General features: G+C 68.3%; 114 protein-coding genes and 1 tRNA gene (1 of these 115 cut by a window edge). 58 read left to right on the top strand and 57 right to left on the bottom strand.

Annotated elements, in window-relative coordinates:
• From AC1RSI_RS12735 to AC1RSI_RS12765, 7 genes are all read right to left on the bottom strand, one after another.
• Positions 1-233 (bottom strand): cytochrome ubiquinol oxidase subunit I (locus tag AC1RSI_RS12735; RefSeq protein WP_492322684.1); only part of this gene is annotated, 233 nt, incomplete at its 3' end.
• Between the two features lie 9 nt (positions 234-242).
• The gene (locus AC1RSI_RS12740) at positions 243-1,037 is read right to left on the bottom strand and encodes a sulfite exporter TauE/SafE family protein (RefSeq protein ID WP_035308649.1); all 795 of its coding nucleotides are present in this window, start codon (positions 1,035-1,037) and stop codon (positions 243-245) included.
• Positions 1,038-1,045: 8 nt separating this feature from the next.
• Positions 1,046-2,323: an NAD(P)/FAD-dependent oxidoreductase gene (locus AC1RSI_RS12745; protein ID WP_035308651.1), complete on the bottom strand. Its 1,278-nt coding sequence runs from the start codon at positions 2,321-2,323 to the stop codon at positions 1,046-1,048.
• Positions 2,320-2,742, bottom strand: a complete 423-nt coding sequence (locus tag AC1RSI_RS12750) for a protein tyrosine phosphatase family protein (RefSeq protein ID WP_035308653.1) — start codon at positions 2,740-2,742, stop codon at positions 2,320-2,322. Before AC1RSI_RS12750 ends, AC1RSI_RS12745 begins: the two co-directional genes overlap by 4 nt.
• A 29-nt stretch (positions 2,743-2,771) precedes the next feature.
• Entirely contained in the window at positions 2,772-3,191 is a 420-nt protein-coding gene (locus AC1RSI_RS12755; protein ID WP_035308654.1) for a DUF6691 family protein, read from the bottom strand.
• Positions 3,188-3,622, bottom strand: a complete 435-nt coding sequence (locus tag AC1RSI_RS12760; RefSeq protein ID WP_035308657.1) for a YeeE/YedE family protein — start codon at positions 3,620-3,622, stop codon at positions 3,188-3,190. Before AC1RSI_RS12760 ends, AC1RSI_RS12755 begins: the two co-directional genes overlap by 4 nt.
• A 12-nt stretch (positions 3,623-3,634) precedes the next feature.
• Positions 3,635-4,576: an MBL fold metallo-hydrolase gene (locus tag AC1RSI_RS12765; RefSeq protein WP_291755262.1), complete on the bottom strand. Its 942-nt coding sequence runs from the start codon at positions 4,574-4,576 to the stop codon at positions 3,635-3,637.
• A 104-nt stretch (positions 4,577-4,680) separates the two neighbouring features.
• Between AC1RSI_RS12765 and AC1RSI_RS12770 the strand changes: the two genes are divergently transcribed.
• From AC1RSI_RS12770 to AC1RSI_RS12780, 3 genes are read left to right on the top strand one after another with little or no spacing between them, the layout of a single operon-like run.
• Entirely contained in the window at positions 4,681-5,340 is a 660-nt protein-coding gene (locus tag AC1RSI_RS12770; protein ID WP_035308662.1) for a peroxiredoxin, read from the top strand.
• On the top strand, positions 5,337-5,756 hold the full coding sequence (locus AC1RSI_RS12775; protein ID WP_035308664.1) for an ArsR/SmtB family transcription factor: 420 nt from the start codon (positions 5,337-5,339) through the stop codon (positions 5,754-5,756). The genes AC1RSI_RS12770 and AC1RSI_RS12775 overlap by 4 nt, the downstream gene beginning before the upstream one ends.
• Positions 5,757-5,781: 25 nt before the next feature.
• Positions 5,782-6,177, top strand: a complete 396-nt coding sequence (locus tag AC1RSI_RS12780) for a cupin domain-containing protein (protein ID WP_035308666.1) — start codon at positions 5,782-5,784, stop codon at positions 6,175-6,177.
• A 3-nt stretch (positions 6,178-6,180) separates the two neighbouring features.
• Here the strand turns inward: AC1RSI_RS12780 and AC1RSI_RS12785 are convergent, their stop codons facing one another.
• The 10 genes from AC1RSI_RS12785 to dsbD form a co-directional block, all read right to left on the bottom strand.
• Entirely contained in the window at positions 6,181-7,674 is a 1,494-nt protein-coding gene (locus tag AC1RSI_RS12785) for a L,D-transpeptidase family protein (RefSeq protein ID WP_081836188.1), read from the bottom strand.
• A 35-nt stretch (positions 7,675-7,709) separates the two neighbouring features.
• The gene (locus AC1RSI_RS12790; RefSeq protein WP_035308668.1) at positions 7,710-8,483 is read right to left on the bottom strand and encodes a substrate-binding domain-containing protein; all 774 of its coding nucleotides are present in this window, start codon (positions 8,481-8,483) and stop codon (positions 7,710-7,712) included.
• Entirely contained in the window at positions 8,483-9,382 is a 900-nt protein-coding gene (locus AC1RSI_RS12795; protein ID WP_492322683.1) for an MBL fold metallo-hydrolase, read from the bottom strand. Before AC1RSI_RS12795 ends, AC1RSI_RS12790 begins: the two co-directional genes overlap by 1 nt.
• A 64-nt stretch (positions 9,383-9,446) precedes the next feature.
• Positions 9,447-10,097 carry a peroxiredoxin gene (locus AC1RSI_RS12800; RefSeq protein WP_035308669.1) on the bottom strand — a complete coding sequence of 217 codons (651 nt, stop codon included), beginning with the start codon at positions 10,095-10,097 and terminating at the stop codon, positions 9,447-9,449.
• 99 nt (positions 10,098-10,196) lie between these two features.
• Positions 10,197-10,721: a DsrE family protein gene (locus AC1RSI_RS12805; RefSeq protein WP_052005017.1), complete on the bottom strand. Its 525-nt coding sequence runs from the start codon at positions 10,719-10,721 to the stop codon at positions 10,197-10,199.
• Positions 10,722-10,750: 29 nt separating this feature from the next.
• The gene (locus AC1RSI_RS12810; RefSeq protein ID WP_035308670.1) at positions 10,751-11,368 is read right to left on the bottom strand and encodes an SAM-dependent methyltransferase; all 618 of its coding nucleotides are present in this window, start codon (positions 11,366-11,368) and stop codon (positions 10,751-10,753) included.
• Between the two features lie 11 nt (positions 11,369-11,379).
• Positions 11,380-12,807: a bifunctional metallophosphatase/5'-nucleotidase gene (locus AC1RSI_RS12815; protein ID WP_035308671.1), complete on the bottom strand. Its 1,428-nt coding sequence runs from the start codon at positions 12,805-12,807 to the stop codon at positions 11,380-11,382.
• 8 nt (positions 12,808-12,815) lie between these two features.
• Positions 12,816-13,490: a DsbA family protein gene (locus AC1RSI_RS12820; RefSeq protein WP_447941214.1), complete on the bottom strand. Its 675-nt coding sequence runs from the start codon at positions 13,488-13,490 to the stop codon at positions 12,816-12,818.
• 23 nt (positions 13,491-13,513) lie between these two features.
• The gene (locus tag AC1RSI_RS12825) at positions 13,514-14,308 is read right to left on the bottom strand and encodes a TlpA disulfide reductase family protein (protein WP_035308673.1); all 795 of its coding nucleotides are present in this window, start codon (positions 14,306-14,308) and stop codon (positions 13,514-13,516) included.
• Complete coding sequence (gene dsbD, locus AC1RSI_RS12830; protein WP_224764426.1) at positions 14,305-16,203, bottom strand: protein-disulfide reductase DsbD; 1,899 nt, start codon at positions 16,201-16,203, stop codon at positions 14,305-14,307. The genes AC1RSI_RS12825 and dsbD overlap by 4 nt, the downstream gene beginning before the upstream one ends.
• Positions 16,204-16,265: 62 nt before the next feature.
• Between dsbD and AC1RSI_RS12835 the strand changes: the two genes are divergently transcribed.
• Positions 16,266-16,919, top strand: coding sequence for a response regulator (locus tag AC1RSI_RS12835; RefSeq protein ID WP_291755052.1), 654 nt, complete (start codon positions 16,266-16,268; stop codon positions 16,917-16,919).
• A complete protein-coding gene (locus AC1RSI_RS12840) occupies positions 16,916-18,247 on the top strand; it encodes an ATP-binding protein (protein WP_035308677.1) in 1,332 nt (443 codons plus the stop codon). Before AC1RSI_RS12835 ends, AC1RSI_RS12840 begins: the two co-directional genes overlap by 4 nt.
• Before the next feature lie 398 nt (positions 18,248-18,645).
• Here the strand turns inward: AC1RSI_RS12840 and AC1RSI_RS12845 are convergent, their stop codons facing one another.
• On the bottom strand, positions 18,646-20,556 hold the full coding sequence (locus AC1RSI_RS12845; RefSeq protein WP_154726080.1) for a response regulator: 1,911 nt from the start codon (positions 20,554-20,556) through the stop codon (positions 18,646-18,648).
• Positions 20,557-20,770: 214 nt separating this feature from the next.
• On the opposite strand from AC1RSI_RS12845, the gene AC1RSI_RS12850 reads away from it, so the two are divergent.
• Genes AC1RSI_RS12850 through AC1RSI_RS12885 form a run of 8 tightly spaced genes read left to right on the top strand, consistent with a single transcriptional unit; the run spans position 20,771 to position 28,296 of the window.
• The gene (locus tag AC1RSI_RS12850) at positions 20,771-21,067 is read left to right on the top strand and encodes an STAS domain-containing protein (RefSeq protein WP_197019696.1); all 297 of its coding nucleotides are present in this window, start codon (positions 20,771-20,773) and stop codon (positions 21,065-21,067) included.
• On the top strand, positions 21,064-21,432 hold the full coding sequence (locus AC1RSI_RS12855) for a response regulator (RefSeq protein WP_008263549.1): 369 nt from the start codon (positions 21,064-21,066) through the stop codon (positions 21,430-21,432). Before AC1RSI_RS12850 ends, AC1RSI_RS12855 begins: the two co-directional genes overlap by 4 nt.
• The gene (locus AC1RSI_RS12860) at positions 21,429-23,453 is read left to right on the top strand and encodes a chemotaxis protein CheA (RefSeq protein WP_154726078.1); all 2,025 of its coding nucleotides are present in this window, start codon (positions 21,429-21,431) and stop codon (positions 23,451-23,453) included. The genes AC1RSI_RS12855 and AC1RSI_RS12860 overlap by 4 nt, the downstream gene beginning before the upstream one ends.
• The gene (locus AC1RSI_RS12865; protein WP_008258745.1) at positions 23,450-23,971 is read left to right on the top strand and encodes a chemotaxis protein CheW; all 522 of its coding nucleotides are present in this window, start codon (positions 23,450-23,452) and stop codon (positions 23,969-23,971) included. Before AC1RSI_RS12860 ends, AC1RSI_RS12865 begins: the two co-directional genes overlap by 4 nt.
• A 22-nt stretch (positions 23,972-23,993) precedes the next feature.
• Positions 23,994-25,817: a methyl-accepting chemotaxis protein gene (locus AC1RSI_RS12870; protein WP_008261353.1), complete on the top strand. Its 1,824-nt coding sequence runs from the start codon at positions 23,994-23,996 to the stop codon at positions 25,815-25,817.
• The gene (locus tag AC1RSI_RS12875) at positions 25,817-26,326 is read left to right on the top strand and encodes a chemotaxis protein CheW (RefSeq protein WP_154726077.1); all 510 of its coding nucleotides are present in this window, start codon (positions 25,817-25,819) and stop codon (positions 26,324-26,326) included. Before AC1RSI_RS12870 ends, AC1RSI_RS12875 begins: the two co-directional genes overlap by 1 nt.
• Before the next feature lie 34 nt (positions 26,327-26,360).
• The gene (locus AC1RSI_RS12880; RefSeq protein ID WP_035308071.1) at positions 26,361-27,215 is read left to right on the top strand and encodes a CheR family methyltransferase; all 855 of its coding nucleotides are present in this window, start codon (positions 26,361-26,363) and stop codon (positions 27,213-27,215) included.
• Positions 27,216-27,219: 4 nt separating this feature from the next.
• Complete coding sequence (locus tag AC1RSI_RS12885; RefSeq protein ID WP_008262249.1) at positions 27,220-28,296, top strand: protein-glutamate methylesterase/protein-glutamine glutaminase; 1,077 nt, start codon at positions 27,220-27,222, stop codon at positions 28,294-28,296.
• Positions 28,297-28,369: 73 nt separating this feature from the next.
• On the opposite strand, the gene AC1RSI_RS12890 is transcribed toward AC1RSI_RS12885, so the two are convergent.
• From AC1RSI_RS12890 to AC1RSI_RS12900, 3 genes are all read right to left on the bottom strand, one after another.
• Positions 28,370-30,163 (bottom strand): hypothetical protein, encoded by a 1,794-nt coding sequence (locus tag AC1RSI_RS12890; RefSeq protein ID WP_008259388.1) that lies wholly within the window; start codon positions 30,161-30,163, stop codon positions 28,370-28,372.
• Between the two features lie 96 nt (positions 30,164-30,259).
• Positions 30,260-31,012: a ligase-associated DNA damage response endonuclease PdeM gene (gene pdeM, locus AC1RSI_RS12895; protein ID WP_154726076.1), complete on the bottom strand. Its 753-nt coding sequence runs from the start codon at positions 31,010-31,012 to the stop codon at positions 30,260-30,262.
• Entirely contained in the window at positions 31,009-33,513 is a 2,505-nt protein-coding gene (locus tag AC1RSI_RS12900; protein ID WP_154726075.1) for a ligase-associated DNA damage response DEXH box helicase, read from the bottom strand. Before AC1RSI_RS12900 ends, pdeM begins: the two co-directional genes overlap by 4 nt.
• Before the next feature lie 49 nt (positions 33,514-33,562).
• Between AC1RSI_RS12900 and AC1RSI_RS12905 the strand changes: the two genes are divergently transcribed.
• The 5 genes from AC1RSI_RS12905 to hisC are packed head-to-tail and all read left to right on the top strand — an operon-like array spanning position 33,563 to position 39,833.
• Positions 33,563-36,433: an ATP-dependent DNA helicase gene (locus AC1RSI_RS12905; RefSeq protein WP_492322682.1), complete on the top strand. Its 2,871-nt coding sequence runs from the start codon at positions 33,563-33,565 to the stop codon at positions 36,431-36,433.
• A gap of 1 nt (position 36,434) precedes the next feature.
• Positions 36,435-36,908, top strand: coding sequence for a Cys-tRNA(Pro) deacylase (ybaK, locus tag AC1RSI_RS12910; RefSeq protein WP_154727043.1), 474 nt, complete (start codon positions 36,435-36,437; stop codon positions 36,906-36,908).
• Positions 36,909-36,964: 56 nt separating this feature from the next.
• Positions 36,965-38,017, top strand: a complete 1,053-nt coding sequence (locus AC1RSI_RS12915) for a DUF2125 domain-containing protein (protein WP_291756637.1) — start codon at positions 36,965-36,967, stop codon at positions 38,015-38,017.
• Entirely contained in the window at positions 38,017-38,703 is a 687-nt protein-coding gene (locus AC1RSI_RS12920; protein ID WP_154726829.1) for a hypothetical protein, read from the top strand. Before AC1RSI_RS12915 ends, AC1RSI_RS12920 begins: the two co-directional genes overlap by 1 nt.
• Before the next feature lie 32 nt (positions 38,704-38,735).
• The gene (gene hisC / locus AC1RSI_RS12925) at positions 38,736-39,833 is read left to right on the top strand and encodes a histidinol-phosphate transaminase (RefSeq protein WP_154726828.1); all 1,098 of its coding nucleotides are present in this window, start codon (positions 38,736-38,738) and stop codon (positions 39,831-39,833) included.
• 45 nt (positions 39,834-39,878) lie between these two features.
• On the opposite strand, the gene AC1RSI_RS12930 is transcribed toward hisC, so the two are convergent.
• From AC1RSI_RS12930 to AC1RSI_RS12950, 5 genes are read right to left on the bottom strand one after another with little or no spacing between them, the layout of a single operon-like run.
• Positions 39,879-40,664 (bottom strand): MipA/OmpV family protein, encoded by a 786-nt coding sequence (locus tag AC1RSI_RS12930; RefSeq protein ID WP_154726827.1) that lies wholly within the window; start codon positions 40,662-40,664, stop codon positions 39,879-39,881.
• Positions 40,665-40,689: 25 nt separating this feature from the next.
• Positions 40,690-41,421, bottom strand: a complete 732-nt coding sequence (locus AC1RSI_RS12935; protein ID WP_154726826.1) for a lysophospholipid acyltransferase family protein — start codon at positions 41,419-41,421, stop codon at positions 40,690-40,692.
• Positions 41,422-42,048, bottom strand: a complete 627-nt coding sequence (locus AC1RSI_RS12940; protein ID WP_154726825.1) for a YdcF family protein — start codon at positions 42,046-42,048, stop codon at positions 41,422-41,424.
• 2 nt (positions 42,049-42,050) lie between these two features.
• On the bottom strand, positions 42,051-42,947 hold the full coding sequence (locus tag AC1RSI_RS12945; protein WP_008258898.1) for a cell division protein FtsX: 897 nt from the start codon (positions 42,945-42,947) through the stop codon (positions 42,051-42,053).
• The gene (locus tag AC1RSI_RS12950) at positions 42,944-43,663 is read right to left on the bottom strand and encodes a cell division ATP-binding protein FtsE (protein WP_154726824.1); all 720 of its coding nucleotides are present in this window, start codon (positions 43,661-43,663) and stop codon (positions 42,944-42,946) included. Before AC1RSI_RS12950 ends, AC1RSI_RS12945 begins: the two co-directional genes overlap by 4 nt.
• 72 nt (positions 43,664-43,735) lie before the next feature.
• On the opposite strand from AC1RSI_RS12950, the gene AC1RSI_RS12955 reads away from it, so the two are divergent.
• Positions 43,736-44,758, top strand: coding sequence for an MJ0042-type zinc finger domain-containing protein (locus AC1RSI_RS12955; RefSeq protein WP_154726823.1), 1,023 nt, complete (start codon positions 43,736-43,738; stop codon positions 44,756-44,758).
• Positions 44,751-45,284 carry a phosphoribosyltransferase gene (locus tag AC1RSI_RS12960; RefSeq protein WP_154726822.1) on the top strand — a complete coding sequence of 178 codons (534 nt, stop codon included), beginning with the start codon at positions 44,751-44,753 and terminating at the stop codon, positions 45,282-45,284. The genes AC1RSI_RS12955 and AC1RSI_RS12960 overlap by 8 nt, the downstream gene beginning before the upstream one ends.
• 5 nt (positions 45,285-45,289) lie before the next feature.
• On the opposite strand, the gene AC1RSI_RS12965 is transcribed toward AC1RSI_RS12960, so the two are convergent.
• The gene (locus tag AC1RSI_RS12965) at positions 45,290-46,624 is read right to left on the bottom strand and encodes an SAM-dependent methyltransferase (RefSeq protein WP_291751112.1); all 1,335 of its coding nucleotides are present in this window, start codon (positions 46,622-46,624) and stop codon (positions 45,290-45,292) included.
• 209 nt (positions 46,625-46,833) lie between these two features.
• On the opposite strand from AC1RSI_RS12965, the gene rplU reads away from it, so the two are divergent.
• The 3 genes from rplU (at position 46,834) to AC1RSI_RS12980 (ending at position 48,477) form a co-directional block, all read left to right on the top strand.
• Positions 46,834-47,388 carry a 50S ribosomal protein L21 gene (gene rplU / locus AC1RSI_RS12970; RefSeq protein WP_008260603.1) on the top strand — a complete coding sequence of 185 codons (555 nt, stop codon included), beginning with the start codon at positions 46,834-46,836 and terminating at the stop codon, positions 47,386-47,388.
• A 100-nt stretch (positions 47,389-47,488) separates the two neighbouring features.
• Positions 47,489-47,776: a 50S ribosomal protein L27 gene (gene rpmA, locus AC1RSI_RS12975; RefSeq protein WP_035309791.1), complete on the top strand. Its 288-nt coding sequence runs from the start codon at positions 47,489-47,491 to the stop codon at positions 47,774-47,776.
• 167 nt (positions 47,777-47,943) lie between these two features.
• Positions 47,944-48,477 carry a GNAT family N-acetyltransferase gene (locus AC1RSI_RS12980; protein WP_035309793.1) on the top strand — a complete coding sequence of 178 codons (534 nt, stop codon included), beginning with the start codon at positions 47,944-47,946 and terminating at the stop codon, positions 48,475-48,477.
• Positions 48,478-48,496: 19 nt separating this feature from the next.
• On the opposite strand, the gene AC1RSI_RS12985 is transcribed toward AC1RSI_RS12980, so the two are convergent.
• The 3 genes from AC1RSI_RS12985 to AC1RSI_RS12995 form a co-directional block, all read right to left on the bottom strand.
• The gene (locus AC1RSI_RS12985) at positions 48,497-48,691 is read right to left on the bottom strand and encodes a hypothetical protein (protein WP_035309794.1); all 195 of its coding nucleotides are present in this window, start codon (positions 48,689-48,691) and stop codon (positions 48,497-48,499) included.
• A 129-nt stretch (positions 48,692-48,820) separates the two neighbouring features.
• Entirely contained in the window at positions 48,821-49,345 is a 525-nt protein-coding gene (locus AC1RSI_RS12990; RefSeq protein ID WP_154726820.1) for a BA14K family protein, read from the bottom strand.
• Positions 49,346-49,447: 102 nt separating this feature from the next.
• The gene (locus AC1RSI_RS12995; RefSeq protein WP_008260054.1) at positions 49,448-49,969 is read right to left on the bottom strand and encodes a hypothetical protein; all 522 of its coding nucleotides are present in this window, start codon (positions 49,967-49,969) and stop codon (positions 49,448-49,450) included.
• A 216-nt stretch (positions 49,970-50,185) separates the two neighbouring features.
• Between AC1RSI_RS12995 and AC1RSI_RS13000 the strand changes: the two genes are divergently transcribed.
• Both AC1RSI_RS13000 and bamJ read left to right on the top strand, forming a co-directional pair.
• Positions 50,186-51,388 carry a threonine ammonia-lyase gene (locus tag AC1RSI_RS13000; RefSeq protein ID WP_035310878.1) on the top strand — a complete coding sequence of 401 codons (1,203 nt, stop codon included), beginning with the start codon at positions 50,186-50,188 and terminating at the stop codon, positions 51,386-51,388.
• Positions 51,369-51,884 (top strand): BamJ family beta-barrel-assembly machinery protein, encoded by a 516-nt coding sequence (gene bamJ / locus AC1RSI_RS13005; RefSeq protein ID WP_008262311.1) that lies wholly within the window; start codon positions 51,369-51,371, stop codon positions 51,882-51,884. Before AC1RSI_RS13000 ends, bamJ begins: the two co-directional genes overlap by 20 nt.
• Before the next feature lie 34 nt (positions 51,885-51,918).
• Here bamJ and queG read toward each other — a convergent pair whose 3' ends face one another.
• Positions 51,919-53,034 (bottom strand): tRNA epoxyqueuosine(34) reductase QueG, encoded by a 1,116-nt coding sequence (gene queG, locus AC1RSI_RS13010; RefSeq protein WP_008261519.1) that lies wholly within the window; start codon positions 53,032-53,034, stop codon positions 51,919-51,921.
• 56 nt (positions 53,035-53,090) lie between these two features.
• A complete protein-coding gene (locus AC1RSI_RS13015) occupies positions 53,091-53,624 on the bottom strand; it encodes a DUF2239 family protein (RefSeq protein ID WP_008260572.1) in 534 nt (177 codons plus the stop codon).
• 58 nt (positions 53,625-53,682) lie between these two features.
• Here AC1RSI_RS13015 and AC1RSI_RS13020 point away from each other — a divergent pair, with 58 nt between their 5' ends.
• Positions 53,683-54,018, top strand: coding sequence for a GIY-YIG nuclease family protein (locus AC1RSI_RS13020; RefSeq protein ID WP_035310876.1), 336 nt, complete (start codon positions 53,683-53,685; stop codon positions 54,016-54,018).
• 89 nt (positions 54,019-54,107) lie between these two features.
• On the opposite strand, the gene fzlA is transcribed toward AC1RSI_RS13020, so the two are convergent.
• Together fzlA and AC1RSI_RS13030 are read right to left on the bottom strand one after the other, a co-directional pair.
• A complete protein-coding gene (fzlA, locus tag AC1RSI_RS13025) occupies positions 54,108-54,794 on the bottom strand; it encodes an FtsZ-binding protein FzlA (RefSeq protein WP_008263197.1) in 687 nt (228 codons plus the stop codon).
• A gap of 60 nt (positions 54,795-54,854) precedes the next feature.
• Entirely contained in the window at positions 54,855-55,880 is a 1,026-nt protein-coding gene (locus AC1RSI_RS13030) for a cation diffusion facilitator family transporter (RefSeq protein WP_154726681.1), read from the bottom strand.
• A 155-nt stretch (positions 55,881-56,035) separates the two neighbouring features.
• Here AC1RSI_RS13030 and AC1RSI_RS13035 point away from each other — a divergent pair, with 155 nt between their 5' ends.
• The 12 genes from AC1RSI_RS13035 to AC1RSI_RS13090 all read left to right on the top strand — a co-directional run bounded on the left by AC1RSI_RS13035 (position 56,036) and on the right by AC1RSI_RS13090 (position 65,939).
• On the top strand, positions 56,036-57,208 hold the full coding sequence (locus AC1RSI_RS13035) for a citrate synthase family protein (protein ID WP_230307702.1): 1,173 nt from the start codon (positions 56,036-56,038) through the stop codon (positions 57,206-57,208).
• 38 nt (positions 57,209-57,246) lie between these two features.
• Positions 57,247-58,047, top strand: a complete 801-nt coding sequence (locus AC1RSI_RS13040) for an undecaprenyl-diphosphate phosphatase (protein ID WP_447941213.1) — start codon at positions 57,247-57,249, stop codon at positions 58,045-58,047.
• 47 nt (positions 58,048-58,094) lie between these two features.
• Positions 58,095-59,006, top strand: coding sequence for a class I SAM-dependent methyltransferase (locus AC1RSI_RS13045; protein ID WP_035309838.1), 912 nt, complete (start codon positions 58,095-58,097; stop codon positions 59,004-59,006).
• 34 nt (positions 59,007-59,040) lie between these two features.
• Positions 59,041-59,775 carry a pseudouridine synthase gene (locus AC1RSI_RS13050; protein WP_035309836.1) on the top strand — a complete coding sequence of 245 codons (735 nt, stop codon included), beginning with the start codon at positions 59,041-59,043 and terminating at the stop codon, positions 59,773-59,775.
• Between the two features lie 115 nt (positions 59,776-59,890).
• A complete protein-coding gene (locus tag AC1RSI_RS13055; RefSeq protein ID WP_035309834.1) occupies positions 59,891-60,139 on the top strand; it encodes a type II toxin-antitoxin system Phd/YefM family antitoxin in 249 nt (82 codons plus the stop codon).
• A complete protein-coding gene (locus tag AC1RSI_RS13060) occupies positions 60,136-60,534 on the top strand; it encodes a type II toxin-antitoxin system VapC family toxin (protein ID WP_447941212.1) in 399 nt (132 codons plus the stop codon). The genes AC1RSI_RS13055 and AC1RSI_RS13060 overlap by 4 nt, the downstream gene beginning before the upstream one ends.
• On the top strand, positions 60,531-61,172 hold the full coding sequence (locus tag AC1RSI_RS13065) for a phosphoribosylanthranilate isomerase (RefSeq protein ID WP_035309832.1): 642 nt from the start codon (positions 60,531-60,533) through the stop codon (positions 61,170-61,172). Before AC1RSI_RS13060 ends, AC1RSI_RS13065 begins: the two co-directional genes overlap by 4 nt.
• 77 nt (positions 61,173-61,249) lie before the next feature.
• Positions 61,250-62,452: a tryptophan synthase subunit beta gene (gene trpB, locus AC1RSI_RS13070; RefSeq protein ID WP_196066414.1), complete on the top strand. Its 1,203-nt coding sequence runs from the start codon at positions 61,250-61,252 to the stop codon at positions 62,450-62,452.
• Positions 62,449-62,907: a hypothetical protein gene (locus tag AC1RSI_RS13075; RefSeq protein ID WP_035309830.1), complete on the top strand. Its 459-nt coding sequence runs from the start codon at positions 62,449-62,451 to the stop codon at positions 62,905-62,907. Before trpB ends, AC1RSI_RS13075 begins: the two co-directional genes overlap by 4 nt.
• Entirely contained in the window at positions 62,904-63,746 is an 843-nt protein-coding gene (gene trpA, locus AC1RSI_RS13080; RefSeq protein WP_035309828.1) for a tryptophan synthase subunit alpha, read from the top strand. Before AC1RSI_RS13075 ends, trpA begins: the two co-directional genes overlap by 4 nt.
• A 10-nt stretch (positions 63,747-63,756) precedes the next feature.
• Positions 63,757-64,647 (top strand): acetyl-CoA carboxylase carboxyltransferase subunit beta, encoded by an 891-nt coding sequence (locus tag AC1RSI_RS13085; protein WP_008263130.1) that lies wholly within the window; start codon positions 63,757-63,759, stop codon positions 64,645-64,647.
• A gap of 5 nt (positions 64,648-64,652) precedes the next feature.
• Positions 64,653-65,939 (top strand): bifunctional folylpolyglutamate synthase/dihydrofolate synthase, encoded by a 1,287-nt coding sequence (locus AC1RSI_RS13090; RefSeq protein WP_154726683.1) that lies wholly within the window; start codon positions 64,653-64,655, stop codon positions 65,937-65,939.
• 177 nt (positions 65,940-66,116) lie between these two features.
• Here the strand turns inward: AC1RSI_RS13090 and AC1RSI_RS13095 are convergent, their stop codons facing one another.
• The 10 genes from AC1RSI_RS13095 to AC1RSI_RS13140 form a co-directional block, all read right to left on the bottom strand.
• On the bottom strand, positions 66,117-66,302 hold the full coding sequence (locus AC1RSI_RS13095; RefSeq protein WP_008258864.1) for a hypothetical protein: 186 nt from the start codon (positions 66,300-66,302) through the stop codon (positions 66,117-66,119).
• A 73-nt stretch (positions 66,303-66,375) separates the two neighbouring features.
• Positions 66,376-66,711 carry a thioredoxin gene (gene trxA / locus AC1RSI_RS13100; RefSeq protein ID WP_035311420.1) on the bottom strand — a complete coding sequence of 112 codons (336 nt, stop codon included), beginning with the start codon at positions 66,709-66,711 and terminating at the stop codon, positions 66,376-66,378.
• A 117-nt stretch (positions 66,712-66,828) separates the two neighbouring features.
• Positions 66,829-70,251, bottom strand: a complete 3,423-nt coding sequence (gene addA / locus AC1RSI_RS13105) for a double-strand break repair helicase AddA (protein ID WP_447941211.1) — start codon at positions 70,249-70,251, stop codon at positions 66,829-66,831.
• On the bottom strand, positions 70,248-73,346 hold the full coding sequence (gene addB / locus AC1RSI_RS13110; protein ID WP_447941210.1) for a double-strand break repair protein AddB: 3,099 nt from the start codon (positions 73,344-73,346) through the stop codon (positions 70,248-70,250). Before addB ends, addA begins: the two co-directional genes overlap by 4 nt.
• Complete coding sequence (gene murU / locus AC1RSI_RS13115; protein WP_447941209.1) at positions 73,343-74,059, bottom strand: N-acetylmuramate alpha-1-phosphate uridylyltransferase MurU; 717 nt, start codon at positions 74,057-74,059, stop codon at positions 73,343-73,345. Before murU ends, addB begins: the two co-directional genes overlap by 4 nt.
• On the bottom strand, positions 74,056-75,153 hold the full coding sequence (gene amgK, locus AC1RSI_RS13120) for an N-acetylmuramate/N-acetylglucosamine kinase AmgK (RefSeq protein WP_035309816.1): 1,098 nt from the start codon (positions 75,151-75,153) through the stop codon (positions 74,056-74,058). The genes murU and amgK overlap by 4 nt, the downstream gene beginning before the upstream one ends.
• Positions 75,140-75,598, bottom strand: a complete 459-nt coding sequence (tsaE, locus tag AC1RSI_RS13125) for a tRNA (adenosine(37)-N6)-threonylcarbamoyltransferase complex ATPase subunit type 1 TsaE (protein ID WP_154726862.1) — start codon at positions 75,596-75,598, stop codon at positions 75,140-75,142. The genes amgK and tsaE overlap by 14 nt, the downstream gene beginning before the upstream one ends.
• Positions 75,595-76,449, bottom strand: coding sequence for a GNAT family N-acetyltransferase (locus AC1RSI_RS13130; protein WP_154726863.1), 855 nt, complete (start codon positions 76,447-76,449; stop codon positions 75,595-75,597). The genes tsaE and AC1RSI_RS13130 overlap by 4 nt, the downstream gene beginning before the upstream one ends.
• A gap of 40 nt (positions 76,450-76,489) precedes the next feature.
• Positions 76,490-76,876: a type II toxin-antitoxin system VapC family toxin gene (locus AC1RSI_RS13135; protein ID WP_154726864.1), complete on the bottom strand. Its 387-nt coding sequence runs from the start codon at positions 76,874-76,876 to the stop codon at positions 76,490-76,492.
• On the bottom strand, positions 76,873-77,118 hold the full coding sequence (locus tag AC1RSI_RS13140) for a type II toxin-antitoxin system Phd/YefM family antitoxin (RefSeq protein ID WP_035309809.1): 246 nt from the start codon (positions 77,116-77,118) through the stop codon (positions 76,873-76,875). The genes AC1RSI_RS13135 and AC1RSI_RS13140 overlap by 4 nt, the downstream gene beginning before the upstream one ends.
• A gap of 111 nt (positions 77,119-77,229) precedes the next feature.
• Here AC1RSI_RS13140 and AC1RSI_RS13145 point away from each other — a divergent pair, with 111 nt between their 5' ends.
• Positions 77,230-79,353, top strand: coding sequence for a S9 family peptidase (locus AC1RSI_RS13145; RefSeq protein WP_447941208.1), 2,124 nt, complete (start codon positions 77,230-77,232; stop codon positions 79,351-79,353).
• 58 nt (positions 79,354-79,411) lie between these two features.
• On the opposite strand, the gene AC1RSI_RS13150 is transcribed toward AC1RSI_RS13145, so the two are convergent.
• A complete protein-coding gene (locus AC1RSI_RS13150; RefSeq protein WP_008264222.1) occupies positions 79,412-79,726 on the bottom strand; it encodes a hypothetical protein in 315 nt (104 codons plus the stop codon).
• Positions 79,727-79,924: 198 nt separating this feature from the next.
• On the opposite strand from AC1RSI_RS13150, the gene AC1RSI_RS13155 reads away from it, so the two are divergent.
• Positions 79,925-81,961: an AsmA family protein gene (locus AC1RSI_RS13155; protein ID WP_230307726.1), complete on the top strand. Its 2,037-nt coding sequence runs from the start codon at positions 79,925-79,927 to the stop codon at positions 81,959-81,961.
• A gap of 63 nt (positions 81,962-82,024) precedes the next feature.
• Complete coding sequence (locus AC1RSI_RS13160; protein ID WP_035309820.1) at positions 82,025-82,876, top strand: alpha/beta hydrolase; 852 nt, start codon at positions 82,025-82,027, stop codon at positions 82,874-82,876.
• Between the two features lie 202 nt (positions 82,877-83,078).
• Here AC1RSI_RS13160 and AC1RSI_RS13165 read toward each other — a convergent pair.
• The 8 genes from AC1RSI_RS13165 to hppD all read right to left on the bottom strand — a co-directional run bounded on the left by AC1RSI_RS13165 (position 83,079) and on the right by hppD (position 88,586).
• A tRNA-Leu gene (locus AC1RSI_RS13165) sits at positions 83,079-83,163 on the bottom strand.
• Between the two features lie 148 nt (positions 83,164-83,311).
• Positions 83,312-83,848, bottom strand: coding sequence for a CcdC protein domain-containing protein (locus AC1RSI_RS13170; protein ID WP_154726866.1), 537 nt, complete (start codon positions 83,846-83,848; stop codon positions 83,312-83,314).
• 53 nt (positions 83,849-83,901) lie between these two features.
• Entirely contained in the window at positions 83,902-84,921 is a 1,020-nt protein-coding gene (locus tag AC1RSI_RS13175; protein WP_291754564.1) for a fumarylacetoacetate hydrolase family protein, read from the bottom strand.
• A 46-nt stretch (positions 84,922-84,967) separates the two neighbouring features.
• Positions 84,968-85,687, bottom strand: a complete 720-nt coding sequence (locus AC1RSI_RS13180) for a hypothetical protein (protein ID WP_291754569.1) — start codon at positions 85,685-85,687, stop codon at positions 84,968-84,970.
• 57 nt (positions 85,688-85,744) lie between these two features.
• The gene (locus AC1RSI_RS13185) at positions 85,745-86,011 is read right to left on the bottom strand and encodes a hypothetical protein (protein WP_035310324.1); all 267 of its coding nucleotides are present in this window, start codon (positions 86,009-86,011) and stop codon (positions 85,745-85,747) included.
• Between the two features lie 56 nt (positions 86,012-86,067).
• Positions 86,068-87,129, bottom strand: a complete 1,062-nt coding sequence (locus AC1RSI_RS13190) for an isoaspartyl peptidase/L-asparaginase family protein (protein WP_154726927.1) — start codon at positions 87,127-87,129, stop codon at positions 86,068-86,070.
• A 158-nt stretch (positions 87,130-87,287) separates the two neighbouring features.
• Positions 87,288-87,473: a hypothetical protein gene (locus tag AC1RSI_RS13195; protein ID WP_035310320.1), complete on the bottom strand. Its 186-nt coding sequence runs from the start codon at positions 87,471-87,473 to the stop codon at positions 87,288-87,290.
• Entirely contained in the window at positions 87,474-88,586 is a 1,113-nt protein-coding gene (hppD, locus tag AC1RSI_RS13200; RefSeq protein ID WP_052005136.1) for a 4-hydroxyphenylpyruvate dioxygenase, read from the bottom strand. It abuts the gene before it with no gap.
• 138 nt (positions 88,587-88,724) lie between these two features.
• On the opposite strand from hppD, the gene AC1RSI_RS13205 reads away from it, so the two are divergent.
• Complete coding sequence (locus AC1RSI_RS13205) at positions 88,725-89,063, top strand: hypothetical protein (protein ID WP_154726928.1); 339 nt, start codon at positions 88,725-88,727, stop codon at positions 89,061-89,063.
• A gap of 8 nt (positions 89,064-89,071) precedes the next feature.
• Here the strand turns inward: AC1RSI_RS13205 and AC1RSI_RS13210 are convergent, their stop codons facing one another.
• The gene (locus AC1RSI_RS13210) at positions 89,072-89,707 is read right to left on the bottom strand and encodes an exopolysaccharide biosynthesis protein (RefSeq protein WP_008263790.1); all 636 of its coding nucleotides are present in this window, start codon (positions 89,705-89,707) and stop codon (positions 89,072-89,074) included.
• Positions 89,708-89,815: 108 nt separating this feature from the next.
• On the opposite strand from AC1RSI_RS13210, the gene AC1RSI_RS13215 reads away from it, so the two are divergent.
• Genes AC1RSI_RS13215 through AC1RSI_RS13225 form a run of 3 tightly spaced genes read left to right on the top strand, consistent with a single transcriptional unit; the run spans position 89,816 to position 91,564 of the window.
• Positions 89,816-90,391: a YqaA family protein gene (locus AC1RSI_RS13215; RefSeq protein ID WP_154726929.1), complete on the top strand. Its 576-nt coding sequence runs from the start codon at positions 89,816-89,818 to the stop codon at positions 90,389-90,391.
• A gap of 39 nt (positions 90,392-90,430) precedes the next feature.
• Positions 90,431-90,973: a disulfide bond formation protein B gene (locus AC1RSI_RS13220; RefSeq protein ID WP_008259882.1), complete on the top strand. Its 543-nt coding sequence runs from the start codon at positions 90,431-90,433 to the stop codon at positions 90,971-90,973.
• 3 nt (positions 90,974-90,976) lie between these two features.
• Positions 90,977-91,564 carry a demethoxyubiquinone hydroxylase family protein gene (locus tag AC1RSI_RS13225; RefSeq protein WP_035310313.1) on the top strand — a complete coding sequence of 196 codons (588 nt, stop codon included), beginning with the start codon at positions 90,977-90,979 and terminating at the stop codon, positions 91,562-91,564.
• 44 nt (positions 91,565-91,608) lie between these two features.
• On the opposite strand, the gene AC1RSI_RS13230 is transcribed toward AC1RSI_RS13225, so the two are convergent.
• The gene (locus AC1RSI_RS13230) at positions 91,609-92,811 is read right to left on the bottom strand and encodes an acetyl-CoA C-acyltransferase (protein ID WP_154726930.1); all 1,203 of its coding nucleotides are present in this window, start codon (positions 92,809-92,811) and stop codon (positions 91,609-91,611) included.
• 286 nt (positions 92,812-93,097) lie between these two features.
• On the opposite strand from AC1RSI_RS13230, the gene AC1RSI_RS13235 reads away from it, so the two are divergent.
• From AC1RSI_RS13235 to aguB, 6 genes are all read left to right on the top strand, one after another.
• A complete protein-coding gene (locus AC1RSI_RS13235) occupies positions 93,098-94,252 on the top strand; it encodes an OmpA family protein (protein WP_008258844.1) in 1,155 nt (384 codons plus the stop codon).
• Between the two features lie 431 nt (positions 94,253-94,683).
• A complete protein-coding gene (locus tag AC1RSI_RS13240) occupies positions 94,684-95,910 on the top strand; it encodes a capsular biosynthesis protein (protein ID WP_154726376.1) in 1,227 nt (408 codons plus the stop codon).
• A 180-nt stretch (positions 95,911-96,090) separates the two neighbouring features.
• A complete protein-coding gene (locus AC1RSI_RS13245; protein ID WP_154726377.1) occupies positions 96,091-98,616 on the top strand; it encodes a TonB-dependent receptor in 2,526 nt (841 codons plus the stop codon).
• Between the two features lie 160 nt (positions 98,617-98,776).
• Positions 98,777-99,796, top strand: coding sequence for an agmatine deiminase family protein (locus AC1RSI_RS13250; protein WP_154726378.1), 1,020 nt, complete (start codon positions 98,777-98,779; stop codon positions 99,794-99,796).
• A complete protein-coding gene (locus AC1RSI_RS13255; protein ID WP_154726379.1) occupies positions 99,793-100,188 on the top strand; it encodes a four helix bundle protein in 396 nt (131 codons plus the stop codon). Before AC1RSI_RS13250 ends, AC1RSI_RS13255 begins: the two co-directional genes overlap by 4 nt.
• Positions 100,185-101,090, top strand: coding sequence for an N-carbamoylputrescine amidase (aguB, locus tag AC1RSI_RS13260; RefSeq protein ID WP_154726380.1), 906 nt, complete (start codon positions 100,185-100,187; stop codon positions 101,088-101,090). The genes AC1RSI_RS13255 and aguB overlap by 4 nt, the downstream gene beginning before the upstream one ends.
• Here the strand turns inward: aguB and AC1RSI_RS13265 are convergent.
• Positions 101,087-101,827, bottom strand: coding sequence for an alpha/beta fold hydrolase (locus AC1RSI_RS13265; RefSeq protein WP_154726381.1), 741 nt, complete (start codon positions 101,825-101,827; stop codon positions 101,087-101,089). The two genes, aguB and AC1RSI_RS13265, sit on opposite strands and share 4 nt — an antisense overlap.
• Positions 101,828-101,899: 72 nt before the next feature.
• Between AC1RSI_RS13265 and AC1RSI_RS13270 the strand changes: the two genes are divergently transcribed.
• The 6 genes from AC1RSI_RS13270 to rplT all read left to right on the top strand — a co-directional run bounded on the left by AC1RSI_RS13270 (position 101,900) and on the right by rplT (position 107,754).
• The gene (locus tag AC1RSI_RS13270) at positions 101,900-102,862 is read left to right on the top strand and encodes a glycosyltransferase family 9 protein (RefSeq protein WP_154726382.1); all 963 of its coding nucleotides are present in this window, start codon (positions 101,900-101,902) and stop codon (positions 102,860-102,862) included.
• A gap of 124 nt (positions 102,863-102,986) precedes the next feature.
• Positions 102,987-103,508 (top strand): translation initiation factor IF-3, encoded by a 522-nt coding sequence (gene infC, locus AC1RSI_RS13275; RefSeq protein ID WP_035309352.1) that lies wholly within the window; start codon positions 102,987-102,989, stop codon positions 103,506-103,508.
• 139 nt (positions 103,509-103,647) lie between these two features.
• Positions 103,648-105,654 (top strand): alpha/beta hydrolase family protein, encoded by a 2,007-nt coding sequence (locus AC1RSI_RS13280; RefSeq protein ID WP_447941205.1) that lies wholly within the window; start codon positions 103,648-103,650, stop codon positions 105,652-105,654.
• 28 nt (positions 105,655-105,682) lie between these two features.
• Positions 105,683-106,984 carry an MFS transporter gene (locus tag AC1RSI_RS13285; protein WP_291752797.1) on the top strand — a complete coding sequence of 434 codons (1,302 nt, stop codon included), beginning with the start codon at positions 105,683-105,685 and terminating at the stop codon, positions 106,982-106,984.
• 164 nt (positions 106,985-107,148) lie between these two features.
• The gene (rpmI, locus tag AC1RSI_RS13290; RefSeq protein WP_003166435.1) at positions 107,149-107,346 is read left to right on the top strand and encodes a 50S ribosomal protein L35; all 198 of its coding nucleotides are present in this window, start codon (positions 107,149-107,151) and stop codon (positions 107,344-107,346) included.
• Between the two features lie 54 nt (positions 107,347-107,400).
• A complete protein-coding gene (rplT, locus tag AC1RSI_RS13295) occupies positions 107,401-107,754 on the top strand; it encodes a 50S ribosomal protein L20 (RefSeq protein WP_008258832.1) in 354 nt (117 codons plus the stop codon).
• A 106-nt stretch (positions 107,755-107,860) separates the two neighbouring features.
• On the opposite strand, the gene AC1RSI_RS13300 is transcribed toward rplT, so the two are convergent.
• On the bottom strand, positions 107,861-109,471 hold the full coding sequence (locus tag AC1RSI_RS13300; RefSeq protein ID WP_447941204.1) for a response regulator: 1,611 nt from the start codon (positions 109,469-109,471) through the stop codon (positions 107,861-107,863).
• Between the two features lie 160 nt (positions 109,472-109,631).
• Here AC1RSI_RS13300 and AC1RSI_RS13305 point away from each other — a divergent pair, with 160 nt between their 5' ends.
• Positions 109,632-110,230, top strand: partial view of a polysaccharide deacetylase family protein gene (locus AC1RSI_RS13305; RefSeq protein ID WP_291752835.1) — the 5' portion only. It continues 379 nt past the right edge of the window; 599 of the gene's 978 nt are visible here — the first part of the coding sequence; it begins with the start codon at positions 109,632-109,634; the stop codon falls past the right edge of the window.

A 110,230-nucleotide genomic window follows, 5' to 3' on the forward strand; every position in this document is an offset into this window, starting at 1 on the left:
AACTGATAGGACATCACCAGACCCGAGACGACGCCCATGCCGAAGGCGACGGCGAAGATCTTCAGCCAGTATTTGAAAAGGTTCAGATAGAGCTCGCGCCCTGTCTTCAGCCACAGGGCCTCCAGCACGGCCAGATAGCTGGCCAGGCCGATAGAGAAGGCCGGGAAGACGATGTGGAAGGCGACGGTGAAGGCGAACTGCATCCGAGCCAGGATCAGGGCGTCAAGTTCCATGGAAGCGTTTCAACCGATCAAGCCGAGCGCGCCGGCGCTGCGGTAAAGCATATATAAGGCGACGACGAAGATCAGCCCCGCGAAGACGGTATTCAAGACGCCTTTCTGTCCCGACAGGGCCTTGGCGAGCCGTGCGCCGACCAGACCGCCCAGCACGCCGCCGCCGATGAAGACGGCCGCCAGGGGCCAGTCGACCCAGCCATCAAGGGCGTAGTTGAAGGCCGTGGTCAGGCCGAAGGCGGTGACGCCGACCAAGGAAGAGCCGACGGCATAGTAGATCGGCATGCGGGTCGAGAACATCAGGCTGGGCACGATAAGGAAGCCGCCGCCGATGCCGAAGAAGCCCGACATCACGCCCGTGGCCAGGCCCGTGCCGACGAGCTTGGGTGCATTGCGCCGATCAAGCTGGACGTTCGGGTCTCCGCCGGCGGAGCGGCCCCGCAACATCAGTACGCCGACGACCAGCATCAGGACGGCGAAAAGGGCCAGCAGCTTCTGACCATCCACGGCCTTGCCCAGGCTCGAACCCAGAAAGGCTCCGAGCACCCCGGCGACCGCGAACAGACTGGCAATTTTCCATTTCACCGTGCCGTGGCGGGCATGATTGATCACATTGGCGAAGGCGTTGGCGGCCACGGCGAAGGCGCTGGTGCCGATCGCCAGGTGCGGCTCCTTGACCCCGACCAGATAGACGATCAGCGGCACGGCCAGGATGGACCCGCCGCCGCCGACCAGGCCCAGGGTGAAGCCGACGAGCGAGCCGGCGCCGGCGCCGAGGCCGTACTGCAGCGGAGACAGGTCCATGATCAGGCTCAGGCGACAGCAGGGCGAAGCTGGGGGGCGGGTTCGATGTGGTGGGGGCCGGCCAGCCATTCGCGACCGCGCAACATCCCAAGCCAGTAGATTTCGGGCAGGGCCTGGGCCTTCAGATGCCAGGCCAGACGGGTCGGCTTGGTCCCGTCGAGCATCCATTTCGGGAAGCTGGGCAGGAGCTTGCCGCCATAGCCGAACTCGGCCAGCACGATCTTGCCGCGCTCGACCGTGAGCGGACATGAGCCATAGCCGTCATAGACCGCCCGCATCGGCTGGCCGTCCAGCAGCGACAGGATGTTCTCGGCCACCACGGGCGCCTGTTTGCGGGCGGCCGCAGCAGTCTTGGCGTTGGGTGCCGAACAGGCGTCGCCCAGACCGAAGACGTTTTCGAACCGCTTGTGGCGCAAGGTGGCGTCATCCACCTCGATCCAGCCGCTTTCGGCGGCCAGCGGACTTTCGCGAATGAAGTCCGGCGCCGTCTGCGGCGGGCAGACGTGCAGGAAGTCGAACTCGCGCCGAACCTGGCGAACTTCACCGTCCGCACCGGTCACGGCGAAGGTCGCGATCCGCGCCGGGCCGTCCACCGCCACCAGTTTCGATCCGAAGTTCAGGTCGATGCGGTATTTGCTGACATATTCCATCAGGGCCGGAACGTAGTCCTTGACCCCGAACAGCACCGGGCCGGCGTTGTGGAATTCGATCTCGATGTCGTTTCGACCGTGGTCGCGCCAGTGATCGGCCGACAGATACATGGCCTTCTGCGGGGCGCCGGCGCATTTGATCGGCATGGGCGGCTGGGTGAAGATCGCCCGACCGCTCTGCATCGCCTGGACCAGCTTCCAGGTGTAGGGCGCGGTCTCATAGCCGTAGTTGGAGGTGACGTTGTTGCGCCCGAGCGTTTCCGCCAGGCCCGGAATGGCGCCCCAGTCCAGCTTCAGTCCCGGCGCCGCGACCAGCATGCGATAGCCGATCCAGCGGCCGTCGGTCAGTTCGACGCGATCGTGGATGGGGTCGAAAGCCGCGACCGAGCCGCGCACCCACTGGGCGCCTTGGGGGATCAGGTCCTCGGTGCGGCGCCGGGTCCGCTCGGGCGTGAAGACGCCGGCGCCGACCATGGTCCAGCCGGGCTGATAGTAGTGATGTTCGGATGGCTCGACGATGCGGACATCAAGGTCGGGGCGACGACGCAGGAGGCTGGCGGCTGTGGCGATGCCGGCGGATCCGCCGCCGACGATCAGGACATCGCAGGACTCCAGGGGGGCGTACTGGGCGCTCATGACGCGGCTCCTTCGAGACGGGGACGCAGGGCGCCGAGGTCGTAGCCGGCGCTCTTGGCGCGTGCGATCAGATCGTCAGCGCTTATCGAGGCGACGTTCGCCAGCGCCCACAGGGTGGTCGTGCGCGTGCCGGTGCGGCAGAAGCCGAACACAGGCTGGGGCAGGTTGGCCAGAGCCTCGCGGAAGTCCGCCACGTCCTGGTCGGAGATTGCGCCGCCGACCACGGGAACATGGGCGAAAGCCAGTCCCGCAGCCTCGGCGGCCTGGCGCAGATCTTCGGAGCTGGGCTGGCCGGGCTCTTCGCCGTCGGGTCGGTTGGAGATCACCGACCGGAACCCTTGGGCCGCGATGTCGGGCAGGTCTTCCGGGGCGATCTGGGGCGAGGCGGACAGGGCCTCGTCCAAAGGGCGAATATGCATGGCTTTGTCTCCCTAGGGTCTTTTCTGGTTCAGGCGTTTCGGTCGAGGGTCAGGCGGAACAGCGCCATGCCGGCCGCGAGGGCGCCGACGAAGACGAAGGCCTGCCAGGCGCCGGTCGTCAGCGCCGCAAGCGCCGGGCCGGGGCACAGGCCGACCAAGCCCCAGCCAAGGCCGAACAGGGCGGCCCCGCCGACCAGAGGGGTGTCGATGGTCCGGCCCTCGGGCACATGGAAGGTGTCGGCCGCGACCGGAGCCTCCATGCGCCGGCGGATCAGCCAGGCTATGGCGGAGGGGATCAGCGCCCCGCCCATGACGAAGGCCAGAGAGGGGTCCCAGGCGCCCGTCACATCCAGGAAGGCCAGGACGCGGGCCGGGTTGATCATGTCGGACACCACCATGCCGGCGCCGAACAACAAGCCGCACAGGACGGCGACGATCAGCCGGCTCACGCCAGGCCTCCCAACAGGTGGCGGGTGACGAAGACGGTCAGGGCCGCGACGGCCATGAAGACGCCGGTGGCGACGATGGAGCGGGGCGACAGGCGGGCCAGGCCGCAGACGCCGTGGCCGCTGGTGCAGCCCGAGCCCCAGCGGGTGCCGAAGCCGACGATCAGGCCGCCGAGCACCAGCAGCCAGACCTCCGAAGTGATCTGCACCTCGGGCCTGCGGATCAGGGCCGAGGCCAGGGCCGCGCCGCCCAGCAGGCCGGCGATGAAAAGCAGGCCCAGAATGCGCGGCGCGCCTTTTGACAGGCCGGTCGCTGCGGCGGTCAGGCCGGAAATCCCGGCCACGCGCCCATTCAGCAACAGATAGAGACCGGCCGACAGGCCGACCAGCAGACCGCCGGCCAGCGGCCAGATGAAGGGAAGAGGCTCAAGCATCGGAGCCTCGCCTCACAGCGCGTTCAGCGGGACCTTGAGGTAGCGCACCCCATTGTCCTCGGGCTCGGGCGGGCGGCCGCCGTTCATGTTCACCTGAACCGACGGCAGGATCAGCTTGGGCATGGGCAGGGTGGCGTCGCGCTGGGTGCGCATGGCCACGAACTCGTCCTCGCTGACGTCGTCGCGAATATGGATGTTGCCTGTCCGCTGGGCGCCGATGGTGGTCTCCCAGGCGAACTCGGTCCGGCCCGGCGGCGCCTTGTAGTCGTGACACAGGAAGACCCGCGCCTCGTCCGGCAGGGAGGTCAGGCGATGGATCGAGCGGTACAGGGTCCGGGCGTCGCCGCCGGGGAAGTCGCAGCGCGCCGTACCATAGTCGGGCATGAACATGGTATCGCCGGGGAAGACGGCGTCGCCGATGACATAGGCCAGACAGGCCGGGGTGTGGCCGGGCACGTGCAGGACCGTGGCCTTCAGACCACCGATCTCAAACCGGTCGCCGTCGTTGAACAGATGGTCGAACTGGCTGCCGTCGCGGCGGAAGTCGGTCCCTTCGTTGAAGATCTTGCCGAAGACCGCCTGGACGGTGAGGATTTCATGGCCAATCGCCAGCTGACCGCCGAGCTTTTCCTGGAGATAGGGCGCCGCCGACAGGTGATCGGCATGGGCGTGCGTCTCGAGCAGCCACTGAACCGTGAGACTTTCGGATTTCACGTAATCAATGAGCGCATCGGCCGAAGCGTGCGTGATGCGGCCCGACGCCGGATCGTAGTCCAGCACGCTGTCAATGATGGCGCAGACGTCGGAGCCGGGATCGCGGACGACGTGGCTGACGGTGAAGGTGGCTTCGTCGAAGAACGATTTCACGACAGGGCGTTGGCGAGGATCGCCCAGCGCGGCGCGCACGATGTCGGCGGCGTGGTCGCGGGCGGGGTCGGGTGTGGGCGAGGACATGACGTGTCTCCGTTTCGGTGACTCAACACATATACTCATTCATAGTTCGTGCAAGTATGTATTTTAATGTAGCGGAAACGGTGGGATGCGCTTAGCTTGCGGCTATGGACACGATCGACACCGGGCCAGCCGTCTATCCCCCCGCAATGCGCGCCCTGCGCATCAACGATACGGCGCCGGACTTCACGGCGCGCACGACTCAGGGCGAAAGGCGCCTCAGCGACTACCGTGGACGCTGGCTGGTGCTGTTCTCGCATCCGGCGGACTTCACGCCGGTCTGCACCAGCGAGTTCGTGGCCCTGGCCCGGCAGGCCGACGCCTTCGCGGCGATCGACTGCGATCTGATGGCCCTGTCGGTGGACAGTCTGTATTCGCACCTGGCCTGGCTGAAGGACATCTTCCGCCGCTTCGGCGTGAAGGTGCCGTTCCCGATCATCGAAGATCCCTCCATGGCCATCGGCCACGCCTTTGGCATGGTGGACGCCGGCTCGAGCGACAGCGCCACGGTGCGCGCGACCTTCGTGATCGATCCCGAAGGCGTGGTGCGCGCCATCAGCTGGTACCCGATGAACATCGGCCGCTCGGTTGATGAGTTGCTGCGTCTCGTCACCGCCCTGCAGACCTCGGACCGTGAGGCGGCCTCCACGCCGGCGGGCTGGACGCCCGGCGACGCACTGCTGGAGCCGGCCGCCACCACACTGGACGCCGCCATCGCCGACGGTGACGGCGATGCACCCTGGTACTATCGCGAGCGCAGCGCATGACCGACGATCAAGCGGCCGCGATGGAGCGGTTGAAGGAAAAGGCGCCGGAGGCCGCAGAGCTGTTGCGCCAGCTGGCCAACGCCAACCGGCTGCTGATCCTGTGTCATATCGCCGAAGAGGAGCGCTCGGTGGGCCAGCTCGAGGCGGACCTCGGCATCAAGCAGCCGGCGCTATCCCAGCAACTGGCAGAGCTGCGCCAGTATGGCCTGGTCAAGACCCGCCGTCAGTCCCGCTCGATCTTCTATTCGATCGCCGACGAGCGCGCCCAGGCGGTCATGGGGATGCTCTACGAAATCTTCTGCGGCGATGCGAAGGCGGTCGGCGCGCGAGCCGCCGCCCCGGCGCCCCGCACATCGACGCCGGCGCGCGGCGACACAGCTCAGTTCGCCCGCATCACCGCCGTCGCACGTCGCTGACGGCAAACCCGCACAGGAGACTCTAGTGAAGGGCTTCATCGACAATATCGAACGTCTGACGGAAGAGAACACAGACTTTCGCCGCGTTCTGTACACCGGCCACAATCTGCAGCTCGTCCTCATGGCCATTCCGCACGGCCAGGAGATCGGCGAAGAGGTCCACGACGACCGCGACCAGTTCTTCCGCATCGAGGCGGGCGAGGGCGAAATCTGGATCGACGGCGTTCGTCACGCCGTGAAGGCGGATGACGGGGTCATCGTCCCTCAGGGCGCCCGCCACAATGTGGTCAGCACGGGGTCCGAGCCGCTTCGGCTCTACACCCTTTATGGTCCGCCGGAGCATCGCGACGGTACGGTTCACGCCACGGTGGAAGAGGCCTCCGCCGACCACGAGCATTTCGACGGCCGCACGACCGAATAACCGTCAGGGGCCGACGTCGTCCGCATCGGCGCGCCGGTCGTCGGGCCGCGGCAGGTGCAGGTCGATACCCAACGCCTCCGCCAGACGGGTGTCGCGACGATAGATGTCATCGCGAAAGGCGACGCGGCCCTGGCCGTCCAGAAAGGCCGTCCAATAAAGCAGGCGCACGTCGATCGGCCGACCGGTCGCCACCCGGACGGTCTCGCCGCTGTCCAGCGCGGCGTCGAATCGGGCGAGCCTCGCGGGGTCGGGCGCAAGCAGCAGCCGAGCGAAGCCGACCGCGTCCTGCACCCGCACGCAGCCGTGGCTGAGATGGCGGAAGCTCCGGTCGAACGCACCCCGCGACGGGGTGTCGTGCAGGAAGATGGCGTAGCTGTCCTGAAGTTCGAACTTGACCTGGCCCAGGGCGGCGTTCGGGCCAGCGCGCTGAACCACCATGCCATTCTGAATCGTCATGTTGTTCGCCCGCATATAGGCGGCGCCGCGTGGCAGGATCTCGCGCTGGGCGATGGAAGTCGGCACCGTCCAGGGCGGATTGGCGACCACCGAGGCGAAGGGCCGTTCGAGGCTGGGCGTCGCATTGTCGGCGTCACCCGTCACGACCCGCATCGAATGCACGGGCCGACCGTCCTTCCAGTAGACCATGATGGAGGCGGCGGTGTTCACCTCGATCCGTTCCGGGGCGACGTCTCTCTTCAGCCAACGGCGGCGTTCCAAATTCAGCGCGATCTGGCGAGCGCGGGCCTCGGCCGAAATCGAGAGCGCCCGCTGTGTCGCCGGGCCGATGCGGGCGTCCGCTTCAAGACCGTGGCGCACCTGGAACGCCCGAACGGCCTCTTGCACAATGGAGCCGTATTCACCGCCAGACGGGCCGACCATCGCGGCGGCGGCTTCGCTTAAATCGCCTTCCACCCGAAGGCGCGGCAGGAGGGCGGGAAGGCGCGGGTCGGACGCAAATGGTTCGATCGTCGCGCCCAGGGCAAAGGGCGGCCAACCGCCGCGGTCGGCGATGGCGCGATAGCGGAGGAAGCCGTCGCACAGGCCCTGATAGCCGCGGTCCTGGGGTGCGAGGCCGGCCATCGTCGCCGCAAGTGTTCCGTCGTCGACCGCCTTTGCGAGGAGAGGCGGCGTGTCGACTTGGTTGCGATCCATCTCCCAGAGCGTCTCGACGGATGCTGGATCGACCCGGCCATGGGCGAGCGCCTCAGCCAGGATCAGGACGGCCTGGGTCAGTTCTGCTTCGCTAAGGGCGAGACCGTCGGGCGCCGACAGCCCGTGGCGGTCCGCCAGAGCTAGGGCGTCCATGGCTTGCCGGCGCGCGGACCCCGCCCAGGCGGGGCGTCCGCCGCGGGCGGCGTAGAAGGCTGTAGTCAGAACAGTGATGTCAAAGGCGGCGGGCGCGGGTGCTGCTCGCGCCGCCGTAGAGACCCAGAGCGGCGCCGCTGCGGCCGCCAGCAGGTGTCGGCGGTTCAGGATTGAGGAGCGACGATCAACCATGCCGCCGACACCGCAGGGTTCACCTTAAGGCAGGCTTAAGGTTGGCCGGTCCGCCAGCCCCACCGCGCGAAGATGGCGGCCCCCTCGTCGGACTTCAGAAAGTCGAGGAACGGCTGGGCGTCGGCGTCCTGGCGGCCGGTCTCTGTCACAACGGCGCCGGCGTCGCGGTAGATGCGGTAGGGCTCTTCGACCTCGACCACATCAGCGAGGTCCGGATTGGCGACCTGCCAGATGCCCCAGATGATCCAGGCGTCCAGCGTCGGGTCGTCGATCCAGGCTTGTCGGGCCTCGGCGCTGTTGCGGGCGTAGACGACGATGTTACGACGCAGGGCGCGCACCTTGGCGATGTCGCCGGTGCGACCGGCCATGTCCTCCCACAGGCCGTTCTGGCCCGCGCCGTTGACAACCAAGACCCGGCGATCGGGCTGGAAAAGATCCTCAAGGCCGCCGATGCCGTCCGGATTTCCCGGCCGAACGAGGATGGAGGCGGTGCGCAGATAGAGCGGCTCGACCGCCTCGGCGCGGATGCGGCCCTCCAGGGCGCTGACGAAGTCGGTCATCATCGTCTCGGAGCCTGAGAAGATCAGGTCGCCATCCGCCTTGGCCTGGTCCAGCCATTGGGGCGTGGGTCCGGCGACGACGGCCACGGCGCGACCGGTGCGCGCCTCATAGGCCTTCGCGGCGTCGCGCATGGCGGGGGAGGGGCCGCCGGGACCGTAGACATGAAGTGGATCGGCGGGCGTCTGGGCGTGGGCGGCCAGGGCCGTTGCGCTCAGGAGGGCGGCCAGCGTCAGTGCGGACGGGCGCATCAAGAATTCTCCTGGGGTGGGGCGAAGTGATTGGCGGGAATCTTGAAATAGACGCGCCCGTCCGGCGCGGCCGGCGGCAGCACCCCGCCGCGGATGTTCACCTGAAGCGCGTAGAGCATCAGATTCGGCAAGGGCAGGGTGGCGTCCCGATCGTCGCGGAGCCGCACGAAATCCGCCTCGCCGCGTCCGCCGCCGACATGGATGTTGTCCGCCTTCTGCTCTCTCACGGTGCTGAAGCAGGCGGGCTCGCGGCCATCCGGGCCATAGTCGTGGCCAACGAAGACGGCGGTCTCTTCAGGCAGGGCCAGGATGTCCTGGATGCTTCGGAAGAGAGTCTTCGAGTCGCCGCCCGGAAAGTCGGCGCGCGAGGTGCCGGCATAGGGCATCATCAGGGTGTCGTGGACGAAGGCGTTGCCGCCAATCACATAGGTGATGGAGGCCATGGTGTGCCCCGGTGAGAACATCACCCCCGCCGGCAGGTCGCCAACAGCGAACGTGTCGCCAGCCTTGAAGAGTCGGTCCCACTGGCGACCATCGGCCGGAAAGTCGTCGTCCAGGCCGTAGATGTCCTTCCACAGCTTCTGGACGCCGATGACCTTTTCGCCGATGGCGGTCGGCGCGCCCAGTTTCTCGTTGAGGAAGGGCGCGGCGGAGAAGTGGTCGGCGTGGGGATGGGTGTCCAGCAGCCACTCGACGGTCAGGCCCTCCGCCTTGACGTAGTCCAGGATGGCGTCGGCGTTGCGGGTCGAGGTCGCCGCCGCCTTCTCGTCGAAATCCCAGACCGGATCGATGATCGCGCATTTGCGGCTGACCGGGTCGGAGACGACATACTGCCAACTGCCGGTCTTCTTGTCGTGGAGCGCCGCGATGCGCGCTCCGCCGTGGTCGATGATCTGCATGAAGGCTCCGTTTGGTTTGCGAAGAAAAAGGCCGGACCGCTTGCGAGGCCCGGCCGGAATCCGATCAGGCGGCTTTCGGGGCGTCGGGGAGGTCGCGCGTCGAGAAATACCAGTCGGTGTAGACGTAACCCTCGGAAGCGCGAGCCTCGGCCGCCTCGGCGGTCTTGGGCGGGGGGACGATGGCCGGTTGGCCAGGGCGCCAGTTCTCAGGCGTCGCGACCCCGTTGGCGTCGGACGCCTGGAGCGCGGTGAGCAGCCGAACGAACTCTTCGATGCTGCGGCCATTGCTCATGGGATAGTAGACCATGGCGCGCAGCTTGCCTTCCGGATCGATCAGGAAGGTGGCGCGAACAGCCGAGGTGTCGGCCGCCCCGGGGTGGATCATTCCGTAGGCCTGGGCCACCTCCATCTTCAGATCCTCGATGATGGGGAAGGGGATTTCGACGCCGAACTTCTCCTTGATGTTCCGGGTCCAGGCTAGGTGCGAGAAGATGCTGTCTATCGAGAGGCCCAGGAGCTCGCAGTTCATGGCGGCGAACTCATTCGCATGCTTGGCGAACCCGATGAACTCGGTCGTGCAGACCGGGGTGAAGTCCGACGGGTGCGAGAAGAGGATCAGCCATTTGCCGCGGTAATCGGCCAAGCTGCGATCCCCGTGCGTGGTGCGGGCGTGAAAGTCGGGGGCGGGTTCGTTGAGGCGGGGCAGTCCGGTCATGTCGATATCTCCTTCAGACGCCCCAATGAACAATTACATACATACTTACGCAAACTAATAGTTCTTATGCCCAGGAAAGGTTCCGCCTATGCCGAGCCGTCAGTTCACAACCAGGGCGTATCCGGCCTGTTGAAGGTGGATGACCGTCATCAGGGCGGCGAGATCAACGCTCACGCCCGCTTCGAGATCGGCTTGCGCGATGCCGTTCCCCGCCATGGCCTGGCCGCACAGTCGAACCTGGACGCCGGCGGCGATGAGGGCGCGGATCAGGGCGCTGTTGGGGTTGGCGTCGCCCTTGCCGCGCGCGGTCCAGGCGGCGTCGGAGAGAACTGCAGGGGTGGCGGCGCCGTGCAGGACGACCACGATCTGACGGTGGTCGGCGTCCACGCCGCCCGCCGCCAGCATATTCACCAGCCGCGCGACGCGATCCAATCCCTTCAGCGGCCTGTCGTCCGCACCGCCCTGGGACACGTCGAAGATGACCCGATAGATGCGCGACGGATCCGGCTGTTCGCCGGCCTCGGGCAGGGGCTTGAAGCCGCCGAAGCCTGAGACAGCCTGGGCGAAGCTCGGGGAGGCCGCCAGGGAGGCGGCCAAGGACAGGGCGATCACGAGGGTTTTCATGGCGGGTTCCGGTGTGCGGGCGCTGGGGGTCAGGGACGGCGGGCGATGAGATCGATCAGGGCGGACCGGCCGCTGTGGCCGGCGCCTTCGGAGACGTCGCTGTCGTGGCTTTTCAGATGCAGGATGTCGAAGTCGGCGAAGGCGTCGCGGAGCAGCGCCTCGGTGTAGAGGTTCTCGACCTGCCCCGGACCGCCGGTGCCATAGGCGATCTGTTCCGGCCGATAGCCCTGCAACAGGACCAGGCCGCCAGGCTTCACGGCCGCCTTCATACGCTCGAAAAGTCGGTCGCGCTGGGGAGGCGGGGCGAACTGAATGAAGACGGCGACCACGACGTCGAACGCACCCTGCGGCCAGCCCCAGGTCTCGAAGTCCGCCACCTGGGCGTCCAGTGTGACGCCACGTCGCTCGGCCAGGGCGAGGGCCTTCTCGACCGCGCGCGGGGCGATATCCGTGGTGGTGACGGCCAGGCCCTGTTCGGCGAGCCACACGCCGTTTCGGCCCTCGCCGTCGGCGACCGCCAGAGCGGTCATGCCGGGCTGGAGCCGCGCGATCTGAGCGGCCAGGAAGGCGTTGGGCGTCTCGCCGAACAGATAGTCCTGGCGGTCATAGCGGCTGTTCCAGAAGTCGCGGGCGGCGACGGAGTCCATAAGGTGTTCCTTCAGATGATGAGGACGCTGACGGGCAGATCGGTCTCGCCAGGCGTATGGTCGGCGAACCAGGATTCAAGCGCGCCCACAGTGTCGATGTCGAGCGTCCGGCGGTCTCGCCCGTAATGTTCGGGCACCCCTTGGGCGGTGACGAAGGCCACCAGATAGTCCGCCTCCGGCTCGACAGGGCGGTCTCCGACCAGCAGGCGGTCGAGGCGCTGCCCCTTGGGATTCTCAAGCTTCACGAAGGCCGTGAGACCCCGGCAACGTTTGATGTAGCCGCCCATCTGCTCATACGGGTCGGCGGCGAAGGTGCGCTCCAGATTTTCTTCCAGCATCGCTTGCAACTCGGCCCCGGTCAGCGTCGTGCGTGAGATCGGCGGATTCATCGGCGCCATATTGTAGAGGTCGCCCAGAGTGACCGGACCCGGCGCGACGGGCGCGCCGTAGCGCCAGCCGTTGGAGAAGGCGATGTCCACGCCCGCCGCCTGCGCCGCCGCCGCCAGCAGGACGTCGTCCATCGGCGCGCTGGCCATGGCGTAGCGGTGAAGGGGGATGGCGGTGCGGCCGACGATGCGCGCCAGACGCTCGCGCTCGGGCGCCAGGGCCATCTCCACCAAGCCGGCGACTTGATCGTCTTCGGGGCCAGCGTCCACGGCTATGAGCCGATGGCGCCGCAGGCACACGCGGCCCTCTGCAATCTCCAGATCCAGCCGGCCGATATAGGCGCCGTGGCAGCCGGACTGGATGATCAGGGTGTCGCCGACGCGGGCCGGTTCGTGCAGGCGGTTATGGGTATGACCGCTCAGGATCACGTCGATGCCCGGCGTTTCGGCGGCCAGCTTCAGATCCTGCGGAAAGCCCAGGTGCGACAGCAGGACGACCAGATCGACCTTTTCCTCGCGGAGCTGGTGCAGCTGCTCGCGGGCTTCGGCCACACCCATTTCAAACCGCACGCCTTCAGAGAAGGCGGGGGGCATCGTCTTGTCGATGATGGGGCAGGCCAGGCCGATCACGCCGATCCTCAGACCGCCGCGCTCGAACACCCACCGCCCGTCGAACTCCGGCGCGCCGTCATCCTTGCGGAAGACATTGGCGGCCAGGACGGGATAATCCAGTCCCGCCGCCAACGCCTTGAACCCCGCCGGGCCATAGGCGAACTCCCAGTGCGCCGTCATGGCGTCGATCTTCAGGGCGTTCATGATCGGAACCAGCGCCTCGCCCCGGCTGGCGACGGCGACCCGCGTGCCATGGAAGGTGTCGCCGTTGTCCAGGGTCAGGCATGCACCTTCGGCGCGCGCCTCTTCGAAGAGGCGCGCGATGCGGGCGACCCCGCCCAGCCGTTCGAACCGCCAGCCGCCTTCGGTGCGCACCAGTTCGGGATGCGGCTCGAGATAGCCGTGGAGGTCGTTCAGCTGGAGCAGGGTCAGGGTGGTCATGGTCGGCTTCAGCGCAGCGGTTGTCCGGAGCGGATACGACCGATCACCGCTTCGAGTTGCGCCTGGGGCATGCCGCCGGGGATCAGATTGCCGTTGATGATAAAGGCGGGCGTGCCCTGCAGGGCCAGGGCCGCCGCTTCTCGACCATTTCGGTCCAGCACCGCGTCGATGTCTGCGCGGTGATCGGCCAGGTCCTGATTCAGGCGCGCCATGTCCACGCCGGCCGACTGGACCAGACGGGTGATGTCCGCCTGGTCGCCGATGCGCGACGGCGACAGCATGAAGGCGTTATGGACGGCCTCGTACTTGCCCTGATAGGCGGCGGCGAGGGCGGTCCGGGCGGCGGTCTCCGAGACGTCGCCGAAGATCGGCCAATCCTTGTACAGGACGCGCACCTTGGTGTCCGCCTTCAGCAGGCCGTCGATCTCAGGCTGCATCTTCTTGCAGTAGGGGCAGTTGTAATCGACGAAGCCGATGATGGTCACATCGGCGTTCTCGGCGCCGATGAAGGGCGCTGCGGGATCGCGCAGCAGGTCATTGAAGCCGACCTGGGCGATGGGCGGCATGTCTTGTCCGGAGGCGGCGGAAGGGCTGGCGGGCGCCGCGCCGTTGTCGGCGTCGGCCGGGCCGCAGGCGGCGAGCGCCAGGACGGCGGCGAAGGCAGGGGCGAAGGTGCGGTTCATGGAAGCTCCGTGAGGCGAGGGGGTCAGTGCAGACGCGCGATTTCGGTCGCGATCTGTTCGGGGGCGATTTCCCCCATGTGGGCCTTGGCCAGACGGCCGTCGGCGTGGAGGAACAGGGTCACCGGAATGCCGGCCGTACCGTAGTGGCGGGGCAGCGCCATGGCCTCGTCGAACAGCACATGGTCGAGGGCCAGCCCCTGGCTCTGCAGAAAGGCCCGAACGCCGGCTTCGCCCTCGCCCTGGTTGACGAAGAGGAAGCGCACATTCGGATGGGCTTTTTCGGCCTGGGCCAAAGCCGGCATCTCGCGCCGGCAGGGCGGGCACCAGGTGGCCCAGAGATTGATCACCGTAGGCCGATCGATCGGCGCCGAAAGGTCGATCGCCGGTGCGTCCATCGCGGCCAGCGTCAGGGCGGGCGGCGCCATGGGCTGCGTCGCCGAGGCCAACTGATGGGCGGTGGTCCAAACCAAGGCGCTGGCCAGCACAGGCGCAATGGCCCAGGCGCGTTCGCGCGTCGTGCGCAGCAGCAGAATGGTGGCCAGGATCACGACCGGCGCGACCCAGATCCAACTGAATCCGCCCTGCCAGACCGCGAGCGCCCGCCACGGGTCAGCCCCGAAATACTCCCAGTGCGTCGCCACGTGACCGAGGCGGGCGACCGCCAGACCGCCGAAGACTAGGACCGTGCTCCACAGGTTGAAGCGCGGGCTGACCCGGCTGGCCAACAGCCCGACGCCGATCATGAAGACGAACACGCCGGCGATGATGGCGAACCGCTCGCCCGACAGGACGAGCGGGCCCAGGGTGATGGCGTTCATGCGGCGGCTCCGGCGCTCTGCAGGGCGGAGGCGACGTCTTGGGCCGACATCTCTCCGATCAGTCGGCTGCCCGGCGCTTCGGTCGCCGAGGGCGACAGGAAGATCATCGTCGGCGGTCCGATCACTCCGTGCCGCTCAAGAAGCGCGCGCGCCTCGGGCGTGCTGCGCGTGACGTCGACCTTGATGAGGTCGGTGTTCGAAAGGCCGGCGATGACCGCGGGGTCCTCGAACACCGTCCGCTCGATCACCTTGCAGCTGACGCACCAGTCGGCGGTGAAATAGACCAGGGCGGGACGTTCGCGCGCGGCGGCATCGGCGACGGCGCGGTCGAGCGCCGTCTGATCCAGCACGACCGCTGCGGTTTCGACCGGCGCGGCGGCTGAGATTCCAGCGGGCCGCGCCAGGGGCTCAAGCGGACGCCACGGGTCGTCCGCCCCGAGACTGAGGCCGACCAGCAGCAACAGGCCCCAGGTCGCGGCCGCCAGGCCAGCGACACGTGCGACGCCGTTTCTCAGATTCGGGCTCAGCGGCTGGAACAGGCCGAGAGCCGCCGCCAGACCGAGCGCCAGCGCCGCGCCGAAAGCCAGCGTCGCGCTCGGCGGCAGGATGCGGCCGGCCAGCCACCAGGCCATGCCCAGGAAGATGAAGCCGAACAGCATCTTCACCCGGTCCATCCACGGCCCAGCCTTGGGCAGGAAGCGCGCGCCGACCGTGCCGAACACGATCAAGGGCACCCCCTTGCCCAGGCCCAGGAAGAACAGGGCCGCCGCGCCCAGCCCAACGTCGCCGGTCTGTGCGATATAGAGCAGGGCACCCGCCAAGGGCGCGGTGACGCAAGGGCCCACGATGAGGGCGGAGACGAAGCCCAGACCTGCGGCTGAGGGCAGGGACCGCCGTCCGTCACCGCTGTCGCGGGACAGGCGGCTGGTCCAGGCCGAGGGCAGTTGCAACTCGAAGCCGCCGAACATGGACGCGGCGAGAACGACGAAGACGACAACCAGAGCGCCGATCGCCCAAACCGACTGGAGCGCCATCTGCAGGTTCTGTCCGGACCAGGCGGCCGCGACGCCCAGCAGGGCGAAGGCGACGGAAAGGCCCAGCACATAGGCGACCGAGAGCATCAGGCCTCGGCGCGTACCGCGCCCGTCCACGCCGCGTCCGATGACGCCGGCCAGGATCGGGTACATGGGAAAGACGCAGGGCGTGAAGGCCAGAAGCACGCCGAAACCGAAGAAGGCGAGCAGGACCCAGGTGGCCCCGCCCTGCAGCGCCAAGCGATCGACGAAGCCCGGGCTGGGGTCCGGGATGACCGCCGGCGATGGCGCGACCGGCGGAGGCGCCAACGCGCCCTCATCACTCGCGAGTGCGGGTGTGGGTGCAGCGCCCGGCGCCTGGATCGCCAGCAGAGCGGCGGCCTGAGCGGTCTGCGCATCGGCCTCCCGAGCGGCAACCTCGGACTGCGGCCGGGTCGGCACGTCCACTGTCCGCGTCATCGGCGGGTAGCAGATCGAGTCCTCGAGGCACCCCTGGTAGGTGATGTTGACCGACGTCGGGCCGCCAACCTGCGTCAGGGTCTGCGCCGATAGGGTCGCGCGACCCTCGTCATGCCAGACGTCGACGACGCCAAAGCCCGGATCGTCCTTGGTTTCGCCGGTCGCAAGCTCCAGAGGCAGCGATGCTTTCCCGCCCGGCGTGCTGGCGACGGTGTGGTCACGATAGAGATAATGGCCAGGCGCAATGTCCCAGGCGAAGGCCAGGTCGCCGTCAGCCTCACGCGTCACCGTCAGGGAGAAGGCCTTGTCAGGCGATAGCGGAGCCTGACCCAATGCCGAACCCGGAAGGGTGAAGGACAGGATCGCGAGAGCGGCGGGCAACAGTCGGCGGAAAAACCTCATGGCCATCTCGTCGGCAAACGAGCTTAAGTCAGGCTTAAGCCGCAACTTCCACCTCACGCCGCATGAGACTGCTCGCCATAGAAGATGATCCCGTTCTCGCCGACGGCCTCCAGGTCGGGCTCAGCGCCTGCGGCTGGACGGTCGAAGTCGTCGGGCGGGTCGAGGACGCCCTCGCGGCGCTGGAAAGCTCGGCGTTCGATGCGGTCGTGCTGGATTTGGGTCTTCCTGATGGCGACGGCCTTTCGGTGCTGCGTTTCGTTCGCGAGCGCGACATGGATGTCGGCGTGGTGGTCTTGTCGGCGCGCGATGACAGTCGGGACCGCATTGTGGGTCTGGACGCCGGCGCGGACGACTATGTCGGCAAGCCTTTCGATCTCGACGAACTGGCGGCGCGACTGCGCGCGGTGCGGCGTCGCCTGCTTGGGCGCTCGGCGCCCGCCTTGCGCCACGGCGGGGTGACCCTTGATCCCCAGTCGCGTCTGGCTTGGCGTGAAGAGGGGGACCTGCCCCTTTCGAGACGTGAGTTCGCCATCCTGGAGGCCCTGATGGAACGGCCTGCACAGGTCCTCTCGCGCAGTCAGCTAGAAGAACGCCTGTACGGTTGGCAGGAGGAGATCGGCTCTAACGCGGTGGAAGTGCACATCCACTATCTCCGGGCCAAGTTGGGAGCCGGCTTCATCCGCACCATCCGCGGCGTAGGATACACCCTGCAATGAGCTCGATCCGCCTGCGTCTGTTCGCCACCCTCGCGCTCGTGACCGCCCTCGTCTGGGGCGGCGCGGTCGTCTGGGTCGAGATCCAGACCCGGGCCGAGGTGCAACGGGTGCTGGACCGGCGCCTGATGGAGTCGGCCCGCATGGTCTCGTCCCTGATGCAGGCCGGCAGCGTGCGCCCGGCGATGCAGGCTCCGGAAAGCGGGGCCGCCGATGTCTACGACCGTCAGCTCTCCTGCCAGATCTGGTCGCTGGAAGGCGATCTGATTGGTCGGTCCCAAAGCGCGCCTGCGGAGCGGTTGTCGGAAGGGGGCGACGGTTTTTCAGAACGCACGATCCGGGGCGAGCGCTGGCGCGTCTACACGGTGCATGATCGTGATGCCGGTTTCAGGGTCATGGTCGGGGACAATCTGGCCGTTCGCGAGCACCTGGTCGGCAATGTCGTCACCGCTTTGATCGGTCCGGCGGTCCTTGGTCTGCTGGTGCTTGGCGTATTGATCTGGTGGTCGGTAGGGCGGGGGCTGACCCCTATTCGACAAATGACCCGCAGCCTTGCGGTACGGGATGCGGAAGATCTGACGGCGTTGGACGTATCGCCGGACGCCCGCGAACTCCGTCCCTTCGCCCTGGCGCTGAACGACTTGATGTCACGCCTTGGCGCAGCGCGACGTCGCGAGGCCGAGTTCACGGCCGCTGCCGCGCACGAATTGCGTACGCCTCTGGCAGGCCTGCGCGTCCAGGCGCAGATTGCGGCGTCGTCTTCGGATACGGCCGTTCGAAGACGCGCGCTGGAGCAGATCCAGACCTCTGTCGATCGCACTGCCCGCCTCGTCACAGGTCTTCTCGTCTTGGCGCGCGAGGACGAGATGCCGGTTAGCGACGAAGATCGCCGCTGGGTGACGCTTCGGTCGCTGTTTGCAGGAGCGGAAGGCGATGATCGGGTGTCGATCGTTGAAGGTGACGCGCTGCTTAACGTGGATCCAGATCGCTTCGAGGCAGCGGCTGCCAATCTCCTCGCCAACGCGCAGGCGCATGCGGCATCCTCAGTCGTGATCAGTTACGACCCGACTTCCGGGCGTTTAATCGTCGAGGACGACGGCCCGGGCGTGGCCTTCTCGGATCTGCATCGGCTGGGTAGGCGCTTCTTCCGTGCGGCCAATGCACCTTCCGGAGGGAGCGGTCTGGGCCTCTCTATCGTCCTCGCCACAGTGAAGGCCCATGGGGGACAGGTGCAGTTCTTGCGCTCACCAGGAGGCGGTCTCCGTGTCGAGGTGATAGTTGCTATTGAGGCTTCGGGGTCGATGCATAAGCCTAGCACGCTGACCGACTAACAACGATCTCGGCACGCCGAAAGGGTGAGCTCGGGGCCGATCGCGGATCGGAGGCGGACATTAGATGTTCTCACCTCCAGCGTCTGCTGATGCAAACGGCTGCTGGTCGCACAGCGAGGATAGCCCGCACGCACCCCACTGCTGGCTCACTAAGTTGGGCTAGGGCTTTCGGCGGCTCAGCGGCCGCTGGTCGGGAGATTTCCGACCGGGTTTCTGCTATGGGATTTCAGGAAGTGGGTATTGATCCAGATTGCTGGCTCTTCCCCTCTTCTGGTGACCATATGGTGACCAATCGTCGCTGAGATTTCCTAAGGTCTTAGAAAAATCAGCTTTATCAATAGGATAGAACGAGAGTTCGCGGCATCGAATATCCTGTACTGGGACATCGAGCTCGAACCCTAGGCGTTCGCGTGACGGCCCAGGGGCGTGCGGGCCGGGGCGTCCGCCAGCAGGGCCTGGATCTCGTTGAAAAGCAGGGCGAGGGTGAAGGGTTTGCCGAGGTGGCGGTCGGCGCCCGCCAGCCGCGCCGCTTCGACATGTTCGGGCTGGGTGTTGGCGGTCAGCATGATGACCGGGACGTGGCCCCGGCCCGCCGCGCGTTCCGCGTCGCGAATGCGGGCGACCGCCGTGATTCCGTCCATGCGGGGCATCTGGATGTCCATCAGGATGACGTCGAAGGTTTCGCGTCCGGCGGCTTCCACAGCCTCCACGCCGTCTTCGGCCGTCGTGACGTCCGCAACCGACTCCAGCATCATTTCGACGATCCGGCGATTGGTCGGATGGTCGTCCGCGACCAGGACGCGCAACCGGTCAACCGGGTCGGTCGTGACTTCGTCCGTGGTTTGAACCGGCGCGGTGGACAGGGGCAGATCCAGCCAGAAGACCGACCCCCCGTCTTCACGCGGCGCGGCGTCGAGGATCCCGCCGAGCGCTCGCACGGCTTTCCGCGCCAAGGCGAGACCCAGGCCCATGCCGCCGTATTCGCGGGTCAGGGCGTCGTCCTGTTGCCGGAACGCGGCGAACATGGCCGCCTTCAGGGCGGGATCGAAACCGACGCCCGTGTCCACGCAGGCGAAGCGAACACCCCCGTTCTGGCATGGATCGACGGTCAGGCGGATTTCGCCCCGGTGGGTGAACTTGACCGCATTGTTCAGCAAGGGCGTCAGCACCCGCTCTATGCCCGCCGGATCGCCGACGAAGGCTGCGGGAAGAGCGGGGGCGATCTCGACGACGAACGCCAGGCCCTTGGCCCTTGCGGCCTCGCGCGCGGGGCGGACGACCCGCTCGATCAGGTCGCCAAGGACGAAGGTCTCGACCTCCGGCGGCCCCTCTATCCCGTCCAGGCGAGCGACGGCCAGCAGTTGCTGCAACTGATCCTGCAGCACGGCGGCCGAGGCGCGGATCATCTCGGTGACTTCCTGGATGTCCGGCGCGGTCGAGCGGGCGGCGAGAAGGTCGACCCCGGCGATGACGCCGTTCAGGGGGGTGCGAATCTCGTGGCTGATGTTGGTGACGAAGGCGCTGCGGGCGCGGTTGGCCTGTTCGGCCTGTTCCAGCGCCTGATAGAGGGCGTCGGCGTCACGCTGTTTCTGGGTGATGTCCTCGGTCAGGCCGATCAGATGGCGCACGCCTTCGTCGTCATAGGTCGCGAGCTTGGTGGCGGCCAGATAGCGGAACCCGGCCTCAGCGTGATCCTCGTACACCGTCGACTGGGAGCCCATGCCCGGCACGGCGTCCGCCGCCCATTCAGCGAAGGCGGCGGGCAGGACGTCGGAGGCCCGCAGTCCCGTCAGCCCCTCGAACCGACCGAACAGTTTTTCCGCCGCGCGGTTGGCCAGGATGTAGCGGCCCGTCCGGGCGTCCTTGACGGTCAGGGCCAGGGGCAGGACCTCGATGACGGTGTTCAGGAAGGCGGCGGTCTCGGTCTCCTGGGTGACGTCCTCGGCCTTGACCAGAAGGCGCACGATCCGCCCGGCGTCGTCGCGCACGGCGCTGACCGTCGTATCCAGATAGACCGCCGACGATTGTTCAGTGGTGAATCGCGTGCGGAAGGAGAAGGCCCGACCCGCCTGTGCTTCCTGGACGCCGCGATCAATGGAAAAGCGGCAGTCGACCGGCCAGGCGTCGCGCCAGGCCATGGTATGGGGCGCTGGAGGTTCCGGCTGGAAACGCCGCGCCGCACGGCTGACATGGACGATCCGTCCCCGTGTATTCAGCAGCCATATATAGGCGGACGAAGCATCCGCGATCTGGCCGTGAAAGACGTCGCCCTCATAGTCAGTTGCGTCATCTGCGCCGACGTCGATCAATTCGGATGCCCTTGTTCAGCGGTGCTGCTGAGGGGCCCGTCTTAATTCCCGAAGGTGAAATCGAAGTGAACGACACAGCCTCGCGTTGCTTACGGCCAAGCTAGGTAGATTCACGTACCATAGTTTTGAAGCGGGTTTAACGCCGATCGTCAACCATGAGCCTCAGTTGCATGGCTGTGCGTCATGCTTGTGGGGACGGGGTATGACGAAACGTGTGCTGATCGACGCGGCCCTTGTGGTCAAGAACGTCGTCGTTCTTCGCCAATCGATTCTCGACGCCTTCGAGGAGGGCGACACCATCAGTCTCGACCTTGCCGATGAGCAGCCCGTCGATCTTTGCGGATTGCAGCTGATCGAGTCTGCGCGGCGCCAGGCCCGGGCGGTCGGCAAGACCCTGGTCCTGGAACGTCCGGCGACGGAATTTCGGCCAGCGCTCGATGCGGCCGGCTTCCTGACGGACGCCACGGCTGACGATCTCCAGTTCTGGCTTCACCAAGGACCCGCCCAATGACCGCTTCTATCCTCACGGTCGATGACTCGCCCAGTATCCGCGTCGCGCTGAAGATCGCGCTGACCAACGCCGGCTATTCGGTAGCCGAAGCGGTCAATGGCGCCGAGGGCATTGAAAAGGCCAAGGCCAGCGCCTTCGACCTGATCATCACCGATCTGAACATGCCCGTCATGGACGGCCTGACCATGATCGAGGAGATGCGCCGGATGCCCGATCAGATGGGCGTGCCGATCGTCTTCCTGACCACGGAATCCGACGAAGGATTCAAGGCGCGGGCCAAGGCCGCAGGCGCCACCGGATGGCTGACCAAGCCCTTCGATCCCGATCAACTGGTGCGTGTGGCCAAGAAGGTGCTGGGACGATGAGCGACGAAGCCATCGCCGTTTTCCAGGTTGAGGCGAGAGAGAACCTGGAGTTGATCGAACAGGGCCTGCTCGATCTGCTGGACCGACCCGAGGATCGCGATCTGGTGGACGCCGTGTTCCGGGGGCTTCACACCCTGAAGGGATCGGGGTCCATGTTCGGCTTCGACGCCCTGGCCGGTTTCACCCACCACTGCGAGACCGCCTTCGACCGCGTCCGCAAGGGCGAGGTGGCGGCCACGACCGACCTGGTCTCGGCCGTTCTGGCGGCGCGGGATCATATGCGCCGCCTGATGGAGGATCCGACGGGTGATCACGGCGCGGCGGGCGATGTCCTGCTGGCCGACCTGGAACGGGCTGTGCGCGAAGCGGACGGGAATGCGCCCGTCGCCGCCGCCCCCGTCCAGACGGCCTGGCGCATCCGGTTCGATCTGCCGTCCCACGCCTTCAAGAACGGCACCAATCCACTGGCGCTGCTGGCCGAGCTTCGCGACCTGGGCGAGGCGCGCGTCGTGGCCGACGTCTCGCGCGTGCCGTCGCTGAGCCAGATCGAGCCGACCGACCACTATCTGGCCTGGGACGTGACCTTGACCACCGATCAGGGCCGGGGGGCGATCGAGGATGTCTTCATCTTCGTGATGGACGAGATGAACCTGTCAATCGAGCCCCTGGACGCGTCCAATGCGGACGCGGTCGTTGCGGACCAGACCGGTCCGGCTGAGGTCGTCGCCGAGGGTCCTTCGATCCTGCCCCAGGCCGCCGCACCGGCTCAGGTCGCCGCACCGGTCCAGTCTTCCGCCCCCACCGCTCCGGACGCCGCCGAGGCCGGCGTCGCCAAGACGGCCAAGCCGAGCGAGAGCGTGCGGGTGCCGGCCGATCGCCTGGACGAACTGATGGACCGCGTGGGAGAGCTGGTCATCGCCCAGTCGCGCCTGAGCCAGATCGCCAATTCCGGCGTCGACACAGCCCTGCGCGCCGTCTCGGAAGAGATCGAACGCCTGTCGGGCGAGCTGCGCGACACCATGATGGTGCTGCGCATGGTGCCGGTGGCGACCCTGTTCGGCCGCTTCCGCCGCCTGGTCCACGACCTGGCCCGCGAGACCGGCAAGGTCATCGAACTGTCGACCGACGGCGAGACGACCGAGATCGACAAGACCGTCATCGAACGCCTGGCCGACCCGCTGGTCCACCTGATCCGCAACGCCGCCGACCACGGACTGGAGACCGCCGAGGATCGCGCGGCCGCCGGCAAGCCGGCCACCGGCCGCATCCGCCTGTCGGCCCATCAGTCGGGCGGCGAGGTGGTCATCACCATCCGCGACGACGGTCGAGGCATCGACCGCGACCGCGTCCGCGCCAAGGCGGAGGCGCAGGGCCTGATCGAGCCCGGCGCCGCACTCAGCGACCACGACCTGCTGCAGATGATCTTCCATCCCGGCTTCTCGACGGCGGCGGCGGTGACCAATCTGTCCGGCCGCGGCGTCGGCATGGACGTGGTCAAACGCACCATCGAGGCGCTGCGCGGCTCCATCGACATCGCCAGCCGGCCTGGCGAGGGGTCGGAGGTGTCGCTGCGGATCCCGCTGACCCTGGCCATCATCGACGGCCTGCTGGTCCGCGTCGGTCAGGGCCGCTACGTGATCCCGCTGGGCGCCGTCGAGGAATGCCTGGAACTGTCGCTGGACGAGGATCTGCGCTCGCGCGGCCGCAGCTTCATCTCGCTGCGGAACAGCCTGGTGCCCTATCTGCGCCTGCGCGAGATGTTCGAGACCGGCACCCCGCCCGAACTGCACCAGAAGGTCGTGGTCGTTTCGACCGGGACCGAGCGGATCGGCCTGGTGGTCGATCAGATCATCGGCGACCACCAGACGGTGATCAAGTCGATGTCCAAACTCCATTCCGGCCTGCCGACCTTCTCGGGCGCCACAATCCTGGGCGACGGCGGCGTGGCCCTGATCCTGGACGTCGGCCACCTGGTCGCCAAGGGCCAGCAGCAGGAGGCGCAGATGCGCGAAGCCATATGAGCACCCAGGCCGAAATCACCACCGCGCCCGGTTGGACCGGCGCCGAACAGGTCGAGGTCCTGACCTTCGAACTGAATGGCGAGCTGTTCGCCCTTCACGCCGTCGGCGTGCAGGAAATCATGGACCTGGCGCCCGAGACCGTGGTGCCCGGCGCCGGCGCCTTCGCCGGGGCGGTCATCAACTTCCGCGGCAAGGTCATTCCCTTGTCCGACCTGCGCGTGGCCTTCGGGCTGGAGCGGGGGGCCGCCACCATCGACAGCCGGATCGTGGTCATCGAGATCGAACTGGCCGGCGAACCGACCCTGGTCGGCCTTCGCACCGACAAGGTCCACGAAGTCACCACCCTGGCCCGCGCCGACTCGGAGGCGCCGCCCAGCGTCGGCATGCGCTGGCGGCCCGAGTTCATCCAATGCCTGGTCAAGCGCGGCGGCGAGTTCATCGTCGTTCCCGACCTCCAGGCCATCTTCAATCAACAGCAGGACGCCCGCCAGCCGGTCGCGTCCGCCACCCGTCATTGACCGGCTATCGGGGAGATCAGCCATGCGTTTCACCATCAAGGCCAAACTAGCCGTAGCCTTCGGCTTTCTCATTCTCGCTTTGGCGGGAGTCGCCGGATACGGCATCTTCAGCCTGGGCGTCGCCAAGGACGCCATGGATGAGGTGGTTGAAGGGGCTGTCGTCCGCCTCGACAAGATGCACCAGCTCAACAGCTACGCCTTGATGGTCGTGCGCGCGCAGAAGAATGTGGTTCTGGCGCGGACACCCGAAGAAATGCAGCGTCAGATCGAAGCTGGCGATGAGGCGCGCGCGAAATATCAGGAGATTTTCGACGATATGCACGGGTCGGCCTCTGAGGCGACACGGGCCCTGTGGGCGGACATAAAGGCCAAGACAGAGGCGTTCGATCGGACTGACGACAAGGTTCGCGCCCTCGCCGCTGCGGGTGACACCGCTGCTGCGGCCGCCTATTCGGGTGGCGAAGGCCGCGAGGCTGCGGTGGCGCTGACCGAGAAGCTGTATGAGGGCGTCCAACTCAACCGCGATCGCGCTGATGCGGCCCAGGCGGATGCGGACAAGGACTATCAGAACACCCGCACCCTTCTGATCACCCTGTCAATCTTGGCGATCGCCTTGGCCGTTTCAGCCGCCCTGTGGATCGCCCTGGGCATCAGCGCCGGCCTGAACCGCCTGATGACCGTGGCCGACGCCGTCGCCATCGGCGACCTGGACGAGCGGGTCGAGATCAAGTCGAACGACGAGATCAAGGACCTGGTCAACGCCTTCAACAGACTGACGGACAATCTGAAGACCACCGCCACCATGGCGGATGAGATCGCCAACGGCGACCTGACGGTCCAGCCCAAGCCGCTGTCGGACAAGGACACGCTGGGTCTTTCGCTGCAGTCCATGGTGGAACGCCTGCGCGGCGTGGTCGGCGACGCCCTGTCGGCCGCCGACAACGTCTCGTCGGGCAGCCAGGAGCTGTCTGCCACGTCGGAACAGATGAGCCAGGGTGCGACCGAACAGGCGGCCGCCGCCGAACAGGCCTCGGCCTCGATGGAAGAGATGGCCGCCAACATCAAGCAGAACGCCGACAACGCGGCCCAGACCGAGAAGATCTCGCGTCAGTCGTCCAAGGACGCCGAGGCCAGCGGCGAGGCGGTCAATCGGGCGGTGGACGCCATGCGCACCATCGCCGACAAGATCGGCATCGTGCAGGAGATCGCGCGTCAGACCGATCTGCTGGCCCTGAACGCGGCGGTCGAGGCCGCCCGCGCCGGGGAACACGGCAAGGGCTTCGCCGTCGTCGCCTCGGAAGTGCGCAAACTGGCCGAACGCAGCCAGACGGCCGCCGCCGAAATCGGCGCCGTGTCGGGCGACACCGTCAAGGCGGCCCAGGAAGCCGGCGAAATGCTGCAACGCCTGGTGCCGGATATCCGCAAGACCGCCGAACTGGTGTCCGAGATCAGCGCCGCCTGCCGCGAGCAGGACGTCGGCGCCAGCCAGATCAACGAGGCCATCCAGCAGCTGGACAAGGTGACCCAGCAGAACGCCGGCGCGTCCGAGCAGATGTCGGCCACCTCCGAGGAGCTGGCGGCCCAGGCCGAGGAACTGCAGACCTCGATCGCCTTCTTCCGCACCGACACGACCGGCGGCCGCAGCGGCGGCCGCGCTCCGGCCCGGGCTCCGGCCCGCGTCTCGAGCTTCAAGGCCCCGGCCAAGCCGGCGGCCCGCCCGACGCCCAAGGCTGCGCCGTCCAAGCCCGCCGTCCACGCCCAGCAGGCCCGCGCCAAGGGCTTCGCCCTGGACCTGGCGACCGGCGGCGCGGACGACGAGGACATGGACTTCCGGGAGAGCGCCTGATGTCCGAAACCGCCAAGGGGCAAGGCGCCTCTGAGGGGCAATATGTGACCTTCGGCCTGGGCGACGAACTCTTCGCCGCCCCGGTCGGCCTGGTGCGGGAGATCCTGACCTATCAGGTGCCCTCGCGCATTCCCAACAGTCCGGACTATCTTCTGGGCCTGACGGACGTGCGGGGGCAGGGGGTTCCCACGGCGGATCTTCGGATCCGCCTGGGCATGGCGCCGACCGAGCCGACGCTGAACACCCGCATCCTGGTGCTGGACATTCCGCTGGAGGACCGGGTGCTCAGCCTGGGCCTGGTGGCGGACCGGGTGTTCGAGGTGGCGGTCTTCAGCGCCGACCAGATCGAGCCGTCGCCCGACATCGGGATCAAGTGGCGCTCGGACTATATCTCGGGCGTGGTGCGGCGCGAGGACGGCTTCGTGGTCCTGATCGACCTGCCCCGACTGCTGTCCAGCACCGACACCGTCTCTCTGGCGTCCTTCCCCGACGTCGATCGCGCGGCCTGACGGTCGCCGCCGGTTTCTCAGAAAGAGCATCGCCTTGTCCCACGCCGCGCTGGAACAGTCCTCGCCTCCCGTCGATCAGATCAGCGCCCGCAATTTCGAGCGGATGGCGGCCTATATCTACGACTACAGCGGCATCAAGATGCCGTCGTCCAAGCGGACCATGCTGGAGGGGCGGCTGCGCCGCCGTCTGCGCAGCACGGGCCACGCGACCTTCGACGACTATTGCGACAATCTGTTCAAGGAGGACGGGCTCGAGGCCGAGTCCGTCTTCCTGATCGACGCGGTGACGACCAACAAGACCGACTTCTTCCGCGAACCCCGCCATTTCGACTATATGACGTCCCACGTGCTGCCCGAGTTCAAGGCGGCCGGGATGCGGCGGATCCGGGCCTGGAGCGCCGCCTGTTCGATGGGCGCCGAGCCCTACACCATGGCCATGGTCATGCAGAAATTCGCCGATGAACAGGGCGGCCCCGACTATCAGATCCTGGGCACGGACCTGTCCACCGATGTGCTGGAAACCGCGCTGCGCGGCGTCTATCCGAACGAGATGCTGACCCCGGTCCCCGCCGAAATGCGGCGCTGGGTCATGACCGCACGCGACAGCGGACGGCGCGAGGGCCGCATCCATCCGTCGCTGCGGGCGAAACTGTCGCTGGCGCGAGTCAATCTGATGGATGAGACCTATTCGGTCGGCGATCCGTTCGATATGATCATGTGTCGTAACGTTATGATCTATTTCGATAAACAGACTCAGGCCAAGGTTCTGAAACGGCTGTGCGACCGGCTGAAGCGCGGCGGCTATCTGTTTATCGGCCATTCCGAGAGCATCACCGGCATCGAACTGCCTCTGGTGACTGTCGCCAACACCATTTTCCGAAAGACCTGATCCCATGCCCAAGGTCCGCGTTCTGGTCATCGACGACTCGGCCAGTGTGCGCCAGACTCTGGTCGACGTCCTGTCCGCCGACCCCGGCATCGAGGTCATGGGCGTGGCCTCCGACCCCTTCGTCGCCGCGCGTCGCATCGCCGAGGACGTGCCCGACGTCATCACCCTGGACGTCGAGATGCCGCGCATGGACGGCATCACCTTCCTGCGCAAGCTGATGGCCCAGCGGCCGATCCCGGTCGTCATGTGCTCGTCCCTGACCGAGGCCGGATCCGAGACTCTGATGCAGGCGCTGGAGGCCGGCGCGGTCGACATCATACTGAAGCCGCGCATCGGGGCGGCGGACCATCTGGCCGAGAGCGCGGATCGCATCCGCGATGTGGTCAAGGCTGCGGCGCGCGCCCGGCTGGGCGCAAGGCGAACGACGACGCGAACGCTGGATCCGGGAACCAAGCTGACGGCTGACGCCATGCTGCCGCCCCCGACCGGGGCCGCCATGGCGCGCACGACGGAGATGGTGGCCTGTCTGGGCGCCTCGACAGGCGGGACCGAGGCGCTGCGCGAGGTGTTGCAGGCGCTGCCGGCCAATGCGCCCGGCATCGTCATCGTCCAGCACATGCCGGCGGGCTTCACCGCCGCCTTCGCCAAACGGCTCAACAGCCTGTGCGAGGTCGAGGTCAAGGAGGCCCAGAACGGCGATCCGGTCCTGCGCGGCCACGTCCTGATCGCGCCGGGCGACAAGCACATGCTGCTTGAACGCCACGGCGCCCGCTATCAGGTGGCGATCAAGGACGGGCCGCCCGTGTCGCGCCACCGCCCCTCCGTCGACGTCCTGTTCCGTTCCGCCGCTCGGGCGGCCGGACGCAACGCCATGGGCGTGATCATGACCGGCATGGGCGATGACGGCGCACGCGGCCTGCTGGAGCTCAAGGAGGCCGGGGCCGTCACCGTGGCGCAGGACGAGGCGACCTCGATCGTCTTCGGCATGCCCAAGGAAGCCATTGCACGCGGCGCCGCCCAGAAGGTCACGGCGCTGGAGCATATCGCCCGCGAGATCATGAACGTCGATCGGTCTCGCTGACGGCGGCCCGGCGGCCCCACAGACAGGCGGACGGAGCGAGGCCTGCGCCTATCGCGCCCGACCGCCGCCCGGATCAGAACAGAAGGTCGTCGAATTCGTCCTCGGCGGCGGCCGTTTCACCGGCTGTTTCCGTCGTCGTCGCCTCGTCGGTCTTGTCGGTCTCGGTAAAGACCGCATGGGCCGCGTGGACCGTCCGCTCGCGCGCCATGGTGTAGCAGCGCCCGATCTCGGTCATGGCGGCGTCCACCACTCCGGCGATATCGGTCAGGTCCTCGACCACTGGTCCGGCGGCCTCGGCCAGGGCGATGGCGGCGGTGTGCAGGGCGTCGCCCAGGTCTTCCTTCAGGCCCAGCTGGTCGGCGGCCAGGGCCAGCGACCGGGCCGTGGCCTCGCCATGGGCGCCCAGACCGACCAGATCGTTCTCGACCACGTCGGCGGCGCGGCGCAACTGGCTCTGCACCCCGTTCAGGCGTCCGGCGTCCACGTGCGCGTCGCCGGGTTGGGTGGTCTCCATCCCGTTGGCCAGGCCGGCCAGGGCGGTCAGGGAACCCAGGGTCTGATCGGCGGCGTCTTCCAGATGGCTGGCGTGGCTGCTCAGCTCGATGGCGATGACGCTCAGGGGCTTGCCGATTTCCCCCAGACGATTGCAGCGCAGGCTGCTGTTGATCGCCATCTGCTGGATGTCGCGTTTGACCTTCTGGATGGCGTCCACCCGTCGGGCCAGGGCCTCGACCGCCGAGACGGTCTCGCCGCTGATGCGCTGGGCGTTGGTCATGGCCGCTGTGACGTCATCGATCAACAGACCGGCCCGACCCAGACTGATCTCGAGGTCGCGCAGGTCGCCCCCGCCGTCGGACAGGCCGTGAATGACCATGATCTGTTTGGTGTCCTGGGCCATGCCGGACAGGCTGTGGACGACCTTGGCCGCTTCGGCCTCGAAATCGGTGGCGATGTCCGCCATCTGGTCGGCGACCATGTGCAGCAGGCGGCGTTCGGCCCGGTCGCGCGCCTCGGGCGACAGGTCCGCCTCGCGAACCGTGCGGGCCGCGACCTGGATGCCCAGCTGGACGTGTTCGATCCGCTGGCGGGTGATGTCCCCGATCTGCAGGGCCATCAGGGCCTTGCCGACCTTCATCTGGATGTCGCGCGCGATGGCGGCGACCGAGGCGGCGACCTCGGCGATGCGGGCGTGGTTCACGCGGAGCGTCTCGGCGTCGAGCGCCAGCTTGTCCGGCACCGCCGGAATCAGCTCCTTGTACTTGCCGCCCAGCCCCTCTTCGAAGGTCAGTGCGCCGTCCAGTTGGCGTGCGAGCCGCGTAAGCTCCTCGGCCAGCTGGTCCAGTTGCGACACGCCGAAGTCCAACTGTTCACACATCCGCTCGGCGAAGCCGGCGAACTCGTCTGCGGCCCGGATGGTCGCGCCGGCCGTGATCTTCACGTTCAGGGCGAAGGCGCGCAGATAGCGCAGCGTGGTGCGCATCACGTCTATATCGGCTTCCAGCAGGGCGCCGGCGGTCTTCAACTGATCCAGATCCGCCACCCGCCGTTTCTGCGTAAGGGGCAGGGCGTTCAGGCTTTCCGCCGTCGACAGCAACTCGTTGCTGGTGTGCGAGACCGATTCGACGTTCAGCGTCAGACCCAGCCGGTCGAGGGCCTCGATCAGCCGGCCGACCATTTCGAGTGATCCGGCCAGGCGTTCGCCCGCGTCGGAAAAACGGCTCTCGACCAGGGCGCGCGCCGCCTCGAGCTGATCCGTGACGTCAGAAGCGACGACGGGCGCGAAGAAGGGGGGGGCGGAATCAACGCCTGAATCGACGACGGCGTCGGCGGTCGCTGCGGGATCGAAATGCTGCGCTTGCGCCTGCATGCTGGGTCTCATTCTGAGAGTCATGAACCCAGGTTACGCGGCACAGGAAAACCGACCGTAAACGCCGACTCGAATTTCTGCGCTGGGCGGAAGAGATCAGGGCAGGCGATCCCAGGCGATGGCGTGAACCTTGTCGCGGCCCAGGACGGCCGTCAGGGGCTCTGTGGCAAACAGGCCGGCGATGACGGGGTCGCGCACGTTCAGCCCGCCGGTGAAGGCGCCGAAAGCGGGCAGGATCAGGCGCGATCCGTCGGTGACGAAACAGGGACGACGCACGCCGCGGCCGTAGGCGACGACGCGGGCGGCGGGGTGCAGGTGGCCGGCGACCTCGCCCTGGCGGTCGTCCCCCGGCGTTCGGGGCTCCGGCTCGTGGGTCAGGCGCAGGGCGCCCAGGGCCATGTCGCCCACGACCCGGCCGGGCAGGGACGCCTCGGTCCGGGCGTCGTCGGCCAGGGCCTTGTGGTCGTGATTGCCTTCCAGCCACAGCCAGTTTCGGCCGCCCGCCAACCGGTCCAGCCGCGCCCGGTCCTCATCCGCCATCCGTCCGATGGCCCGGGCGTCATGGAAGCTGTCGCCCAACAACACGACAAGGCCGGGGTCGAGGTCGGCGATCTCGGTCTCCAGCCGGTCCAGGGTGGCGCGGCTGTCGTAAGGCGGCAGCATCTGGCCGCGCGCGGCGAAGGCCGAACCCTTCTCCAGGTGCAGGTCAGCGGCGATCAGGGCGCGATGGGCCGGGAGCCACAGGGCGCCCGAACAGCGCAGCACGCAGGTCTCGCCCGCGATCTGAACGCGCAACGAACCGCAGGGCTTGCGCGCGGGGGACAGGGTCTGGCGCAGGGCGGCGTTCATGGCGCGTCCTCGTCCATGACTTCGGCGATCAGATGTTCGGCGCTCTCATCCAGGATCATTTCGGCCGCGTCGCCGCCCACCCGCTCGCGCCCGATCTGGACCAGAACCGGCACGCAGAAGGGGGAGGGACGGGTCAGGGGCTGATGTCGGATACGGCCCTCGATCCGCGCCAGCATCTGACCCAGCCGCGCCACGTCCAGCAGGCCGGAAGCCGCGTCGGCGCGGGCGGTCTTCAGCAGCAGATGGTCGGGCTGGTGGCGGCGCAGCACGTCGTAGATCAGGTCGGTGGAGAAGGTGACCTGACGCCCGGTCTTTTCGGCGCCGGGCTGGCGGCGCTCGATCAGGCCCGAGATCAGGGCGCAATTGCGGAAGGAGCGTTTCATCATGAAGCTTTCCTCCAGCCAGGCTTCCAGGTCGTCGCCCAGCATGTCGGATTGGAACAGGGCGTCCAGATCGATCTGGTCCATCGGCTTGATGGACCAGATGGCCAGAGAATAGTCGGTGACGACGAAGCCCAGGGGGCCGACGCCCAGCCGGTCCAGCCGTCGCGTCAACAGCATGCAAAGCGTGGTGTGGGCCAGATTGCCCTCGAACGGATAGGCGACCAGGAAATGCCGACTGCCGCGTGGGAAGGTCTCGACCAGCATGGATTCGGCGTCGGGAATGGCCGAGCGTTCGGCTTGAAGCGCCAGCCATTCCTGCACGTCGGGCGGCAGGACACGCCAGTGATCCGGGTCCTGCACCATGGTCCGCACCCGGTCGGCCAGGGAGGTGGACAGGGGGAATTTGGACCCGCCCCAGGAGGGGATCTTCGGTTCCTTGTCATTGGCGTGGGTGACCAGGGCGTCGGTCCCGACGATGCCCTGAAACGCCCAGACCTGGCCGGCGAACAGGAAGGTGTCGCCGGGCGTCAGCTGTTCGAAATACCATTCCTCGGCCTCGCCCACCTTGCGGCCCGGGACCAACTGGCGCGAGGCCCCGCCGCGACGGCCCGCCACGCGCACGTTCAGGGTTCCCGCCGAGACGATGGCGCCGACATTCATCCGGTGGCGCTGGGCGATATCCTTGGTGCGGGCCTTCCAGCGGCCGTCCGGGGTGCGGACGATACGGGCGAACCGATCATAGGTGCGCAGCGCGTATCCGCCGGTGGCGACGAAATCGACCACCTCCTCGAACTGCTCCCACGCCAGGTCGCGATAGGGGCCGCAGCCGGTGATTTCGTCATACAGGGGCTGGATGTCGAAGGCCTCGGAACAGGCGACGCCCATGACGTGCTGGGCCAGCGCATCCAGGGTGCCGATATGGATCGGCTCCCAGTCGAAGGCGTTGTCGGCCACCGCTTCGCGGGCCGCCTGGCATTCCAGCATCTCGAACCGGCTGGCGGGCACCAGAAGGGCGCGCGACGGCTCGTCCAGCCGGTGGTTGGCGCGGCCGATCCGCTGGACCAGACGGCTGGAGCCCTTGGGCGCCGCCATCTGGATGACCAGATCGACGTCGCCCCAGTCAATGCCGAGGTCGAGGGTGGATGTGCAGACCACGGCCCTGAGGTCGCCGCGCGCCATGGCCGCCTCGATCTTGCGCCTCTGTTCGGCCGCGAGCGAGCCGTGGTGCAGGCCGATGGGCAGATTGTCGTCGTTGATCGCCCACAACTGCTGGAAGACGAACTCCGACTGCCAGCGGGTGTTGACGAAGATCAGGGCCAGGCCCGCGCGCTGGATGGCGGCGTAGACTTCCGGGATGGCGTGCTGGCCCGTGTGGCCCGCCCAGGGGACCTTGCCCTCGGAGATCAGCACGTCGATGACGGCGGGTGCGCCGGGGTCGCCACGAACCAGGGCCACATCCTGCACGGCGGGGGAGGGGCTGAGCCACCCCCGGATCAGATCCGGATCTTCGATCGTCGCGCTCAGGCCGACCCGCCGCATGCCCGGCGCAAACTGTTGTAACCGCCCCAGTCCCAGCGACAGCAGATCGCCCCGTTTGCCGCTCCAGATGGCGTGGACCTCGTCCAGAACGACGCATTTCAGGTCGGCGAAATAGGACCGGGCGCCCTCCCAGGCGCAGAACAGGGCCAGCTGCTCGGGCGTGGTCAGCAGGATGTCGGGCGGGAAGTCGCGCTGACGCTGGCGTTTGGACTGTTTGGTGTCGCCGGTGCGGGTCTCGACGTGGATGTTCAGTCCGATCTCGCGGATCGGGGTCGTCAGATTGCGCTCGACGTCGGTGGTCAGGGCCTTCAGCGGCGACAGATAAAGGGTGTGGACGCCGGACCCCGGCCCGTGCTGCGGCCTTGGCCCCCGTTCGGCGAGCTCGATCAGGCTGGGCAGGAAGCCGGCCAAGGTCTTGCCCCCGCCGGTCGGCGCGACCAGCAGGGCGTGCCGGCCGGACTGACCTGCTGCGACCATTTCCAGCTGATGACGCCGGGGCGACCAGCCGCGCCCGGCGAACCAGTCGGCGAACAGCGGCGGAAGCGTTGCGGGAACGGCGGCGGTCGTCACGAACGGCATATAGCATGTTCCCGTTCCGTTTCAGCCCCGACGTCGCTATCTATCGGCTGTGTCCGACGAATCCGTCATCGCTGAATCCCGCCTGACCGGCGCCGAACCCTGGCTCGACCTGCCGCCGGCGCTCGCCACCCCGCCGGGGGCGGGGGCGGTTTGCGACGAGGCGGGGGCGCGCAAGATCGGGCGGGGGGCGGCCGAGGGGTTGTTCACCGGCGGCGCCGTGCTGGTGGCCCATGCGTCGCTGACCGCGCGACGGCTGGGGCTGACGCCGCCGCCGCGGTCGGGCGAACTGATGGATGTGCTGGAGCTGTACGCCTTCGTGCGGCCGGCGCGATTCTGCGCCCCTTCGCCGACGGGCCTGGCCCTGTCGCTGGGTCTGGCGGAGCCGAAGTCGCCCGAGGCGCAGGCGGCGGTGTTGCGCGAGGCGGCGGCCGTGCTGTTGCGTGAACTGGCGGCCCCCGCCTATCCGGAACGCGAGGCCGCCTATGTCCTGGCCCTGACCCTGCAACGCGCCGGCTGGGCCTGGGGCGAGCGCGTGGTTCAGGCGCTGGAGGCGGGCGGGGTGCGCGCGCGCCAGCATCGCGGGTCCGGCCTGGACGTCTGGACCCGTCTGACGGAGTGGGAGGACGAGGCCGCGCGCGGCGAGGCGGGGTCGGCCCCGGTCGATAGCGAGAGCGCGCGGATCCGGCTGGCGAAACTGCTTCAGGCCTCGGGTCTGGACGAGACGCGGCCGACCCAGTCGGACTACGCCGCCGAGGCCGCCTTCGCCTTTTCGCCGCGCAACGAGGAGGGCCGCCCCCGCATGCTGCTGGCCGAGGCGGGCACAGGCACGGGCAAGACCCTGGGCTATCTGGCGCCCGCTTCCCTGTGGGCTGAACGGAACCAGGGAGCGGCGTGGATCTCGACCTACACCCGCGCCCTGCAACGCCAGATCGACCGCGAGAGCCATGCCCTGTGGCCCGACCCGGAAGAGCGCAAGAAGAAGGCGGCGATCCGCAAGGGGCGCGAGAACTATCTGTGCGTCCTGAACCTGCAGGACATGGTCCAGGCGGCCCAGCTGGGGAACGGCGACCTGGTCGGCCTGGCGCTGGCGGGACGCTGGGCCGTGCATACGCGCGACGGGGACATGACGGGCGGCGACTTTCCCGGCTGGCTGCCGGGCCTGTTCGCCATGCCCGCCGCCCATGCGGCGGGGGCGGCCAATCTGGTGGACCGGCGCGGCGAATGCGTCCACGCCGCCTGCCCCCACTATCGCAGCTGTTTCGTCGAAAAGACCATCCGCGCCAGCCGCCGCGCGGACCTGGTCATCGCCAACCACGCCCTGGTCCTGACCCAGGCGGCGTTCGACGGCGCGCGCTCGGCCCGGGGCCAGAAGCAGGACGGCGAGACGGCCGCCCTGAAACGCATCGTCTTCGACGAGGGCCACCATCTGTTCGACGCCGCCGACAGCGCCTTTTCCGCCTGTCTGTCGGGACAGGAGGCGGCCGAGCTGCGCCGCTGGATCTGCGGTCCTGAGGGGCGAGGTCGGCGCGGGCGCGGGCTGGAGCAGCGGCTGGGCGACATGGTCGGCGACAACGAGGCGGCGCTGAAGGCCTTGCAGGACGCCATCCGCGCCTCGGCCGCCTTGCCGGGCGAGGGCGTGTCGGGCCGCGTCGCCCCGGCCTCGGGCGAGGTCAATCCGATCGGGCCGATCGAGGCCTTCCTGGCGGCTGCTCTGGATCAGTTGCGCGCCCGCACAGCCGAGACCAACACCTATGGCGGCCCAGAGTTCGGCATGGAGTGCGCGCTGAAGCCGGTGACCGATCCCGTGGCCGAGACCGCCCGCGCGGCGGCCCAGGCCCTGGCCGCGCTCGAGGCGCCCCTGCTGGCCCTGTCGCGGCATCTGGAGGACATCCTCGACGACGAGGCGGCGGAGCTGGACGGGTCGCAGCGGTCGCGGATCGAAGGGGCGTTGCGCGGCCTGGACCGGCGCGCGCGCATGACCCTGCCCGGCTGGCGCTCGATGCTGGCGGCGCTGGAGGACGGCGGGGATCAGCCTGATCCGGACTTCGTCGACTGGCTGTCGGCCGAGACCGCCTTCGGGCGCATCCATGACGTGGCCCTGCGCCGTCACTGGATCGACCCGACCGTGCCGCTGGAAGCCGCCGTGATCGTGCCGGCGCACGGGGTGCTGGTGACCTCGGCCACCCTGTCCGATCCCTTGCAGGAAGACCCGTTCGACCTCGCGCGTCTGCGCACCGGCTCGGCCCGGCTGATCGAGCCGCCGCGCACCCTGAAGGTCGAGAGCCCCTTCGACTATGCGTCCAACAGCCGGGTCATCGTCGTCAACGACCTGATCAAGGACGATCCGCGCCAGACGGCGGCGGCGATGCGCGAACTGTTCCTGGCCGCCGGGGGCGGAGGGCTGGGCCTGTTCACCGCCATCCGCCGGTTGAAGGCGGTCTATGAACGGCTCGGCCCGGATCTGGCGAAGGCCGGCGTGCCCCTGTACGCCCAGCACGTCGATCCGCTGGAGGTCGGGGCCCTGGTCGACATGTTCCGGGTCGAGGAGGACTCGTGCCTCCTGGGCACGGACGCCGTGCGCGACGGGGTGGATGTGCCGGGGCGGTCGCTGCGGGTTCTGGCCTTCGACCGCGTGCCCTGGCCCCGCCCGGACCTGCTGCACAAGGCGCGGCGCGAACGGCTGGGCGGCCAGTTCTCGCAAGGGAGAGGCTATGACGACGCCCTGGCCCGCGCCCGGATCGCCCAGGCCTTCGGGCGGCTGATCCGGCGCGGCGACGACAAGGGGGTCTTCTTGATGCTGGACGCGGCCACCCCCACCCGCCTGTTCGCCAGCCTGCCGCCGGGCACGGAGGTCCAGCGCATGGGTCTGGCTGACGCTGTGGCGCTGACCCGCGGTTTCCTGAACTCCGAGATGACCTGAAATGTCGAAGACCACGCCCGCGACCGTCGCCCTGACCAAGGCCGGGGTCGCCTTCGAACTGTTTGCCTATGACTATGATCCCGATGCGCCGCGCGTGGGGCTTCAGGCGGCTCAGGCTGTGGGAAAAGCCCCGGAACAGGTGTTCAAGACCCTGATGACCCTGGTCGACGGCGCGCCTGCCTGCGTCATCGCGCCGTCCGACTGCGAGATCAGCATGAAGAAGCTGGCGGCGGCCATCGGCGGCAAGTCGGCGCAGATGATGAAGCCCGCCGATGCGGAACGGTTGACCGGCTACAAGGTCGGCGGCGTCAGTCCCTTTGGGCAGCGCAAGACCGTACCGACGGTGATGGACGAGACGGCCGTTCTGTTTGATCAGATCCTGATCAACGGCGGCCAGCGCGGGCTGTTGCTGGGGGTGGCGCCCGAAGCGGCGGCCCGGGCGGCGGGGGCCAGGCTGGTCGACATCAAGGCCTGAACGCCTTGGGCGGTCGTCCTTCCTTGGGCTATAGCCGTCTCGACCCCGGAGTTTGAATGACCGACGCACCGACCCAGCGACCCAGCCGTGCGGGCCTCTACGCCCCCTTCATCATCGTGCTGATCGCCCTGGCCGCCTGGACCGGCTGGTGGTTCTATCTGACGCGCCAGATCGACGCCGGGCTGGAGGCCCAGTCGGCCGCCCTGCGCCAACAGGGCTGGGACGTGCGCTACGCCGACAAGCGGATCGTCGGCTGGCCCTTCCGCGCCAATGTGAAACTGACCCATGTGACGATCGCCGCCCCGTCCGGTCACGCCATATCCGCGCCGGAGCTGAACGCCGAGGCCAACGCCTATCAGCCGACCAAATGGGTCGTGGTCGCGCCCGAAGGCCTGGTCCTGACCCGGGCCGGCAAGGGCAAGGTCGCCATCAACGGCGACGCCATCCGCATGAGCGCCAGCGGCATCGACCAGCGCTGGCCCAATCTGGCGCTGGAACTGGTCAATCCGATCTTCACTGTCCATCCTGACGGCGAGCCCTTCCCCATCGCCCGGGCCGCACGGATCGAATTCTATTCGCGGCCCCATCTGGAAGGCGCGACCGCCCCGAGCGACGCCATCGACGTGATGTTCCGGCTGGTGGACGGCCAGGGACGCCGCGACGGACCGGTCGAGGGCTTCGCCCAGGACGGCCAACTGACCACCCAGCTGGAGGCCACCGTCGGCCGGGCCGACCTGCTGAAGGTCGGGGATGCGGCGGGGGTGTTTTCCCAATGGACCCAGGGCGGCGGGACCTTCCGCAATCTGCGCGGCGATCTGCAAGCCGGCGACAGTCGCGCCACTCTGAGCAGCGACGTGCTGCGGGCCGATGCGGACGGGCGCCTGGTCGGCCAGGTGGCCCTGCAATCGCAAAAACCCTTGCCGGCCCTGTCGGGCCTGTTGGAGTCGCGCCAGGGGGCGGTGAACCGGGGCGGGGCGGCTGGAGCCGCCGCTGCTGCGGGGGCGGCGGATGCGGCGGGGCGTGAGGATGTGGCCCTGACCCTGGTGTTCCGCGACGGTCGGACCTGGCTGGGACCCTTCCCCCTGGCCCCGGCGCCCAAGCTGTTCTGATGGGGCTGCTGGAAGCGGCTTCGCCGGACGAGGACCTGCTGGGGTTGGACCAGGCGGTGGCGGCGGCGGTGCGCGCCCGTGTCGCCGCCGGGATGGCGGACCGGTTCGACGCCTCGGTCATCGTCCTGCGCGGCCTGCTGGCGGACGCCGGTCCGGCCGAAGCCGCCGCGCTCAAGGCGGTCTGGGGACGGATCGAGGTGGCGGCCGGGCCGGCGCTGACGGCGAGCGGCGGCATGGCCCAGATCCTGGCGGCTGACCGCTACGGCCTGGGCGTCCGGCCCCTGTCGGCCGACGCGGCGCTGAAGGCGGTCGAGGGCGGCGGGCGCGCCCTGATCGATCTGTCGTCCGATCGGCCCTGGTGGGGGCGCCTGCTGGCCCGGCCGGACCTGAGGATCGTCGCCGCCCTGCCGGACGACCGTGGCGCCCGGCCCCAGGCGGTCCTTGTGTCGAAGGCCGTCTCGGGCCCGACGGGCGACGACCGCAGCTTCTGGGTCACTGACAGCGGCTTGTCCGACGCCAGGATCGTCGAGGTCCTGGGCGAGGCCGGACTGGCCGCCGAACCCCTGGCGGCGGCGGGCGGCTTGAAGCTGTTCCTATTGGCAGGCTATGTGCAGGCCGAGGACGGACGGCTGAGCGCGGCCCCCGGCCGCCTGACCGGCGTCATCGGCGCCGCGCCCGTCTTCTGACTTCCCCTCATCTTCCGAGTTCAAGGCTTCCCATGACCGACGCGCCCCAAGGACCCCAGGCAAAGCCCGGCATCCTCGACATCGCCCCCTATGTCGGCGGCAAGTCGTCCATCGCCGGTGTCGCCGAGCCGATGAAGCTGTCTTCCAACGAGAACATGCTGGGGGCCGGGGGAAAGGCGCGCGCGGCCTATGAAGCCGCCATCAAGAACATCCACATCTATCCGGACGGCCGGGCGACCAAGCTGCGCGATGCGGTGGCGGAGAAGCATGGGCTGGAGCCCGAGCGGCTGATCTTCGGCAATGGCTCGGACGAGGTCTTCGCCTTGCTGAACCAGACCTATCTGACGGCGGGCGACAATATCGTCTGCGGCCAGTACGGCTTCCTGGCCTATCGGATCAGCGCCCTGGGCTGCGAGGCCCAGGTCAAGCTGGCGCCGGAGCCCAACTTCAAGGCCGAGGTCGACGCCTTGCTGGCCCAGGTCGATGAGCGGACGAAGATCGTCTATGTCTCCAATCCCTCGAACCCGACCGGCAGCTACAACACCGGCGAGGAGATCCGCCGCCTGCACGCGGCCCTTCCGGCTCATGTGATCCTGGTGGTCGATGAAGCCTATGCCGAATATGTGACCGAGGCCGACTGGGAGACCGCCTTCCCGCTGGCCAAGGACGCGGCCAACATCGTCGTGACGCGCACCTTCTCCAAGATCCACGGCCTCGGCGGTTTGCGCATCGGCTTCGGCTATGCGCCGCTGAAGGTGGCCGAAGCCATCGACCGCATCCGCCTTCCGTTCAACGTCTCCGTGCCGGGGCTGGAGGCGGCGACCGCCGCTCTGTTCGACGAGGCGCACCAGACGGCGTCGCGTGAGCTGGTGTCGAACTGGAAGCCGCGCCTGACCCAGGCTCTGCGCGGGTTTGGCCTTGAGGTCCTGCCCAGCGCCGGAAACTTCGTGCTGGTCGTGTTCGACGGGGCTGAACGGGCCGCCGCCGCCAATGAGTATCTGAACACACGTGGCATCATCGTGCGGCCGGTCGGCGGCTATGGTCTGCCCCAGGCCCTGCGCATCACCATCGGCACGGAAGACCAGAACCGGGCCGTGATCGACGCCTTGAGCGAGTTCGCGGCCACCTGATCCGCGAGAGCGCGGCGACCGCCGGGGGCGGTCGCCGGCTTTTCCTCAGCCGCCGAAACGACGGGCGAAGAAGACGCCCGTGCGGAGGGTGTCGTCTTCCTGCGACAGGGGGCTGTCGGCCACGTCGCCCAGGCGGCGTTCATAGTTGACCAGGGCGCCGGCGCCCCATTTGTCGTTGATCGGGACCAGCAGGAACAGGCTGGCGCCCGCGCCTTGCAGACCGCTGCCCGGCGAATAGGCGTCGATGCCGTTGCGGGCGGCCTCGGCGGCGCTGACGCCGTAATAGGCGTCGGCCAGCTTGGCGTCGCCGCCACGCGCATAGACCGAGACATTCATCAGGCCGATCGGCGTCACGCGCTGGTGGCCGACCGAGGCGTAGTATTCCGTGCCCTCGCTGACGTCCGTCACGTCGCGGCTGACCCGGCCGCCGACCACGATATTGCCGGGCAGGCGTTTGAAGGCGTAGGCGGCCACGTCGGCGCCGAAGTCGGGACGATCCAGGTCCAGACCCTCGATGTCTTCGGGCGAGAAGCGCGGACGCAGTTGCAGGCCGGCGCGGAAGTCGTCGGTCTTGATCGCGTTCCAGCCCAGACCGTCGATGGCGCTCAGATAGACGACGTCGCGGTAATTGGCGGAGACCCAGGGCACGACCCGGGTCTCGGAGCCCGTGTCGCCGCCGCTGTCCTTGCTGTAGAGGGCGCCGACGCCGAGATCGACGGTCCAGCCGTCGGGCGCGGGGCGCATCTGCTCATAGGGCTGGGACTGGGCAAGGGCTGAGCCGGCGAAGGCGGTTGCGGCGGCGGCTGTCAGGGCCAGGGTGCGCAAGGACATTTGGAGCTTTCTCGTACGGAATAGGTCAGTCCATACGTTCGAGCTGGGCCTTTGGCTCCAGCAGGGCCGCAGATGCCGTCTCTATGCGACTTTCCAGCAACGCCATCATCGCCCCGCGCTTCAGGCCGGCGGGGATCGGCTCCAGGAATTCGAACACCACCTTGCCCGGATAGCGGCGGAATCCATGGGCCGGCCAGTGGACGCCGGAGTTGGTGGCGACCGGCCAGCAGGGGCCTTCCAGATCCCGGTAGATGGCGGCGACGCCGGGCTTGTAGTCGCCGGGCACGCCGGGATCATTGCGCGTGCCCTCGGGGAAGATGACGATCTGGCGGCCTTCGGACAGGCGTTCGCGCGCCTGGCGGGTCATGTCCTTCAGCGCCTTGGCGTGGCCGGCGCGGTCCACGGCGATCATCTTGGCCTTCCAGGCGAACCAGCCGAAGAAGGGCAGGGGCATCAGCTCCTTCTTCATCACGAAACAGGCGTCGGGCAGGACGGCCAGCAGGGCGACGATGTCCAGCATCCCCTGGTGTTTCGACGCGATCAGGGCGGCGCCCGACGGGGCGTGCTCCAGCCCCCGCACCTCGACCTTGACCCCTGCGATCCAGCGCAGGCCGAACAGGACGATCTTCGCCCACAGTTTGCAGACGCCCTGCACATAACGGTGCGGCGCAAGCAGGATGGGCGACAGGCCGACGGCGACGATCGGCATCGACAGATAGAGCCAGGCGGTGAAGAGCAGGGAACGCAGGGTGTTCACTTAGGCAGGGGCCTTTTCGGCGGAGGGTTCGGACGCGGGGGCGACGCGGCTGAGGCGGCGAATCCCCTCGCGGCCCAGGGCGGCGAGATATTTCATATACTCCAGCGTCATGCGCCGCGCCGTCACCGTCGCGCGCCACCAGTGCCGATTGTCCAGCGACGGGGTCGAGACAGCGTAGGGGGTCAGCTTCACGCCCGGCAGCTGGCCCCGGATCTCCACCAGCGAGCGCGGCATATGATAGTCGGAGGTGACGACGATCAGGTCGTCATAGCCCTTGGACCGGGCCCAAGCCGCGATTTCCTGGGCGTTGCCGACGGTGTCCTCGGCCTCGAAGCCCAGATCGACGCAGCAGTTGAACAGACGGCTGGAGCCCGGCGTCAGCTCACGCAGCTCGCGACGGCGGACCTCGCGGTTGACGCCCGAGATCAGCACGCGCTGACCCTTGCCCTGCTCCAGCAGGCGGATGGCGGCGTTGACCCGTTCGGCCGAGGGGCCGGTCAAGGCCACGATGGCGTCGGCCGGGGCGGGATCCTCGGCGGGCGTCAGTTCGCGCACCCGATGGGCGAAGGCGAACAGGCCGACCAGCCAGATCAGGGCGACAATGCCGACGACGACGAGCAGTCTCATCCCTACCCCCGACCTGAACCCAGAACCTGCATGGCGGCGAATCTGGCCGCGACAAGCGCCACCGTAGCCGCCAGCAGCGGACATGGCGAGAGCAGCAGCAGGTCGCCCCAGGTCACGGGCAGGGCCTGGGTCAGACCGTCCGATCCGCCCAGGAACCGCAGGAAGGCCAGGAGCAGCCCCGCCAGTCCCGCCCCAATGGCCCCGGCCCCGGCTGCGATCAGGGCGAAGCGGCGCTGAAACAGCCAGGCGATGCGGCCGTCGGTCGCGCCGTTCAGGCTCAGGGTCTCGATCACCCCGCGCCCGGCGGCCAGGCCGGCGCGGGTGGCGTAGGCGATGGCGGCGGCGGCGGCGAAGGCCGTGGCCAGGAAGGCGGCGCCGGCCAGGGCGGTGATCAGGGCGGCCGAACGTTCGACCTCGCCGCGCCAAAGGCTGTGGTCGTCGACCGTGGCGTCCAGCCCGGCCTCGGCCAGGGCGCGGCTGAGGCTGACCGCGCTGGCGGGGGCGTTCGGGTTCAGCCGCACCGTGACCAGATGGGGCAGGGGCAGGTCGGGCAGGACGGCGTCGCCCAGCCAGGGCCGCAGCAGATCCTCGGCCGCCTTGCGATCCAGGGCCGCCGCCTCCTCGACCCCGGCGACGCCGGACAGGGTCTCGGCGGCGCGGGCGGCGGCGGTGTCGCCGGTCTCGCCGACGCGGGGGCGGACCTGCACCGTCGCCTCGGACCCGAGCTGACGCGCCCAGCCGTGGGCGGCGCGGTCGGCGGCCGAGGCGGCGACGGCGGCCAGACAGGCCAGGAAGCACAGGACGGCGATGACGGTCATCAGCCAGGGCTCGCCGGCGGCCGCCGGGGGCAGCAGGCCGGGACGTCCCCGTGAAAGCCGGAAGTCGGACAGGCGGATCATGCGGCGGCTCGGGCGGCTTCGGTCAGCCGGCCCTGGTCGAGCCGCAGGACCTGGGCGCCCGAGCGCTCGGCCAGGGCCTGATCATGGCTGGCGATCAGGACGGTGGCGCCCAGCCGGTTCAGCGACTGGAACAGGCGCAGCAGCTTCTCGGCCATGACGGCGTCCACGCTGCCGGTCGGCTCGTCGGCGACGATCAGGCCGGGGCGGGTGATGACGGCGCGGGCGATGGCCAGCCGCTGTTTCTCGCCGCCGGACAGGGCGGGGGGACGGGCGTCCATCCGACGGCCCAGGCCGACCCATTTCAGCATTTCCTCCACATCGGCGGCGTAGTCGGCTTCGTGCCCGCCCGCCAGCCGCAGGGGCAGGGCGGCGTTGTCGAAGGCGGACAGGTGGTCCAGCAGGCGGAAATCCTGGAACACCACCCCCATGCGGCGGCGAAAGGCCGGGATGTCGCGTCGGTCGATGTCCGAGACGTCGGCTCCGAACAGGCGAATGGTCCCCGTGGTCGGCCGATCCACCAGGGTCAGAAGCCGCAGAAGCGAAGACTTTCCGGCGCCGGACGGTCCGGTAAGGAAGTGGAAAGAGCCTCGCGTCAGAATGAGGTTAATGTCTCGCAGCACGTCGGGCGCGTCCGCATAGCCGAAACCCACGCCCGACAGGCGGACGGTCTCGGTCACAGGGGCGGAATCGACGGCGCTGGGTGGCGAGGACGGCATTGAGATTTGTTTCAGGGACAGGGCGCGAAATCGCGCCTTACAGGAGGGGGCGACAGCCTCGCAGTCAGCCACATGATACTGACCTGCCCCGCCTGCGCCACCAGCTATTTCATTCCCGACGACGCCGTGGGCTCGAACGGGCGCAAGGTGCGCTGCAAATCGTGCGGCGAAGTCTGGCGCGCGACCAGCGACGAACCGCTGGAACTGAGCCTCGCGCCCGAACCCCGCGTCATCTCCACGCCCGAGCCGGACGCGGCCTCTGAGCCCGCCAGCCTGGCCGAGACCCCGGCGCCGGAACTGCCCAAGGCCTTCCGCGCCCGCGCCGAACAGCAGCGCCGCCTGCGCCGCGCCGCCACCCACGGCGTGGTGTGGGCGGGCCTGGCCAGCGCCTTTGTCGGCCTGATCGTCTCGGCCTTCCTGTTCCGGATCGAGGTGGTCGAGGCCTTCCCGCGCGCCGCCGCCGCCTATGCCGCAGTCGGGACGCCGGTGAACCCGGTCGGCCTGGACTTCGAGGCGATGACGGCCAAGGAGGTTCCCAATCATCCCGGCATGGTTCTGGTGTCCGGCGCGTTGCGCAATGTGCGTGACGCCGAGATCGTGGCCCCGCCCGTCCGGGTCGCCCTGCTGGACGAGCATGGCGCAGAGGTCGGGTTCAGGATCGTCGCCATCGACGCCGCCCCCGTCCTGCCCGGCAAGGTCCAGGGCTTCGCCGTCCTGATCCCCGATCCCGGCGGTCATGCGGCCGACATCGGGGTCAATTTCGTGACGCCCGACGCGCCTCACGCCAAGCCGGCCGCTGCTCACGCCGCGCCCGCCGAAGCGGCGCCGGCGGCGGATCACGGCGAAGATCATGCTGCGCCTCAGGCGGCTCCTCATGCTGCCCCTGCTCACGAGCCCGATCACGCGCCCGCCGAAACGGGCGGCGGTCATGCGCCGGCGAACGCTCATGCTGAGCTTGCGCCCGCCTCCAACGGCCTGAGATCGGCGGTCGCGCCGGGCGTCGCCGCGCGCAACGCCCAGGCGCCGATCGAGGCCCGCCCGATTCGCGTGGTGGACAACGGGCACGGCGAGGCGGTATCCGCCTCGCATGGCTGATCTCTCCCCCAAGCCGACCGTCCTGCTGGCCGAGGGCGACATCGCCCGCGTCGTGGCGGACCTGGCCGCGCGCATCGCCCCCGTCATCGACGACGACACGGTCGCCGCCGTTCTGCTGACCGGCGGTCTGTGGTTCGCCGCCGACCTGACCCGCGCCCTGTCGCGGCTGGGGCGCAATGTCCGGTTCGACGCCCTGTGGCTGGCCTCCTACGGCGACGACAAGACCAGCCGGGGCAAGATCGACGTCTACGCCCCGTTCCAGCGGCCCATCGCCGGGCGGCGCGTGCTGATCCTGGACGATGTGTTCGACACCGGCCTGTCCCTGGCCGAGGCGGGACGGATCGCGCGCGAGGCCGGGGCCTCGGAGGTCCTGACCTGCGTCTTCGCCCGCAAGCCCTGGCCCGCGCCGCGCGCCCCCGAGCCGGACTTCGTCGGCTGGGAGGCCCCGGACCGTTTCCTGGTGGGCTACGGACTGGACAACGCCGGCGGATTGCGTGGCCTTCCGGACATCTGCGCGCTGGATTAGAGATCTCAGCGATAGAGAGAGGCGCGATCCAGCGGCAAGCCCGACTTACCGGCGCGTCGCTTCTGGGCCACGGTCTGGTAGACGAGAATGGAGCCGCGTTCGAAGCCCTTGGCGCACATGGCGAAGAATATCAGCCACAGGCGGGTGCGTTCCTCTCCAACCATGGCTATGGCCTCGTCCCGGCGGGCCATCAGGCGGCGGGACCATTCGGCGGTGGTGGCCTGGAAATGTTCGCGCAGGTTCTCGACGTCCAGCACCTCGAAACCCAGGCGGCCGAGGTTGGTTACGGTCATGCCGATGGTGTCCATCTCTCCGCCCGGGAAGATGAAGCGGCCGATCGTGCGCGTTGCGGTCGTCTGGGGGGTGATGTTGCCGATATCGCGGCCGCCGCGGCGGACGGAGGCCTGGTGGAAATACAGGCCTCCCGGCTTCAGCAGGCGATGCATCTCCAGGAAGTGACGGTCGTGGTTGGCGAAGCCGACGTGTTCGAACATCTCCACCTGGCTGATGGCGTCGAACCGTCCGGTCATCTCCAGGTCGCGATAATCCTTGAGCTCCAGGGTGATCCGGTCCTGCAGGCCGAGGCGGGCGATCTTGGCGTTGGCGAAGGCGAGCTGTTCCTCGGACAGGGTCACGCCGTGGACCTTGACGCCATAGTGCCGGGCCGCCCAGCACGACAGACCGCCCCAGCCGCAGCCGATGTCGAGCAGGGTTTGGCCGGGCTTGAGACGGAGCTTCCTGCAGATGAGGTCCAGCTTGCGGGTCTGAGCGTCCTCCAGCGACTGGTCCGCGTCGGCGTAACAGGCGCTGGAGTAGACCATCTCCGGGTCCAGGAAGAGGCCGTAGAAGTCGTTGCCGACATCATAGTGGAAGGCGATGAAGTCCTTGTCCGTGCGGGCGGACTTGTCCTGACGCTGGCCGGCCTCGCCGGTGGGGTCATAGGCGGCGTCGCCAACGGAGCGCGCGCGGCCCGCCAACAGGAAGGGGATCAACGCGCGCGCGATCAGCCCCTTGTTGACCCGGCGCGGCAGGTGGACGGCGCGGCCATGGTCCCAGCGATCGGCGGCTTCCAGGGGCGATCCGCCCTCAATGCGCACGTCGCCGGTGGCGTAGAGCTCAAACAGGGTCATCAGGCCGGGCTTCAGCACCAGCCGGCGTACGGCGGAGGGATCGGACAGCACGATGCGGATGTCGTCGCGGGCGCCAGGGCCCAGAGGAAGGACCTCGCCCGTCCAGAGCTGCAACGACAGATCGGTCTGTAGATGTCCCGCGATGTGCGCAACGATCCGACGCGCGGCGGCCGTGCGCGAATCCTGGCCGCCTGTAGCGACGGTGGTCATGTGATCTTGTCCCCGAATTTCATGCAGGCCGCGACCTTACCGAATTGATCGAACGGCGCTAGATGACGGGGTGAAATGCTGCGCCGCTTGAATTTCCGCCGTGTGCAGCGTTGACTCCGAGACGCCCTTCCGTATATGTCGCCGCTCTTCGCCCCCGGGGGTCTCTCCGGAGGGCGTCTTCATTTTTGCGTTTGCGCTGAGGCTTCAACATGTACGCGGTGATCAAGACCGGCGGCAAGCAGTACCGGGTCCAACCGGGCGATACGATTGTCGTCGAAAAGCTCGATGGCGACGCCGGCTCGGAGCTGAAGTTCGACAGCGTCCTGATGCTGGGCGGCGACAAGGGCGTGACCCTGGGCGCTCCCCTGATCGACGGCGCCTTCGTCGGCGCCACCCTGGTCGAAACCCGCAAGGGTGAGAAGATCAAGATCTTCAAGAAGACCCGTCGTCAGGGCTATCGCCGCACCAACGGCCACCGCCAGATGGAATCGGTCCTGCGCATCACCGGCATCGAAGGCGCCGGCGAGATCGCCAAGTGGGACGGCAAGGTCGATCTGACGACCAAGGCCGAGATCAACCTGCGGGCCCGCAACCTGGCTACCCGCGGCGCGACCTCCGCGCTGGGTTCGATCGAGACGGTCGTGACCGACGTGGACGGCGCCGAGGTCAAGGGCGTCGTGGTCGAGAGCTCGGCTCCCGCCAAGAAGGCACCGGCCAAGAAGAAGGCCGCGCCCAAGGCTGAAGCCGCCGGCGACGAAGCCTAAGACATTCACCGGCGCCTCACAGCGCCAGACCAGTTAAAGAGAGACGTCCTCAAGTAGGCCGAAAGGCCGGTAGGACACTCAGGAAAGACGGAGCGGCAAGATGGCTCACAAGAAATCCGGTGGTTCGTCGCGTAACGGTCGCGACTCCGAGTCGAAGCGCCTCGGCGTGAAGAAGTTCGGCGGCGAGCGCGTGCTGGCCGGCAACATCATCGTGCGTCAGCGCGGCACCACCTTCCACCCGGGTGAGAACATCGGCATGGGCCGTGACCACACCCTGTTCGCCCTGACCCACGGCGCGGTGAAATTCACCAAGAAAGCCGGCGGCCGATGCTATGTGTCGGTCCTCGCGGCCAATGACGACGCCGCCCAGGCTATGGCGGCCGAGTAACGCAGTCTGGAACACTCCGGATCGCGTTGCTCCTGAAAGCAGCCGATCCGGACCAGGGAAGATATTCCGCGGGGAGTCTGGATCACCAGGCTCCCCGTTTGCGTTTCCCCGCCTCGTAGCCCGCCCGAGCCCTCCAAGGTGGCGGTCCTTACGAAGAGGCGACTGTCATGTGCGTCATCGAAACCTCCCCCATCGTCGAGACGCGGCGTCTGGTGCTGCGCGCGCCCGCGCCCCAGGACGCGCCGCGCATCGCCGCCCTGGCCAATGATCTGGACATCGCGCGCATGACCAAGCGGATGCCGCATCCGTTCCGGGTCGAGGACGCCGACGACTTCGTGCTTCAGGTCGCCTCGCAGGATCCGGCGCGGGCCAACACCTTCGTCATTGAACATGAGGCGGCCGGCCCCGTCGGGGTCATCGGCCTGTTCGAGAGCGAGGATCGGGTTCCGGAGGCGGGATACTGGATTGGGCGCGACTACTGGGGGCGGGGCTTCGCCACCGAGGCCCTGGACGCCGCCCTGGTCTGGGCCAGCCGCAAGTGGCGGCGACGCGCCCTGGTGGCCGGGCATTTCGCCGACAATCCCGCCTCGGGCCGGGTGCTGGAGAAGTCCGGCTTTCTCTACACGGGCGAGACCCGCCGGGCCTGGAGCCGGGCGCGGCGGGCCGAGATCGAGACGCGGATGATGGTGTGGCTGGCCTGAGCGGCCAGCCCTAGCCCAATCAGCCCGCCAGGCTGGGGCCGAAGACGGCGGCGGCTCCGACCAGGCCGGCGACCAGCATGGCCACGGCCCCGGCGACGAAGGCCGTGGCCGTGCGCGCACGACGGCGCCGTGCGCCGCCGGCGCGGTATTTGCGGATCAGGATCATGGGGCCTCGGGTAAAGGCCTCGGACCCGATGATGTTGTGCTGGGACAAGAAGGCGCTCCCCGACTGTCTCTTGAGCAGGGATCTGTCCGGGGTCGGAGTGGTCAGAAGATGGCGATCCGCGTTACCGGGGTCGCATCTTCGTGAGGCGCGGACGCTTTAGAGGCGTCGCGACCTCTGTCAGCCGCAGAAGACGAGCCGGCCGTCATAGGTGCGATAATAGCCGCTGGCCGGGTCGTAGGAGCGATAGACGCTGCGGCACCAATCCACCCGGCGGGCGTCACGGCCATAGGCCGGGCGATCATAGGCTGAGCCCCCGCCGGGATAGACCAGGTCCGGCCGGCCATAGGCGCCGGGATAGACGCCGGGGCCGCTGGAATAGCTGTAGCCATAGCCGGCGGGGCGATAGCGCCGCGTATGGGCCGGCCGCTGGTCGCGCCAGGCGGCGCCGCAGTCGGTGCGGGCGGCGTCCCAATAGGCGTCGCAGCGATAGTCGCCGGGCCGGTCCGCCTGGCCGTTGAAGTCGTATCGAGCTCCGGAACCATAGGTCTGGTTGCGTCCATAGGGCCGATAGGCGTCCCGACCCGGATAGGCCCCGCCGTCCCGGGGGGGCTCATGGCGGGGCGGGGCGTCGTACCAGGTCTGAGCCACAGCCGGGGCGGTGGACAGGGCCGCGGCGACGGCGGCGATCAGAGCGAGTTTCATGGTCAATCCCCAGTACGGCCGTCCGGGCCGGGCGGATGGGAACGCTTGGATGACGCCTACTGTATCGAACGACGACTTACAGGCCTGTGCTACAGACCGATGTTACATGGCGACATTGACGACGCGGCCGCCCCGGGTGTCAACGCGGCGCATCAGCACCAGGGGGGCTTCGTCGCCTGTCCGGACCGGGACGATCAGGAACCAGCCGCCGTCGGGCAGGCCGCTGAACCGGAAACGGCCGTTTTCGCAGCGCGTGTCCCGGACGAAGCCGCTGTAGTTGGCGTTGGCGTCCGGCACGGTGCGGGCGCGGACCACGGCGGCCGGCACGGCGGCCCGCTCGGTCGAGCCGTACAGGGTGCGGAAGCGGGCGCGGGTATAGGGGGTGTCGGGCGTCAGGCCGGCCGAGGCGACGCAGGCGTAGGCCTTGCCGTCCTGAGTATAGGTGACGCGGCCCTCGATGGCGGCCTGGCCCGGACGTTCCGACCAGGCGAAGTCAGCGGTGTTGAAGGCGGCGGGGCCGCCGACGGGGGCGCCGGTCGGGAAGGTGGTGGGGGCGCAGGCCGACAGGGCGCCGACGGCGAGACCCAGGACCAGGGCGGCGGGGGCGAGGGGGCGGATCGACATGGGGCTTCCTCCGGAAATCCGGACCGCCCTGGGGGGAGGCGGGGCCGGAAATGATCGTGGACCGGTCGCGGGGGTGCGACGATCCACTTATCGCACGAGCGACAACGCGACTTCCACGGTCAAGGTTGCGCCCTCTGGACCGGGAACCGACAAAGCGCGAAAGAAGCGCGAGAAAATTCGTCGGGCGATCACCCGGCGGCAGAGTGGAATCCGATCATGACCGTCACCTTCGCCGATATCCAGGCTGCTCAGGGCCGAATCGCCGGTCAGGTGGACCGCACCCCCACCCGCCATTCCCGCAAGCTGTCGCAGCTGACCGGGGCCGAGGTCTGGGTGAAGTTCGACAATCTGCACTTCACCGGCAGCTTCAAGGAGCGCGGGGCGTTGAACCGGCTGCTGATGCTGACGCCGGAAGAGCGCAAGCGCGGGGTGGTGGCGGCCAGCGCCGGGAACCACGCCCAGGCCCTGGCCTATCATGGCGGACGGCTGGGGGTGCCGGTGACCATCGTGATGCCGGAGGGGACCCCCTTCGCCAAGATCAACGGCACCCGGTCCCACGGGGCCACGGTGGTGATCGAGGGGCTGGACTTCACCGGCTCGACCGAGGCCGCCAAACGGCTGGAGGCGGAGAAGGGCTATGTCTTCGTCTCGGCCTTCGACGACGAGGGGATCGTGGCGGGCCAGGGGGTCTGCGCCATCGAGTTCCTGGAGGACGCGCCGGATCTGGAGGCCCTGCTGATCCCCATCGGCGGGGGCGGGCTGATCGCCGGCTGCGCCATCGCGGCCAAGGCGATGAAACCGGACATCAAGGTGTTCGGGGTCGAGGCGGCGCGCTATCCGTCCTTCACGGCCCGGCGAGCCGGCAAGCCCCCGGTCTGCACCGGCCAGACCATCGCCGAGGGCATCGCCATCAAGGCGGTGGGCGACATCCCCTTCGCCCTGGCGAACCCCTTGGTGGACGAGGTCTTCGTCTGTGAGGAGGCGGACTTCGAACGGGCGGTGGCCTCTTACGTCACCTATGAGAAGACGGTGGCGGAGGGAGCAGGCGCCGGCGGTCTGGCGGCCCTGCTGGCCTATCCCGAGCGGTTCAAGGGGATGAAGGTCGGGCTGGAGCTGTGCGGCGGCAATATCGATGCGCGGATGCTGGCCGTGGTGCTGAATCGCGAGATGGTCCGTGAACGGAGGTTGCTGGTCTACCGCATCCTGGGCGACGACCGGCCGGGCATGTTGTCGGCCATGGCGGCGGTGATCGGGGGCCTGGGCGGCAATATCATCGACGTGGTCCACAATCGTCTGGCGCTGGACGTGCCGGCCAAGGGCGCGGAGTTCGACATCATGGTCGAAACGCGCGATAGCGCCCACGCCGACGAGATCGGCGAGGCCTTGAAGGAACGCGGCTATGAACTTCGGATGGGGTAGGGCGGCCGTCGTCGCCGTTCTGATGCTGGTCGGCTGTGGCCGGTCGGAACCGGTCGATCCGAACGCCGGCAAGGCGGAAGCCGCCGCTTTCATGGAGAAGAACGCCAAGGAAGAAGGGGTCCAGACCCTGGCCAGCGGGCTGCAGTACCGGGTGGTCCAGGCGGGTCCGGCGGGCGGCGTCAGCCCGGACCGTAATGACCTGGTCAAGGTCGATTACGAGGGCAAGCGGGTCGACGACACCGTGTTCGACAGCTCGTTCGCGCGCGGGGCGCCGGCGGTGTTCACGCCCGAGACCGTGGTGCCCGGCTGGACCGAGGCCCTGCAGAAGATGCACGTCGGCGACGAGTGGATCCTGTTCGTGCCGCCGGCGCTGGGCTACGGCGAACAGAGCAGCCCCAAGATCCCGGCGAACTCGGTGCTGATCTTCCGGCTGAAGCTGCTGGACGTGGCCAAGGTTCCGGGCGGCGGATCCGGCGCAGGGACGGCGATGGGGTGATCCCCGTCTTCTGCGCGAGGCCGCTTGCGCAGAATTAGGCGCTCAGGCCATGCCATTCGCGCAGAACCTGGGGGTCGGTCTCTTTCGTCGCCTGACGCAGGACGGCGAAGTCGGCGGGGGCCATCAGACGCGACAGGGCCCAGACGGCGGCGCCGCGCACCAGGGGGGCGGGGTCGCTGAGCAGGGCTTGCGTCGGGGCGATCAGGGTCGGGTCGTTGGAATTGCCGACCGCATAGAGGACGTTCCTCAGGAATCGGTCGCGGCCGATCCGCTTGACCGGGCTCTTGGTGAACAGGGCGCGGAAGGCGGCGTCGTCCAGCGCCAGCAGGTCGGCCAGGCGCGGGCTGTTGAAGGCGGGGCGGGGCGCCAGCCGGATTTCGCGGGCTTCCTGGGCGAACTTGTTCCACGGACAGACGGCCAGACAGTCGTCGCAGCCATAGATGCGCGAGCCGGTCAGGGTGCGGAACTCGACCGGCCAGGGATCGGCGAACTCGATGGTCAGGTAGGACAGGCAGCGCCGGGCGTCGAGCTGGAACGGGGCGGGGAAGGCCTTGGTCGGACAGGCGTCCAGACAGGCGGTGCAACGGCCGCAGTGTTCGGTCTCGGCCGCGTCCGGTTCGATCTCGGCGGCGGTCAGGATCGTGCCCAGGAACAGCCAGTTGCCGTGGGTGCGGCTGAGCAGATTGGTGTGTTTGCCCTGCCAGCCCAGTCCGGCGCGCTGGGCCAGGGGCTTTTCCATCAGGGGGGCGGTGTCGACGAAGACCTTGATGTCGGCGCCGTTGCGGGCCGCGATCTGGCCCGCCAGCTGTTTCAGCCGACCCTTGATAACCTCGTGATAGTCGTCGCCCCGCGCATAGACCGAGATATAGGCGGCGGAACGGTCGGCCAACTGGTCCAGCGGATTGTCGTCGGGGCCGTAGTTCATGCCCAGGACGATGGCGGTTTTCGCCTCGTCCCACATGGCGGTGGGGTGCTGGCGGCGGTCCAGCGTCGTTTCCATCCATTCCATGTCGCCGTGCCGGCCTTCGTCCACGAAATGACGCAGCCGCTCGCCCGCCGGCCAGGCGTCGGCCGCCGAGGCGAAGCGGCAGACATCGAAGCCGAGCTCGGCCGCGCGCTGGCGGATGAAGGTTTTCAGGCGATCGGACACGGGGCGGGGGATAGCATAGTTTTCTCCCTCCCCCGCAGGGGGAGGGAGAGTCGAGTCTATGCGGCCTCGCCGTCTAGCAACTCCAGAATCTGGCCCTGGATGTCCGTGGGCCACGGCGCGATCAGGGCGGCGAGCCGGTCGCGGTCGCCGGCGAACAGGGCGCGGCTGGCCTCTTCGAAATCGGGGGCGTCGCCGGCCATCTCGACCATGAACCCATAGGCGGCCTCGGTGCGGCGACGTCGCGCGTCGCCGTCCGCGCCGGTCTTGCGGGCCTGGTCCACCAGACGACGCAGGACGGCCGAGGCGCCGCCGGGCTGGGCCGCCAGCCAGTCCCAATGGCGAGGTAGAAGCGTGACTTCGCGTGCGGCGACGCCCAGGCGCGGACGGCCGCGCCTGGGAGCCGGAGCTGGTTCTGCCTCGCGGAGGTCCAGGTCGACCGGGCGGCCGGTCGCCAGATCGAACACGCGCAGCGCGGCTTGAGGCGAGGCCGCCAGGGCCTTGCGGAAAGCGGCCACGACAGCGGCGTCCGAGCCTCTGGCGATGCGGTTGGGGCCGTCGAACAGCACCAGATCGCGATCTTCGTCGCTCATGTATTTACCCGGATAAAATTAGCTGTCATGTTTATACCCGGATAAATAAGAGAGCGCCATGACCCAGACAAATCGCAAGACTCTGATCGCCGCATACAAGGAGCGGCCGACCATCGCCGGGGTCTATGCCGTGATCTGCAGCGCGACGGGCCAGGTCTGGGTCGGCAAGAGCCGCCACATCGACACCGAACAGAACGGGCTGTGGTTCGCGCTGCGCCATGGCGGCAGCCCGTACCGGTCATTGCAGGCGGCGTGGAAGGCGCACGCGCCCGAGGATTTCCGCTTCGAGCAGCTGGATCGCTTGCCGGAGGATATCTCGGACCTTCGTCGCAAGGACGAACTGGTCAGCCGGGCGAAGCTGTGGATCGCGCGGTTGGGTGCGGAGGCGTTGTAAGGGCGGCGGTGCGCTTGTGCTCTGCCGGCCCCACCCGGTCGCTGCGCGACCGCCCTCCCCCGTGGGGGAGGGAGAGGCGGTGGTAGGCTTCAGAAATCCAGGTCCGCATACCAGGCTGAGGGCGGCACGCCGACGAACCTGTCCGCCAGCAGGGGGCGGAAGCAGGGGCGGGATTTGAGTTTGGAGTACCAGGTCTTCAGCGACGGCCAGTTGGCCCACTGGATCTCGCCGAAATAGTCGAGCACCGACAGGTGTGCGGCGGCGATCAGGTCGGCCTGGCTGAGGCGGCGGCCGGCCAGCCAGTCGCGGGCGGCGACCAGGTCTTCCAGCATGGCGAGGTGGGATTTCAGGGCGTCGCGGCCGTGGCGCAGGGCGCGGGCCTCGGGCGGGCCCAGCTTGAGCAGGGGTTTCTCCATCCGCTCATGCAGCAGGACGGCGTCGACTTCATCGGTGAACCGGCGCTCGAACCAGCCGGTCAGGCGGCGCGCCTCGGCCCGTTCGGCGGGGTCGGCGGACAGAAGCAGGGGGGCCTTCTGCTGATCCTCGATCCAGCCCAGGACGGCGGGCAGTTCGCACAGGGTCAGGGGGCGGCCGCGATCCGTGGTCTGGACGACAGGCGGCAGGCCCGAGGGGTTGAAGTCGTTGACCGGACAGTCGTCCTCCCACGGACGGACCGGGGTGTCGGTCCATTCGATACGCGCCTCGCCCAGAGCCAGGCGCGCGGCGCGCGAGGCGGGCTGGAAGGCGAAATGGAACAGGACGGTGGACTCGGACATCGCCGCTTGATGCGCCGACACCCGTTAATGTCCATTTACCGGATCGCGATCAGGACAGGATCAGGACCAGGGGCCTTTGGGCGGGGTGGTCGTGGGGGCGGCGGTGCGTGGTTCGGCGTCAGCTGTCGATTCCGACGCACCGGGTGCGGCGAGCGGCGGCGTGTCGGCAGAGGGCGGGCAGACCCGGCCGCGCGGATCGGCGTGAATCAGGATGTCGGCGGCGGGAAAGTGGCTGAGCACCCGGGTCTCGGCTTCCACCACGATGGCGTGGGCGGCGTCCAGCGTCAGGTCGGGGTCCAGATCGACGTGCATCTGAACCATCATCACCTGGCCCGCCATGCGGGTGCGCAACTGGTGGACGCCTGAGATGCGCGGGTCGGCGAGGACGGCGTGGATGACGGCGGCGCGGTCCGTCTCGGGCACGGCGCGGTCCAGCAGATGGTCGGCGGCGGCCTTCAACATGCCGGTCGCCCCCCAGAACAGCCAGACGGCGACCACCAGGCCGGCGGCGGCGTCCAGGCCGGGCGCCCCCAGGAAGGCGCCCGAGATCACCCCGATCAGCACCACCAGATTGGCGGCCAGGTCGGCGGCGTAATGGGCGCGATCGCCGGCGACGGCCATGGAGCCGGTCTTCTTAAGGGCCCGGGTCTGCATCCAGACCAGCCAGGCGGTGATGGCGATGGAGACGATCACCACCCCGGTCGCCCAGCCGCCGGAGGTGACGGGACGCGGATCGAAGATGCGCTGAATCCCTTCCCACCCGATGAAGATGGCGGAGGCGAAGACCAGACCGGCCTGGACCATGGCGGCCAGGGCCTCGCCCTTGCCGTGGCCGTAGCGATGATCCTCGTCCGCCGGTGTGGCGGCCCAGCGCACGGCGAAGAAGGTCGCCAGCGAGGCGACCAGATCCAGCACCGAATCCGTCAGCGTCGCCAGGATGGAGACCGAACCGGAGGCGCCCAACGCAAAGGCCTTCAGCACGATCAGCACCAGAGCGACCCCCACCGACAGTCGCGTGATGCGGCGGGTGGCCAGATGAGCGTCTTCAAGGGGCGCGGGTGCGGGAGGAGGAGCGGGCGACGTCATTCCCGCCTCTTGTCGCGCAATCGTGGCGGAATGCCAACCGCAGGCCCTAATTCGAGCGCCTCCTTTGGATTGCGGCGTGCGTTAGCGTTAAGGACACACAACGGCGCTATGTCGAACGCCGTACATAGTTGATGGGCATCAGTCGTGGGGACGACATGAGCGCTGACGAACGCTGGATCGCGCGGAGCGAGGCCCTGACCCGGCTTGGGGTCAAGGCCCAGACCCTGTACGCCTATGTCAGTCGCGGCCGGATCGCCGCCCGACCCGATCCCACCGATCCCCGACGCAGTCTGTACGCCGTCTCCGACGTGGCGCGGCTGTGCGGCGAGGGCGGCGCCGAGGCGGATGGCCCCGAAGTGCGGGCGCCGGTCATGGGGGCGGCGGCGCGGGGCGAGGCGGACATCCAGTCCTCGGTGTCGCTGATCGCCGACGGTCGGCTGTTCTATCGCGGTCTGGACGCGGTGCAACTGGCGGCGACCGCGACCATAGAGACGGCGGCGCGCGCCCTGTGGGACGCCCGCGAAACCAATCCCTTCGCCGATCTGAAGCCTCGCATCGACCCCATCGTCGGCGGATCGACCCAGAGGCGGGTCCTGGCCGTGCTGGGCCGCCGCGCCATCGAGGACCGGGCGCTTCGCACTCATGACCCCGTCAGCCTCAAGCGCGAGGCCGCCTCTCTGCTGAGCGAGGTGGTGGACAGCGTCTCCGGGCCGGGACCCCGCCTGTATCTTCACCAGCGGCTGGCGCGCGGCTTCAAGGCGGCCGAACGCGACAGTCATCTGATCCGTCGCGCCCTGGTGCTGGGCGCCGACGCCGGCCTGGACGACGCGGTCTTGGCGACGCGGGCGGCGGCGGGCGGGGGCGCACCCCTGGCCGGCGCCGTTCTGGCGGGCGCGACCACCCTGGGGGGGACGCCGCTGACGGAAATCGACGATGTCGTGGCCTATGTCGGCGAGGCGCGGCGCGATCCGACCGGCGCGGCGCGGCGCTGGATCGGGCTGAAGGGGTGCGCGCCGGGCTTCGCGGCGGATACGGAATTCGGCCGGGTCGATCCGCGCGCCCCCGCCCTGTTGGATGCGGCGGACCTGACGGCGGACCTGAAGGCGGTCTGGACCGAGGGCGAGGCGGCGGGCGGACTGCCGCCGGGCTTCGGTCTGGCCCTGGCCCTGACGGCGCGCCGACTGGACCTGGGTCCGACGGGGGCGGGGGACCTGTTGATGCTGGGGCGTCTGATCGGCCTTCTGGCCCATGCTGTGGATCAGGCGGCGGACGGCTCGCCTATCCGGGCGAGATTGCGCTATGTGGGGCCCGAGCCGGGCTCCCACTGACGTTTTTCGGTCAGGCGGGCCGGCCCCACGGGGATATCATGTCTGACTGGCTTGCAGCGATCATTCTCGGTCTGGTCGAAGGACTGACCGAGTTCATACCGGTGTCCTCCACCGGCCACATGCTTCTGCTCGGCCATTTCATGGGCTTCCAGAGCTCGGGCAAGACGTTCGAGATCGTCATCCAGCTGGGCGCGCTGCTGGCCATCGTCAGCGTCTATTTCAGGCGGCTGTGGACCCTGGCGACGCGCTGGCCCTTCGACGCGGAGGCGCGGCGCTTCCTGATCGGGCTGCTGGTCGCGTTCGCGCCGGCGGTGGTGATCGGCTTCCTAGCCTATGACTTCATCAAGACCGTGCTGTTCGAGACGCCGCAGGTGGTGTGCGTCGCCCTGATCGTCGGCGGGATCCTCCTGCTGCTGCTGGACCGGATGGACAAGCGGCCGCAGTGGCTGGACGCGAACGCCTATCCGATGCGGGTCTATTTTCTGATCGGCCTTTTCCAGTGCCTGGCCATGATCCCCGGCGTGTCGCGATCCGGCGCCACCATCGCCAGCGGCCTGCTGCTGAAGACCGACAAGCGGTCGGCGGCGGAGTTCAGCTTCTTCCTGGCCCTGCCCACCATGGGGGCGGCGGTGGCCTATGACCTGCTGAAGAACCACAAGACGCTGGATTTCAGCGACGTCGGCCTGATCGCGGTGGGCTTCGTGACCGCCTTCCTGACGGCGCTGGTGGTGGTGCGGTTCCTGCTGGACTTCGTGTCCAAACACGGCTTCGGCCCCTTCGCCTGGTGGCGAATCGTGGTTGGAGTGGTCGGGCTGGCGCTGTTGCAGGCGGGGTTCTGAGTCCCGCGACGCTGGCGAATTGCAGCGTCTGCCTCTAAGGGGCGGGCATGAGCACGCTTCTTTACGGCCGACCGCCGGTCGTCTTCGATCCGCCCAGCACTGGAGCGGGCGCCGCGATCCAGACCTCGCCCCTGATCCCCGGCTCCACCGCGCTTGAGACCGTGCCCGAGGGTTCGGTCGATGACGTCATGATCTACGCCCCGCCCGGTGTGTTGGAGCGGCGCTATGCGCTGGCCCTGGCGCTGAGGGCGCTGAAGGTCGGAGGGCGGCTGGATGTGATGGCGCTCAAGGACAAGGGCGGGTCGCGGCTGAAGAAGGAGCTGACTGGCTTCGGCGTCGAGGTGGGCGAGACGGCCAAGGCGCACCACCGCCGCTGTATTGTGATCAAGCCCGAGACCCTGACCGGGATCGATGAAGCCATAGCCGAGGGGGCGGCGCGGATCGTGCCGGGGTTGGAGGCCTGGTCCCAGCCGGGCGTCTTCGCCTGGGACCGTATCGACGCGGGTTCGGCCCTGCTGGCCCAGCATATGCCGGCGCTGAAGGGGGCGGGCGTCGATCTGGGCTGCGGCTATGGCGCGCTGGCGACGGTGGCCCTGCGGTCGGCGGGGGTGACGTCGCTGCGGCTGATCGATCTGGACCGCAGGGCGGTCGATGCGGCGCGGAAGAATGTCGAAGACCCCCGCGCGAGCGTCGAATGGGCCGACGTGCGCACCATGGCGGCGGACGGCGAGCTGAACTTCGTCGTCAGCAATCCGCCCTTCCACGATGGCGGGGCCGAGGATCGCCGGCTGGGCCAGGCCTTCATCAGGAAGGCGGCCGAATTGCTGAAGAAGGGCGGGGTCGCTTGGATCGTGGCGAACCGGCACCTGCCCTATGAGGCCGAGCTGAATACGGCGTTCAACCGGGTGAGGCTGGTCGCGGATGCGGGCGGGTACAAGCTGTTCGAGGCGGTGAAGTGAGCCCGCGCTCAAGCAGCCCGAAGGGCGATAGCGCATGAAAAAAGTCCCCACCTCTCGCGTCGACCGTCTGCTGGGGTCGATGGGCTATGGGTCGCGGGCCGAGATGGCGCGGATGGCCAAGGCCGGAGGGATCGTGCTGGACGGGGCGGATCTGACGGATGTGTCCAGGCGGATCCCGGTGACGCGCGACCTGCCGACGCGGATGGAGATCGACGGCGAGCCGCTGGATCCGGTGCAGGGTCTGGTGATCCTGCTGAACAAGCCGCTGGGCATGACCTGTTCGCACAAGGAAGAGGGGGCGCTGGTCTATGACATCCTGCCGGGGCGCTGGCGGTCGCGCGATCCGGCCATCTCGACCATCGGACGGCTGGACAAGCAGACCACGGGCCTGTTGTTGCTGACCGACGATGGGGATCTGCTGCACCGGGTGATCAGTCCCAAACGCCATGTGGCCAAGGTCTATCGCGCCGGACTGGCGCGGCCGTTGACGGGGACGGAAGGGGCGCTGTTCGCCTCGGGCGAACTGGTGCTGGAGGGCGAGGACAAGCCGCTGGCGCCGGCCGTGCTGGAGGTCGTGTCCCCGACCGAGGCCCTGCTGACGGTGACGGAGGGCCGCTATCACCAGGTGCGCCGCATGTTCGCCGCCGCCGGCAACCACGTCGAGACCCTGCACCGCGAACGGCTGGGCGGGTTGGCCTTGCCGGCCGATCTGGCGCCGGGGCAGTGGCGGTTGCTGACGCCGGAGGAGATTGCGTCGATCTTCGTCTGAACCGACCGGCGTTTGACGATCCATGCCGCGATGACATGTGGCGAATTCTGGTGGCGTTATTTACCTCGGGTGGCAGGCCTTTGTGGTCCGGTCCCGAAGACGATATGATGGGGGCATGAGCCACTATTCGGTGACAGAAGCACAGGCGGACCTGGCCCGTCTGATCGAGGCCGCCGAGCGGGGCGAGCCCGTCATCATCGACCGCCCCGATCCGGACGTCGAGGTGAAGATCGTGGCGCGCCGCATCCGTCCCGATGGGCCGAACGATATCGAATGGCTGAGAGGCGTGCGCGTACAGCCGCGTCGCGGGCCGGTGAATACGGCGGCGGCATTGGCGGAAATGAAGGAAGAACGCGGTCGGTGAGCGTCTATCTGGACGCCAGCGTCATCGTTCCCTTGTTCGTGCAAGAGAAGACGAGCGAGGCCGTGCTTGCCTGGATGGCGTCTGTCGATAGGGCGATCGCCGAGGTGTCGTCGGCCATGTCGCATCACGTGCGCCGCCGAAGCCTGGATCCCGACGAGCGGAATCTGGCGGAGACGAAGTTCAACATCTGGCTGGATCGTGCGGCGGTGGTGAGAGAGGTCGAGCCTGAGGACGTGACGGCGTGCCGCTTCCTGCTGCACCGACATCCGCGATTGCGGACGCCGGACGCCCTGCACCTGGCCATCGTGCAGCGGCTGGAATGCGATCTCGCCACCTATGATCATGATCTGGCCGATGCCGCGCGTCGGGACGGGGTGAAGGTGATCGCGCCATGACGACCAAGATCAAGATCTGCGGCCTGACCACGGCCGACACCCTGGACGCCGCCCTCAACGGCGGGGCGGATTTCGTGGGGGCGGTGGTGTTTCCCAAAAGCCCGCGCCATCTGGCGCCGGAAGCCGCGGCGCGTCTGTTCGAACGGGCGCGGGGGCGGGCGAAGATCGTGGCGGTGACGGTCGATCCGGACGACGCCTTGCTGGAAGAGATCGCGCGGACGCTGAGGCCGGATTTCATCCAGCTGCACGGGGCGGAAACCCCGGCGCGGGCGGAAACTGTTCGGGCTCTGACCGGGGCGGGGGTGATCAAGGCCCTGCCGATCCGGCATGGCGACGACTTCTTCGCCGCCGACGAATGGGATTATCACGCCGATCACCTGATGTTCGACGCCAAGCCGCCGGAGGGTTCGGTTCTGCCGGGCGGGGTCGGGCATAGTTTCGACTGGACCCTGTTGGCGGACCGGGCGTTTCGCCATCCCTGGTTCCTGGCGGGCGGGCTGAATCCCGACAATGTGGCCGAGGCGCTGCGGATCACCGGGGCGCCGATGCTGGATGTGTCCTCTGGCGTCGAAAGCGCGCCGGGTGTTAAGGACGCCGACCGGATCGCGGCCTTCATCCAAAACGCGCGCCGGACGTAATTACGACGCCTCCCTGCGTGAAAGTTGGACTCGTGAACGCTCAAACCCCCATCCAGACCCCTGATCCCGCCCAGTCGCTGTCCAACGCCTACGCCTGGCCGGACGCGCAGGGACGGTTTGGGCCTTATGGCGGGCAGTTCGTGGCCGAGACCCTGATGCCGCTGATCCACGAGCTGGACGCGGCCTATAAGGCGGCCAAGGCGGACCCCAGTTTCCAGGCCGAGCTGGACGGTTTCCTGACCCATTATGTCGGGCGCGAGAGCCCGCTGTATTTCGCCGAACGCCTGACCGAACATTTCGGCGGGGCGAATATCTGGCTGAAGCGCGAGGACCTGAACCATACGGGCGCGCACAAGATAAATAATTGCATGGGCCAGATCCTGCTCGCCCGTCGCATGGGCAAGACCCGGATCATCGCCGAGACGGGCGCCGGTCAGCACGGCGTCGCCAGCGCGACGGTGTCGGCGCGGTTCGGCCTGCCCTGCACCGTCTATATGGGCGCGGTGGACGTCGAGCGGCAGCAGCCGAACGTGTTCCGTATGCGCCTGCTCGGCTCGGAAGTCTTCTCGGTCACGGCCGGCGCCGCGACCCTGAAGGACGCGATGAACGAGGCGATGCGCGACTGGGTCACCAATGTCTCGGACACCTATTACATCATCGGCACGGCGGCGGGTCCGCACCCCTATCCGGCCATGGTGCGCGATTTCCAATCGGTGATCGGCAAGGAGATCAAGACCCAGTCGATGGCCCGGATGGGCAAGCTGCCGGAGGCCGTCGTGGCCTGTATCGGCGGCGGGTCGAACGCCATCGGCGCCTTCCACCCCTTCATCGACGACGCGACCGTGCGGCTGATCGGGGTCGAGGCGGCGGGTCACGGGCTGGATACGCCGGACCATGCGGCGTCGCTGAAGGGCGGGCGGTCGGGCGTGCTGCACGGCAACCGGACCTATCTGCTGCAAGACGACGACGGAAACATCGTCGAGGGCCACTCGATCTCGGCCGGTCTGGACTATCCGGGCATCGGGCCGGAACACGCCTGGCTGCACGACATCGGCCGGGCCGAGTATCGCTCGGCGACGGACAATGAGGCGCTGGAGGCGTTCCAGCTGTGCTCGAAGCTGGAAGGCATTATTCCGGCGCTGGAACCGGCCCACGCCCTGGCGCGGACGGGCGAAGTGGCGCGCGAAGTCGGCAAGGGCGGCGATATCGTCCTGCTGATGTCGGGCCGGGGCGACAAGGACATCTTCCAGGTCGCCAAACATCTGGGAGTGGAACTGTGATCCGCAGCTTTCTGGCGGCGACCGCCGTCCTGAGCCTTTCGACCGCCGTTCAGGCCCAGGCGCCTGCGCCCCCGGCCGCTCAAGGCCAGCCGGCCGATGTCGGCTTGCTGCCGGGCGCGGAACTGTCGGCCGATTGCGGCGGGCTGAACAATCTGGCCGGCCGCGCTTGGTGCGTCACCGCGCCCCTGGGGCAGGTCGGCGCCCTGGCCGACGCCTACATCGCCGATCTGGCGACCAAGGGCTGGCTGGCGGCGGGCGGCGACGAGAACCGCGTGGTCTTCGTCAAGCGCCGCGAGGCCGGCGGCTGCGACGGCATGCAGATGGTCGCCTTCTACGACACCACCAAGACCGCCGTCGCCGAACTGCCCGCCTATCTGGGCTTCGCCGTCGTGCCCGGCGACGTCTGCGCCCAGCCCGCCGCCGAGAAGCCCGCTTCGGAAACCACGCCGCAATGACCACCGCCCGTATCGACGCCTGTTTCGCCGCGCTGAAGGCCGAGGGCCGTGCGGCCTTTATTCCCTATGTGATGGGGGGCGATCCCTCGCGGGACGAGGCTCTGGAAATCCTGCGCGGCCTGCCCGCCGTCGGGGCTGACATCATCGAACTGGGCTTCCCGTTCAGCGATCCGATGGCCGAGGGGCCGCCGATCCAGCGGGCGGCGATCCGGGGGATGAAGGCGGGTTTCGGCCTGCGTTCGACCATGGATCTGGCGCGGGAGTTCCGTAAGGGCGACGACGCGACCCCCATCATCCTGATGGGCTATCTGAACCCGATCGAGAGCCTGGGCTATGACGCCTTCGCCGCCTATGCGGCCGACTGCGGCATCGACGGGCTGATCGTGGTGGACTGCCCGCCGGAAGAGGCCGGGCCCCTGATCGAAGCGCTGGACAAGGTCTCGATTTCGCTGATCCGTCTGGCGACGCCGACCTCGGACGACGAACGGCTGAAGATCGTGGTCCAGGGCACGTCGGGCTTTGTCTATTATGTCGCCGTCGCGGGCGTGACGGGCGTCAAGGAGGCGAACGCCGAGGTGGTGGCCCCGGCGGTGGAGCGGGTGCGCAAGGCGTCCGGCCTGCCGGTCGCGGTCGGCTTCGGGGTCAAGACGCCGGAGCGGGCGGCCGAGATCGCGCGGGTGGCCGATGCGGTGGTGGTCGGGTCGGCCCTGGTGGACGAGGTGGCGGCGGCGTTGGAGGCCGGGGAACCGGCCGCGCCGCGCGTTCTGGCCCGGGTCAAGGCGCTGGGCGATGCGGTTCGGTCGGTGCGGACTGGTGCATCCCTGGCGGAAACCGTCTAAGAGCCCGCCCATGGTCGACAAGAACAAACCCCAGGAAAAGCGCGGCGGCTGGCTGAGCCGTTTCGCGCCCGGCGTCCGCAAGATCGTGTCGCGTCGCGACACCCCCGACAATCTGTGGGTCAAGGACCCCGACACCGGCGAGATGCTGTATCGCTCGGATCTGGAGGCCTCGCTGTGGGTCACGCCGTCGGGCCGCCATATGCGGATCGACGCGCCGACGCGGCTGAAGGCTACGTTCGACGGCGGTCAGTATGAGTCCATCGACACGCCGGATGTGCCGGAAGACCCGCTGAAATTCTCGGACGGCAAGCCGTACAAGGACCGGCTGAGCGCCGCGCGCAAGGCGGCGGGGCGCAAGGACACCATGGCCATCGGCTATGGCGTCGTCGGCGGCCAGGAAGCTGTGGTGATCGTCCAGGACTTCACCTTCATGGGCGGGTCGCTGGGCATGGCGGCGGGCGAGGCCTTCATCAAGGCGGCGCGCGAGGCCGTGGCCCGCAAGGTTCCGATGGTCTGTTTCACCGCCGCCGGCGGGGCGCGGATGCAGGAAGGCGCCCTGTCGCTGATGCAGATGGCGCGCACCACCCTGGCCATCCAGGAGCTGAAGGCCGCGACCCTGCCCTACGCCGTGGTCCTGACCGATCCGACGACGGGCGGCGTGACCGCCTCCTACGCCATGCTGGGCGACGTGCATCTGGCTGAGCCGGGCGCCCTGATCGGCTTCGCCGGTCCGCGCGTGATCGAGGCCACCATCCGCGAGAAACTGCCGCCGGGCTTCCAGCGCGCCGAATATCTGCAGGAAAAGGGCATGGTCGACCGGGTGGTCGTGCGCGCCGACCTGCCGCGCGTCCTGGGCCAGATCCTGTCCATGCTGATGGGCGGAAACCGTCAGGCGGCCTGACGGCCTTGGACCCGATTTCCGAGCGGCTGCGCGCGCGACATCCGCAGAGGATCGATCTGTCGCTGGATCGGATGAAGGCCCTGTGCGCGGCGCTGGGCGATCCGCAGCATAGACTGCCGCCGGTGGTCCATGTGGCGGGGACGAACGGCAAGGGGTCCACGGTCGCGATGATCCGGGCCATCGCCGAGGCGGCGGGGCTGAGGGTGCACGCCTACACCTCGCCCCATCTGGTGCGGTTCAACGAGCGGATCCGGCTGGCGGGTCGGCTGATCGAGGACGATGCGCTGAACGCCGTGCTGGACCGGATCGAGGCCGCGATGGCCGAGACGGGCAGCGAGGCGACGGTGTTCGAGAGCACCACAGCCGCCGCCTTCCTGGCCATGGCCGAGACGCCGGCCGACCTGGCCATCGTCGAGGTCGGGCTGGGTGGGGTGCTGGACGCCACCAATGTGATCGAACGGCCGCTGCTGAGCGTGATCGCCCCGGTCGACTACGACCATGCGGAGTTCCTGGGCACTGACCTGGCCGGGATCGCAGCGGAGAAGGCCGGTGTGCTGAAGGCGGGGGCGCCGGGCGTGATCGCACGCCAGCAGGAGGCGGCCATGGCCGCCATCGAACGCGCCGCCCAGGCGGTCCATGCGCCGCTGACGGGCATGGGCGTGGATTTCGACGCCTGGGCCGAGCGGGGCGGGATGGTGTTCCAGAACCAGGAACGGTTCCTGGACCTGCCGGCGCCGGGCCTGGCGGGCGCGCACCAGATCGACAATGCGGGCGTGGCCGTGGCGGCGGCCCTGGAGCTGGACCTGCCCGAGGCGGCGATCGCGCAGGGGCTGAAGGCCGTGCGCTGGCCCGCGCGGCTGCAGAGGATTTCGGCCGGTCCGTATGGCGAGGCGGCGAAGGCGGCCGACGCCGAACTGTGGCTGGACGGGGGGCATAATCCCCACGCCGGGCGGGCGTTGGCGGCGTTTCTGGCCGAGCGTCAGACGCGGGCGCCGCGTCCGCTGGCCCTGATCTGCGGCATGCTGGCGAACAAGGACGCGGGTGGTTTCTTCGCCGCCTTGAAGGACACGGGCGCAACGGTCTTCACCGTCGGCTTCGACGGGGCGGCGGCCGAGCCGGCGGCCCTGGCGGCCGTGGCGCGCGGGCACGGGCTGGCGGCGACGCCGGCGGGATCGGTCGGCGAGGCGGTGGATCTGGCGCTGCGGTTCGGCGCGGGGCGGGTCGCGATCTGCGGGTCGCTGTATCTGGCCGGCGAGGTGCTGGGGGCCAGCCGCGAGACCTGGCCGGAGTAAGCGCCGACTTCTCCCTCCCCCTGCGGGGGAGGGGCGTCGCGCAGCGACGGGGTGGGGGCGGCAAGGCAAAAGCGCACTGATCTGACTTGTGATGTGTCGCCCTGCCGTTCCCACCCGGCTCCGGCTACGCCTCCGCCCCCCTCCCCCGTAGGGGGAGGGAGAGTCTGGTGTGCTGTCTTACTTGCTCATCCAGGGCCGCGACTTGCCCGCTGCGATCCGGGCGTTCTGTTCGCGCTGGAACCGGCCGCCGCGTGGGGCCTGGGGACGGGCGTCGAGCGCCGCCTTCTTCAGGCGCAGGGCGCGCTGGACGGGGGTTTCGCCGGGGATGTCGTCAGCCGGGATCGGTGTGTCTTCGTCGCTCATGAGACCCTCCTAGCATGAAAAACGCCCGCCGGTCGGAACCAGCGGGCGCTTGATCTTCAATGGAGCGAGACGATCAGGCGTCGGCCTTGACGCCGGCCTCGGCCAGCCATTCGACGATCTTGCCCTTGGGCATGGCGCCGACCTTCATCGAGGTCATCTGGCCGTCCTTGAACAGCATCAGGGTCGGGATGCCCTTCACGCCCAGCTTGGACGGGGTCATGGGACTGTCGTCGATATTGATCTTGGCCACGGTGACCTGACCGCCCATTTCGTCGGCGATCTGCTCCAGCGCCGGGCCGATCTGTTTGCAGGGGCCGCACCATTCAGCCCAGAAGTCGACCAGGACGGGGGTGGAGGATTTCAGAACGTCGGCGTCGAAGCTTTCGTCCGTGACTTTTACAGTCGCCATGAATGGCTCCTTGGGGCGCTATCGCTCGGCCCGCGGGGCCTCGCTGCTTGAGCGCATGTTGATGTTGGCCGGAGCGTCCGGGTTCGGAGGCAGATGTGGGAGCGAATCGCGGGCAATTCAACTGTTCGCCAACGCCGCGTCCAGCATGGCCTGCGGGATCGGCATCAGTTTAGGGCCATCGGTCCAGACCAGGGCGGCTTCGACCGGGCGGTCGGGGTAGAGGCGTTTCAGGACGGCGACATAGACGGCGGCCTGCAAGACATAGGCGGGATCGACCCGGTCGAGGGCGTCGGGGGCGGGGCGGTTGGTCTTGTAGTCGATGACCAGGACGCGGTCGGGCGTCACCACCAGCCGGTCGATGCGGCCGTTGATCGCCACGCTGGACGGGCCAGGCAGGGCGCCGGTCAAGGCGACTTCGGCGCGGGAGCCGGGGCCGAAGACCGGAGCGAAACGGGCGTCGTCCAGCACCGAGAAGGCGGCGGCGATCATCTCAGCGCGCTGGGCGTCGTCGAGGTCGGTCTCGCGCGCCAGAAGGCGGCGGGCGGCGTCGGGGCGGTCGGCGGGCGCGATCTCGGGCAGGCGCTCCAGTAGACGGTGGATCAGGTCGCCACGCCGGAACCGGCCCAGCGATGCGCCGCCGGCCGCGCTGCGGGCCAGGGGCGAGGGGGCGGGAATGCGGATCGAGCCCTCCATCCGCGACGGCGCGGCGAAGCGGGCGGCGGCGTCGGGCGGAGGCGGCGTGGCGGCCCAGGCGGGCAGAGGTTCGGTCGTGCGGTCTTGGGCGGTCGCGACGGGGCGGCGTTCAGGATCGACGCCGAAGCGGCGAACGCCGTTCTCGACCTCGCGCACCTGATCCCCCAGCCGGTCGAAGGTCTCCTCGATCACCGACCACCAACTGCCGGGTTCGGCGCCCCGGCTGGAGGCGCGGCCCATGACGATGACCCGGTCGCGGGCGCGGGTCAGGGCGACATAGAGCAGACGCAGGGTCTCGTCGTCGGTGCGGGCCTGACGCGCGGCGCGAGCGTCGGCCGAGGCGGGGCAGTCGTCCTTGGCCGAGCCGGGGGCCATCAGCCAGGCCTCGCCTTCGCCCTCGGGCGTGACGGCGGGCATCAGGGAGGGCCCCTGGGCCTTCGCCTTCATCGTGGTGTCGGGCAGGATGACGATGGGCGCCTCCAGCCCCTTGGCGCCGTGGACGGTCATGACACGGACCTCTCCGCGCGCCCCCTCCAGTTCGCGTTTCACCTCGACGTCGGCGGCCTCGAGCTGGGCCAGGCAGGTCTCCAGGTCGATTGCGCCCCGGTTCTCGGCGGCCAGCACCTGGTTCAGGGTCTCGTCTATGGCTTCTTCCGCCTCGCGGCCCAGCCGGGCCAGGATGCGGGCTCGGCCGGACCGGCCGGTGTCGTCCACGCGGTTTAGGGCCTGGGAGAAGAAGGCGAAGGGATCGCCGCCGCGCGCGGCGATGACGGTCTGGAGCATGTCGCGGGCACGGGTCCATTCGGGGCGTTCGTGCGCCCGGTCGCGGAGGTCGCGCCACAGCTGGCCGCCTTTCCGGTTCTCGCGCCCGGCGAGGGCGTAGAGGCCGTCCTCGTCCACGTCGCACAGGGGGCTGCGCAGCACCTCGGCCAGGGACAGGTCGTCGTCGGGGAAGAGCGCAAATCGGGCCAGGGCGATCAGGTCGTCGAAGACGATATGGCTGGACAGTTTCAGCCGGTCGGCGCCGGCGACGGGGACGCCTTCGGTCTTCAGGGCGCGGATGATCTCTTCGAAAGTGGCGTCGCGGCGGCGGACCAGGACGATGTAGTCGCCGTAGCCGGCGGGGCGCAGGTCGCGGGTGCGGCTGTCGAAGACGGCCAGGCCGCTTTCGACCTGGCGGCGGATTTCGCGGGCCAGGTCGCGGGCCAGGCGTTTGCGGGCGCTGCCGGCGCTTTCCTGATCGACCGGATCGTCCCAGGCGTCGGTCTCGGGCGCGGGTTCGTCGAGGAACAGGGGCCACAGATCGATGGCGCCATGCTGGCCGACCCGCGCCGGGATGTGGCGGGCGATGTCGCCCTGGGGGCCGGTCAGGGCGCGGGTGCGGTCGGGGTCGGCGAAGACGGCGTCGACGAAGGCCAGCACCTCTTCGGTCGAACGATAGGAGGTGTTCAGCTCGGGTCCGGCGAAGGGTTCGCCGGCGCCCTCGGCCAGGGCCAGGAAGTCGGCTCGTTCCTGGCGCAGACGCTCCGGCCGGGCGCCCTGGAAGGAGTAGATCGACTGTTTCTCGTCGCCGACAGCGAAGACGGTGCGGCCTGACGTCTGGCCCGAATAGAACTCCCCGGTCAGGGCGCGGACGATGGCCCATTGTTCTGGGGCGGTGTCCTGGGCCTCGTCGATCAGGACGTGATCGACCCCGCCGTCCAGCTTGTACAACACCCAGGCGGCGGCCCCGCTGCGGGTCAGAAGGGCGGCGGCGCGGGCGACCAGGTCGGGGAAGTCGAGGGCGCCGCGCTGGGCCTTTGCGGCCTCGTAGAAGGCGGCGTGGGCGCGGGCCAGGGTCAGGACCTTGATCGTATCGTCGGCGATCCGGGCCTTGCGCAGGGCTTCGCGGGCGGCGAGGAATTTGGTCTGGAGGTCCAGCAGCCAGCCGACCGCCCCTTGCGGCGCCGACTTGGTGCCCATGCTCTTTCGCGGCTCGCCCGCCTGGGTGCAGAAGACGCCCGCCAGGGCCGCGAACCCGGCGTAGGGGGGCGCGGCGACGCTCATGGCGTCGGCGATCTTGCGGTCGTTGGTCGAACCGGTCTCCATGGCCTCGGCCATGCGGTTCCATTCGGCGGGATCGATCCAGGCGACGAAGTCCTGTTCCAGCTCTTCGGGGCTGCGGTCGGGCTCGGCGCCGGTCAGGGCGTAGGGATCGGGCGCGGTTCCGGCCTCAGCCCGGTCGATATAGTCCAGCAGATCGGCGCGCTTGGCCTCGATCATCGACAGCAGGGCCTGGAACCTCTGCCAGTCCAGCTCGACGGCGAAATGGCTGTAGGCCTGGCCGATGGGGCCGTCCGGGGCGACGACGGCGGCGCGGGCCAGGTCCTCGCGCGCGGAATGGCTGAGGGCGGTCGCGGCCTGGTCTTCCAGCACGGTGAAGCGGGGCGAGACCCCGGCCTCGAGCGGGAAGCGGCGCAGCAGTTTTTCGCAGAAGGCGTGGATGGTCTGGATCTTCAGCCCACCCGGCGTCTCCAGCGCGCGGGCGAACAGTTTGCGGGCGCGGGACAGGGCCGCGTGATCCATCGCCTGCGGGTCGCCGTCGTCCAGCCGGGCCAGTTCGCGCGACAAGGCGGCGTCGTCCAGCACGGCCCAGCCGCCCAACTGGTCGAACAGCCGGGCCTGCATCTCGGCGGCGGCGGCCTTGGTGTAGGTGACGCACAGGATGGCGCCGGGATCGACCTGGTCCAACAGCAGCCGCGCCACCCGGTTGACCAGGGTGGTGGTCTTGCCCGAGCCGGCGTTGGCGGTGACGAAGACGGTCAGGCGCGGATCGGCGGCGACGATCTGGGGGGAGTGGACGGTCATTCGCTGTCCTCGCCGTCGCCGATCACCGACCATTCCCAGACGCGGGCCAGATGGTCATAGTTGCCGCCCTGGTTGCCCATGAACTGGGGTGCGGCCCAGGAGACATAGGGGGTGTTCGGGTCGTCAAAGCGGGCGACGCGGCGCTTCAGTCCCTCCAGCGCCGCCTGGGCCAGGTCGGCCGCCTCGGCGCCCGAGGCGCGGGTGATGACCTCGCCCGCCGTCTTGCGCCCGACCACGCGGACATAGGTCAGTTCGTCGGGCGTGACGGGGCCGTTGGTGCGTTCGAACCCGCCGTCGGCCAGGATGGCGGCGGTCAGGGTCAGTTGCGGGGCGAAGCCGGACTTGACCTGTTTGGCGCTGGGAGCGGCGCCGGTCTTGAAGTCCATCACCGCCGCGCCGTCGGAGGCCAGTTCGATGCGGTCGGCGAAGGCCTTGACGGTGAAGGGGCCGGCGGGGGCGTCGAAGGTCATGGTCCCCTGTTGCTCGACCAGGATGTCGATGCCCCGCGCGCGGCGCCGCCGCTCGAAATCGGTCAGCCAGCGGGCGCAGTTGCGGGCCAGGGGCGCCTCGCGCGCCATGGCCGCATCCTCGAAGCCGCGCGCGCCCAGTTCGCGCAGCAGATGGTCGTGCAGGATGGCTTCGCAGTCGTCGGGCAGGTCGTCGGGCCAGTCCAGGGTCAGCCGTTCGATGGCGGCGTGGACGGCGTTGCCGCGTGCGAGCGCTTCGGCAGAAGCGCCGGGACGCTCCATCGCCTCGAGCCCCAGCACCCACAGGGCGTAGATGGCGTAGGGATCGCGCACCCAGCGTTCGATGCGGGTGACATAGAGGCTGCGTGGGCGGCGATGCACCGGCGGGCGGGGCTCGGGCCGTTTGGCGAAGCGCGGCGGGCCGGGCGGGGGCCCGTCCAGGGCGCGGGCCCAGTCCAGGACGGTGCGGGGCCGGGGCAGTTCGACCGGGGTTTCGGCGGAATGGGCGCCGCGGGTCAGCATCTCCAGCCGCCAAAGCCAGCGGGACCGCACGGCGGGCTGGCCGCCGCGCCGTTCGCTGTGGACCAGGATGACCTCGTCGGCGCAGGCGGCCTGGACGAAGTCCTGGGCCGTCTGGCCCAGGCGGCGTTCGGGCGGGGGCAGGCCCAGGGCCTTGCGCATCGGACGCGACAGGAAGGGGTCGGTCGGGGCGGCCTGGGGCCAGACGCCTTCTTCCAGCCCGGCCAGGATCATCCGGTCGGCGCGCACCAGCCGCGCCTCGATGGCCCCGAGGATCCGCAGCGACGGATGGGTCGCGCCCCCGGTGCGGACGACGGTCTCGCGCACCAGGGACGTGGTCAGCTCGGCCAGGTCGGTCTGGTCGATGCGGCCCAGCGAGGCCCCGCCCTCGATCAGGCCGGACAGAAGGGCGGCGGCGGCCTCGCCGTCGGGACCGGCCCAGGCGTCCTGGCCGGCCAGGGTCTCGATAAGGCGTGTAAAGGCCGAGGCGGCGGCGTTCAGGTCGGCCCCATTTCGCTCGGTCTGGGGCAAGAAGACGGCGGTCGCGGCCTCGATGGCGGTTTGCAGACGCTCGACAAGGCGGGTGGCGGCCGACAGGCGTTCCCGTTTCCACTCGGGCGGGGCCTTGCCGCGCCGGTCGGGTTCGACCGCCTCGAGCAGGCGACGGCGGATGGCGGCGAAGTCGCGCGGGCGAGGACCGCGCAGGGCGTGTTCCTCCAGCGCGGCGACGGCGGCGGCTTGAGGGGCGTCGCCCAGGTCGAACCGGACCAACGGATGTTTGACGATCGCCAGCAGCAGATGGGGCTGGACCGGATCGGCGATCCAGCGGGCGCACAGATCGACCAGGGCGCCGGCGGGCAGACGCGACAGGGGGACGCCGGCAGACGAATCCGGGATGACGCCCCAGCGTTCCAGCCGGGCGGCGACGCGGCGGCCCAGGGCCTGGTCGGGCGTGACGAGCGCGCAGGTGCGACCCGTTCCATCAGGATTGGGCGTTTCCAGCGTCTCGCGCATCATCAGGGCGATGGCGGCGGCGGCCTCTTCCTCGGCGCGGACGGTGAGCAGGGACAGGCCTTGCAGACCTTCGGCGATGGGGTCGCGGGCTTCGCCGCGCGCGGCGGCGGTCGAGCGAAGGTCGCGGATGGCGCGGCGCCAGTCGTCGGTGGCCTCGGCGGGGCGCAGGGCCTCGTTGACCAGGCGCTGGCGGGCCTGGCCACGGGCGAGGGCGGCAGGGGGCTGGGACGGGGCGAACCAGGGGCGGACATCGGCGCGGGCGACCTCGACCCGGTCCAGCAGTCGTTTCATCGCGCTTTGCGGATGCTGTTCGTCCAGCCGGTCCCAGACCGCCGCGTCCAGATCGAGATCGAGGCCGGGCAGGACGACGCAGCCCAGCGGCGCCCTGGCCACGGCCATCAGCACGTCGCCGGCGGCGGGGACGGTGCCGGTCGAACCGGCGGCGATGACGGCCTGGGCCGGGGGGGTGTGGTCCCAGAGTTCAGCAAGGCGGCGCAGCAGGGTGGCGCGGCGCCAGGCGGGATCGACCAGGCCCAATTCGGCCAGGCGTTTGGGCCAGGCGGTGACGGCGAGACCCAGGAACTCGGCTGACCGTTCCCAGTGTTCGGCCATTTCGCCGTCCACCAGTGTGGCGATCCGTTCGGGGTTCTGGACCTCTTCCAGCTGGCAGGAATCGAGGAAGCCGCCGAGCGCGTCCGCCAAGTCCAGGGCCCGCATCGGCGTCAGGTCGCTGTCGAACTGTTCGACGATCATCCGCGCCATCTCGAACCGGCGGGTCAGGGCGGGGATGGCGGGGGGCAGGTCGAGGCCCAGGGCGCCGGGGGTGAAGGGCGGCTCGTCCTCCTCCAGATCGCCCAGAGGCCGGACCTGGGGCAACAGGATGGGGCGGCCCTGCGAGAGTTTCGACAGGGCGCCGGTGAAGGCGCGGGCGGCGCGGCGGTTGGGCAGAAGGATGGTGGCGTCGGACAGGGTCTCGGGCGGCAGATCGCCCAGCCAGGCCAGGACGCCGGCGGCCAGGTCTTCGAGGAAGGGCCGGTGGGCGGGGATGGCGTACCAGCGGGGGCTGGAGGCCGCGAAGGGGTCGAAGGCGCTCACGCGTCTCCCGCCAGTTTCGCCTCGGCCTGATCCCGCGCCTGGGGATCGCCGACGTGCATCCAGTCGCCGTCCAGGACGCATCCGTAGAGGCGGCCTTCGGCGGCGGATTTGCGCCACAGGGGGCTGAGGGAGAAGGGGCCGTCGGGGCCGTGGTCGGCGTATCCGGGGTGGGTGATGTGGACGCCCATATAGGCGAAGGGGGCGGACGGGGCGTCGCCGCGGAATGTCAATCTCCCATCCTCGGCCAAGAAGAAGTCGCCGTCGCCTTCGAAGCCGATGGAGCCCTCGCGGCGGGCCAGCAGCAGGGCGGCGTCCATTTTCTCGGGGTTCCACAGGCGGACGAGGTCGGCCAAGGCGTCGCCTCGGTCGATCCAGACGCTGTCGATATTGGCGACGAAGACAGGATCGTCGCCCAGCAGGGGGTGGGCCTTTTTCAGGCCGCCGCCGGTCTCCAGCAATTCGGCTCGCTCGTCGGAGATGACGATCCGTGGGCCGCGTCCGCGTGCGGCCAGATAGGCTTCCAGGCGGTCGGCGAACCAGTGGACATTGACCACTGCTGTCTCGACCCCGGCGTCCGCCAGCCGATCCAGCACATGGTCGATCAGGGCGCGGCCGCCGACCTCGACCAGGGCCTTGGGCCGGTCGTCGGTGAGGGGGCGCATCCGGGTGCCCAGGCCGGCGGCCAGCACCATTGCGGTCTTGGGAGCGGTCATGCGCGCACCTCGGCTGGGACGTGGCGGTCAAACCAGCGGGCGACGGGCGCCAGGGCCGGCTGTTCGAGATTGGCGTTCAGATGCCGCCACATGCGCGGCAGGAACTGACGGTAGCGGGGCTTGCCGTCGCGGGCGATCAGCCGGGCGAAGATACCGATAATCCGCGCCTCGTTCAGGGCGGCCAGTCCGGCGTAGTCGGCCATGAAGGCGGCGCGGTCCACCTGGGGCCGCAGGGCGAAATAGCGGTCCAGGGCCTCGGCTTCCAGCGCCGGCGACACGTCGCGGCGGGCGTCCTGAAGCAGGGAGTGCAGGTCCCAGGAGGGGTGGGCGCGCACCGCGTCCTGGAAGTCGATCATGCCGACGCGGGCGGGGCCCTGGCGCTCGGGCAGCCAGATCAGGTTCTCGGCGTGATAGTCGCGGTGGGCCATGACCGAGGCCCCGCCCGCGCCCGAGGCGACCAGGGGCGCCCAGGCCTCGCGCCACGCCGTCACGGCGGCGGCGTCGAAGGCGACGCGGTCGTCCAGACGGGGCAGCCATTCGACGAACAGGTCGGCCCCGCCCTGAAGCGCCGTCTCGTCATAGGTCAGCAAGGGCCAGTCGCCGCCGGGGCCGTGCAGGGTCTGCGGCGGGCTCCCGGCCTCGTGCAGGGCCGCCAGGGCCTCGATAGCGGTCAGATACAGCGGCGTCTCATCGGCACCGTCCTCGATGACGCGGGCGAACAGGGCGTCGCCGAAATCTTCCAGCACGGCCAGGCCGTTCGGGGCGTCCAGGGCCGGGATTTCAGGGGCGGACAGGCCCAGCGACTTCAGATGGGCGGCCACGGCGGCGAAGGCCTCTATCCGGCCGGCGGACAGGCGGGCGACGGCGTTCCAGCCGGCGGCCTGGCGCTGTTGCGGCGTCCAGGATGGGTCGGCGGGCGGGCTTTCGGCGGCGGGCGCCTGGTCCATCAGCATCAGGCTGGCGCCGCCCGGCGTGGTCAGCCGCTCGTAGCGCCGCGTCGAGGCGTCGCCGGGCAGGGGCGCGCGCGCCGCCTCGGCCAGGCCGGCGCCCTTCAGGAAGTCGAGGCGAAGCTGTTCGCGGTCAGAAACGGACATGGTCGATCAGGTCTTCCCACCGGCCTGCGCCGGAAACGGTCGCAACACGGCCGTCGCCGTGTTCGGAAATTTCGATGGCCAGCCGGTCGGGCCCCAGGAACCGTTCCGGCGCCTCGCCCAGCCGCTCGGGCCATTCGATGACGGCGCAGCCCTCGTCCAGGGCCTCGTCCAGGCCGATCTCGAAGGCCTCTTCCGGCCGGGTCAGGCGATAGAGGTCGAAATGGGCGACGGGCGGGTCGGACTCGTAGAACTGTACCAGGGTGAAGGTCGGGCTGGGCACGTCCTCGTCCGGCGTGGTCAGGGCGCGGATCAGGCCGCGCGCCAGGGTCGACTTGCCCATGCCCAGCGGCCCGTACAGCAGCAGGCTGTCGCCCGGCGCGAGAAGAGGGGCGATGGCGTGGCCCAGACGGGTGGTGGCCTCGGCGTCGGGAAGGTCGATCTTCATGGGAACACCGCGTCGGGATCGGCGGCCAGGGTCCGTTCGGTGAACTGTTTCAGGGCCACGGTGGCCTTGACGGCGTCCCCGTCCAGTCGGTCGGGCGGGATGGGCCGGCCGACCACGACGTCGAAGGGCTTGCCCGCCTTATTCAGCAGTTCGTGGAACAGGGTCACGTCGCGCAGTTCCTGCGAGACCTTGTCGAACAGGTGGAACAGCCGGCTGTAGGGGCCGGTGACATGCATGGGAATGACCGGAGCGCCGTATTTGCGCGCCAGGGAGGCGGCGGTCGGCGCCCATTCGGGATCGGTCAGGACGCCGTTCTGCTCGCGGGCCAGACGGCCGGCGGGGAACATGACGACGCAGCGTTCGGCCTCGAAGGCCTCCTTGGCGGCGTTCAGGGTGGCGCGGGTCTTTTCGCGGGTGCGCTTGTCGTGAACCCATTCGACGGGGATCACTGTCTCGGCCAGTCGCGGCGAGACGCGCAGGGCGTCGGCGTTGGCGAAGAAGATGGCGTCGGGGCGGCGCTGTCGGACGGCGTCATAGACCGCCACCCCGTCGGCGATGCCGGTGGGATGATTGGCGACCACGACGCACCGGCCGGTCGCGGGCAAACGGTCCAGATGGGCGGTGGAGACCTTCAGGTTCAGCAGGTCCGAGACATAGTCCAGGGTTTCGGCGCCTGACAGGTTCTGGATGGCGTCGGCCATCCGCACCGCCGCCCTGTAGTTCAGCACGGAATACAGGGCCGGCCGCACGACCGGCCAGAAGGGAGAGGCGGTCAGACGCGGGGCGCGCTCGGCGATGAGGACATCGACGATATGGGGCGAACGGCGTACGGGAAGGGCGGCGGAATTCATGGACGACCGCTTGTCGCCGGTTCGGCGAAAGGGAGCAAGCCTACCAGAGGCGCGCCACGCCGAAGCTGTCGAACACCTGTTCATTGGAGACGAGCGTCAGGTTGTTGATCAGGCCCTGGGCGATCAGCAGCCGGTCGAACGGGTCGCGGTGCGTATGGTCCAGCCGGCCGGCGTGGGACGCCTCGCGGGCGGTGATCGGCAGGATGTCAAAACCTTCGAGATCGACCTCGGCCTCGAACCGTTCGGCCAGCAGCCCAGCCTTGGGCAGTCGGCCCATGCCGTGTTTCAGGGCGATCTCATAGGCTGACACAGCGCTGACGAAGACATGGGCGTCGCCGTCCCTTATCGCGGCCTCTGCGGCGCGGCTGAGCCCGGCTTCCCCCGACATCCACCAGATGAGGGCGTGGGTGTCGAGCAGCAGCCTCATTCGCCTCGGCCCTCCCACAGACGCAGTTCGTCTTCCGGCAGGGGGTCGAAGAAACGATCATCCATGGCGACGAGGCCCTTCAGCCGACCCGGCTTGCGCTCGGGCTTGGCCGCCGGCTGGAAGGGCACAATCCGTACTGCGGGCTTGTCGCCGCGCGCAATGACGACCTCTTCGCCGCGTTCGGCGGCGGCGATCAGTTTGGAGAGATGGGTCTTGGCGTGGTGGACGGTGACAGTGGTCATGTCGCGCTCCTTGGTCCAAGTAACTTAGCTAACTTCTGAGCTGTCAGCAACTTTCGCCCGGCGAACGGTGGTGCTACGCCTCGCCGCTGCAAGTTTTGCGAGGAATGCCCCATGCGCCACCGTTCTCTCTTGTCCGCCGCCTGCGCGGGAATTGCCTTGTCGGGCGCCCTGATGAGCGCCGCTCCGGCCCTGGCCCAGGTTCCGCCCGCGCCGGTTCCGGCTGCGCCCGCGACGCCTGACGCCTTCACCTATAAGGATATGATCACGGCCAACCGGCTGGGGGATCCGCAGGTGTCGCCGGACGGGCGCTACGTCGTCTATTCGGTGACGACGACGGATGTAGAGGCCAACCGCCGCGCCGGCAGCCTGTGGATGCTGGATCTGGAGACGCCGGACGTGGCGCCGCGCCGACTGGCTATCTCGGACCAGGGCGCCAACACCGCCCGCTGGGGCGGGGACGGCAATCTGTATTTCCTGTCGGGCAAGTCGGGCGCCAGCCAGGTCTGGCGCGTGGCCTCGCCCACGGCGACGCCGGTGCAGGTGACCAATCTGCCGCTGGACGTGAACGCCTATCGGATCAGCCCCTCGGGCGACAAGGTGGCCGTGTCCCTGGCCGTCTATCCGGACGCGGCCGATCTGGACGCCTCGGTCGAGATGGGCAAGGCCATGGCCGAGCGGAAAACAACCGGCCAGGTCTATGACCGGATGTTCGTCCGCCACTGGGATACGTGGAACGACCACACCCAGAACCATCTGTTCGTCCAGTCGATCGGTCGCAACGGTCAGGCGACCGGAACTCCGGCCTGGGTGACCAAGGGGTTTGACGGGGACACCCCGTCCAAGCCGTTCGGCGACGAGAGCGATTTCGTCTTCACCCCTGCGGGCGACTCCATCGTCTTCTCGGCGCGCCTGGCCGGCAAGACCGAGCCGTGGAGCACCAATTTCGACCTGTGGAAGACCAACGGCCTGACCGGCGACGGGACCTTCACCAACCTGACCCAGGACAATCCGGCCTGGGACGCGGGGCCGGTGTTTTCGCCGGACGGCCGCACCCTGGCCTATCGCGCGATGGCGCGGCCCGGTTTCGAGGCTGATCGCTATCAGATCGTGTTGATGGATGTTCAGAGCGGCCAGAAGCGCGAGATCGCGTCGAACTGGGACCGTTCGGCCGACACCCTGCAATGGTCGCGCGACGGCCAGACCCTGTACACGACCGCCGGCGACGTGGGTTCGACCAGGCTGTTCGCCGTGGACACGCGCAACGGCGTCGTCACCCCGGTCACCGGCCCCGGCCACGTCTCGGCCTTCCAGCAGACGCCGTCGGGCTTCGTTTTCGCCCAGGACAGCCTGAAGTCGCCCAGCGATCTGTATTTCAAGACCTATCTGGGTCGTGAAATGCCGCGTCGCCTGACCCAGGCCAACCCGGCCTTCGACGCCAAGGCCTTCGGCGAATACGAGCAGTTCAGCTTCCCCGGCTGGAACAACGAGACGGTGCACGGCTACGTCATCAAGCCGGTCGGCTATGAGGAAGGGAAGAAGTACCCCGTCGCCTTCCTGATCCACGGCGGACCCCAGGGCTCGTTCGGGGACGGCTGGTCGTATCGCTGGAACCCCGAGACCTACGCCGGGGCAGGCTATGCGGTGGTGATGATCGATTTTCACGGCTCGACCGGCTACGGCCAGGCCTTCACCGACGCCATCAGCCAGCACTGGGGCGACCGGCCGCTGGAGGATCTGCAAAAGGGCTGGGCCGCCGCGCAGCAGAAGTATGACTTCCTGGACGGTTCCAACGCCTGCGCCCTGGGCGCCTCATACGGCGGCTATATGATCAACTGGATCGCCGGCAACTGGTCGAACGCGTTCAAATGCCTGGTCAACCACGACGGCGTCTTCGACACCTTCGGCATGGGCTATTCGACCGAGGAGCTGTGGTTCACCGAGTGGGAATACGGCGGCACGCCGTGGGACAAGCCGGAAGGCTATCAGAAGTTCAACCCCGCCAACCATGTCGAGAACTGGAAGACGCCGATGCTGGTGGTGCAGGGCGACCACGACTTCCGCATTCCGACGGCCCAGGGCCTGTCCACCTATACGGCGCTGCAGCGCCGGGGAATCGACAGCCGCCTGATCGTCTTCCCGAACGAGAACCACTGGGTGCTGAAGCCGGCCAACAGCCTGCAATGGCACAATGAGGTGTTCGGCTGGCTGAACAAGTATCTGACCCCCGCCCAATAGGGCCGGGGCGCCGCAGAAACGAAGGAAGGGCGCAGCCGCAAGGCCGCGCCCTTTTTCGTTAGAGACCTGCGCGGGTCTCGGCCAGTTGGTTCAGACGGGCGTATTCGCGCGCCGTCATGCAGCGCGGCGTGGACCAGGTTTCGCCGTTCGAGCGGGCGTTCAAGGTTTCGCGCGCGCTGACGAAGACCGGCTGAACGCCGAACTCGCGCTGGTAGGCGCGACGGGTGGCCGCATCGGTCGCGCAGATCATGACGATCTGTTGGGATTCGGCGCGCTGCGGCTTGGACGTCTCGGCCAGGCTGGGGGTCGCGGTCGCCGCAATGGCGGCGAGAACCAGCGCGGGCGATGCAAATCGGGTCATTGAGCGGGTCATCGGGCATCCTCCTGTGGCCTGAATTAAGATCAGGGCTCTGATGAAATATGCGCCGAATTTTCGCGTTGTAAAGTTTTTGCGACAACTGAGCGCATAACTGACGAAATTTTAGGCCGGGAGAGGTCGGAGGGGACCGGGCGGCTCCAAACCGCGACTTGCGCGTTCTGTCTGGCTCACGGAGCCGATTGTTTGGCCAAGATGCTGAAGTGGAACGAATTGTGGTCGGACCTGCGTCGCAGGGGCATAGATCCGGCTGTGGCTCGCGCGCGAAGCTTTCACGATTGGGTGCGGCGGAATGACCCGGTGTACGCCGCCGTCCGACGGCCCGGTCGCGCCGAGGCCTGGGCAGGGGGCGTCGGCCTTTTTCTGATCGGCCTGGTGGTTCTGGCTCTGATCCTGTTCGACTGGAACATGGTGCGCGGACCCATCGGACGCTGGGCCTCGGCGGCGTATGATCGCGACATTGCGCTTCAGGGCGACCTGGACGTCCATCTGTTCAGCTGGACGCCTTCGGCGGTGGTGCGGGGTCTCAAGATCGGCGGGCCGGAGTGGGCGCGGGATCGCGATACGGCCGATGTGGACGAAATCCGCGCCTCGGTGCGGCTGCGCAAACTGTTCGCCGGCCAGATCGAAATGCCGTTGCTCAGCTTCACCCGCCCCCAGCTGGTGCTGATCACCGACAAGGACGGCCGCAACAGCTGGGACCTGAACCCCGAAAAGCCCGACACGGGCGAGGGGATGAAACTGCCGGTCATCCAGCAGCTGGTCATCACCGACGGCAGCCTGGTCTTCGACGAGCGGAGACGCGGTCTGAAACTGGAGGCGACGGTCGATGCGCGCGAGGGGCAGGGTGACGACGCCGGTTTCGTGCTGGACGGCGAGGGCGAGGTCAATGGTTCGCCGCTGACGCTCCGCGTCCGGGGCGGCCCTTTCATCAATATCCGTCGTGACCGACCCTATGACTTCGAGGCTAGCGTCAGCGGCGCGGGTTCCAGCCTGACTGCCAAGGGGGCCGTGACCCGGCCGTTCGACCTGGGCCGGTTCGACGCCACCCTGAGCTTGCAGGGGCGCGACCTGTCGGACCTGTATCTGCTGACGGGGGTCGCCCTGCCCAACACCCCGCCCTATCGGCTGAAGGGCGCGTTGAAGCGGAACGAGAATATCTGGACCTTCAGTGATTTCGACGGCCGGGTCGGGGCCTCGGACCTGTCCGGCGATGTGCGGGTCGATGCGGCGAAACGGTTGCGGGTCGATGCGGAACTGACGTCGCGCCGCCTCGACATCGACGACCTGGCCGCCGTCCTGGGCGCCCGGACCGTGACGAATGCGGCGGGATCCAATACCGAGGCGCCCGTGGCCGTCGGCGGCAAGCTGCTGCCCGACGCGCCGCTGCAGACCGAGCGCCTGCGGGCGATGGACGGAAGCCTGAGCTATCGGGCGGTCGCGGTGAAGGCCAATGACCTGGATGTGCGGGCGGTGAACCTGGGCGCGGAACTGAAGGACGGCGTCCTTGATCTCGATCCCGTCAGTTTCAACTTCAATCGGGGCGAACTGAACGGCACGGCCCGGATCAATGCGACGCGCGACATCCCCTACAGCGTCGTCGATTTCCGTCTGGCCGGCTATCCGCTGGAATCCATCATTCCTGCGCGCGACGGAACCGCGCCCCTGACCGGGCGCGCTCTGGGCCGGGCGCGGCTGGAAGGACCCGGCGCCTCGATCCATGATTTCGCAGCGGCGTCCAAGGGCTCGCTCAGCCTGGTGGTGCCCGACGGTCAAATGCGGTCGGCCTTCGCCGAACTGTTGGGCATCAACGCCAGCGCCGGCCTGCTGAAACTGTTGCGCGGCGACCAGTCGACGGCCCAGATCCGGTGCGCCGTCGCCGATTTCGACGTGCGGGGCGGGGCGGCGACGGCCAAGACCCTGGTCATCGATACGGATGTGGTTCTGGCCCAGGGCACAGGCACGATCGACCTGGGGGCCGAAACCCTGGACCTGCGTGTGGATGGCGAATCCAAGAAGCCGCGCCTGCTGCGGGTCTGGGCGCCCATCACGGTCAAGGGGGCCTTGACCGCCCCCCAGGTCGGCGTCGATGTCCGCGCCCTGGTCGGCCAGGGCGGGGTCGCCGGTCTTCTGAGCGCGGTGGTGGCGCCGGTCACGGCCCTGTTCGCCTTCGTCGATCCGGGCCTGGCCGAGGATGCGAACTGCGGCCGGCTGATCGCCGGGGCGCGATAAATCTGCGAAGGGTCAGGGCCGAGCGAGGGGCGACGACGTATTGGAAGCCATGGACTGTATCGCATGACCCGGCGCGGCCTGTTGGCGCCCATTGCGGGCCTGATGGCGGCCGCCTGTTCACCCCTGGGCCTGCTCAACAGTCTGGGGCCGAGGGACGGGGGCGTGCGACGGGTGGCGCGCGACATCGCCTATGGCGACGATCCCCGCCAGAGGCTGGACCTGTACGCCCCGACCGCGCCGGGGACCTATCCGGTCCTCGTCTTCTTCTACGGCGGCGGCTGGGATTCAGGGTCGCGCGACCTCTATGGCTGGGCGGCCCAGGCCCTGGCCGCCCAGGGGTTCGTCGTGGCCCTGCCCGATTACCGCGTCGTGCCCCAGGTGGTCTTTCCCGCCTTCATCGAAGACGCCGCCGTCGCCACGGCCAAGGCGGCGGATGTCGCCGCAGCCTATGGCGGCGATCCGGAACGGCTGGGGGTGTTGGGCCATTCGGCCGGCGCCCATCTGGCCCTGATGATCAGTCTGGACCGCCGCTATATGCAGGCGGTCGACCGCCCTGGACTGATCAGGGCGGCGGCAGGTCTGGCGGGGCCCTATGATTTCCTGCCGTTCGACGTGGGGGCGTCCCGCAACGCCTTCGGCCGCGCCCCCGATCCGACCCTGACCCAGCCCGTCACCTTCGTGCGCCCCGACGCGCCGCCGATCTGGCTGGGTCACGGCACGGCCGACGTCGTGGTCCATGCCGAGGACACGACCATTCTGGACCAGAGAATGAAAGCGGTCGGCGGTCGGTCCGAGGCGAAGCTCTATCCTGGTCTGGACCACGCCGACCTGATCGCGACCTTCTCGCCCCTGTTCCGCAAGAAGGCGACGATTCTGGCCGATGTGTCCGGCTTCTTCCACCGCGAACTGGGCTGATCGCCGAGCGGGGACTTTTCAAGAATGCGACTTAATGCCAATATGTCGGCTGGTCGGATTTTAGTATTCGTACCGATCATTCACGGCCCGTTCCGAACCTGTCTGGCTCCGGCGCCCACGCGTGCCGAACCTGCTGGCTCCGGGGCGGGCCGTCTTCGTTTCCGCGCCATATGGCGGCGGGAAGACACACCGACAGGAAGGATGGTGCGGGCGGCCGGGGTCGAACCGGCACTCCTTTCGGAACTGGATTTTGAGTCCAGCGCGTCTACCAATTCCACCACGCCCGCAGCGGAGCCGGTCTCATGCCACAAGGGCATGAGCCGGGTCCAGAGGGTCTTCACCGCATCATGAAGTTTACGCGGACGGCCGTCCTGTGCGGGGCGCAGCCTGAGCGCCGCAGGCGGATTTCGGGATCGTTGCAATGATGGGCCCCGATCAGGCCGCCACCTCCACATGGCTGTCGGTCCCGCCGGCCAGCACCCGTCGGGCGCGGATGTACATCTCGACCCGCTGCAGGACGATCAGTCCCATGGCGAAGACCAGGAAGGCGTCGGTGACGGCCATGGCGTTCAGGCGCCAGTCGGCGGCGTGGGTTTCGATCAGGTCGCGCAGGCCGGCGCGGCCCGCGAACAGCACGACCAGCAGGATCAGGCCCAGCGGCGAAGCCTGGGCCATCAGCGAACCGTCCGGCTCCTTCTCTATGGTGACGGTCTTGCCGCGATACCAGCCGGCCAGGCCGCCCAGGACGGCGCCGATGGCCAGCACGGCCCAGGCGCCGGGGCCGAACGGCGCGTGGACGGCGCGAGGACTATAGGTCGAGCCCCAGATGCCGAGCCCGATCAGGGGCACGACGATGGCGGGCATGATCCACAGGAACTGGGGCCGCAGCACCCGCTTGCGTCGGTTCTTCAGCAGCACCAGGACCAGCACGGCCGGAAAGACCAGCAGAGGTATGAGCTTGTCAGGCGGCATGACGATCCTCCGGCGCCTCCCCCCGGAGACCGATGCGCCGAAGCCTAGCGCCGTTATGTTCGGCTTGGAAGCGGGGCGACCGTCTGTTCGATGGCGCCGAAGATCGAGTGATGGTGGTCGTCCAGCATCTCGATCCGGACCGTGTCGCCATGGACCAGGAAGGGGGTCTCGGCCTGGCCGCGCAGGAGGGTCTCGACCGTGCGGACCTCGGCGATGCAGGAATAGCCCAGGCCGCCTTCCGAGACCGGCTTGCCGGGGCCGCCGTCGGCGTCGCGGTTGGAGACCGTGCCTGAACCGATGATCGTCCCGGCCGACAGCGAGCGGGTCTTGGCCAGATGGGCGATCAGGGTCCCGAAGTCGAAGGTCATGTCCACGCCCGCGTCGGCGCGGCCGAAGGGCTGGCCGTTCAACTGGACGGTCAGTTCGCCGTGCAGCTTGCCGTCCCTGAAGCGGTCGCCCAGCGCATCCGGCGTCACGAAGACGGGCGAGAGGGCGCTGGCGGGCTTGGACTGGACGAAGCCGAACCCCTTGGCCAGTTCGGCCGGGATCAGGTTGCGCAGCGACACGTCATTGACCAGGCCGACCAGGCGGATCGCGGCCAGGGCCTCGTCGCGCGTCGCACCCTGGGGCACGTCGCCGACGACCACGACGATCTCGGCCTCCAGGTCGCAGCCCCAGGCGGGGTCGGCCAGGGGGATGGGATCGCGGGGCGCCAGGAAGCCGTCGGAGCCGCCTTGGTACATCAGGGGATCGGTCCAGAAGCTGGCGGGCATTTCGGCCCCGCGCGCCCGGCGGACCAGTTCGACATGGTTCACATAGGCCGAGCCGTCGGCCCACTGATAGGCGCGGGGCAGGGGGGAGGCGGCGTCGCGTTCGTGGAAGCGGCCGCGCGGCACGGCCTCGTGCTCGAGGCTCTCGGCCAGGGCGTGGAGCCGGGGGCCGCAGCGGTCCCAGTCGTCCAGCGCGGCCTGGAGGGTGGGGGCGATCAGGAAGGCGTCGGTGAACCAGTGCAGGTCCTGCGAGACGACCACGAGGCGGCCGTCGCGGCCGTGCTTGAGCGAGGCGAGTTTCATGCCCAAGGCCTAGACCGATTTCGCGCCGGGGGGAACAGAGGGGCGGTCAGTGACGGGGGAGGGGCGGCGCGTCGTCCTTTTCCACCTTGGGCGGCAGGGTCGTCGCGAAGGCGCGCTGGAGGGCCGAGAGTTCTGAAATCCGGCTGGCGCGATCGCTCCAGTAGATGTGGAACGCCTCGACCGCTTGTCGGATCTGGATGCGATGGGCCGCCACAAGCTCCTGGGGGGACGGGCAGGGCGGGGGCGCAGGCGGAGGGGGCGGCGCGGCCTCCGTCACGACATAGCCGTCCTCGACGCCCGTTCCGCAGAGGCCGGACGTGAGAACCTTCGCCTCTTCCAGCTTGTAGCTGATCGGGACCGGTCGCACAGGGGGCGGGCTCGGTTCCGGGGGCTTCGGCTTGGGCTTGTCGGCCGCCTTGCCGTCCAGCGCGTCATCCAGCTTCTTGAGCGGAAGACCAGAACAGATGGTCAGAACAAATCCCAGTTCGCGACGGACGGTCGCCACAAGCTCTCGCGCCGCCGGCTCTCCGTCGCCGACCGCGCGAATGGCGCGTTCTGACGCTTGCAGAATGATCTCGTACTTGCGCTTGATGATCGTGACCAGGACGACTTCCTGTCGCCGACGCTCGCCGTTTACGCCCAGCCAGTTCGCAATGACGGCGGCGGCCACGGCGCTCAGGATCGAGAGGATGAACGCGGTCGCGCCGTCCCAGATCACGGGCGTCGCAACAACCTCGGCGGGAAAGTCGGTTTGTGTCGGCAGCATTGTCATCCCCCACTCGCCACATCATGCCGCAGCGGCGAAGCTGGGCCAAGTGAAAGGTTAACGATGTTCGGTGAGCAGGGCCTTGGCCTCGGCGCCGGCGCGGGCGGCGGGGTCGCGCACCTCGACCTCGACGACCACCCCGCCTGCGGGTTCGACCGCCCACAGATAGCGGCGCTCCACCTCGACCTCGCGGCCGGACGGGGCGAAGCCGACATAGGAGTCGCCCCAGGGGGTGATCTTCTTCAGCTCGACGAAGGGCATGGCGCAGGCGGCGTCCAGCTCTTCCTCGGCCATCACGGTCAGTTCGTCGTCGGTCGGGCTCATGGGGTCTGTCTGAAAAAAAGAGGGTATGAAACGTATGAATCGTCTGAAATCGGGGCTCAGGGTTCGTCGGCGTAGATCGCGACGCGCGCGGCGGCCGTCGAAGACGCCGCCCCCCGATACATGCCCGAGGTGTTCATGGCGAAGGCCGGGGTTCCGGTAAGGCTCATGACGATGACGCCGCCGTCGCCGCCGATCGAACCGACGTCGGCGATCTCGGCGTCAGCCGCCGCCTGGACGGTCGCGCCGTCGGCGGTGCGGCGACAGATGTCGCGGGCCACGGTGAAGCGGATGAAATACTCGCCCGAGCCGGTGGCCGAGACGGCGCAGCCGTCGGCGTTCGAGGCGTAGGTTCCGGCGCCGATGATCGGCACGTCGCCCACCCGGCCCCAGCGTTTGGCGGTCATGCCGCCGGTCGAGGTGGCGGCGGCGAGGCGGCCCCGACTGTCCAGGGCCACGGCGCCGACGGTGCCGAACTTCCTCTCGTTCAGCGGCGGGGCGACGGCGGCCTGGGCTCCCGGCGTCGATACGTCGGCAGGACGGGCGGGCAGGGGCAAGCCGGCCTCGGTCAGGGCCTTGATCAGGCCCTGCCAGCGGCGTTCGGTGAAGAAGAAGGCCGGATCGACCTGTTCCAGCCCGGCCTGGGCGGCGAAGGCGTCGGCGCCGGGGCCGATCAGCATGACGTGGGGCGACTGTTCCATCACGGCGCGGGCGGCGGCGACCGGGTGGCGGGTGGTGGTCAGCCCGGCGACGGCGCCGGCGGTCAGGTCCGCGCCGTTCATGACGGCGGCGTCCAACTCGTTACGTCCGGCCGCAGTGAAGACGGCGCCCCGCCCGGCGTTGAACAGGGGATCGTCCTCCATGACCTGGACGGCGGCCTGGACCGCGTCCAGCGCCGAGCCGTCGCGCGCGAGCACCGCCGATCCGGCGTCCAGCGCCCGTTGCAGGGCGGCGCGATAGGCGGCGTCCTGAGCCGGGGTCAGGCCGGCCCGCTCGATCACCCCCGCCCCGCCGTGGATGGCCAGGGACCAGAGGGGAGCGGCCGGGTCCTGGGCGTGGGCAAGGCTGGCGACGATGGAAAAACAGAGTGTAATTAGTGCAATTCGTCCAGATCGCATCATGGTCGGTCCCTCCGTCGGTGGATTGTAACCCGACCCCCGGCGATGTCAGGTCGATGGGTGCGACAATCTGAAAAGCGGTGCGTTTTCAAGCACGAGGTGGATGAAATTGTGCGGGGACACGCCCGAGAGCGACGGGAGTAGGGGGCAGACGCGGCCCATCACTCCCGATGGTGCAGCCGCTTCCACACCCGATAGGCGACGATGGGAGCGAAGCCGCAGATCAGGGCGGCGAGCAGGACCGTCCAGAACCCGCCGCCCAGCCAGAACTCCCCCGCCAGGGCGCCGGCGCCGGCCGCGAGGGCCGGGCCGAGCCAGGGCAGCCAGGTCGGCGGCCGCATCCGCATTCAGGCGTCGACCTTGATGACGCCGCGACGGATCTGGTCCAGTTCGATGGAGTCGAACAGGGCCTGGAAATTGCCGTTGCCGAAACCCTCGTTGCCCTTGCGCTGGATGATCTCGAAGAAGATCGGGCCGAAGGTGTCCTGGGTGAAGATTTGCAGCAGCAGGCCTTCCTCGTCCGAACCGTCGATCAGGATGCGGTTCTTGCGCATCCGCTCCACGTCCTCGCCATGGTTGGGCAGGCGTTTGTCGATCAGCTCGAAATAGGTCTCGATCGTGTCCTGGAAGTCGACGCCGCGCGCGCGCATGGCCTCGACCGTCTCGAAGATGTTCTCGGTGGTCAGGGCGATGTGCTGGATGCCCTCGCCGTTGTAGCGGCGCAGGAATTCCTCGATCTGGGAATTGTCGTCCTGGCTTTCGTTCAGGGGGATGCGGATGGCGCGGTCGGGCGCGATCATGGCCTGCGAGAACAGGCCGGTCGCCTTGCCCTTGATGTCGAAATACTTCTGCTCTTCGAAATTGAACACCGAGCCGTAGAAGCCCGACCAGGTCCGCATCTGGCCGCGACGGACATTGTGGGTCAGGTGGTCCAGGATCTCGAGACCCATCGAATTCTTGCGCTCGGCCTCTTCCCAGCCCTCGATCTCGTCCCAGGCGTCGTACAGCGAGCCGGCGTCGCCATACTGGTCGATGACGTACAGCAGCGAACCGCCGATGCCCTGGAGGATATAGGGATAGTCGCCCAGCGCCCCGCCGTTCGCATCGGTCGCCGCCACGGCGCCGCGTTGGAGCGCGCCCTCATAGGCGGCCTTGGCGTCATTGGTGCGGAAGGCCATGCCGTTGGCCGAGGGGCCGTGGTCGGCGGCGAAGGCCTGGGCCTGACCGTTCGGCGTGCGGTGGACCAGGAAGGAGATGTCGCCCTGTTTCAGGCGCACCACGTCGGTCTTCGGGTTCACATGAGTCTGGGTGAAGCCCATCATTTCAAGGCGCGAAATCATCGCCTTCGGTTCCGGGCCGGTGAATTCGACGAATTCGAATCCATCGACGCCGAGGGGGTTTTCCAGGTTGATCTGTTCCGCCGTCGTCTGGGCAGGGGCCTGATCAGAGGTGGGGGTCATGTCGTTCATGGCGCGTCTCCCGCGTAGCTTCTGTGGCGGGCTTAACCGAAAGGGGCCGCCGATTGGCGCGGAACCTAGTCGCGGATGACGACAGAGCCAAGGCGGTCCCACGGGGTCGTGATGGGTGAGGGAGTTCTGATGGACATCCGCAATCCTGGCGTGTCAGATGGGTGGCCATTGGGGGAGACAGACATGGACTATCTAAAACGCGCACCGTTTGGCGGACTGTTCCTGGTCACATTCACGGTGGCGGCGACGTTTCAGGTGCTGATGGCCCTGTTGGGACTACTTCTCGCATTTCTGTCGCCTGGTCTGTTCTTCATGAACGGCGCTCCGGCCACTTCGCCTGTGCAGGCGGTCGGCGTTCTCCTGTTTCTTCTGGTCGTCGGACTGGTCATCAACGCCGGAATATCGGCTATCGGCGCCCTGTTGTGGATGGGCGTCCGGATCGCACTGCCAAAACCCGCCTCCGTTTAAGAAGGGGGTCAGCCCGGCAGCAGGCGCGTCGCCCATTCCGCGCCCAGCAGCAGGCCGGTCGCCACCACGCCCAGGAGCGTCAGCCAGGCCGTCGTCACCGCCGCCCCGGCGATCACGAACAGGCCGTCCCGCTGGATCAGGCCGACCGACAGAAGCGCCAGGGCCACGGAGGGGATGGTGTTGGTCATCGGCAGGACGATGGTCAGGGTGGCCAGGATCATGAAGACCGCCGCCAGCTTCTCGCCCGGTCCATCGGCGAAGCGACGCAGGCGGGGGCGAGAGAACCGGTCGATCCAGCCCAGTTTCGACTCGGCGAAATCGGCCATGGCCTTGAGCCACGAACCCCTGGCGCGCAGCTTCAGCAGCCAGCGCGGCAGCCAGGGCTCTTCCCGGCCCACCAGCATCTGGCCGGCCAGCAGGATGACGGCCACCCCGACCACCTGGGGCACGCCGTAAAGGCCGGGGACCAGGCAGGGAATCGACAGCAGCAGGATCAGCAGCCCATAGGCGCGCTCGTCCAGGCGGTCGCGAATTTCTTCCAGGGTCAGGCCGGCCTCGCCCCCGTCGTCGGACAGCCGACGCAACAGGCGAGCGATGTCGTGGCTGACGTCGTCGGCGTGGCCGGACGGAGAGGGGACGGTCATGCCGCCTCCTTTAGAGGCGTCGGGAACGGACGGCGAGGGCTTCGATGTCGCGGCGCGTGACGTCGGACGCAGGTCTTGCTAGGGCGTCGCCCCTGCCAGGGGATTTCCATGCTTCGCAAGCTCTATGACGGCGTCTTCAATCTGGCGCGAGGCCGCCACGCGACGCCCGCCCTGGCCATGGTCGCCTTCGCCGAGAGTTCCTTCTTCCCCATCCCGCCCGATGTGATGCTGGCGCCGATGATTCTGGCCCGGCCCGAGAAGGCTTATTTTTACGCCGGGGTCTGCACCCTGGCCTCGGTCCTGGGCGGGATTCTCGGCTACGCCATCGGCTATTTCCTGACCGATTTCGGCCTGGCGATCCTCCGGGTTCTCGGCCATTCGGACGGGCTGGATCATTTCCGCCAATGGTTCGCCCAGTGGGGGCTGTGGGTCATACTGATCAAGGGGTTGACCCCCATTCCCTACAAGCTGGTGACCATCGCCTCCGGCCTGGCGGCCTTCAGTTTCCCGGTCTTCATGGGGGCGTCGGTCGTGACCCGGGGCGGCCGGTTCTTCCTCGAGGCCTGGATCCTGAAGCGCTGGGGCGCGGCCATGCTGGCCCAGGTCGAGAAACGCCTGGCGCTGTGGTCCGGGATCGGCCTGGTGGTGTTGATCGCCCTGATCGTGATGCTGAAGCTTCTGTAAGTCGACGGCGACGCCTTGGCGGGTTAAGACCGCTGCACGATGAGAGACATCTATCGCCTGATGACCCGTTGGTGGACCGCCTTCGCCCTGGCCGCGTCGCTGGCCATGCTGGGCGCGGCCCACGCCTTCGAGCGGTTCGCGGGCCTGGCGCCCTGCAACCTCTGCCTCAAACAGCGCGAGGTCTATTGGGGCGCGGTCGCCGTGGCGGCGGTGGCCACCGCCTGGACCTTGCTGAGCGGCAGCCGGCGCGGCACGCCCCGGATCGCCGCCTTCCTGCTGGCCGCCGTCTTCGCCACCGGCGCCGTCACCGCCGTCTTCCACATGGGCGGCGAGTACAAGTGGTGGAGCCTGCCCGCGACCTGTGTGGGCGGGGGCGACGTCGATCTGGAAAGCCTGACCGCCCTGGCGCTCGGCACGGGGCCGGCCCAGAGGGTGGCCATGTGCGACGCCGTGGCCTGGAGCTGGCTGGGCCTGTCCATGGCCGGCTGGAACGCCCTCCTCTCCCTCGCGTTGGCGGGGTTCAGCCTGCTGGCGGCCAAACGCCCCAAGGACGCCCGCGCCCCCCGGATCGAAAAGGCCTGACGCATGACCGACGCGGCGACCCCCGACTCCCGGCCTCGTCCCCCTCTGCCCCGGCCAGGCCGCGGCGCCGACAAGGCGCGGATGGATGAGATCCTGCGGGTCGATCACGCCGGCGAATATGCGGCGGTCCTGATCTATCGCGCCCAGAAGGCCGTGTTCGAGGGCCGCAAGGCGCACGGCGGCATGGTGCGCGACCTGGGCGAGATGCAGGATCAGGAGGCCGTGCATCTGGCCCGGTTCGAACGGCTGTTGAACGAACGCCGGGTGCGGCCCACGGCGATGACGCCGCTGTGGCGGATCGCGGCCTCGGCCCTGGGCGCGGGCACGGCCCTGATGGGCGAGAAGGCGGCCCACGCCTGCACCGAGGCGGTCGAGAGCGTGATCGAGAAACACTACGCCGAACAGATCGCCGAGATCGGCGAGCGCGATCCCGCGCTGGCCGCCGAACTGAAACAGTTCCGCGACGAGGAGCTGGCCCACCACGATCATGCCATCGAACACGGCAGCCGCGAAGCCCCGGCCTATCGGCTGCTGAGCGGGGTGATCAAGGCCGGCTGCCGGGTGGCGATCAAGGTCAGCGAGAAGGTTTAGACGTATCCTCCCCATCGCTACGCGACAGGGAGGAGACGGGAACCTCAGAAGATCTCGAATAGCCCGGCCGCGCCCATGCCGCCGCCGATGCACATGGTGACGACGCCGTATTTTGCGCCGCGCCGCTTGCCCTCGATCAGGACGTGGCCGGTCATGCGGGCGCCGGACATGCCGTAGGGGTGGCCGATGGAGATGGCGCCGCCCGAGACGTTCAGCAGTTCGTCCGGGATTCCCAGGGTGTCGCGGCAGTAGAGGACCTGGACCGCGAAGGCCTCGTTCAGCTCCCAGATGCCGATGTCGTCGACCGTCAGGCCGTGGCGCTTCAGCAGTTTGGGCACGGCGTACACTGGGCCGATGCCCATCTCGTCGGGCTCCACCCCCGCCACCGCCATGCCGCGATAGGCGCCGAGCGGCTGGAGATTGCGCTTCACCGCCTCGCCGGCCTCCATGATGACGCAGGCCGAGGCGCCGTCCGACAACTGGGAGGCGTTGCCGGCGGTGATGTATTCGCCCTGCTCGATCTCCTCGCCGCCGCCGAAGACCGGCTTCAGGGTCTTCAGCCCCTCCAGGGTGGTTTCGGGCCGGTTGCCCTCGTCCTTCGAAAGGGTGATCTCCCTGGAGGTGGTCTCGCCGGTCGCCTTGTCCGTGACCAGCATGGTGGTGGTCATGGGTACGATCTCGGCGTCGAGCCGGCCTGCCGCCTGGGCCGCCGCCGTGCGCTGCTGGGACTGAAGCGCGTATTCGTCCTGGCGGTCGCGGCTGATGTCATAGCGGCGGGCCACGACCTCGGCCGTCTCCAGCATCGACATATACATGTGGGGCGCCAGCTTCAGCAGAGCCTCGTCCTTGGCCCGGTACAGGTTCATGTACTGGTTCTGGACCAGGGAGATGCTCTCGAGCCCGCCGCCGACCGCCATCTTCTGCTGGTCGAACATCACCTGTTTGGCCGCCGTGGCGATGCCCATCAGGCCCGAGGCGCACTGGCGGTCCAGACTCATGCCTGGAACCGAAGAGGGCAGGCCGGCGGCCAGGGCGATCTGGCGGGCGACGTTGGTGCCGGTCGAACCCTGCTGCAGGGCCGCGCCCATAATCACGTCCTCGATCTCGGCCGGATCGACGCCGGCGCGCTGGACCGCGTGTTTCACCGCATGGGCGCCCAGCCGCTGGGCCTGGGTGTCGTTGAAGGCCCCGCGATAGGCCCGGCCGATGGGAGTGCGGGCGGTGGAGACGATGACGGCTTCACGCATGACGGAGATCCTTCTGTGTTGGGCGGGCCTGTCGCGCCTTACGCGCGACTTGAGACCAGAACGGTTTCCTCTGCGACGAACTTAGGCCCCTCACGCGGCGTCAACGCAAGCCGCGACACGTCACGAACGGCGCGGTTTCCCGACCCTCGTTCGCCCATTGTGTTGAAACGGCGCCACAGTCGCCACATTCATCCCAGGCGGGCGGAACAACCGGCCAGCGATGCCGTTTGGCTCGGGAACGTCGGGCAGCAGCTCGGCTTCAGGCATTTTACAGATTGAGGAAGCTATGAAGCTCAAACTTCTCGCCTCCGTCGCCGTCGCAGGGCTGTTCGCAGCTGGCGCGGCCTCGGCGGAACCGAACGGCTGGTACGGCGCGATCGACGCCGGTTACCACATGATCGACGACATCAACGCCGAATCGTCGACGACGGGCGCCAACTGGAACTATGAAGTGAACGACGGTTGGGCGGCTTTCGCCCGTCTCGGCTATCGCTTCAACCCCAACTGGCGCGTTGAACTCGAAGGCGGCTACCGCTCGGGCGACATCGGCACCGTGCGCGCCGTCTCCGGCACCCAGGGCCTGTGCAACCTGACCCCGGCGACCGGCGGCTGCTTCTCTCCGGAAGGCGACATCGAGTCCACCACCCTGATGGCCAACGTCATCTACGATTTCGGCTATGAAGCCTGGGGCATCCGTCCCTTCGTCGGTCTCGGCGCCGGCGTGAACCACGTCAACACCGACACTGTCGGCAATCTGCGGGCCAACCGCGGCGCTTCCTTCGGTGCTGACGACAGCTCGACCGAGTTCGCCGCTCAGGCGATCGCCGGTCTGGCCTGGGCTGTGGGCGACCGCACCAATATCGACCTGACCTACCGCTATCTGACGGGCGACGCCTCGTTCGCCTCGACCACGGTCGGCACCGGCGTCGGCGCGACCTCGTTCGGCGAATGGGACGGCGACTACGACCAGTCGCACACCGTGACCCTGGGTCTGCGTTACAGCTTCGGCGCTGAAGACGCCCCCCCGCCCCCGCCTCCTCCGCCCCCGCCGCCGCCGCCTCCTCCGCCCCCGCCGCCGCCCCCGGCTCCGGTGGCCCAGGCTCCGGTCGCCCGCCAGTTCGTCGTTTACTTCGACTGGGATCGCTCGGACCTGACGACGGAGGCCCGTTCGGTGGTCAGCCAGGCCGCGACCTACGCCAAGTCGGGCCGTCCGACGCGCGTCCTGATCGTCGGCTACACCGACACCTCGGGCTCGGCCGCCTATAACCTCGGCCTGTCGAACCGTCGTTCGCGCACCGTTGCGGACGCCCTGGTCGCCCAAGGCGTCAACGGCGGCGTTATCGCCCTGGACGCCAAGGGTGAAACCGCCCTGGCCAAGCCGACCGCTGACGGCGTGCGTGAGCCGCTCAACCGTCGCGCGACGATCGACATCAACTTCTAAGACCTAGACCCCCCGGCCCGACGAAAGTCGGATCGGGGGGCGCGGGAGCTTGAGGTACGTCTATCGGACGGATCAAAAACCGCCGTCTTCGTTCGAGGATGGCGGTTTTCCCATGTGGAGAGGCGGTAACGGTTGGTCGAAATCGCGCCGCATTATGGAATTTGGGTTGATCCGACCTCTGGAGCGAGCGAGATAAAGCCCAATGGTCACATTCTCCGCCAAACGCCCCGATTGCATCGGCGAAGAGTCCTTCCTTGACCCGCCGCGCCGCTTGAAGCGAACTGGGGGTCTGTAAAATGGTTGATCTTCGCCAGTCGCATCGACAGGTCACGGGGCGTCGGCGGCGGCGGTACCGGCTTCGGGCGGACAGCCCCCCGGCCGTCCAATCGCGGCTTCGCGCACCGCCCCCGACGCCTGCGCGCGGCGGCGAGGTGACGATCCTGCCTGTCGGCTCCCGTCACCGCAGTCAAAGCCTGGCCGGCCGGCGATTCCTGATCGTGTCGGCGCCGTTTGGCGGATTCGGGGTCGCTCTGGCGCGGACGTTGGAGGCGCGGGGCGCGACGGTTCAGCGGATGATCTTCAACGCCGGCGACGCCCTGAATTGGCGCCGCGCCGGCGGCGTGGTGTTCAAGGCCGCAGCCGAAGTCTGGGCTGAACGGTTGGCGGAGGTGGCGGCCGACTTCACCGATCTCCTTCTGTTTGGCGAAGGCGGCCCCTATAATCGTGCGGTCCTGTCGGCGACCGAAGGGCTCGACGCCCGCGTCTGGGTGCTGGAGAATGGATATTTCCGCCCAGACTGGATCACGGTCGAGCTGAACGGCGTCAATGCGTCCAGCGGCCTTCCCCGTTTTCGCGACGGCTATCCCGCGCCGGAACCCGTCCTTCCCGACCCCATCCCCGTGGGCCGGATCCTGCCTCACCATGTGGTGAACATAACCGCCTACCATCTGGTCCAGACGTTGGGCGCCTTCCTGTTTCCCCGGCACGCCAACCATTACACGGCCTCGCCCCTCAGCCAGTGCCTGGGCCATGTGCGGCGCTATCTGGGCCTGGCTGCGCGGCGAGCGTCGGAGAATGACGTCGATGTCATCGCCGCGCGCGGCGAATTCTTCATCGTCTGTCTCCAGCGCGAAGGCGACGCGCAACTGCTTCGCTATTCGCAGTACGCCGACAACACGGCCTTCCTCGCCAAGGTCATGACCAGTTTTGCCGCCCATGCGCCCCGGAACGCGCGGCTGGTGGTGAAGAACCATCCGCTGGATCCGGGTCTGATCGATCTTGCGGCGGTGACGCGGCGTCTGGTCATAGAGCGCGGCCTGCAAGGCCGGGTCGATTTCATCGACGGCGGAAATCTGGCCCAGTTGTGTCGCGCCTCTCAGGGCATGGTGGTGAACAATTCCAGCGCCGCCCTGTCCGCCCTGGGCTTCCATACGCCGGTCAAGGTTCTGGGCGACGCCTTCTTCGATTTCGAGGGATTGACCGACCAGCAGGCGCTGGACGACTTTTGGTCGGCGCCCCAGGCGCCGGACACGGCCCTGTTCACCCGATTCCGCGCCCATGTGATCGCCCAGAGCCAGGTGAACGGCAATTTCCATGAACCCCGGGCGATCGGGCGGACGGCGCATGGCGTGGCCGACATGTTTGAGCGGATTTTCTAAGCAATCCCCCGTAGAGCAGCACGAATGTTGCGACAGGGCCACAGCCGGGCTCTGTCATATCGTTGTCATATAACTGTCGCCTGACATTGCAACACCCGACGTAGATGGGGCCAGATTTCGACAGGCGACCCCGCCTGTCGCCTTTAGGGTCTGTACGGCCTTCATCTGGGGATAGATGCAATGATCAACCGCAAGCGCCTCTTCTGGGCGACCACCGCCATCGTCGGCACGCTGGCCGGCGCCGGCGCCGCCTCCGCACAATCGACCGGCACCCAAGCGACTGAAGTCGATGAAATCGTTGTCACCGGCGCGCGCGGTCCGCGCACCATCGACGGCGCCATCGTGGCTGAGAACGTCGGCAAGAGCCGTTCGACGATCACGCAAGAGTATATTGCGACCCAGGCTGCGGGTCAGTCGATCAACGAGATCCTGAACCTCGTTCCCGGCATGAACTTCACCAACAACGACCCGTATGGTTCGTCGGGCGGCAACATCCGCCTGCACGGCTTCGACGGCAACCGCATCGCGCAGACCTTCGACGGCATGCCGCTGAACGACTCGGGCAACTACGCGCTCTATACGAACCAGCAGCTGGATAGCGAGCTGATCGACCGCGCCACGGTCAACACCGGCACGACCGACGCCGACAGCCCCTCGGCCTCGGCCACGGGCGGCACGATCAACATCTCGTCCATCACCCCGACCGAAGAGTTCGGCGGCTGGGTGAAGGGCTCGCTGGGCGACTTCAACTACAAGCGCGTCATGGGCCTGGTGAACACCGGCGCCGTCGGCCCCTGGGGCACCCGCGCCTGGCTGGCCTATTCCGACCAGTCCTATGACAAGTTCAAGGGCATCGGCGACCTGGGCAAGATCCAGTACAACGCCAAGATCTACCAACCGATCCGCGACAACGGCGACTTCGTCTCGCTGGCCGCGCACTGGAACCGCAACCGCAACAACAACTACAACGGCCCGAACCTGTTCCGTAACGCGGATGGTTCGCTCGGTTCGACGGCCGACACCAGCCCGTTCGGCTGGAACGTCGACTTCGTCCCGACCTACACGGCGCCGACCTTCCGCAATGGCTTGGCTGACGTTGATTCCAACGGCACCAGCTACTGGGGCCTACGCGTCAACCCGTCGGACACAGGCAACCTGCGTGGTCAGTCGCGCTTCACCCTGGCCGAGGGTCTGATCTTCACCTTCGACCCCTCGTTCCAGTATGTTCTGGCTAACGGCGGCTCGCAGCAGACGGTTCTGGCTGAGAATGACGCACTTCTGCGCGGCACCAACGCCACGGGCGGCGTCGATCTCAACGGCGACGGCGATCTGCTCGACAAGGTTCGCGTCATGACCCCGTCGAATACCCATACCCAGCGCTACGGCATCAACTCGTCGCTGATCTGGAACCTGAACGAAGACCATTCCCTGCGTCTCGCCTACACGCTGGACCACGCGCGTCACCGCCAGACCGGCGCGTACGGCACGATCGACTTCTCGAACCCGACCGAGCCGCGCTTCACGAACTACTTCGGCGGCCGCAACGGTCCGACGATCACGAACCTGAACGGCTACGATCTGCGGGCCCGTGACCGTCTGTCCTACGCCATCCTGAACCAGGTCGCCTTCGAGTACCGCGGCAAGTTCATGGACGACCACCTGCGCCTGAACCTCGGCGTCCGCGCGCCCTTCTTCAAGCGCGAGATGAACCAGTATTGCTATTCGCAGTCCGGGTCCTCAAGCGTTCGCTGCACTTCGGAAACGGCTTCGACCACGGGGCTTGTGAACGGCGTGTCGACGCCTCTCGCGAACGGCATGGTATCTTTCGCCGGGGTCGGAACGACGCGTACCGTTGACGGTGTGCCGGTCTTCACTTCTACGCAGTTCATCAAGCCTTACAGCCGCGAGAAGACGTTCGACGACATCTTGCCGAACCTGAACGCCACGTGGCGCTTCGACGGCGCCAGCAGCGTCTACTTCTCTTATGCGGAAAGCCTGACCCTGCCGCGCACCGACAACCTGTACACGGTTCTGTACAATGCGGACGGTGAGCTGATCAGCCCGATCCTGGACCCGGAAACCAGCAAGACCTACGACGCCGGTTACCGCTACCAAACCGGAACCCTGATCGCCTCGGCCAACATCTGGTACACCCAGTTCCAGAACCGCATCCTGTCGGCCTATGATCCGGAAACCAACATCAGCACCGACCGTAACGTCGGCGATGTGGACATGATGGGCTTCGACGCCCAGCTCGGCTACTCGCCGATCGAGTCGCTGTCCTTCTATGCTTCGGCTTCGTACAACGACAGCGAGATCCAGGACGACTATCGCAGAAGCTCGAGCAGCGTCATCCCGGTCGGCGGCAAGAGCCTGGTGGAAACGCCGGATTGGACCTTCGTCCTGAGCGCCAAGTACGAAACCGGGCCGCTGAGCGCCGGCATCCAGGCCAAGTATGTCGGCGAGCGTTGGCTGACCGACGTCAACGACCTGGCGGTGCCGAGCTATACGGTCGTCAACGCCGACGCCCGCTTCGACCTGGGCTACTTCGGCTTTGAAGGCACCGACATCCAGATCAACGTGACCAACCTGCTGGACGAAGAATATTTCGGCTCGCTGGGCACCGGTCTGGACGCCAACTCGTCGCTGTACGCCAACCAAGGCCCGCCGCGCACGATCCAGGCCTCGGTCCGCTACGCCTTCTAAGGCTTAGCCAGACTGAAACGACGAAGGGCGGTCCGTTCGCGGGCCGCCCTTTTTCTTTGCGTAAAGCCCGCCGTTGAAGTCGGGGGCGGTTGGGGCCATATGGCGCGGCTCGCGGGTCGCCCGCCCGCTCCGTTGGACCCCAGACAGGACCTGCCCGCCGATGACCGCTCCCATCTCCGCCGCCGTTCCTGCCGAGTGGGCTCCGCACCGCGCCATGTGGGTGGGCTGGCCCAGCCATGCGGAATACTGGTTCGAGGCGCTGGAGCAGGCGCAGGACGAGGTCGAGGGGCTGGTGCGGGCGCTGGCCGGGCCGGGGCGCGAGCAGGTCAGGCTGATGGTCGGCAAGGCCGAGGTGCTGGCGGACGCCCGGGCGCGCTTTGAGGGCGTCGAGAATGTCGAGGTGGTGGCCGGTGAGTTCGGCGACATCTGGCTGCGCGACACCGGGCCGATCTTCGGCGAGGGGTCGAAGACGGCGGCGGCGTTCAAGTTCAACGGCTGGGGCGGGAAATACGACATGCCGGGCGACGATCTGGTCGCCGGTCAGATCGGCGAACATGCGGGCGTGGCCCTGACGTGGAACGATTTCGTCATGGAGGGCGGGTCGCTGGATCATGACGGGGAGGGGACGGTGCTGACCACCCGCCAGTGCCTGCTGAACCCGAACCGCAACCCGGCCTGGAACCAGGACGAGGCGGTCGCGACCGCCGCGCTGGAGGCCGCCATTGGCGCCAAGGCGGTGCTTTGGCTGGGCGACGGCCTGTTGAACGACCACACAGACGGACACGTGGACAACCTGGCCCGCTTCGTCGCGCCGGGCGTCGTGGCCTGTCCCATCGCCTGGGGGCGGAACGACCCCAACGCCGAGGTCTATGACGCCACGGCGCGCGATCTGTCGGGCATGACCGACGCGGCGGGGCGTAAGCTCCGTGTACTGAGAATCCCGTCTCCGGGCCTGGTGCTGGACGAGGACGAACGCCCGATTCCGGCCAGCCACATGAACTTCCTGATCGCCAACGGCGCCGTGGTGGTGCCCACCTATGGCGACGACGAGGCCGCGCGGTTCGCCTGCGAGGCCCTGGCGACCGCCTTCCCTGATCGCGAGATCATTCCGCTGCCGTCCAAGGCCATCCTGACCGGCGGCGGCTCGTTCCACTGCATCTCCCAGCAGGAGCCGGAATGAGTGGTGAGTGGCGAGTGGCGAGTGGCGAGGTTCGTCACTACCGCGACCTGCTGGTCTGGCAGAAGGCGCTGAGCTGGGTCGAACTTGTCTATGCGGCGACCCGCGAATGGCCGTCCGATGAGCGTTTTGGACTGATCAGCCAAGTCCGGCGGGCTTGCGTGTCTGTGCCTTCCAACATCGCCGAAGGTTGCGCCCGGCGTTCCACGCCTGAATTTCTGCGTTTCCTCTCTATCGCCAGGGGATCGCTGGCGGAGGTGGAGACCCAACTGATTATCGCCCAACGGCTGACCTATCTGGAGGACGCCGCACTGACGCGGCTGCTCGACTCCGCCGACGAAATCAGCCGGATGCTTTCCGGCCTCATCTCCAAGCTCGAGGAGCGCACGAAATGACTTCCCTCGCCACTCGCCACTCGTCACTCGCCACTTCCAGAACCATCACCGTCGCCGGCATCCAGACCTCTTATGGCGAGGACATGCAGGCGAACATCGTCAAGACGATCGACCTCGTGCGCGAGGCGGCGGGCAAGGGCGCGCAGGTGATCCTGCCGTCGGAACTGTTCCAGGGGCCGTATTTCTGCGTGTCGCAGGAGGAACACTGGTTCACCCAGGCCTATGAATGGCGCGAGCATCCGTGCGTCACGGCCATGGCGCCGGTGGCCAAGGAACTGGGTGTGGCCATTCCCGTCTCGATCTTCGAGAAGGACGGGCCGCAGTATTACAATTCGCTGGTCATGCTGGACGCGGACGGCGAGGCCCTGGGCGTCTATCGCAAGAGCCATATTCCCGACGGTCCCGGCTATCAGGAGAAGTATTATTTTCGGCCGGGGGATACGGGCTTCAAGGTCTGGAAGACGCGCTTCGGCAAGGTCGGGGTCGGCATCTGCTGGGACCAGTGGTTCCCGGAAGCCGCGCGGGCGATGATGCTGATGGGCGCCGACGTGCTGATGTATCCGACCGCCATCGGCACCGAGCCGCATGACGCGACCCTGCACACGGCCCAGCCGTGGCGGCGCGCCATGCAGGGGCACGCCGTGTCCAACGCGGTTCCCGTCGTCGGGGCCAACCGGATCGGGCATGAAACGGTGACCGAGGTCGGCCAGACCTTCTACGGCCATTCCTTCATCGCCGATCAGCAGGGCGATCTGGTCGAGAGCCTGGGCGCCGAGGAGGAGGGGGTGCTGGTGCACCGCTTCGACCTGGATGAACTGGACAAGTATCGCGCCGCCTGGGGCTTCTTCCGCGATCGGCGGACGGATCTATATGGGGTGTTGACGGGGGCGCGGGGGGCTTAGCCCCGCATCCCCTCCACCGCCGCCACCAGCCGGTCGAGGTCTGAGGGCGTGGACAGCCGGTGGTCGCCGCCCTCGATCAGGTCCAGGCGGACGTCGCCGCCCGTCAGACGTTCGATCAGTTCGACCTGGTGACGCCAGGGGACCACGTCGTCGCCGCGGCCCTGCAGGATGTGGACCGGGGCGGCGATGTCGATGACGCCGTCCAGCAGCAGCCAGTCGCGCGCCTCCTCGAACATGCGCCGCGTCAGGACATATTCGCCCAGGCCTGCCTCGACGATCAGGGTCTCGCCCTCGCGCAGGATGGCCTCACGTTCGTGATCGGCCAGGCCCGGCCACATCAGCCGTTCGGTGAAGTCCTGGGCCGGATTGACCAGGACCAGGCCCTTGATCCGTTCCGGCCGCGCCAGGGTCGCCAGCAGGGCGACCCAGCCGCCCATCGACGAGCCGACCGGGATGATCGGGCCGGACAGGCTGTCGATCAGGGCGACCGCATCCTCGCGCCAGCGGCCGATGGTGGCCTGGCGCCAGTCGCCCGAAGACTGGCCGTGGGCGAAATGGTCGTAGCGGACGAAACTCCAGCCGCGGTCGCGCGCCGCCGCGTCCAGGGCCAGGGCCTTGGTCCCCTCCATGTCGGAGCGGAAGCCGCCGACCCAGACGACGGTCGGGCCGCCGCCCTCGATGCGTTTGAAGGCCAGGGTTTCGCCGTCGGGGCGGGACAGGTGCTGGATGTCGGTCATGGGGGGTGTTCTGCCCGGACTTTCCTTCGCCGTCACCCTTGACCGCGCCGCGTGATGGCGGAACACAGGCCCATGTCCGCACCCCAGGTCCTGTTCGTCACCTCCAACCGTATCGGCGATTGCGTCATCTCCTCGGGCGTGATCCGCGAGATTTCACGTCAGGTTCCGGGCGCGCAGATCACCGTCGCCTGCGGCCGGCCGCCCGCGCCCTTCTTCCGCAATGCGCCCGGCGTCGTGCGCACCCTCGTGCTCGACAAGAAGAAGAGGGCCGGACACTGGGTCGATCTGTGGAAACAGGTGCGTTCGACCCGCTGGGATCTGGTCGTCGACATCCGGGGCTCGGCCTTGGCCTATCTGATCCCGGCCAAGCGACGCGTCGTCTATAACCGTTCGTGGGAGACGGGGCTGCGCAAGGTCGAGATGGTGTCGCGGCTGATGGGGGCGCCGACGCCGCTGGACCCTGAAATCTTCCTGGACGATCAGGCGCGGGCCGAAGCCGCCGCCGTCATTGATCCCCAGCTGGCCGGCGGCGCCGGTCCCGGTCGCATCATCGCCCTGGCCCCCATCGCCCACCAGCCGGGCAAGAGCTGGCCCGCAGACCGCTGGGGCGCCCTGGTCGAGAAGCTGAAGGCCGAGCCGCGTTTCGATGGCTGGCGCTTCATGCCCGTGGGCGGACCGGGCGACCGGCCGCCGGCGACGCCGGCGCTGGAGGCTGCCGGGGCTCGGGCCATCGACTTCGTGGGCAAGGGCGACATCCTGGCCTCGGCCGCCGCCATCGACCGGGCCGATCTGTTCGTGGGCAATGACTCCGGCCTGATGCACGTGTCGGCGGCGCTGGGGCGACCGACGCTGGGCCTGTTCGGGCCGACGGAATGGTGGCTGTATGGTCCCTGGGGGCCGAAGACGCGCACGGCGGCCTCGAACGAGACGCGCGGGGAGTTCGCCCCCATCGAGGCTCTGAGCGTCGATCATGTCTTCGAAGCGGTGCTGGCGCTGCACGACGCCTATATCGCCGAAACGCCCGCCAAGCCTTGAAAAACCGGGCTTCTGGGCGCATATTGCCGTCATGAGGGGAACGTGGCGACAGCCGCGTGCATTCGCTCATCACGACACACGCCTTCTTTGACCACATAAGGAAACGACGCCCATTCGCCGTCCCATGCAAGCGCCACCCGTGAAAGACGGGCCGCGTATGAACCAGGATATCCGCGCCCCTCGCGTTCTGCTCATTGATCAGAACGGTGAGAAACAGGGCGTCATGCCCACCTCTTCCGCGCTCGAAGCCGCCGAAGAAGCCGGGATGGACCTGGTCGAGATCGTCTCCACCTCCGAACCGCCGGTGGCCAAGATCCTCGATTACGGCAAGCACCGTTTCCAGGAACAGAAGAAGAAGGCCGAGCAGCGCAAGCGCCAGAAGGTCGTCGAGCTCAAGGAAATCAAGCTCCGTCCGAACATCGACACCCACGATTATGAGGTGAAGGCCAAGGCCATGCACCGCTTCTTCGACGAGGGCGACAAGGTCAAGGTCACGCTGCGCTTCCGCGGCCGTGAAATGGCCCACCCCGAACTGGGCATGAAGCTGCTGAACAAGGTCCAGGCCGATTTCGATGAAATCGCCAAGGTCGAGTTCGCGCCCAAGATGGAAGGCCGCCAGATGATCATGATCCTAGCGCCGCGCTGATCGGCACGATCCATCGCTGATCTGGAAAGCCCCGACCGGACCCGGTCGGGGCTTTCTTTTTTCGCGCGTGGGGCGCGGACCTCTTGCAACTTGCGGGCGGGGCGTCCGAAAAGGAGGTTCGACTCGGGGGAGGACGTGCGTGGTGTTCAGGTCAGGGGCGAAGGCGCTCGCATTTGCGGTCGCGGCTTTGGTTTGCGCAGGGAATGCGGGGGCCTGGGCCCAAAGCGAGGGGCAGGGCGCGGCCCGGAGCGCGGCTCCCCCGCCGCTTGAGGCCTATGGCGCGACGCCGGCCATCGAATATATCGAACTGTCGCCCAGCGGCGACCTGATCGCCCGCATCACCGTCGTGGGCGAGACGCGGGCCATCGCCGTCACCCGGATGACGACCGGCGAGCATTTGTTCGCCGCCGACGTCGGCGACGTCAAGGTGCGCGACCTGCGCTGGATCGGCGAGAACCGGGTTCTGGTCGTCACCTCGCAGACGCGGGGCATCGCCATGCTGGGCGTGCCGCGGTCGGAACTGTTCTTCGGCCAGGTGCTGGATCTGGAGAAGAAGAAGCTGGTCCAGGTGCTGGATCGCACGCCGGACGTGCTGGCCGTGCTTTACGGTTCGGCTTCGATCCGCACCACGCAGGACGGCGAGGCCCTGTTCGTGCGCGGGGTCAATGTCACGACCGACCAGATCGATCTGCACCGCATCGACCTGAGAACAGGGCGCGGCCGCTCCGTGGCCGCGATGGATCGCGAGACTGACGACTATGTGCTGGACGGCGACGGCGAGGTGATCGCCATGGCCCGCTATGTGGAACGCACCGGCCGCTGGTCGTTGCGACTGCCCAACAAGGGGCGCGGCTTCCACGAGGCCTGGGCGATCGACGCCCCGGTGGACACCCCCTCCTTCTACGGCATGGGCCGCACGCCCCGCACGATTGTCATCGGCGCCGACCGGCCGGACCTGGCCCAGCAGGAAACGGATTCCGAGACTTCGGACGTCCTGTTCGAGGTCAATGTGGACACCGGCGAATGGACCCGCCTTCCGTTCGAACACCATCCCGACTTGCTGGTGCATCATCCGCAGACCCGTCTGCTGATCGGCGGCGCCCGCACCGAGGAAGACGGCGTCCGGTACGAGTTTCTGGAACCCCAGGCGTCGCGGCGGTGGCGGTCCATTGAGCGGGCCTTCAAGGACAAGGCCCCGCGACTGGTGTCCTGGAACGATGATCTGAGCCTGGTCGTCGTCTTCACCGACACGGGCGAGGCGGGTCAGTATCAACTGGTCGATTTTGATCGCGGCGTGGCCGACAGCCTGGCCGAGTCCTATCCGACCATCGCCCCCGAACAGGTCGGCGCCGTGCGCCCCATCCACTACGCGGCCCAGGACGGGCTGGATATTCCCGGCTATCTGACCCTGCCGCCGGGCGTGTCCGAACCCTCGGGCCTGCCGCTGGTGGTTCTGGCCCATGGCGGGCCGGCGTCGCAGGACGTGGCGGGCTTCGACTGGTGGGCCCAGGCCCTGGCGTCGCGGGGCTATGCGGTCTTGCAGGCCAATTTCCGGGGATCGACCGGCTATGGCCGCGACTTCCTGGAGGCCGGCTATGGCGAATGGGGGCGCAAGATGCAGACGGACCTGTCCGACGGCGTACGCTGGCTGGCGGGCGAGGGCATCATCGACCCGGCTCGTGTCTGTATCGTCGGCGCCAGCTACGGCGGCTATGCGGCCATGGCGGGGCTGACGCTGGACGGCGACGTCTATCGCTGCGGCGTGTCCGTCGCGGGCGTGTCCGACCTGCGCCGCATGGTCAATTGGGAAGCGCGGCAGGAAAATCGCAACGACAGCCAGACGGTCCGCTACTGGAACCGGTTCATGGGCGCCGCGCGCCTGAACGACCGGGCGCTGGACGCCCTGTCGCCGGCGCATCTCGCGGCCGCGGCCGACAGTCCCCTGCTGCTCATCCATGGCAAGGACGATACGGTGGTGCCCATCGAACAGAGCCGGGTCATGGCCGAGGCCTTGCGCCGCGCCGACAAGCCGGTGGAACTGATCGAGCTGCAGGGCGAGGATCACTGGCTGTCGCGTTCCGTGACGCGCCGGCAGATGCTGGTCGAGACGGTGCGGTTCCTGGAGGCGAACAATCCGCCTCGCTAGGCCTGATACGCCGCGCTAAGGCTGGGGCATGACCGTTTCGCCCGTTACGCCCCCCAAGGTTCGCGCCCCCGCCCTGGCCGTGCTGTTCTCAGTGGTGTTCATCAATCTGGTCGGGTTCGGCCTGGTGGTGCCGCTGTTGCCCTTCTTCGCCCAGAGCCTGAAGGCCGAGGCGTGGCAGATCACCCTGATGTTCTCGGCCTATTCGCTGGGCCAGTTCTTCGCCGAACCCTTCTGGGGGCGGCTGTCGGACCGGATCGGCCGCAAGCCCGTCCTGCTGGCGACGCTGGCGGCCAACACCGTCGGCTATCTGATGCTGGCCTTCGTGCCCAATATCTGGCTGGCCATCGCGGTGCGCCTGTTCACCGGACTGGGGGCGGGCAATATCTCGACCGTTCAGGGCTATGTCGCCGACGTCACGCCGCCGGAGCAGAGGGCGGGGCGGATGGGGCTGATCGGCGCGGCCTTCGGCCTGGGCTTCATCGTCGGGCCGGGGCTGGGCGGCCTGCTGACCCAGCCGCAGCTGGGACGGCTGGGCTATCAACTGCCGATCTTCCTCGCTGCGGCCCTGGCGGCCATGGCGGCGGTCGGGGTGATCGTCTTCCTGCGCGAGAGTCGGGCCAAGGCCGATCCTGCGGCGGCGCGTCCGCCCTTCCTGGCGGGGCTGAAGGACGCGCGGACCAATCCGGTGGTGTCGCGGGTCCTGGTCGTGACCCTGGTCTATATGGCCGGCTTCTCGGCGATGGAGAGCGTGTTCGGCCTGTGGTCCGAGAGCCGCTACGCCTGGGGCGCGCGCGAGGTGGGGCTCAGCTTCATGATCGTGGGCGTGATATCCACGCTGAACCAGGGCTTCTTCGCCGGGCGTCTGGCGCGGCGGTTCGGCGAGGCGCGGGTGCTGGCGACGGGGATGCTGCTGTTCGGCGCATCGCTTGTGCTGCAGGTGCTTGCGCCGGTCGCCTGGTTCCCCGCGACCCGGCTGGAGCTGGGCGGCCTGTCGATCCCCCTGGTCCAGGGCTGGGTCATTCCCCTGGTCATGGCCGTGGGCGCCTGCGGCATGTCCCTGGCCATGCCCAATATCTCGGCCATGATCAGCCGCGCCTCGCCGCCCGACCGGCAGGGCGCCATGCTGGGCCTGAACATGGCCTCCAGCTCGGTGGCGCGGATCTTCGGACCCATGGTGGCCGGGGCGCTGTTCTCGGGCCTGGGGCACGACTGGCCCTTCCTGGTCGGGGCCCTGCTGACCATCCCGGCGGCGGTGATGGCGATCAACGCCGGACGGGCGATCCGCCGGGGTCAGGTCGCTGCAGAAGCGCCCGCCACGTCCTTGTCCTGACTCATCTTGCGTCGGCCGGCGTCTTCGCTTACAAGCCGCGCCTTCGCGTACCGAACCGCCAGGCGAACAGGCATGCCTAGGCGGTTCATAACTCTGGAGAGACACCTCATCCAACGGGCTCAAGTAGTCCGAAGGACGGTAGCCCCTCCAACAAGGAGATCGAAATGCCGAAACTGAAGACGAAGTCGGGCGCCAAGAAGCGCTTCAAATTCACGGCCACTGGCAAGGTCAAGGCCGGGGTTGCGGGCAAGCGTCACCGCTTGATCAGCCACAACTCGAAATACATCCGCCAGAACCGCGGCACCTCGGTCATGGCCGACGCCGACGCCAAGAAGATCAAGTCCTACATGCCGTACGCCTGATCGGCGCGCGCTGTACGACGGATCTCAACCCAAAGAATTTGAAGGAATAGCGACATGGCTCGCGTTAAACGTGGCGTAACTTCGCACGCCAAGCACAAGAAGGTTCTGGAGCAGGCCAAGGGCTTCTCCGGCCGCCGCAAGAATACGATCCGCACGGCCAAGGCCGCCGTCGACCGCGCCGGGCAATACGCCTATCGCGACCGTCGCGCCAAGAAGCGCAACTTCCGCGCCCTGTGGATCCAGCGCATCAACGCCGCCGCGCGTATCGAAGGCTTCACCTACAGCCAGTTCATCAACGGCCTGAACAAGGCTGGCATCGAACTGGACCGCAAGGTCCTGGCCTCGATCGCCGCCGACGGTGCGGGCTTCAAGGCCGTGGCCGACAAGGTTCGCGCCGCCCTGGCCTAAGGGCGCCGGGCCAAGGCCCGTCCGCGTTCGAAAAGATCAACGCCCGCTCCGGTCTTCCGGGGCGGGCGTTCTTCGTTTCAGGCCTCAAGCCCGGTTCGGGGCGGACTCAGGCGGCTTGCGGCACGGGGGCGGTCTGAGCCGCCGCCAGCACCAGGCGGATGGCGTTCAGCAGGGCGTCGGGCTGGATCGGCTTCTGGGCCACGCCGTTCATGCCGGCGGCGATATAGTCCAGCTCGTCGCCTTCCTCGGCGTTGGCGGTCAGGGCCAGGATCGGCAGGCGCGAGGCCGGGCCGGACAGGGCGCGGATGGCGCGGGTGGCGGCGACCCCGTCCATGACCGGCATCTTGATGTCCATCAGGGCGAGATCGAACGGGCGAGCCTGGACGGCGTCCAGCGCCTCCTGGCCGTTCTCGGCCATTTCGGCGGTGCAGCCGAACATCTCCAGCAGCTTGGCGGCGACGAAGCGGTTGGTGGCGTTGTCGTCGACCACCAGCACATGCAGGGTTTCGTGCGGCGTCGGCTCGGCCATGACCGGACCGACGGCCCCCGCGTCGGCGGCGCAGGCGCTCAGCGGCAGCCGGACCTGGAACCGCGCCCCGCCCATCGGCGAGACGCCCAGGCTGATGCCGCCGCCCATCCGTTCGGCGATCTGACGGCAGATGGCCAGCCCCAGTCCGGCGCCGGCGCCCTCGCGTCCGGCCTTGCCGATATTGAAGGGGTCGAAGATGGTCGCGGCCGCCGCCTCCGGCACGCCGGGGCCGCTGTCGTCCACGGTCAGTTCGACGCTCAGGCCCGTGTCGGAACTGCGGCTGACCAGGGTGGCGGCCACGCCGCCGGTCTGGGTGAATTTCAGGGCGTTTCCGACCAGGTTGTTCAGCAGCTGTTTCACCCGCATCCCGTCCGCCAGGACCCAGGGACCGGCCTCGAGGTCGGTGCGGACGGTCAGGTTCAGGCCCTTCTCCTCGGCGCGCGGCCGCCACAGGGCGTCGATGTCGAAGGCGACGGCGGACAGGTCCAGCGGTTCTTCCTCCAGGGTCAGCATCCCGGCCGAGGCGCGCGACATGTCCAGGGCGTCGGTCAGCAGCCGCAGCAGGCTCTGGCCGGAATCGATGACGGTGCGGACGTAGGGACGAAGCTCTTCCTGTTCGAGCTTCCGCTCCATCAGGGCGGCGACGCCCAGGACCCCGTTCAACGGCGTGCGGATCTCATGGCTCATGACGGCCAGGAATTCGGACTTGGCGCGGCTGGAGGCGACGGCTTCGGCCTCGGCTATGGCCAGGTCCCGCGCCAGGGCCCCCATTTCCTCGGCCCGCTGGCGGTGCAGGGCGGCGCCGGCCTGGACGACCTGCAGAGCCGTGCCGACGCCGACATAACGTCCCTCGGCCACGACGATGAAGCCGCTCAGCAGGGCGCCCAGTTCCGCCGCGCCATAGGCCTGGAAGAAGGTCTCTGCGCTGGTCCCGGCCTCCGCAATGGGGGCGTTGCGGTCCATCAGGCTTTCGGCCGGCTTCTTGGCGTACAGGGCGCGCCCGAACTCGGCCGCCATGCGCAGGGTGAAGGCGTTGCGCTCGATGATGCCGACCGGGCGCCCGTCATCGTTCACGACGGCCAGGGCCAGGGTGTTCGGCTCGGTCTGGAAGCGTTCGAACACCTCGGCGCCCGGCGTGGACGGAGCCACCGGCGCGATCAAGTCAACGAAATCACCGATCAGCGGCATTCGGCCCCCCTTATGTCCACGAAGGCGGGCTTAACCGGTGATATTTAACAACGGCTTTGCCGATCATGAACCTTTCACGGCGCGTTGCGGACAGTTGATCCGAAGGCGGATGATAACAGCGCCGGTTCCCATGCGCGGAAGTCCGGACTAGTCTGGACGCATGGGGATACGTGTCCTGATCTGCGGTCTTGCGGCGGTCGCCGCCCTGGCCTTCCCGGCGGCCGCACAGGACCGCCGGGTCGCCGTGACCTTCGACGACCTGCCCTATCAGGCGTCGGAGGCGGCGCTGTGCGAACCCGCCGAACTGATGCGGCTGACCACGGATTTCGTGGCCATGCTGAAGCCGCTCGACACCCAGGGGACGGCCTTCGTCAACGAGGGCAAGGTCTGCGAGCCTGTCCGGGCCACGGCCCTCCCGGCTGCGCTGAACGTCTGGCTGGACGGCGGGCTTGACCTGGGCAACCACAGCTTCAGCCACATCAACATCCACCGCACGACGGCTGAGGCCTATCTGGCCGATGTGGACGCCGGGGCCCCCAACACGCGCGCGGTGCTGGAGGCGCGCGGCCGGGCCCTGCGCTGGTTCCGTCATCCCTATCTGTTCACCGGCGAGACCCAGGAGAAGCATGACGCCATCGCCGCCGGCCTAGCCCAGCGCGGCTATACGGTCGCGCCCGTCACGATCGACAACAACGACTGGATGTTCGGCGACGTCTATCGCAAGGCCGAGCAACTGGGCGACGAGGCGCTGAAACGGCG

This window comes from Brevundimonas sp. GW821-FHT10E09 (assembly GCF_058809375.1).

Excerpts from the sequence above, each read along its gene's own strand:
- AC1RSI_RS12740 (WP_035308649.1), bottom strand. The coding sequence starts at position 1,037 with ATGGACCTGTCTCCGCTGCAGTACGGCCTCGGCGCCGGCGCCGGCTCG.
- AC1RSI_RS12745 (WP_035308651.1), bottom strand. The coding sequence starts at position 2,323 with ATGAGCGCCCAGTACGCCCCCCTGGAGTCCTGCGATGTCCTGATCGTC.
- AC1RSI_RS12750 (WP_035308653.1), bottom strand. The coding sequence starts at position 2,742 with ATGCATATTCGCCCTTTGGACGAGGCCCTGTCCGCCTCGCCCCAGATC.
- AC1RSI_RS12760 (WP_035308657.1), bottom strand. The coding sequence starts at position 3,622 with ATGCTTGAGCCTCTTCCCTTCATCTGGCCGCTGGCCGGCGGTCTGCTG.
- AC1RSI_RS12765 (WP_291755262.1), bottom strand. The coding sequence starts at position 4,576 with ATGTCCTCGCCCACACCCGACCCCGCCCGCGACCACGCCGCCGACATC.
- AC1RSI_RS12770 (WP_035308662.1), top strand. The coding sequence starts at position 4,681 with ATGGACACGATCGACACCGGGCCAGCCGTCTATCCCCCCGCAATGCGC.
- AC1RSI_RS12775 (WP_035308664.1), top strand. The coding sequence starts at position 5,337 with ATGACCGACGATCAAGCGGCCGCGATGGAGCGGTTGAAGGAAAAGGCG.
- AC1RSI_RS12785 (WP_081836188.1), bottom strand. The coding sequence starts at position 7,674 with ATGGTTGATCGTCGCTCCTCAATCCTGAACCGCCGACACCTGCTGGCG.
- AC1RSI_RS12790 (WP_035308668.1), bottom strand. The coding sequence starts at position 8,483 with ATGCGCCCGTCCGCACTGACGCTGGCCGCCCTCCTGAGCGCAACGGCC.
- AC1RSI_RS12795 (WP_492322683.1), bottom strand. The coding sequence starts at position 9,382 with ATGCAGATCATCGACCACGGCGGAGCGCGCATCGCGGCGCTCCACGAC.
- AC1RSI_RS12800 (WP_035308669.1), bottom strand. The coding sequence starts at position 10,097 with ATGACCGGACTGCCCCGCCTCAACGAACCCGCCCCCGACTTTCACGCC.
- AC1RSI_RS12805 (WP_052005017.1), bottom strand. The coding sequence starts at position 10,721 with ATGAAAACCCTCGTGATCGCCCTGTCCTTGGCCGCCTCCCTGGCGGCC.
- AC1RSI_RS12810 (WP_035308670.1), bottom strand. The coding sequence starts at position 11,368 with ATGGACTCCGTCGCCGCCCGCGACTTCTGGAACAGCCGCTATGACCGC.
- AC1RSI_RS12815 (WP_035308671.1), bottom strand. The coding sequence starts at position 12,807 with ATGACCACCCTGACCCTGCTCCAGCTGAACGACCTCCACGGCTATCTC.
- AC1RSI_RS12820 (WP_447941214.1), bottom strand. The coding sequence starts at position 13,490 with ATGAACCGCACCTTCGCCCCTGCCTTCGCCGCCGTCCTGGCGCTCGCC.
- AC1RSI_RS12825 (WP_035308673.1), bottom strand. The coding sequence starts at position 14,308 with ATGAACGCCATCACCCTGGGCCCGCTCGTCCTGTCGGGCGAGCGGTTC.
- dsbD (WP_224764426.1), bottom strand. The coding sequence starts at position 16,203 with ATGAGGTTTTTCCGCCGACTGTTGCCCGCCGCTCTCGCGATCCTGTCC.
- AC1RSI_RS12835 (WP_291755052.1), top strand. The coding sequence starts at position 16,266 with ATGAGACTGCTCGCCATAGAAGATGATCCCGTTCTCGCCGACGGCCTC.
- AC1RSI_RS12840 (WP_035308677.1), top strand. The coding sequence starts at position 16,916 with ATGAGCTCGATCCGCCTGCGTCTGTTCGCCACCCTCGCGCTCGTGACC.
- AC1RSI_RS12855 (WP_008263549.1), top strand. The coding sequence starts at position 21,064 with ATGACCGCTTCTATCCTCACGGTCGATGACTCGCCCAGTATCCGCGTC.
- AC1RSI_RS12860 (WP_154726078.1), top strand. The coding sequence starts at position 21,429 with ATGAGCGACGAAGCCATCGCCGTTTTCCAGGTTGAGGCGAGAGAGAAC.
- AC1RSI_RS12865 (WP_008258745.1), top strand. The coding sequence starts at position 23,450 with ATGAGCACCCAGGCCGAAATCACCACCGCGCCCGGTTGGACCGGCGCC.
- AC1RSI_RS12870 (WP_008261353.1), top strand. The coding sequence starts at position 23,994 with ATGCGTTTCACCATCAAGGCCAAACTAGCCGTAGCCTTCGGCTTTCTC.
- AC1RSI_RS12875 (WP_154726077.1), top strand. The coding sequence starts at position 25,817 with ATGTCCGAAACCGCCAAGGGGCAAGGCGCCTCTGAGGGGCAATATGTG.
- AC1RSI_RS12885 (WP_008262249.1), top strand. The coding sequence starts at position 27,220 with ATGCCCAAGGTCCGCGTTCTGGTCATCGACGACTCGGCCAGTGTGCGC.
- AC1RSI_RS12890 (WP_008259388.1), bottom strand. The coding sequence starts at position 30,163 with ATGCAGGCGCAAGCGCAGCATTTCGATCCCGCAGCGACCGCCGACGCC.
- pdeM (WP_154726076.1), bottom strand. The coding sequence starts at position 31,012 with ATGAACGCCGCCCTGCGCCAGACCCTGTCCCCCGCGCGCAAGCCCTGC.
- AC1RSI_RS12900 (WP_154726075.1), bottom strand. The coding sequence starts at position 33,513 with ATGCCGTTCGTGACGACCGCCGCCGTTCCCGCAACGCTTCCGCCGCTG.
- ybaK (WP_154727043.1), top strand. The coding sequence starts at position 36,435 with ATGTCGAAGACCACGCCCGCGACCGTCGCCCTGACCAAGGCCGGGGTC.
- AC1RSI_RS12915 (WP_291756637.1), top strand. The coding sequence starts at position 36,965 with ATGACCGACGCACCGACCCAGCGACCCAGCCGTGCGGGCCTCTACGCC.
- AC1RSI_RS12920 (WP_154726829.1), top strand. The coding sequence starts at position 38,017 with ATGGGGCTGCTGGAAGCGGCTTCGCCGGACGAGGACCTGCTGGGGTTG.
- hisC (WP_154726828.1), top strand. The coding sequence starts at position 38,736 with ATGACCGACGCGCCCCAAGGACCCCAGGCAAAGCCCGGCATCCTCGAC.
- AC1RSI_RS12930 (WP_154726827.1), bottom strand. The coding sequence starts at position 40,664 with ATGTCCTTGCGCACCCTGGCCCTGACAGCCGCCGCCGCAACCGCCTTC.
- AC1RSI_RS12940 (WP_154726825.1), bottom strand. The coding sequence starts at position 42,048 with ATGAGACTGCTCGTCGTCGTCGGCATTGTCGCCCTGATCTGGCTGGTC.
- AC1RSI_RS12945 (WP_008258898.1), bottom strand. The coding sequence starts at position 42,947 with ATGATCCGCCTGTCCGACTTCCGGCTTTCACGGGGACGTCCCGGCCTG.
- AC1RSI_RS12950 (WP_154726824.1), bottom strand. The coding sequence starts at position 43,663 with ATGCCGTCCTCGCCACCCAGCGCCGTCGATTCCGCCCCTGTGACCGAG.
- AC1RSI_RS12955 (WP_154726823.1), top strand. The coding sequence starts at position 43,736 with ATGATACTGACCTGCCCCGCCTGCGCCACCAGCTATTTCATTCCCGAC.
- AC1RSI_RS12960 (WP_154726822.1), top strand. The coding sequence starts at position 44,751 with ATGGCTGATCTCTCCCCCAAGCCGACCGTCCTGCTGGCCGAGGGCGAC.
- AC1RSI_RS12965 (WP_291751112.1), bottom strand. The coding sequence starts at position 46,624 with ATGACCACCGTCGCTACAGGCGGCCAGGATTCGCGCACGGCCGCCGCG.
- rplU (WP_008260603.1), top strand. The coding sequence starts at position 46,834 with ATGTACGCGGTGATCAAGACCGGCGGCAAGCAGTACCGGGTCCAACCG.
- rpmA (WP_035309791.1), top strand. The coding sequence starts at position 47,489 with ATGGCTCACAAGAAATCCGGTGGTTCGTCGCGTAACGGTCGCGACTCC.
- AC1RSI_RS12980 (WP_035309793.1), top strand. The coding sequence starts at position 47,944 with ATGTGCGTCATCGAAACCTCCCCCATCGTCGAGACGCGGCGTCTGGTG.
- AC1RSI_RS12990 (WP_154726820.1), bottom strand. The coding sequence starts at position 49,345 with ATGAAACTCGCTCTGATCGCCGCCGTCGCCGCGGCCCTGTCCACCGCC.
- AC1RSI_RS12995 (WP_008260054.1), bottom strand. The coding sequence starts at position 49,969 with ATGTCGATCCGCCCCCTCGCCCCCGCCGCCCTGGTCCTGGGTCTCGCC.
- AC1RSI_RS13000 (WP_035310878.1), top strand. The coding sequence starts at position 50,186 with ATGACCGTCACCTTCGCCGATATCCAGGCTGCTCAGGGCCGAATCGCC.
- bamJ (WP_008262311.1), top strand. The coding sequence starts at position 51,369 with ATGAACTTCGGATGGGGTAGGGCGGCCGTCGTCGCCGTTCTGATGCTG.
- AC1RSI_RS13015 (WP_008260572.1), bottom strand. The coding sequence starts at position 53,624 with ATGAGCGACGAAGATCGCGATCTGGTGCTGTTCGACGGCCCCAACCGC.
- AC1RSI_RS13020 (WP_035310876.1), top strand. The coding sequence starts at position 53,683 with ATGACCCAGACAAATCGCAAGACTCTGATCGCCGCATACAAGGAGCGG.
- fzlA (WP_008263197.1), bottom strand. The coding sequence starts at position 54,794 with ATGTCCGAGTCCACCGTCCTGTTCCATTTCGCCTTCCAGCCCGCCTCG.
- AC1RSI_RS13030 (WP_154726681.1), bottom strand. The coding sequence starts at position 55,880 with ATGACGTCGCCCGCTCCTCCTCCCGCACCCGCGCCCCTTGAAGACGCT.
- AC1RSI_RS13035 (WP_230307702.1), top strand. The coding sequence starts at position 56,036 with ATGAGCGCTGACGAACGCTGGATCGCGCGGAGCGAGGCCCTGACCCGG.
- AC1RSI_RS13040 (WP_447941213.1), top strand. The coding sequence starts at position 57,247 with ATGTCTGACTGGCTTGCAGCGATCATTCTCGGTCTGGTCGAAGGACTG.
- AC1RSI_RS13045 (WP_035309838.1), top strand. The coding sequence starts at position 58,095 with ATGAGCACGCTTCTTTACGGCCGACCGCCGGTCGTCTTCGATCCGCCC.
- AC1RSI_RS13050 (WP_035309836.1), top strand. The coding sequence starts at position 59,041 with ATGAAAAAAGTCCCCACCTCTCGCGTCGACCGTCTGCTGGGGTCGATG.
- AC1RSI_RS13055 (WP_035309834.1), top strand. The coding sequence starts at position 59,891 with ATGAGCCACTATTCGGTGACAGAAGCACAGGCGGACCTGGCCCGTCTG.
- AC1RSI_RS13065 (WP_035309832.1), top strand. The coding sequence starts at position 60,531 with ATGACGACCAAGATCAAGATCTGCGGCCTGACCACGGCCGACACCCTG.
- trpA (WP_035309828.1), top strand. The coding sequence starts at position 62,904 with ATGACCACCGCCCGTATCGACGCCTGTTTCGCCGCGCTGAAGGCCGAG.
- AC1RSI_RS13085 (WP_008263130.1), top strand. The coding sequence starts at position 63,757 with ATGGTCGACAAGAACAAACCCCAGGAAAAGCGCGGCGGCTGGCTGAGC.
- AC1RSI_RS13095 (WP_008258864.1), bottom strand. The coding sequence starts at position 66,302 with ATGAGCGACGAAGACACACCGATCCCGGCTGACGACATCCCCGGCGAA.
- trxA (WP_035311420.1), bottom strand. The coding sequence starts at position 66,711 with ATGGCGACTGTAAAAGTCACGGACGAAAGCTTCGACGCCGACGTTCTG.
- addA (WP_447941211.1), bottom strand. The coding sequence starts at position 70,251 with ATGACCGTCCACTCCCCCCAGATCGTCGCCGCCGATCCGCGCCTGACC.
- murU (WP_447941209.1), bottom strand. The coding sequence starts at position 74,059 with ATGACCGCTCCCAAGACCGCAATGGTGCTGGCCGCCGGCCTGGGCACC.
- amgK (WP_035309816.1), bottom strand. The coding sequence starts at position 75,153 with ATGTCCGTTTCTGACCGCGAACAGCTTCGCCTCGACTTCCTGAAGGGC.
- tsaE (WP_154726862.1), bottom strand. The coding sequence starts at position 75,598 with ATGAAGATCGACCTTCCCGACGCCGAGGCCACCACCCGTCTGGGCCAC.
- AC1RSI_RS13130 (WP_154726863.1), bottom strand. The coding sequence starts at position 76,449 with ATGAATTCCGCCGCCCTTCCCGTACGCCGTTCGCCCCATATCGTCGAT.
- AC1RSI_RS13135 (WP_154726864.1), bottom strand. The coding sequence starts at position 76,876 with ATGAGGCTGCTGCTCGACACCCACGCCCTCATCTGGTGGATGTCGGGG.
- AC1RSI_RS13140 (WP_035309809.1), bottom strand. The coding sequence starts at position 77,118 with ATGACCACTGTCACCGTCCACCACGCCAAGACCCATCTCTCCAAACTG.
- AC1RSI_RS13145 (WP_447941208.1), top strand. The coding sequence starts at position 77,230 with ATGCGCCACCGTTCTCTCTTGTCCGCCGCCTGCGCGGGAATTGCCTTG.
- AC1RSI_RS13150 (WP_008264222.1), bottom strand. The coding sequence starts at position 79,726 with ATGACCCGCTCAATGACCCGATTTGCATCGCCCGCGCTGGTTCTCGCC.
- AC1RSI_RS13155 (WP_230307726.1), top strand. The coding sequence starts at position 79,925 with ATGCTGAAGTGGAACGAATTGTGGTCGGACCTGCGTCGCAGGGGCATA.
- AC1RSI_RS13160 (WP_035309820.1), top strand. The coding sequence starts at position 82,025 with ATGACCCGGCGCGGCCTGTTGGCGCCCATTGCGGGCCTGATGGCGGCC.
- AC1RSI_RS13170 (WP_154726866.1), bottom strand. The coding sequence starts at position 83,848 with ATGCCGCCTGACAAGCTCATACCTCTGCTGGTCTTTCCGGCCGTGCTG.
- AC1RSI_RS13175 (WP_291754564.1), bottom strand. The coding sequence starts at position 84,921 with ATGAAACTCGCCTCGCTCAAGCACGGCCGCGACGGCCGCCTCGTGGTC.
- AC1RSI_RS13180 (WP_291754569.1), bottom strand. The coding sequence starts at position 85,687 with ATGCTGCCGACACAAACCGACTTTCCCGCCGAGGTTGTTGCGACGCCC.
- AC1RSI_RS13185 (WP_035310324.1), bottom strand. The coding sequence starts at position 86,011 with ATGAGCCCGACCGACGACGAACTGACCGTGATGGCCGAGGAAGAGCTG.
- AC1RSI_RS13190 (WP_154726927.1), bottom strand. The coding sequence starts at position 87,129 with ATGATGCGATCTGGACGAATTGCACTAATTACACTCTGTTTTTCCATC.
- AC1RSI_RS13195 (WP_035310320.1), bottom strand. The coding sequence starts at position 87,473 with ATGCGGATGCGGCCGCCGACCTGGCTGCCCTGGCTCGGCCCGGCCCTC.
- hppD (WP_052005136.1), bottom strand. The coding sequence starts at position 88,586 with ATGACCCCCACCTCTGATCAGGCCCCTGCCCAGACGACGGCGGAACAG.
- AC1RSI_RS13205 (WP_154726928.1), top strand. The coding sequence starts at position 88,725 with ATGGACATCCGCAATCCTGGCGTGTCAGATGGGTGGCCATTGGGGGAG.
- AC1RSI_RS13210 (WP_008263790.1), bottom strand. The coding sequence starts at position 89,707 with ATGACCGTCCCCTCTCCGTCCGGCCACGCCGACGACGTCAGCCACGAC.
- AC1RSI_RS13215 (WP_154726929.1), top strand. The coding sequence starts at position 89,816 with ATGCTTCGCAAGCTCTATGACGGCGTCTTCAATCTGGCGCGAGGCCGC.
- AC1RSI_RS13220 (WP_008259882.1), top strand. The coding sequence starts at position 90,431 with ATGAGAGACATCTATCGCCTGATGACCCGTTGGTGGACCGCCTTCGCC.
- AC1RSI_RS13225 (WP_035310313.1), top strand. The coding sequence starts at position 90,977 with ATGACCGACGCGGCGACCCCCGACTCCCGGCCTCGTCCCCCTCTGCCC.
- AC1RSI_RS13230 (WP_154726930.1), bottom strand. The coding sequence starts at position 92,811 with ATGCGTGAAGCCGTCATCGTCTCCACCGCCCGCACTCCCATCGGCCGG.
- AC1RSI_RS13235 (WP_008258844.1), top strand. The coding sequence starts at position 93,098 with ATGAAGCTCAAACTTCTCGCCTCCGTCGCCGTCGCAGGGCTGTTCGCA.
- AC1RSI_RS13245 (WP_154726377.1), top strand. The coding sequence starts at position 96,091 with ATGATCAACCGCAAGCGCCTCTTCTGGGCGACCACCGCCATCGTCGGC.
- AC1RSI_RS13250 (WP_154726378.1), top strand. The coding sequence starts at position 98,777 with ATGACCGCTCCCATCTCCGCCGCCGTTCCTGCCGAGTGGGCTCCGCAC.
- AC1RSI_RS13255 (WP_154726379.1), top strand. The coding sequence starts at position 99,793 with ATGAGTGGTGAGTGGCGAGTGGCGAGTGGCGAGGTTCGTCACTACCGC.
- aguB (WP_154726380.1), top strand. The coding sequence starts at position 100,185 with ATGACTTCCCTCGCCACTCGCCACTCGTCACTCGCCACTTCCAGAACC.
- AC1RSI_RS13265 (WP_154726381.1), bottom strand. The coding sequence starts at position 101,827 with ATGACCGACATCCAGCACCTGTCCCGCCCCGACGGCGAAACCCTGGCC.
- AC1RSI_RS13270 (WP_154726382.1), top strand. The coding sequence starts at position 101,900 with ATGTCCGCACCCCAGGTCCTGTTCGTCACCTCCAACCGTATCGGCGAT.
- infC (WP_035309352.1), top strand. The coding sequence starts at position 102,987 with ATGCAAGCGCCACCCGTGAAAGACGGGCCGCGTATGAACCAGGATATC.
- AC1RSI_RS13285 (WP_291752797.1), top strand. The coding sequence starts at position 105,683 with ATGACCGTTTCGCCCGTTACGCCCCCCAAGGTTCGCGCCCCCGCCCTG.
- rpmI (WP_003166435.1), top strand. The coding sequence starts at position 107,149 with ATGCCGAAACTGAAGACGAAGTCGGGCGCCAAGAAGCGCTTCAAATTC.
- rplT (WP_008258832.1), top strand. The coding sequence starts at position 107,401 with ATGGCTCGCGTTAAACGTGGCGTAACTTCGCACGCCAAGCACAAGAAG.
- AC1RSI_RS13300 (WP_447941204.1), bottom strand. The coding sequence starts at position 109,471 with ATGCCGCTGATCGGTGATTTCGTTGACTTGATCGCGCCGGTGGCTCCG.